Source organism: Nocardia sp. SYP-A9097, from assembly GCF_009649815.1.
Classification (GTDB): Bacteria; Actinomycetota; Actinomycetes; order Mycobacteriales; family Mycobacteriaceae; genus Nocardia.
In genome coordinates, this window is sequence record NZ_WJIC01000014.1 from 1 (window position 1) to 113,423 (window position 113,423).

At 65.5% G+C, this 113,423-nt stretch carries 115 protein-coding genes and 2 pseudogenes (1 of these 117 running past the window's edge); 58 read left to right on the top strand and 59 right to left on the bottom strand.

Annotation, left to right across the window (positions count from 1 at the left end):
- Positions 1-333: 333 nt before the first annotated feature.
- A complete protein-coding gene (locus tag GFY24_RS25240; protein ID WP_153807593.1) occupies positions 334-735 on the bottom strand; it encodes a hypothetical protein in 402 nt (133 codons plus the stop codon).
- A gap of 128 nt (positions 736-863) precedes the next feature.
- On the opposite strand from GFY24_RS25240, the gene GFY24_RS25245 reads away from it, so the two are divergent.
- The gene (locus GFY24_RS25245) at positions 864-1,178 is read left to right on the top strand and encodes a hypothetical protein (protein ID WP_153807594.1); all 315 of its coding nucleotides are present in this window, start codon (positions 864-866) and stop codon (positions 1,176-1,178) included.
- 73 nt (positions 1,179-1,251) lie between these two features.
- Here the strand turns inward: GFY24_RS25245 and GFY24_RS25250 are convergent, their stop codons facing one another.
- Positions 1,252-1,887, bottom strand: a complete 636-nt coding sequence (locus GFY24_RS25250) for a hypothetical protein (RefSeq protein ID WP_153807595.1) — start codon at positions 1,885-1,887, stop codon at positions 1,252-1,254.
- Between the two features lie 171 nt (positions 1,888-2,058).
- On the opposite strand from GFY24_RS25250, the gene GFY24_RS25255 reads away from it, so the two are divergent.
- The gene (locus GFY24_RS25255; RefSeq protein WP_153807596.1) at positions 2,059-3,093 is read left to right on the top strand and encodes an iron-containing redox enzyme family protein; all 1,035 of its coding nucleotides are present in this window, start codon (positions 2,059-2,061) and stop codon (positions 3,091-3,093) included.
- A 24-nt stretch (positions 3,094-3,117) separates the two neighbouring features.
- Here the strand turns inward: GFY24_RS25255 and GFY24_RS25260 are convergent, their stop codons facing one another.
- Together GFY24_RS25260 and GFY24_RS25265 are read right to left on the bottom strand one after the other, a co-directional pair.
- Entirely contained in the window at positions 3,118-3,882 is a 765-nt protein-coding gene (locus GFY24_RS25260; protein WP_153807597.1) for a GAF and ANTAR domain-containing protein, read from the bottom strand.
- 87 nt (positions 3,883-3,969) lie between these two features.
- The gene (locus GFY24_RS25265) at positions 3,970-4,698 is read right to left on the bottom strand and encodes a GAF and ANTAR domain-containing protein (protein ID WP_153807598.1); all 729 of its coding nucleotides are present in this window, start codon (positions 4,696-4,698) and stop codon (positions 3,970-3,972) included.
- Positions 4,699-5,272: 574 nt separating this feature from the next.
- On the opposite strand from GFY24_RS25265, the gene GFY24_RS25270 reads away from it, so the two are divergent.
- From GFY24_RS25270 to GFY24_RS25295, 7 genes are all read left to right on the top strand, one after another.
- Positions 5,273-6,121, top strand: coding sequence for a SigB/SigF/SigG family RNA polymerase sigma factor (locus GFY24_RS25270; RefSeq protein ID WP_153807599.1), 849 nt, complete (start codon positions 5,273-5,275; stop codon positions 6,119-6,121).
- Positions 6,122-6,819: 698 nt separating this feature from the next.
- Positions 6,820-6,975, top strand: coding sequence for a DUF6131 family protein (locus GFY24_RS41230; protein WP_194853016.1), 156 nt, complete (start codon positions 6,820-6,822; stop codon positions 6,973-6,975).
- A 72-nt stretch (positions 6,976-7,047) separates the two neighbouring features.
- Positions 7,048-7,287, top strand: a complete 240-nt coding sequence (locus GFY24_RS25275) for a hypothetical protein (protein WP_153807752.1) — start codon at positions 7,048-7,050, stop codon at positions 7,285-7,287.
- A 174-nt stretch (positions 7,288-7,461) separates the two neighbouring features.
- The gene (locus GFY24_RS25280; RefSeq protein WP_194853017.1) at positions 7,462-8,097 is read left to right on the top strand and encodes a DUF899 family protein; all 636 of its coding nucleotides are present in this window, start codon (positions 7,462-7,464) and stop codon (positions 8,095-8,097) included.
- 27 nt (positions 8,098-8,124) lie between these two features.
- Entirely contained in the window at positions 8,125-8,988 is an 864-nt protein-coding gene (locus GFY24_RS25285) for a DUF1206 domain-containing protein (RefSeq protein WP_153807601.1), read from the top strand.
- A gap of 19 nt (positions 8,989-9,007) precedes the next feature.
- Complete coding sequence (locus tag GFY24_RS41235) at positions 9,008-9,199, top strand: NAD(P)H-binding protein (RefSeq protein WP_194853018.1); 192 nt, start codon at positions 9,008-9,010, stop codon at positions 9,197-9,199.
- Positions 9,199-9,336 (top strand): hypothetical protein, encoded by a 138-nt coding sequence (locus tag GFY24_RS25295; protein WP_153807603.1) that lies wholly within the window; start codon positions 9,199-9,201, stop codon positions 9,334-9,336. Before GFY24_RS41235 ends, GFY24_RS25295 begins: the two co-directional genes overlap by 1 nt.
- Before the next feature lie 188 nt (positions 9,337-9,524).
- Here GFY24_RS25295 and GFY24_RS25300 read toward each other — a convergent pair.
- Positions 9,525-10,116 (bottom strand): annotated as a pseudogene (locus GFY24_RS25300) (DUF899 family protein).
- On the opposite strand from GFY24_RS25300, the gene GFY24_RS25310 reads away from it, so the two are divergent.
- Complete coding sequence (locus GFY24_RS25310) at positions 10,115-10,273, top strand: CsbD family protein (protein WP_153807606.1); 159 nt, start codon at positions 10,115-10,117, stop codon at positions 10,271-10,273. The pseudogene GFY24_RS25300 and the gene GFY24_RS25310 sit on opposite strands and share 2 nt — an antisense overlap.
- Positions 10,274-10,368: 95 nt before the next feature.
- Here GFY24_RS25310 and GFY24_RS43835 read toward each other — a convergent pair whose 3' ends face one another.
- Both GFY24_RS43835 and GFY24_RS43840 read right to left on the bottom strand, forming a co-directional pair.
- A complete protein-coding gene (locus GFY24_RS43835) occupies positions 10,369-10,647 on the bottom strand; it encodes a sigma-70 family RNA polymerase sigma factor (RefSeq protein ID WP_375336098.1) in 279 nt (92 codons plus the stop codon).
- Positions 10,648-10,669: 22 nt separating this feature from the next.
- Positions 10,670-11,239: pseudogene (locus GFY24_RS43840) on the bottom strand (sigma-70 family RNA polymerase sigma factor); the annotation flags it as partial.
- A gap of 538 nt (positions 11,240-11,777) precedes the next feature.
- Between GFY24_RS43840 and GFY24_RS25320 the strand changes: the two are divergent.
- From GFY24_RS25320 to GFY24_RS25345, 6 genes are all read left to right on the top strand, one after another.
- Positions 11,778-12,077: a hypothetical protein gene (locus GFY24_RS25320; protein WP_153807607.1), complete on the top strand. Its 300-nt coding sequence runs from the start codon at positions 11,778-11,780 to the stop codon at positions 12,075-12,077.
- Positions 12,078-12,168: 91 nt separating this feature from the next.
- On the top strand, positions 12,169-13,383 hold the full coding sequence (locus GFY24_RS25325) for an AI-2E family transporter (RefSeq protein WP_228566647.1): 1,215 nt from the start codon (positions 12,169-12,171) through the stop codon (positions 13,381-13,383).
- A 40-nt stretch (positions 13,384-13,423) separates the two neighbouring features.
- Complete coding sequence (locus GFY24_RS25330) at positions 13,424-13,576, top strand: hypothetical protein (RefSeq protein ID WP_153807608.1); 153 nt, start codon at positions 13,424-13,426, stop codon at positions 13,574-13,576.
- Positions 13,577-13,796: 220 nt separating this feature from the next.
- On the top strand, positions 13,797-13,970 hold the full coding sequence (locus GFY24_RS25335) for a CsbD family protein (protein WP_153807609.1): 174 nt from the start codon (positions 13,797-13,799) through the stop codon (positions 13,968-13,970).
- A gap of 493 nt (positions 13,971-14,463) precedes the next feature.
- Positions 14,464-14,844, top strand: coding sequence for a low affinity iron permease family protein (locus GFY24_RS25340; RefSeq protein ID WP_153807610.1), 381 nt, complete (start codon positions 14,464-14,466; stop codon positions 14,842-14,844).
- A gap of 42 nt (positions 14,845-14,886) precedes the next feature.
- Complete coding sequence (locus GFY24_RS25345) at positions 14,887-15,555, top strand: class I SAM-dependent methyltransferase (protein WP_228566648.1); 669 nt, start codon at positions 14,887-14,889, stop codon at positions 15,553-15,555.
- Positions 15,556-15,608: 53 nt separating this feature from the next.
- Here the strand turns inward: GFY24_RS25345 and GFY24_RS25350 are convergent, their stop codons facing one another.
- From GFY24_RS25350 to GFY24_RS42260, 7 genes are all read right to left on the bottom strand, one after another.
- A complete protein-coding gene (locus tag GFY24_RS25350) occupies positions 15,609-15,866 on the bottom strand; it encodes a hypothetical protein (protein WP_153807611.1) in 258 nt (85 codons plus the stop codon).
- Between the two features lie 483 nt (positions 15,867-16,349).
- Positions 16,350-17,276 (bottom strand): DoxX family protein, encoded by a 927-nt coding sequence (locus GFY24_RS25355; protein ID WP_153807612.1) that lies wholly within the window; start codon positions 17,274-17,276, stop codon positions 16,350-16,352.
- Positions 17,277-18,033: 757 nt separating this feature from the next.
- Positions 18,034-18,480 carry a hypothetical protein gene (locus GFY24_RS25360; protein ID WP_228566649.1) on the bottom strand — a complete coding sequence of 149 codons (447 nt, stop codon included), beginning with the start codon at positions 18,478-18,480 and terminating at the stop codon, positions 18,034-18,036.
- Positions 18,481-18,578: 98 nt separating this feature from the next.
- On the bottom strand, positions 18,579-18,779 hold the full coding sequence (locus GFY24_RS25365; protein WP_153807613.1) for a hypothetical protein: 201 nt from the start codon (positions 18,777-18,779) through the stop codon (positions 18,579-18,581).
- A gap of 40 nt (positions 18,780-18,819) precedes the next feature.
- Positions 18,820-18,975 carry a DUF6131 family protein gene (locus tag GFY24_RS41240; protein ID WP_194853019.1) on the bottom strand — a complete coding sequence of 52 codons (156 nt, stop codon included), beginning with the start codon at positions 18,973-18,975 and terminating at the stop codon, positions 18,820-18,822.
- Between the two features lie 71 nt (positions 18,976-19,046).
- Positions 19,047-19,220: a CsbD family protein gene (locus tag GFY24_RS25370; RefSeq protein WP_153807614.1), complete on the bottom strand. Its 174-nt coding sequence runs from the start codon at positions 19,218-19,220 to the stop codon at positions 19,047-19,049.
- Positions 19,221-19,283: 63 nt separating this feature from the next.
- Positions 19,284-19,793, bottom strand: a complete 510-nt coding sequence (locus GFY24_RS42260) for a hypothetical protein (RefSeq protein ID WP_375336099.1) — start codon at positions 19,791-19,793, stop codon at positions 19,284-19,286.
- 2,083 nt (positions 19,794-21,876) lie between these two features.
- On the opposite strand from GFY24_RS42260, the gene GFY24_RS41245 reads away from it, so the two are divergent.
- From GFY24_RS41245 to GFY24_RS25390, 3 genes are read left to right on the top strand one after another with little or no spacing between them, the layout of a single operon-like run.
- Positions 21,877-22,323 carry a hypothetical protein gene (locus GFY24_RS41245; RefSeq protein ID WP_194853020.1) on the top strand — a complete coding sequence of 149 codons (447 nt, stop codon included), beginning with the start codon at positions 21,877-21,879 and terminating at the stop codon, positions 22,321-22,323.
- Positions 22,320-22,565, top strand: coding sequence for a hypothetical protein (locus GFY24_RS25385; protein ID WP_153807615.1), 246 nt, complete (start codon positions 22,320-22,322; stop codon positions 22,563-22,565). The genes GFY24_RS41245 and GFY24_RS25385 overlap by 4 nt, the downstream gene beginning before the upstream one ends.
- Positions 22,562-22,819, top strand: a complete 258-nt coding sequence (locus GFY24_RS25390; RefSeq protein ID WP_375336100.1) for a hypothetical protein — start codon at positions 22,562-22,564, stop codon at positions 22,817-22,819. The genes GFY24_RS25385 and GFY24_RS25390 overlap by 4 nt, the downstream gene beginning before the upstream one ends.
- Before the next feature lie 183 nt (positions 22,820-23,002).
- Here GFY24_RS25390 and GFY24_RS25395 read toward each other — a convergent pair whose 3' ends face one another.
- From GFY24_RS25395 to GFY24_RS25415, 5 genes are all read right to left on the bottom strand, one after another.
- Complete coding sequence (locus GFY24_RS25395) at positions 23,003-23,722, bottom strand: TetR/AcrR family transcriptional regulator C-terminal domain-containing protein (protein WP_153807616.1); 720 nt, start codon at positions 23,720-23,722, stop codon at positions 23,003-23,005.
- 101 nt (positions 23,723-23,823) lie between these two features.
- Complete coding sequence (locus GFY24_RS25400) at positions 23,824-24,270, bottom strand: DUF5994 family protein (RefSeq protein WP_153807617.1); 447 nt, start codon at positions 24,268-24,270, stop codon at positions 23,824-23,826.
- The gene (locus GFY24_RS25405) at positions 24,267-24,620 is read right to left on the bottom strand and encodes a DUF5994 family protein (RefSeq protein ID WP_153807618.1); all 354 of its coding nucleotides are present in this window, start codon (positions 24,618-24,620) and stop codon (positions 24,267-24,269) included. Before GFY24_RS25405 ends, GFY24_RS25400 begins: the two co-directional genes overlap by 4 nt.
- Positions 24,621-24,895: 275 nt before the next feature.
- The gene (locus GFY24_RS25410; RefSeq protein WP_153807619.1) at positions 24,896-25,168 is read right to left on the bottom strand and encodes a hypothetical protein; all 273 of its coding nucleotides are present in this window, start codon (positions 25,166-25,168) and stop codon (positions 24,896-24,898) included.
- Between the two features lie 155 nt (positions 25,169-25,323).
- Positions 25,324-26,154: an SDR family NAD(P)-dependent oxidoreductase gene (locus tag GFY24_RS25415; RefSeq protein ID WP_153807620.1), complete on the bottom strand. Its 831-nt coding sequence runs from the start codon at positions 26,152-26,154 to the stop codon at positions 25,324-25,326.
- 134 nt (positions 26,155-26,288) lie between these two features.
- Here GFY24_RS25415 and GFY24_RS25420 point away from each other — a divergent pair, with 134 nt between their 5' ends.
- Positions 26,289-26,909 carry a phosphoribosylanthranilate isomerase gene (locus tag GFY24_RS25420; RefSeq protein ID WP_153807621.1) on the top strand — a complete coding sequence of 207 codons (621 nt, stop codon included), beginning with the start codon at positions 26,289-26,291 and terminating at the stop codon, positions 26,907-26,909.
- Here the strand turns inward: GFY24_RS25420 and GFY24_RS25425 are convergent.
- Positions 26,899-28,722: an alkyl/aryl-sulfatase gene (locus GFY24_RS25425; RefSeq protein ID WP_153807622.1), complete on the bottom strand. Its 1,824-nt coding sequence runs from the start codon at positions 28,720-28,722 to the stop codon at positions 26,899-26,901. The genes GFY24_RS25420 and GFY24_RS25425 overlap by 11 nt on opposite strands.
- Positions 28,723-28,979: 257 nt before the next feature.
- On the opposite strand from GFY24_RS25425, the gene GFY24_RS25430 reads away from it, so the two are divergent.
- Positions 28,980-29,663, top strand: coding sequence for an HNH endonuclease family protein (locus tag GFY24_RS25430; RefSeq protein WP_153807623.1), 684 nt, complete (start codon positions 28,980-28,982; stop codon positions 29,661-29,663).
- A 4-nt stretch (positions 29,664-29,667) separates the two neighbouring features.
- On the opposite strand, the gene GFY24_RS25435 is transcribed toward GFY24_RS25430, so the two are convergent.
- From GFY24_RS25435 to GFY24_RS25445, 3 genes are all read right to left on the bottom strand, one after another.
- Positions 29,668-30,432 carry a tyrosine-protein phosphatase gene (locus GFY24_RS25435; RefSeq protein ID WP_153807624.1) on the bottom strand — a complete coding sequence of 255 codons (765 nt, stop codon included), beginning with the start codon at positions 30,430-30,432 and terminating at the stop codon, positions 29,668-29,670.
- 111 nt (positions 30,433-30,543) lie between these two features.
- Positions 30,544-31,437 carry a MurR/RpiR family transcriptional regulator gene (locus GFY24_RS25440; protein ID WP_153807625.1) on the bottom strand — a complete coding sequence of 298 codons (894 nt, stop codon included), beginning with the start codon at positions 31,435-31,437 and terminating at the stop codon, positions 30,544-30,546.
- Between the two features lie 31 nt (positions 31,438-31,468).
- Positions 31,469-32,380, bottom strand: a complete 912-nt coding sequence (locus GFY24_RS25445) for an SGNH/GDSL hydrolase family protein (protein ID WP_194853021.1) — start codon at positions 32,378-32,380, stop codon at positions 31,469-31,471.
- Positions 32,381-32,575: 195 nt separating this feature from the next.
- Here GFY24_RS25445 and GFY24_RS25450 point away from each other — a divergent pair, with 195 nt between their 5' ends.
- Entirely contained in the window at positions 32,576-33,823 is a 1,248-nt protein-coding gene (locus tag GFY24_RS25450) for a CdaR family transcriptional regulator (protein WP_153807627.1), read from the top strand.
- 104 nt (positions 33,824-33,927) lie between these two features.
- Here GFY24_RS25450 and GFY24_RS25455 read toward each other — a convergent pair whose 3' ends face one another.
- Positions 33,928-34,926 carry a porin PorA family protein gene (locus GFY24_RS25455; RefSeq protein WP_194853022.1) on the bottom strand — a complete coding sequence of 333 codons (999 nt, stop codon included), beginning with the start codon at positions 34,924-34,926 and terminating at the stop codon, positions 33,928-33,930.
- A gap of 186 nt (positions 34,927-35,112) precedes the next feature.
- Here GFY24_RS25455 and GFY24_RS25460 point away from each other — a divergent pair, with 186 nt between their 5' ends.
- The 3 genes from GFY24_RS25460 (at position 35,113) to GFY24_RS25470 (ending at position 37,640) form a co-directional block, all read left to right on the top strand.
- Positions 35,113-35,646, top strand: a complete 534-nt coding sequence (locus GFY24_RS25460; protein ID WP_153807629.1) for a phenolic acid decarboxylase — start codon at positions 35,113-35,115, stop codon at positions 35,644-35,646.
- 69 nt (positions 35,647-35,715) lie between these two features.
- Positions 35,716-36,261: a TetR/AcrR family transcriptional regulator gene (locus GFY24_RS25465; RefSeq protein ID WP_153807630.1), complete on the top strand. Its 546-nt coding sequence runs from the start codon at positions 35,716-35,718 to the stop codon at positions 36,259-36,261.
- Positions 36,262-36,365: 104 nt separating this feature from the next.
- Positions 36,366-37,640: an FAD-dependent oxidoreductase gene (locus GFY24_RS25470; protein ID WP_194853023.1), complete on the top strand. Its 1,275-nt coding sequence runs from the start codon at positions 36,366-36,368 to the stop codon at positions 37,638-37,640.
- Between the two features lie 593 nt (positions 37,641-38,233).
- Here GFY24_RS25470 and GFY24_RS25475 read toward each other — a convergent pair.
- Genes GFY24_RS25475 through GFY24_RS25490 form a run of 4 tightly spaced genes read right to left on the bottom strand, consistent with a single transcriptional unit; the run spans position 38,234 to position 43,280 of the window.
- Complete coding sequence (locus tag GFY24_RS25475) at positions 38,234-40,468, bottom strand: acyl-CoA dehydrogenase (RefSeq protein WP_153807632.1); 2,235 nt, start codon at positions 40,466-40,468, stop codon at positions 38,234-38,236.
- A 51-nt stretch (positions 40,469-40,519) separates the two neighbouring features.
- Positions 40,520-41,461 carry an SDR family oxidoreductase gene (locus tag GFY24_RS25480; protein WP_153807633.1) on the bottom strand — a complete coding sequence of 314 codons (942 nt, stop codon included), beginning with the start codon at positions 41,459-41,461 and terminating at the stop codon, positions 40,520-40,522.
- Positions 41,458-42,270, bottom strand: a complete 813-nt coding sequence (locus tag GFY24_RS25485; RefSeq protein ID WP_153807634.1) for an enoyl-CoA hydratase/isomerase family protein — start codon at positions 42,268-42,270, stop codon at positions 41,458-41,460. The genes GFY24_RS25480 and GFY24_RS25485 overlap by 4 nt, the downstream gene beginning before the upstream one ends.
- Positions 42,267-43,280, bottom strand: a complete 1,014-nt coding sequence (locus GFY24_RS25490; RefSeq protein ID WP_153807635.1) for a TIGR03617 family F420-dependent LLM class oxidoreductase — start codon at positions 43,278-43,280, stop codon at positions 42,267-42,269. The genes GFY24_RS25485 and GFY24_RS25490 overlap by 4 nt, the downstream gene beginning before the upstream one ends.
- 214 nt (positions 43,281-43,494) lie before the next feature.
- On the opposite strand from GFY24_RS25490, the gene GFY24_RS25495 reads away from it, so the two are divergent.
- A complete protein-coding gene (locus GFY24_RS25495) occupies positions 43,495-45,063 on the top strand; it encodes a hypothetical protein (protein WP_153807636.1) in 1,569 nt (522 codons plus the stop codon).
- A gap of 94 nt (positions 45,064-45,157) precedes the next feature.
- On the opposite strand, the gene GFY24_RS25500 is transcribed toward GFY24_RS25495, so the two are convergent.
- From GFY24_RS25500 to GFY24_RS25515, 4 genes are all read right to left on the bottom strand, one after another.
- Positions 45,158-46,270: a metallophosphoesterase gene (locus GFY24_RS25500; protein ID WP_153807637.1), complete on the bottom strand. Its 1,113-nt coding sequence runs from the start codon at positions 46,268-46,270 to the stop codon at positions 45,158-45,160.
- Positions 46,271-46,333: 63 nt separating this feature from the next.
- Positions 46,334-47,542, bottom strand: a complete 1,209-nt coding sequence (locus GFY24_RS25505; RefSeq protein ID WP_153807638.1) for a hypothetical protein — start codon at positions 47,540-47,542, stop codon at positions 46,334-46,336.
- 277 nt (positions 47,543-47,819) lie between these two features.
- Positions 47,820-48,875, bottom strand: coding sequence for an AMP-binding protein (locus GFY24_RS25510; protein WP_194853024.1), 1,056 nt, complete (start codon positions 48,873-48,875; stop codon positions 47,820-47,822).
- A gap of 228 nt (positions 48,876-49,103) precedes the next feature.
- Positions 49,104-50,459, bottom strand: a complete 1,356-nt coding sequence (locus GFY24_RS25515) for a helix-turn-helix domain-containing protein (RefSeq protein WP_309231317.1) — start codon at positions 50,457-50,459, stop codon at positions 49,104-49,106.
- 319 nt (positions 50,460-50,778) lie between these two features.
- On the opposite strand from GFY24_RS25515, the gene GFY24_RS25520 reads away from it, so the two are divergent.
- Positions 50,779-51,360, top strand: a complete 582-nt coding sequence (locus tag GFY24_RS25520) for a TetR/AcrR family transcriptional regulator (protein ID WP_153807641.1) — start codon at positions 50,779-50,781, stop codon at positions 51,358-51,360.
- A 21-nt stretch (positions 51,361-51,381) separates the two neighbouring features.
- On the opposite strand, the gene GFY24_RS25525 is transcribed toward GFY24_RS25520, so the two are convergent.
- Entirely contained in the window at positions 51,382-51,984 is a 603-nt protein-coding gene (locus GFY24_RS25525; protein ID WP_153807642.1) for a TetR/AcrR family transcriptional regulator, read from the bottom strand.
- A gap of 46 nt (positions 51,985-52,030) precedes the next feature.
- Between GFY24_RS25525 and GFY24_RS25530 the strand changes: the two genes are divergently transcribed.
- The gene (locus GFY24_RS25530; RefSeq protein ID WP_153807643.1) at positions 52,031-52,699 is read left to right on the top strand and encodes a DUF305 domain-containing protein; all 669 of its coding nucleotides are present in this window, start codon (positions 52,031-52,033) and stop codon (positions 52,697-52,699) included.
- A gap of 25 nt (positions 52,700-52,724) precedes the next feature.
- Here GFY24_RS25530 and GFY24_RS25535 read toward each other — a convergent pair whose 3' ends face one another.
- Positions 52,725-53,963, bottom strand: coding sequence for a helix-turn-helix domain-containing protein (locus GFY24_RS25535; RefSeq protein WP_153807644.1), 1,239 nt, complete (start codon positions 53,961-53,963; stop codon positions 52,725-52,727).
- 147 nt (positions 53,964-54,110) lie between these two features.
- Here GFY24_RS25535 and GFY24_RS25540 point away from each other — a divergent pair, with 147 nt between their 5' ends.
- Together GFY24_RS25540 and GFY24_RS25545 are read left to right on the top strand one after the other, a co-directional pair.
- Positions 54,111-55,094, top strand: coding sequence for a hypothetical protein (locus GFY24_RS25540; protein WP_153807645.1), 984 nt, complete (start codon positions 54,111-54,113; stop codon positions 55,092-55,094).
- A gap of 18 nt (positions 55,095-55,112) precedes the next feature.
- Positions 55,113-57,497, top strand: coding sequence for a glycoside hydrolase family 3 protein (locus GFY24_RS25545; protein ID WP_153807646.1), 2,385 nt, complete (start codon positions 55,113-55,115; stop codon positions 57,495-57,497).
- Positions 57,498-57,512: 15 nt separating this feature from the next.
- On the opposite strand, the gene GFY24_RS25550 is transcribed toward GFY24_RS25545, so the two are convergent.
- Positions 57,513-58,526, bottom strand: a complete 1,014-nt coding sequence (locus GFY24_RS25550) for an AraC family transcriptional regulator (protein WP_153807647.1) — start codon at positions 58,524-58,526, stop codon at positions 57,513-57,515.
- 91 nt (positions 58,527-58,617) lie between these two features.
- On the opposite strand from GFY24_RS25550, the gene GFY24_RS25555 reads away from it, so the two are divergent.
- Both GFY24_RS25555 and GFY24_RS25560 read left to right on the top strand, forming a co-directional pair.
- Positions 58,618-60,105 (top strand): NAD(P)/FAD-dependent oxidoreductase, encoded by a 1,488-nt coding sequence (locus GFY24_RS25555; RefSeq protein WP_228566651.1) that lies wholly within the window; start codon positions 58,618-58,620, stop codon positions 60,103-60,105.
- Positions 60,106-60,143: 38 nt separating this feature from the next.
- Positions 60,144-60,995: an SDR family oxidoreductase gene (locus GFY24_RS25560; protein ID WP_153807648.1), complete on the top strand. Its 852-nt coding sequence runs from the start codon at positions 60,144-60,146 to the stop codon at positions 60,993-60,995.
- Here the strand turns inward: GFY24_RS25560 and GFY24_RS25565 are convergent.
- Entirely contained in the window at positions 60,971-62,017 is a 1,047-nt protein-coding gene (locus tag GFY24_RS25565) for an Lrp/AsnC family transcriptional regulator (RefSeq protein WP_153807649.1), read from the bottom strand. The two genes, GFY24_RS25560 and GFY24_RS25565, sit on opposite strands and share 25 nt — an antisense overlap.
- A 96-nt stretch (positions 62,018-62,113) precedes the next feature.
- Here GFY24_RS25565 and GFY24_RS25570 point away from each other — a divergent pair, with 96 nt between their 5' ends.
- Positions 62,114-63,505 (top strand): MFS transporter, encoded by a 1,392-nt coding sequence (locus tag GFY24_RS25570; protein ID WP_153807650.1) that lies wholly within the window; start codon positions 62,114-62,116, stop codon positions 63,503-63,505.
- Here GFY24_RS25570 and GFY24_RS25575 read toward each other — a convergent pair whose 3' ends face one another.
- The 7 genes from GFY24_RS25575 to GFY24_RS25605 all read right to left on the bottom strand — a co-directional run bounded on the left by GFY24_RS25575 (position 63,506) and on the right by GFY24_RS25605 (position 69,987).
- Positions 63,506-64,552, bottom strand: coding sequence for an alpha/beta hydrolase (locus GFY24_RS25575; protein WP_375336101.1), 1,047 nt, complete (start codon positions 64,550-64,552; stop codon positions 63,506-63,508).
- Between the two features lie 461 nt (positions 64,553-65,013).
- Entirely contained in the window at positions 65,014-66,258 is a 1,245-nt protein-coding gene (locus GFY24_RS25580) for an MAB_1171c family putative transporter (protein ID WP_153807651.1), read from the bottom strand.
- A 4-nt stretch (positions 66,259-66,262) separates the two neighbouring features.
- Positions 66,263-66,820, bottom strand: coding sequence for an ImmA/IrrE family metallo-endopeptidase (locus GFY24_RS25585; RefSeq protein WP_153807652.1), 558 nt, complete (start codon positions 66,818-66,820; stop codon positions 66,263-66,265).
- A 3-nt stretch (positions 66,821-66,823) separates the two neighbouring features.
- The gene (locus tag GFY24_RS25590; RefSeq protein ID WP_153807653.1) at positions 66,824-67,279 is read right to left on the bottom strand and encodes a hypothetical protein; all 456 of its coding nucleotides are present in this window, start codon (positions 67,277-67,279) and stop codon (positions 66,824-66,826) included.
- 164 nt (positions 67,280-67,443) lie between these two features.
- Positions 67,444-68,625 carry a cytochrome P450 gene (locus GFY24_RS43435; protein ID WP_153807654.1) on the bottom strand — a complete coding sequence of 394 codons (1,182 nt, stop codon included), beginning with the start codon at positions 68,623-68,625 and terminating at the stop codon, positions 67,444-67,446.
- Positions 68,626-68,672: 47 nt separating this feature from the next.
- Positions 68,673-69,416, bottom strand: a complete 744-nt coding sequence (locus tag GFY24_RS25600; RefSeq protein ID WP_153807655.1) for a hypothetical protein — start codon at positions 69,414-69,416, stop codon at positions 68,673-68,675.
- Between the two features lie 25 nt (positions 69,417-69,441).
- Positions 69,442-69,987, bottom strand: a complete 546-nt coding sequence (locus GFY24_RS25605) for an NADPH-dependent F420 reductase (protein ID WP_153807656.1) — start codon at positions 69,985-69,987, stop codon at positions 69,442-69,444.
- 116 nt (positions 69,988-70,103) lie between these two features.
- Here GFY24_RS25605 and GFY24_RS25610 point away from each other — a divergent pair, with 116 nt between their 5' ends.
- Entirely contained in the window at positions 70,104-70,901 is a 798-nt protein-coding gene (locus GFY24_RS25610; protein ID WP_309231319.1) for a DUF1460 domain-containing protein, read from the top strand.
- A gap of 12 nt (positions 70,902-70,913) precedes the next feature.
- Here GFY24_RS25610 and GFY24_RS25615 read toward each other — a convergent pair whose 3' ends face one another.
- Entirely contained in the window at positions 70,914-71,474 is a 561-nt protein-coding gene (locus GFY24_RS25615) for a hypothetical protein (RefSeq protein ID WP_153807657.1), read from the bottom strand.
- Between the two features lie 191 nt (positions 71,475-71,665).
- Between GFY24_RS25615 and GFY24_RS25620 the strand changes: the two genes are divergently transcribed.
- Positions 71,666-72,109 (top strand): hypothetical protein, encoded by a 444-nt coding sequence (locus GFY24_RS25620; protein ID WP_153807658.1) that lies wholly within the window; start codon positions 71,666-71,668, stop codon positions 72,107-72,109.
- Positions 72,110-72,296: 187 nt separating this feature from the next.
- On the opposite strand, the gene GFY24_RS25625 is transcribed toward GFY24_RS25620, so the two are convergent.
- Positions 72,297-72,893, bottom strand: a complete 597-nt coding sequence (locus GFY24_RS25625; protein WP_309231320.1) for an SDR family oxidoreductase — start codon at positions 72,891-72,893, stop codon at positions 72,297-72,299.
- A 12-nt stretch (positions 72,894-72,905) separates the two neighbouring features.
- On the opposite strand from GFY24_RS25625, the gene GFY24_RS25630 reads away from it, so the two are divergent.
- On the top strand, positions 72,906-73,196 hold the full coding sequence (locus tag GFY24_RS25630; protein ID WP_228566652.1) for a PDZ domain-containing protein: 291 nt from the start codon (positions 72,906-72,908) through the stop codon (positions 73,194-73,196).
- Between the two features lie 72 nt (positions 73,197-73,268).
- Here the strand turns inward: GFY24_RS25630 and GFY24_RS25635 are convergent, their stop codons facing one another.
- Together GFY24_RS25635 and GFY24_RS25640 are read right to left on the bottom strand one after the other, a co-directional pair.
- Positions 73,269-74,159: an HAD family hydrolase gene (locus GFY24_RS25635; RefSeq protein WP_153807660.1), complete on the bottom strand. Its 891-nt coding sequence runs from the start codon at positions 74,157-74,159 to the stop codon at positions 73,269-73,271.
- A 24-nt stretch (positions 74,160-74,183) separates the two neighbouring features.
- Entirely contained in the window at positions 74,184-74,537 is a 354-nt protein-coding gene (locus GFY24_RS25640; RefSeq protein ID WP_153807759.1) for a helix-turn-helix domain-containing protein, read from the bottom strand.
- A 111-nt stretch (positions 74,538-74,648) separates the two neighbouring features.
- Here GFY24_RS25640 and GFY24_RS25645 point away from each other — a divergent pair, with 111 nt between their 5' ends.
- Entirely contained in the window at positions 74,649-74,975 is a 327-nt protein-coding gene (locus tag GFY24_RS25645) for a hypothetical protein (RefSeq protein ID WP_153807661.1), read from the top strand.
- A 6-nt stretch (positions 74,976-74,981) separates the two neighbouring features.
- Positions 74,982-75,623: a cysteine hydrolase family protein gene (locus tag GFY24_RS25650; protein ID WP_153807662.1), complete on the top strand. Its 642-nt coding sequence runs from the start codon at positions 74,982-74,984 to the stop codon at positions 75,621-75,623.
- Between the two features lie 29 nt (positions 75,624-75,652).
- Here the strand turns inward: GFY24_RS25650 and GFY24_RS25655 are convergent, their stop codons facing one another.
- From GFY24_RS25655 to GFY24_RS25665, 3 genes are all read right to left on the bottom strand, one after another.
- The gene (locus GFY24_RS25655) at positions 75,653-76,327 is read right to left on the bottom strand and encodes a rhomboid-like protein (RefSeq protein WP_153807663.1); all 675 of its coding nucleotides are present in this window, start codon (positions 76,325-76,327) and stop codon (positions 75,653-75,655) included.
- 8 nt (positions 76,328-76,335) lie between these two features.
- Positions 76,336-76,563 (bottom strand): DUF1049 domain-containing protein, encoded by a 228-nt coding sequence (locus tag GFY24_RS25660; protein ID WP_153807664.1) that lies wholly within the window; start codon positions 76,561-76,563, stop codon positions 76,336-76,338.
- Between the two features lie 103 nt (positions 76,564-76,666).
- On the bottom strand, positions 76,667-78,010 hold the full coding sequence (locus GFY24_RS25665) for a putative glycoside hydrolase (protein WP_309231321.1): 1,344 nt from the start codon (positions 78,008-78,010) through the stop codon (positions 76,667-76,669).
- Positions 78,011-78,113: 103 nt separating this feature from the next.
- Between GFY24_RS25665 and GFY24_RS25670 the strand changes: the two genes are divergently transcribed.
- Together GFY24_RS25670 and GFY24_RS25675 are read left to right on the top strand one after the other, a co-directional pair.
- On the top strand, positions 78,114-79,109 hold the full coding sequence (locus GFY24_RS25670; RefSeq protein WP_153807666.1) for a polysaccharide deacetylase family protein: 996 nt from the start codon (positions 78,114-78,116) through the stop codon (positions 79,107-79,109).
- A 169-nt stretch (positions 79,110-79,278) separates the two neighbouring features.
- A complete protein-coding gene (locus GFY24_RS25675; RefSeq protein ID WP_153807667.1) occupies positions 79,279-79,890 on the top strand; it encodes a dihydrofolate reductase family protein in 612 nt (203 codons plus the stop codon).
- Positions 79,891-79,936: 46 nt separating this feature from the next.
- Here the strand turns inward: GFY24_RS25675 and GFY24_RS25680 are convergent, their stop codons facing one another.
- From GFY24_RS25680 to GFY24_RS25695, 4 genes are all read right to left on the bottom strand, one after another.
- Positions 79,937-82,201 (bottom strand): germacradienol/geosmin synthase, encoded by a 2,265-nt coding sequence (locus GFY24_RS25680; RefSeq protein WP_309231322.1) that lies wholly within the window; start codon positions 82,199-82,201, stop codon positions 79,937-79,939.
- A 177-nt stretch (positions 82,202-82,378) separates the two neighbouring features.
- A complete protein-coding gene (locus GFY24_RS25685) occupies positions 82,379-83,914 on the bottom strand; it encodes a phosphatase PAP2 family protein (protein WP_309231323.1) in 1,536 nt (511 codons plus the stop codon).
- A gap of 53 nt (positions 83,915-83,967) precedes the next feature.
- Positions 83,968-84,708, bottom strand: a complete 741-nt coding sequence (locus GFY24_RS25690; protein WP_153807668.1) for a glutamine amidotransferase — start codon at positions 84,706-84,708, stop codon at positions 83,968-83,970.
- Positions 84,709-84,815: 107 nt separating this feature from the next.
- Entirely contained in the window at positions 84,816-86,078 is a 1,263-nt protein-coding gene (locus GFY24_RS25695) for a DUF445 family protein (protein WP_309231324.1), read from the bottom strand.
- A 156-nt stretch (positions 86,079-86,234) separates the two neighbouring features.
- On the opposite strand from GFY24_RS25695, the gene GFY24_RS25700 reads away from it, so the two are divergent.
- A complete protein-coding gene (locus GFY24_RS25700) occupies positions 86,235-87,131 on the top strand; it encodes an alpha/beta fold hydrolase (RefSeq protein WP_153807670.1) in 897 nt (298 codons plus the stop codon).
- A gap of 41 nt (positions 87,132-87,172) precedes the next feature.
- Complete coding sequence (locus GFY24_RS25705; protein WP_228566668.1) at positions 87,173-88,261, top strand: ATP-binding protein; 1,089 nt, start codon at positions 87,173-87,175, stop codon at positions 88,259-88,261.
- Between the two features lie 14 nt (positions 88,262-88,275).
- Here the strand turns inward: GFY24_RS25705 and GFY24_RS25710 are convergent, their stop codons facing one another.
- Positions 88,276-88,938: a CE1759 family FMN reductase gene (locus GFY24_RS25710; protein WP_153807671.1), complete on the bottom strand. Its 663-nt coding sequence runs from the start codon at positions 88,936-88,938 to the stop codon at positions 88,276-88,278.
- 10 nt (positions 88,939-88,948) lie between these two features.
- Positions 88,949-90,082 carry an LLM class flavin-dependent oxidoreductase gene (locus GFY24_RS25715; RefSeq protein WP_309231325.1) on the bottom strand — a complete coding sequence of 378 codons (1,134 nt, stop codon included), beginning with the start codon at positions 90,080-90,082 and terminating at the stop codon, positions 88,949-88,951.
- A gap of 106 nt (positions 90,083-90,188) precedes the next feature.
- Here GFY24_RS25715 and GFY24_RS25720 point away from each other — a divergent pair, with 106 nt between their 5' ends.
- The 10 genes from GFY24_RS25720 (at position 90,189) to GFY24_RS25765 (ending at position 105,721) form a co-directional block, all read left to right on the top strand.
- The gene (locus GFY24_RS25720; RefSeq protein WP_153807673.1) at positions 90,189-90,713 is read left to right on the top strand and encodes a CrcB family protein; all 525 of its coding nucleotides are present in this window, start codon (positions 90,189-90,191) and stop codon (positions 90,711-90,713) included.
- Complete coding sequence (gene crcB, locus GFY24_RS25725; protein ID WP_309231326.1) at positions 90,710-91,069, top strand: fluoride efflux transporter CrcB; 360 nt, start codon at positions 90,710-90,712, stop codon at positions 91,067-91,069. The genes GFY24_RS25720 and crcB overlap by 4 nt, the downstream gene beginning before the upstream one ends.
- Before the next feature lie 195 nt (positions 91,070-91,264).
- Positions 91,265-91,894, top strand: a complete 630-nt coding sequence (locus GFY24_RS25730; protein WP_153807674.1) for a GNAT family N-acetyltransferase — start codon at positions 91,265-91,267, stop codon at positions 91,892-91,894.
- Between the two features lie 64 nt (positions 91,895-91,958).
- Positions 91,959-98,327, top strand: coding sequence for an SDR family NAD(P)-dependent oxidoreductase (locus GFY24_RS25735; RefSeq protein ID WP_309231327.1), 6,369 nt, complete (start codon positions 91,959-91,961; stop codon positions 98,325-98,327).
- The gene (locus GFY24_RS25740; protein WP_153807675.1) at positions 98,324-99,739 is read left to right on the top strand and encodes an aminotransferase class I/II-fold pyridoxal phosphate-dependent enzyme; all 1,416 of its coding nucleotides are present in this window, start codon (positions 98,324-98,326) and stop codon (positions 99,737-99,739) included. Before GFY24_RS25735 ends, GFY24_RS25740 begins: the two co-directional genes overlap by 4 nt.
- A gap of 126 nt (positions 99,740-99,865) precedes the next feature.
- Positions 99,866-100,705 carry a phosphatase PAP2 family protein gene (locus GFY24_RS25745; protein ID WP_153807676.1) on the top strand — a complete coding sequence of 280 codons (840 nt, stop codon included), beginning with the start codon at positions 99,866-99,868 and terminating at the stop codon, positions 100,703-100,705.
- Positions 100,706-100,729: 24 nt separating this feature from the next.
- The gene (locus tag GFY24_RS25750) at positions 100,730-101,605 is read left to right on the top strand and encodes an alpha/beta fold hydrolase (RefSeq protein WP_153807677.1); all 876 of its coding nucleotides are present in this window, start codon (positions 100,730-100,732) and stop codon (positions 101,603-101,605) included.
- Between the two features lie 70 nt (positions 101,606-101,675).
- Complete coding sequence (locus GFY24_RS25755; RefSeq protein ID WP_153807678.1) at positions 101,676-102,998, top strand: cytosine permease; 1,323 nt, start codon at positions 101,676-101,678, stop codon at positions 102,996-102,998.
- Between the two features lie 11 nt (positions 102,999-103,009).
- On the top strand, positions 103,010-104,491 hold the full coding sequence (locus GFY24_RS25760) for an amidase family protein (RefSeq protein WP_309231328.1): 1,482 nt from the start codon (positions 103,010-103,012) through the stop codon (positions 104,489-104,491).
- 54 nt (positions 104,492-104,545) lie between these two features.
- Positions 104,546-105,721, top strand: a complete 1,176-nt coding sequence (locus GFY24_RS25765; RefSeq protein WP_153807679.1) for a hypothetical protein — start codon at positions 104,546-104,548, stop codon at positions 105,719-105,721.
- On the opposite strand, the gene GFY24_RS25770 is transcribed toward GFY24_RS25765, so the two are convergent.
- Complete coding sequence (locus GFY24_RS25770; RefSeq protein ID WP_153807680.1) at positions 105,715-107,025, bottom strand: hypothetical protein; 1,311 nt, start codon at positions 107,023-107,025, stop codon at positions 105,715-105,717. The genes GFY24_RS25765 and GFY24_RS25770 overlap by 7 nt on opposite strands.
- A 115-nt stretch (positions 107,026-107,140) precedes the next feature.
- Between GFY24_RS25770 and GFY24_RS25775 the strand changes: the two genes are divergently transcribed.
- A complete protein-coding gene (locus tag GFY24_RS25775; RefSeq protein ID WP_228566654.1) occupies positions 107,141-107,821 on the top strand; it encodes a TetR/AcrR family transcriptional regulator in 681 nt (226 codons plus the stop codon).
- Between the two features lie 10 nt (positions 107,822-107,831).
- On the opposite strand, the gene GFY24_RS25780 is transcribed toward GFY24_RS25775, so the two are convergent.
- The gene (locus tag GFY24_RS25780; RefSeq protein ID WP_153807681.1) at positions 107,832-108,758 is read right to left on the bottom strand and encodes a LysR family transcriptional regulator; all 927 of its coding nucleotides are present in this window, start codon (positions 108,756-108,758) and stop codon (positions 107,832-107,834) included.
- Between the two features lie 118 nt (positions 108,759-108,876).
- Between GFY24_RS25780 and GFY24_RS25785 the strand changes: the two genes are divergently transcribed.
- Genes GFY24_RS25785 through GFY24_RS25795 form a run of 3 tightly spaced genes read left to right on the top strand, consistent with a single transcriptional unit; the run spans position 108,877 to position 111,146 of the window.
- Positions 108,877-109,569, top strand: a complete 693-nt coding sequence (locus tag GFY24_RS25785) for a type 1 glutamine amidotransferase domain-containing protein (RefSeq protein ID WP_153807682.1) — start codon at positions 108,877-108,879, stop codon at positions 109,567-109,569.
- 6 nt (positions 109,570-109,575) lie between these two features.
- Positions 109,576-110,133, top strand: coding sequence for a TetR/AcrR family transcriptional regulator (locus tag GFY24_RS25790; RefSeq protein WP_153807683.1), 558 nt, complete (start codon positions 109,576-109,578; stop codon positions 110,131-110,133).
- A complete protein-coding gene (locus GFY24_RS25795) occupies positions 110,130-111,146 on the top strand; it encodes an NADP-dependent oxidoreductase (RefSeq protein ID WP_153807684.1) in 1,017 nt (338 codons plus the stop codon). The genes GFY24_RS25790 and GFY24_RS25795 overlap by 4 nt, the downstream gene beginning before the upstream one ends.
- A 48-nt stretch (positions 111,147-111,194) precedes the next feature.
- On the opposite strand, the gene GFY24_RS25800 is transcribed toward GFY24_RS25795, so the two are convergent.
- Positions 111,195-111,659 (bottom strand): PaaI family thioesterase, encoded by a 465-nt coding sequence (locus GFY24_RS25800; RefSeq protein WP_153807685.1) that lies wholly within the window; start codon positions 111,657-111,659, stop codon positions 111,195-111,197.
- Positions 111,660-111,817: 158 nt separating this feature from the next.
- Between GFY24_RS25800 and GFY24_RS25805 the strand changes: the two genes are divergently transcribed.
- Positions 111,818-112,453 carry a GntR family transcriptional regulator gene (locus tag GFY24_RS25805; RefSeq protein ID WP_153807686.1) on the top strand — a complete coding sequence of 212 codons (636 nt, stop codon included), beginning with the start codon at positions 111,818-111,820 and terminating at the stop codon, positions 112,451-112,453.
- 86 nt (positions 112,454-112,539) lie between these two features.
- Positions 112,540-113,423, top strand: the 5' portion of a protein-coding gene (locus tag GFY24_RS25810) for an MFS transporter (RefSeq protein ID WP_153807766.1). Its footprint extends 373 nt past the window's final position; 884 of the gene's 1,257 nt are visible here — the first part of the coding sequence; the start codon lies at positions 112,540-112,542; its stop codon lies beyond the right edge, outside the window.

Here is a 113,423-nt window from a genome sequence, read left to right on the forward strand (position 1 = left end):
GTCTGCCGCGAGATCGAGAAACGCCGGGCGATCTCGGCGTGAGCCACCCCGTCGGCGGCCAGCACGACGATCCGAGCTCGTAGCACCAACCCGGACTTCATCGTGCTCGACCGGATCCAGCCCGCCAGGATCTCCCGATCGCCATCACGCAACACCAGAGGGACAGCTCGCACGGCCCACATTCAACCAGAAACCCATACCGCCCAACAACTTTGGAAGCAACCCACTAGCAGGTATCCGGCGATAAGAAGAACAACTCCGAGAATGAGCATGGGAAATAACTGATTTCGTTAAGGCGTGAGGTGTCACGCGGAATGGTCGGCGGGTGCGCGATTATCGACGTTGACTGCCGCGCGGGAGGTCGAGCGGCACGGAGTCGGCCGATTCTTTCCCGGGCACGTGGCCGCGGGTTGGGGGTCGGTCGTCGGCACCCGTCCCGACATCCGCGCCGGGTGCTTCGATCGGGGCGTCAGCGGTGCCGGTGTAGCGGGTAGGGGCGGCGCCTCGTTGCATGGTGAGGGGCTGTTGCCGTTCGGGGAGCCGGGGGATGACCGCGGTGTCCTGGCGAACTGCTTTGAGCTCGCGGCGTGCACTTGCCCCGAGGCGGGCGGTTCGGCGGGCGTCGGCCAGGAGCATGGCCAGCCCCGCCAGGCCGATGCCGCCGTTGGCGAAAACGCCTGCGACGCCGACGAGTACGGCGGCGATCAGTATGACCAGCCCGATGATGACGATCATGGCGATCCTCGGATCTCTGTGTTTCCTCCAGTACACGCGGACGTGTGACCGGTGTCAACGGTGTAAGACTACACTCGTTGTCTACAGTGATTCTTCCGGCCGACCAACAAGATTCGATGTGAACTCATATGAGCACCTATCTCGACTCGCCGAGCCTGCCTTTCCGCCTGCAATTCGCCTCCGACGAACCCGCCGCGGTGGCGACCGCAGCCCAAGCCTGGGTCGCGCACGGACAGATCTTCACGATCGCACTCACCAATGAGTCGGGCGCGGTCGAAAACCGGTACCTACTGGTGAATTTCGGCGCCATGAGCTGTCTGACCGTGCACGACCAGGACAAGCTCGACGACCCGAGCCACCGGCTCATCACCTACTCTGCCTCGCTCACCGAGAGTGGCGACCTCGCCGTCGAGACCCGATCGCTGGCTGCCCACACCGGCTGATGCGACCCCGTAGTGGGTCGCGTGTCATGAGACCGCCTGCCCGGCAGCGGAGCCGGGTAGGCCGTCGGACACGTTACGGCGCGTGGAGACCGCCCTTGTAGGGAACCGCGAGGATGTTCGCGGCGTCCCAAGCGCGATCGATCAGGGTGAGGACGTCGATGCGGGAGAGTTCGACCAGATCAGGTCGGCTGAGCAGAGTATTCGCGTGGGCGGCTACTTGTGCGGCGAGGAGCGGGCCGAGAAGGCCGAACCGAGTCATGATCCAGCCCAGTGTATTTCGCCCCCGCACCGTGACGAGGACATCGGCGGCCCGGATGGTTTGGTGCTGAACGACCAGGACACATGGTCGATCGGGCACCAGCATGATCCGGGTGCTGATGTGTACTCCGGCGATGAGGCGAGCGTTGAACTCACCGAGGCGGATCACGATCCACACCTGCACCGGGACGTGCACACCGAACTGGCAGTGATCGGTTTGGTGTGGATCGATTTGTACCGTGTCGGTTCGGGCCACCACTTGTACAGAAAGGAGTCCACCAGGGCCGATGGTGTTCGGTCCGATATCGGTGTGGTCCTGCATGATTCGGGTGAGGATAGTGCCGATTCGATCCGGGTTCGCGGCCGCTCGCAGCAGCGCATCGGCGAACTCGACCGGCGACACGGCGCTCAGTGCAGGGTCATCCATGGGGACTGCTGCTGAACTGGACATGGGCAACTCCATCTCGACCGGCGACGCACCGGCGGACTGGATTACAGCCGACTCGATGCATTTCTCCTCGGCGCATACCCGACGCCGATCGAAAATATCCGCGCGACGGCGACCACGTTGAGCGTCGGCGTCCGTGCGATTGAACCGGCTCTGCCCGGGTACGCAGCGCTCATGACCATGGAAGTAACGGCGTCCACTGTTTACTCGTTGCCTTCGGCACGGGGTGAACTATCCAGTGCGGTGGTGGATTTGCTGCGTGGGGAGGCCGCCTCTACGAGACGCACGGTCGGTGAGGCGGTCTGGATCGCCGACGCGGCACAGCCCTACGGCGAGGATCTTCAGCTGGCGCTGCACATCTGCTACGAGCTGCATTACCAGGGTTTCGAATCGGTCGACCCGGAGTGGGAATGGGACCGCGAACTGCTGCATTTGCGCGCGAATCTCGAGCATAGATTCCTTTCCGCACTTCAGCGGGACGTCGCCGGTGGTAGCGATCTGGAGGACGAGCTGGCGCGCCTGCTGGTCGAACCGGCGCAGGGCACGGGGATCGGCTCCTACCTCGCGAAGAAGGGCGAATGGTGGCAGCTGCGTGAGTATTTCGTGCATCGCTCGATCTATCACCATAAGGAAGCCGACTCGCACGTTTGGCTGATCCCACGGCTGCGCGGGCAGGCCAAGGCTTCGCTGGTCGCGATCGAGTTCGATGAGTTCGGCGGCGGGCGCGGTGAACGAATGCGTTCGCAGCTGTTCGCGGAATTGCTGACCGGCGCAGAGCTCGCCCCCGGCTACCTGCGCTATCTGGATGTGGTGCCGGCTCCGATGCTGGCCTTGGTGAACATGATGTCGTTGTTCGGAATGCATCGGGTGTGGCGGGGTGCGCTGGTCGGACAGCTCACCGCGGCGGAGATCACCTCCGTGTCCACGGCGCGCCGCATGACCGCCGCCTTGCGTCGGCTGGCCGCCGACCCGGCATGCCTGCGGTTCTATGCCGAGCACGTCCAAGCCGATGCCGTCCACGAACAGTTCATGCGCCACAGTGTGATTGGGTATCTTCTCGCTCGTGAGCCCGAGCAGATCGCGTCGGTGGTGTTCGGCATTCAGGCTACGAATTGGCTCGAGCAGCGATTCACCGAGCATCTACTCGACCGCAGTTGGGGCGCGGGCCGGAGTTCACTACTGAACCCACCCGATGGGAAGAGTCGGTGATGAGCATCGGAAACGGTGGGTGAATCAGGAATTGCTGTGGTGCTGGTCGCTGAGAACAGTGTCGGGGTGGATCTCGCCGGTCGTCAGTTGCCGGGCGACTTCGGACAGTCGTGTGCTGCGTCGCCGTCCGTAGGAGCGCAAGGCTTGGAATGCGTGGTCCATATCGACGTTGCCGGCTTGTGCGAGAACACCTTTGGCTTGCTCGATGATCACGCGGTTGATCAGAGCGCCTTGGAGTTGTTCGGTGAGCACCTCGCTGCGGTGGATGGCCCGTTCCTGGAGGATTCCGATGGTCGCGGTATCGGCGAGCGCCCGGGCAGCTCGAACGTCTCGCGCGGGCATGGGCCCCGGTATGCGGCCGAAGAGGTTCAACGCGCCGATGGTTTCCTGACGCAATCGCATCGGGATCGCGTGCACCGCGGCGAATCCTTCGTTCAGCGCTCGAGGGACGAAGTGCGGCCACCGGTCGGCCGCTACGGTGAGGTCGGGGACGAAGACCGTTTCACCGGAGTGCACACAGTCCCAGCAGGGGCCCTCGTTGGTCTGGATCTGGTACAGCTCGAGGATCGCGGCCTGTTCGGTCGAGGAGGCCAGCATTTGCAGACCGCCACGCTGGTCGGACATGAGGATTCCGGCAGCGCCGACGTTGAGGAGGCGTTCGCAGTGGGAAGCGAGTTCGTGTAGGACGTCCACGATGTCGTAGTCGTCGACCAGCGTGTCCGCCATCTGCACGAATGCGTCCAGCAGCCCGGACTCTCGTTCGCCGTTGGACAGTGGTGCCTCGAACATGGCGTGTCTCCTGCCTCCCGGTGACCAGCGTAGTTCCGCGACTGCGGCTGAACGGGCGGGTTGACGATAGGGTGTCGGCGACAGAATTCAGGGTTGATCGAGATCGAGTGGGTCGATCCGACGGGCGATCAGATCATCCGCGACATCGTCGACCAGGCGCCCTGTAGCAAAAGAGTAACCTCGCAGCCGCGCGAGCGCGTGGTGTGCCGAGATGTGCAGCGCGGTGATGAGCATTCCGGTCGCTTGATGTACCTGTGCGCGATTTGTCGGCAGATCGGTCCACCACACCGCGTCCGAGGCGCTCGAGCGCAGCTCCAATACGGCGAGCGTCACGATATCGGCTACATGCAGAGCGATGGCGACATCGGCGGTGGACAGCCAGCCGGACTTTTCGCGGTAGAGATCCATGGCGCCAAGGCTGATCACGCCGCTGATCAGCGGAAACGCGAAGATCGCGCCGACCGGTTGGTCGAGCATTTCCGCAGCGAAGATCGGCCACGCCGTGATAGTGGCGGCCCGCAGGTGCGGGACCAGTACCGGGCGGCGGGTCTGGACCGCCTCGAAACATGGTCCTTCACCGAGACTGAACTGTAGCGCCTCGATTTTCGCGACGACTTCGTCACTGGCATACAGTGTTTCGCGCCTGTCGGTGCCGATCATCAGGGAGATCGAGGCGCCGTCGATCGGGAGCAATTCCACACACATCCGACCCACCCGCGCCACCGCGTCCAGGCCGCCGTCGCTGTCGTGCAGTGCGAAATGCAGAGCCTGGCGAGCTTTGCCTACCGAGTCACCGGCTGGGTCGAAATTACTCAACAGCTGTCACCGGCCTGGATGGCGAGGTGATCGGGTGTACGGCCACGCCCATTGAGGTACCGCGATTCTGTGATTGTCGAATGGGCTCGAGGCCGGTCAACAGGCGGCTTACCCGATGGTGTCGACTTCAATCCCTACCGCCACCGGGCGGCGCCTGTTAGTCTGCTCAAGGGCACGAATCTCTTGAGATACCGTGTGCCTCAATAAATCTGCTGTCCTTGACCCCGGCAGTCGAACCGCATCAGCGCGACGACAGAGGGTGTTACTTTGCACAACAGATACCAGTCCCTCTAGCGCCTGGGCGCCGCCACGCGGAGCGCCCGTCAATGCGAGTAGGGCATCACGATCCCTCCAATTTTTTCGCAGTACCGTCGCAGCGGCCGAGTCGCCGCCGCGCGGTACAGAACCGATGATTCGCTTCGCCTGCGCGGCAATCCAATTCGGAGGAATACACAATGAAGCACATTGCTGTCAGTGAATTTGTCGAGACAACATTCGGCCGGAAGATCTCGCCGTGTTGCGGCGCTCGGGTCGGTCGCGGTCGTAATCGCGTGTCGTGGTGTGGGGGTCGGTGATGAGCTCCGCCGTCGATCTCCGCCGAACCCGCGCGAGTACGCCGAATCCCGTTGCCTCCGCGCGAGTATCGCGTAAGAACCGCGCCGGCGACAGCTACGACAATATCGAACCGCTGCTCGCCGAGTTGGCCCGCACCAGCGAGACCGACCCGCGCCGAATTGCCTTGCGGGCGGAAGCGATCGGTCGATGCCTGCCGCTGGCCGAACACATTGCCCGCAGATTCGCCGGTCGTGGTGAGGGCTTCGACGACCTACTGCAAATCGCCCGGCTCGGACTGCTGCACGCGGTCGACCGCTTCGACCCCGCGTACGGCGCAACGTTTCTGTCCTTCGCGGTGCCGACGATTATGGGCGAGGTGCGTCGTTATTTCCGCGACTGCGCCTGGGCGGTACGAGTCCCTCGGCGGGTCAAGGAGATCCAGCAGCTGCTCGGCCCGGCCACCGAGGCACTGACACAACGGCTGGGCCGCCAACCCCGTGCGAGAGAGATCGCAGCGGAACTGGGCATCGAGCTGGAGGAGGTCACGCAGGCGCTGGTGGCTCGCAATGCCTACCGAACCACCACGATCGATGTCGTCACCGACAACGAAAATGGCACTGTGGCAACGTCATTGCTCGATCTTCTCGGAGCCGAGGAACCTGAATACAGCCTTGTGGAAGACTGTATCGCGGTTCAACCGCTGATCGCCGCACTGTCCGCGCGAGAACGCCATGTACTGATCTTGCGGTTCTTCGAATTCCAAACTCAAGTCCAGATCGCCGGTCAGTTCGGCATCTCGCAGATGCAGGTCTCGCGGATCCTGAGCAAAACCCTCAATACCTTGCGCGAGCAAGCATTACGCGACTGAGGTACGGGGACGGGCGGGCGGCGACGCGACGGAGGAGGCCGCCCGCTCGACAACGGTGGGGTCAATTGCGGAAAGCGTCCTTGACCTTCTCACCCGCGTCCTTGAGGTTGGCCTTGGCCTTGTCGGCCTTGTTCTTCGCCTTGTCCAGTGCGCTCATGCCGCAGGTCCTTTCGTGGAGGATGCCGACCTATCGTCTCCAGTCGGTCCTTTCGGCGGATATCCCGCCTCATCGATGTCAAACACGGGATGCGTTGTGAGCGAGGGTTTCTGGATTCTGATTCGTGCTGTCGCCAGCGGGTATAGCTGCGGAAAACGAATCTTCCGGACTGGCGTCCGCCGGTGATCGACAGCGTAGATACACTGTAGAAATCGGATGTAGAACTACACTGTTGACATCGGCTTCTGGGCGGCGTGTACTGGAAGAAGCAAAAATCCAAGTACAGGCGTCAACGATGAGTACGCAGCACAACCACCCCATCTACTCCAGTTGCACCGCCGGCGCCGATGCTCCGGCCGATGAACCCGGCAGTGACGCTGGGCAGGGAACCGACGGTCCGCCCCACGATTCGCAGATGCGATGGGGGCCAGCTTTTCGGTCGCACCCACGTGGCGATCAACGCCGATAACTGCGCTTCCATCGGCAGCCCAGCAACTTGCCGCGTGACATTTCACGTAATCCTGAAATCAGGTATTCGCTCATGATCATTCTCGGAGTCATTCTCGCCGTCGCCGGATTCCTCCTGGGTATCCCGCTGCTCGTCACCCTCGGAATCATCGTCGCGGTCATCGGAGTGATCTTGATGGTCGCCGGTTCGGCCGGGCACGCTATCGGCGGGCGACGTCATTACTACTGAAATCCGCACCAGCACTACAGCATTCAATCTGGGAGCTAGAAAATGAGACAATACGCAGACGACGGGCCGCGGATGCGCGGGCGTGGTCGTTCGTCGATGGGGATCGGCGGCATCCTCGCGGTGCTGCTGTTCGTGTGGCTGATCATCGGCGCTGTCGCCGCCGGGCAGCGCCACTATTACGACAGTGCTCCCACCAACTGTGCGAGCACCGGGACCATCGCGGCAACCATCGTCGCCGGGCCGCTCAACTACATGGGTATCAACCCGAAAATCGCTGACTGCCAGGTGAATGTGCCCCAACCCAGTCCGTAATCGGTAGCAGCCACGAGCGTTCGTGCGCTCGGCTCGAATATCTCGAACCGGCGCGGCCCGCACCCCGCGCCCTCTCCACCGTCCCGACGTATATGGACCGCCCTGATGAGTTCACCGCGAACAATTGACGCGACCCTTCCCACGACATCATTACGACCCCCACCCGACGATGCTATGAGCCTGGCGCAGGTTGCCTCCCGTGCTGAATGGTTGATCGGCCGCGAGGAGGTATTGGCTCAGGACAGAGCAGCCGCCCGCGCGCGTGATGCGGACGAGGCGCGGCGTCAGCGGCTCCCAATGATCAAGCTGGACAAGGGATATGAATTCGAGGGGCCGGGCGGCAGGTCCACGTTGCTGGATCTGTTCGTCGGCCTGCGCCGGCTCCTGGTCTGCCACCTCCTGCTCGATCCCGCCGGTGCCAGGGAATGCGCGAGCTGTAGTGCTGCGGCCGAAGAGGTTTCGAGCGATCTGCTCAACCGCTTGCGGGACCGTGAAACCTCGTTCGTCGCGGTCTCGCACGCGCCGCTGACCGTGATCGAGAGATACCAGGCGCGCAGAGGATGGGCGTTTCCCTGGTACTCCTGCATCGGCAGCGACTTCAACTGCGACTTCCATGGCACGCGAGACGATTCAGCGACGTCCAACAACCATCGCAGTGGTGCGCCGCGACAGGTAGGTACACAACCCGGCCAGCGCGTCTTCGAACGTGAAGGCGCCCGGCTGTTCCACGCCTACTCCATGTTCGCCCGGCGCTCCGAACCGCTTGGTAGTTGGTGCTATTGGCTCGATCTGACCGCTCGCGGCGGGTAGGCGCACCACCCACACAAAGAAGGAACCATGCCCGGTACCAGCCCGTCCCGATCCCCGTCGGCCCATTCATCGCGGGTGCCATCGGACAACTCGTCCTCCACCGCGGGCCGGATCGCCCAGAACAGCGTCTTCGAGCGATTCGCCCGGGCAGGCTTCGTTGTGAGCGGCATCGTCCATCTGATCATCGGGTACATTGCCATCCGAATCGCGCTCGGTGGTGCGGGTGGGACCGCCGACCAATCAGGGGCCATGTCGGAGCTGGCCGGCAAACCCGGTGGCATCGTGGCCCTGTGGATCGGCGTCGTCGCATTTCTGATCATGGGCCTGTGGCGGCTTGCCGAGGCGGCACTGGGTAGCTCGTCCCAACCTGACGCCGACACCAAGAAATCCGAGGCGATCGATCGCCTCAAGGCGTTCTTCGTGGCAGTGGTCTATTTCGCATTCGCCTTGTCCGCGTTCGGATTTGCCCGCGGTCACGGCAAATCCAGTAGCGGTGCGAGTGTCGGGCTCAGCGCACGCCTGATGCAGACCACCGCGGGCACGGTCGGCCTCGTCGCGGGCGGGCTGATCATCATCGCGATCGGCGGCTATCACATCTACAAGGGAGGCAGCCAGCACTTCCTGAAAGATCTGAAGGGCACCACCGGTGAACTCGTGCGAGTGCTGGGCACAACGGGGTACATCGCGAAGGGTTCGGCGATGGCCGCAGTCGGGGTGCTGGTGATCCTGGCGGCGAGTGAATCGCAGCCGGACAAGGCCGCCGGACTCGACGGAGCCTTCAAAACCCTTGGGGCGCAACCGTATGGCATGGTCCTGCTCGTCGTGGCGGGCCTGGGCATCATCACCTATGGCCTCTACAGCTTCGCCATGGCCCGATCCATCAAGATGTAGCAGAGACAGGAAACAACGCATGATCGTCATCACCGGAGCAACCGGAACCGTTGGGCGCGAAACGATCCAACTCCTGCTCGAAGCCGGACACAAAGTGAAAGCCATCAGCCGCGATCCTTCCGGCTCCGGCCTGCCCGACAGTGTCGAACTGGTCGTCGGTAATCCGTCCGCGCCTCGTATTTCGGTGAGCTGCTGCGCTGTGTGCGGTTGATGCGTGCGGGAGATCTGTTGTTGTTCACCGATTGGCGTGGCGATCCGGACCAGGCGATGAACACCGACGGCCATGAGATCTCAGTCCTGTTGTGCGAGGCGGCTATTCGCGGAGTGGTGGTGAAAGGTCTCATCTGACGTTCGCATGTGGACGCTTTTGCGTTCAGCGAGCAGGAGAACCGGCATCTGGGTGAATATATCGGGGCCGCGGGCAGTGAGTGCCTGCGCGATATGCGCGCTGAGCAGCCGGTCGGCAATACTCACCACAGACCTCCGATTCTGCAGTCGATACCCCGACGGCGTGACGTTTGCGGGTGCTGGTGCCGTCACCCGGCGCGCACGGGCAGATCGAGCCGATAGCACCAGTTGCCAAGCGTTTCGGCCCGGAGAGCGAACATGGAGTAGCCGTGGAACAGGCGGCTGCCTTCACGTTCGAAGACGCTCCGATGGGAGGGCGTTTCACTGCGGTAGCTGTTATCGCGCGTGGCATGGAAGTCGTAGTGGAAGTCGCTCCCGGAACTGGAATACCAGGGAAACGCCCAACCTCTGCGAGCTTTGTACCGCTCGATCTCGGTCATCGGTGCGCGGGAGACCGCGACGAACGAGGTGTCACGGCGCCGCAGGCGGGTGAGCAGATCGTCCGAAACTTCTTCGGCCGCAGCACTGCAACTCGCACATTCCTCCGCGCTGCCGGGATCGAGCAGGAAGTGGCAGACCAAGCCGGCGCAGGCCGAGGAACAGATCCAGCAATGTCACCGGGCCGTCGGGCCCGCCGAAGTCGTATCCCTTGTCCAGCTTGATCATCGGGAGCTTGCGGCGTTGGGACTCGTGCGCATCACGTGTGCGGGTCGATGCTCTGTCCTGAACCAGGACTTCCTCGCGGCCGATGAGCACTTTCCACGAAAGGGCTTGTGACATGAGCGGACTGGACAAGGCGAAGAACAAAGCCGATGAGCTGGCGGGCCGGGCCAAGGAGAAGTCCGGCGAAATCACCGGGAACAAGACCAAGCAGAACGAGGGCAAGGCCGACCTGAAGGGTGCGGCCGAGAAGGTCAAGGACGCCTTCCGCAAGTGAGCTGACCTCGGCTGCACCAGCTCGGGCGGGTAGTCGCCCTCGGGAGATTACCCGCCCGAAACCCCTTACAGCCCAACAGATATCATTCGGATTGTTCAGTCGCGTAATGCCTGTTCGCGCAACGCCTTCAGTGTTCTGCTCAGGGTCCGCGAAATCTGCATCTGCGAGACGCCGAAGGATTCGGCGATCCGGATCTGCGGTTGGAACTCGAAGAACCGCATTATCAACACCTGACGGTCTCGCTCGGGCAGCGCCTCGAGCAACGGTTTCACCGCCATGTAGTCCTCCACCGCGGCGAACTTCCGATTCTTCGGCGCCGAGGACATCCAGCAGCGACAGCGGCTGGTTCTCGCCGTCGCTGTCACTGCAGGCATCGATCGAGAAGCTCCGGTAGCCGTTGCGCGCGAGGACAGCCAGAGTGACCTCGACCAGGTCGACGTCGAGTTCCTCGGCGATCTCCGAGGCTTTCGTTATCCGGCCCAACCGTTGAAACAATCGGTCGATCGCGAGGCCGATGATCAGCTGAATCTCCTTGAGCCGTCGAGGTACTCGCACCGCCCAGGTGTAGTCACGGAAATGCCGGCGCACCTCGCCCATGATCGTCGGGATGGCGAAGGACAGGAACGGTGCGCCGTGCCCCAGGTCGAAGCGGTCGACGGCGATGACCACCCCCACTCGCGCGGTCTGCAGCAGATCCTCGAAGTTCTCGCCCCGGCCGCTGTACTTGCGTGCGATGTTCTCTGCCAGCGGCAGACATCGCCCGATCAGCTCCTCCCGCAAGGGTTTTCGGCGCGAGTCCGCTGCGTCCAGCACCACGAGCCGGGCGAAGAACGGTTCGAGATTGTCATAGCTGTCGGCGCCACGGCGCCGGCGAGGCGTTGTTGTCGGGGAATCAAGTGTCGCCCGATTGCTCATCGGTGCCGCCTCGGATCCACATGAATCGATGGCAGCCGAACACCCGCACATCTGTGCTGTACGCGGTGGTGACACATCGATCGAGTTGGCGGCGATCCACGAGCACCTTCGCCCGGATCGGCTGCGGCTTCCAGTAGACGCCGCCGGAAACCTGGCGTCTACACTGTAGGTCTACACTAATACATGTAGTGGTTCATCCGAGCACCCGCCAACGCACAAGCGTGCCCAGCGGGAGCGATGCGCGGCCGCATCGGGGTGATGGCGCCGGGTAGTTCGCCGGCGGATCCAGTAGCTAGGAGACCGAATGACCCGAAACCCATTCCGCAATCCCGCCCGCCCTACCGATCAGCCCCTCCTGTGGCCCGACCCCAGCCCGCTGAGCACTTGGTGGGACACCGTCATGGAATTCCCCCACCGTGATGCTCAGCCAAAACCTCGAACCACCGACCCGCACGAGCCGTGAAATCGGCTGGTAGCCACTGAAAACCGCGCTCACGCCGATATGAACCAACGTAGACCTACGGTGTTGACATCGAGTTGGCGGAAGCGTGTACTGAGAACAGCAATCTGCTCCACCAAAGGGTCCTTCATGATCACCGTTATAGGTGTATTCGTACTCATCGCCGCCGTCATCGCCGGACTTGCGGCAATCTTTTCCACCGGCGGTGATCCGCACTCGTTGACCGGCGACTTCACCGTATTGCGTTACCACGTCACCGACACCGCCAGCCTCGCCTTGCTATGGGGCGCGGTTGTCGGTCTCATCGCGCTGGTCCTACTGGGCCGACTGCTGGTCGATGCCAAGCGGATCGAACGTCGCAGGCTGCAAGAAGCGCACGGTCCGGCAGCACCGCCGAGCCCGCCGATCATCGCGGGAGTATCGAAATAGACAGGACGCCAAGCCTTCTCGCGAGGCAGCGGCAGAACCTATCGCCTCCGTGCTCATCGCCCGGTCCGAATCACCACAACGGAGCCACAGCATGAGCGGAGACCGCGCAATCGAACCGGCGGACGAGCACATGGTCGACGCGGCGGAAGCGGGCCACAGCGACACGGTCGCGCAGCCGCACACCGCCGACGAGGGCGGGCAGATGATCGCGGCGGAAGCGGCGGCGGCCCGGGCCAGCACGCAGGAGAATCCGCTCGGCAAACCTGGACGGCGATTCGATCGGCGTTCGCCGTTCATGATCGGCATGGCCGGTGCGGCCGGAGTCGCAGTGACCTTCGGCGCGATCCAGGCGGTGCTCGCCGTGAGTCAGGTGCTGGTGCTCATCACCATCGCACTGTTCCTGGCGATCGGACTGGAACCCGCTGTGACCTGGCTGGTTCGGCCGTGGTTTCCGCGATGGGCCGCAGTGACCGCCGTGTCCGTGGTGTCCGTGGTGGCCCTCGGCCTGTTCGCCGGATTTCTCGCAGCCGCGATACCACCGCTGGTGACACAGGGCGGTGCACTGGTCCACAACGCTCCGGGCTACGTCAACCACCTCTCGCAGCGATACCCACTGATCGGCACGCTCAACACCCGATTTCATCTACAGGACCGGCTCCAACAGGGACTCGGATCCGATCCCGCCGGCCTGATCGGCGGTGTCCTCGGCGCCGGTCGCCTGGTGTTCAGCATTGTCAGCGAGACAGTGATCGTCGCGGTGCTGACCTGCTATTTCATGGCCGACTTCCCTCAGGTGCGGGCCTATTTCTACCGGCTCTTCCCACGCTCCCGGCGACCGCGCGCGATCCTGATCGGCGACGAGATCTTCGTCAAGGTAGGCGGCTACATCCTGGGAAATCTGGTCATCTCCCTCATCACCGCGGTACTGACCTTCGTGTGGCTGTCGATCTTCGAGGTGCCGTACCCACTGCTGCTTGCCGTGCTGGTCGCCATCTTGGACCTGCTCCCCGTGGTGGGATCCAGCGTCGCCGGAATCATTGTGGCACTGGTCGCGCTGACGGTATCCCTACCGATAGCCGTCGCCACCGTCAGCTTTTTCATCGTGCTGCGCTTGGTCGAGGACTACCTGCTCGTACCCCGAATCATCGGCAGGACAGTCCAAGTGCCCGCAATAGTGACCGTGGTGTCGGTCCTGCTCGGCGGCGCGCTGCTGGGCATTGTCGGAGCGCTGCTGGCCATCCCGGTCGCCGCCGCGCTATTGCTGATCATCCGGGAAACGGTGTTGCCATCCCTGGACGAACGGTAGACAGGCGCCGCTATGGATCACTCCCGCTGGCACCGAGGAAATGCTGCTGGAGTTGCTTCCGGTCTTCGGTCTGCTGTCGTTCACCCCCGTATTGCCGATCACGGGTGTCGTACTGGTCATCTTGTTGTTGATGACGCTGGTCGCGGTGCACTCATCGTGGCGGTCCATTGTGCGTGGGGGCTGGGAACAGTGAGTGTTGTTGTGCTCGTTCCGATTCAGGGTGCGGCCCGCGTCATCGCGTTCGGGTTCATTCCCATCTTCCGCACCGATATCCGCTGCTGAGAGTGCCAATCGTCACCCAGAGGCACCCGCCTCACACCACAGCACCTGTTTGACATGGACGGTTGGGGCAATTCGTAGAAAGGACCGGCTGGATTCGACGAGCCGGGCACCTCCACGAAAGGGCTTGTGACATGAGCGCATTGGATAAGGCAAAGAACAAGGCTGACGAACTCGCGGGCCGGGTCAAGGAGACGACCGGTAAAGCCACCGGCGACGAGAGCCAGGAGAACGAGGGCAAGGCCGACCGGGCCAAGGCCGACCTCAAAGACACGGGAGAGAAGGTCAAGGACGCATTCCGCAAGTAACCTGACGTCGTCGACGTCGGCTCGAGCGGGTAGTCACCTTCAGGAGGCCACCCGCTCGAAACCTGCACAGCCCAACAGGTGTCGTTCAAGTTCTGGTCGAAACCACCAGATCAGAGGCGTCGACCCTGTGCACACCAGCAACCACACCGTCAACCGGACTCACCGGCACAGTCCTGCTGACCATCTGCCTACAGGTCGGGATCACTGAACGATTGGCGTTCTATCCACTACCGACCTGGACAGCAGTGACCGGCGCGGCAATCGTGCTCGCGCCTGTCCGAGAGGCACTGCGGCAACGAAACCAAACACCTACCAAAACGTTCCCGAATGTAGATCTACATTGTTGACACCGTGTTCGGGGCAGCGTGTACTCGAAGGATCAGCGGGTCGACGCCTGGACGCTGCGTGTACCGGGCTCGAGCCGCCACACTCGTGTGAGAAAGACTGTCAGATGCACACCACCGCACAACAATCCGACAGCGGATCCACGACGATGACGTCGGACGGGCGGGGCAGATTGACGATCTTCGATCGCTTCGCGACCGCCACCAGCATCCAGGCATCCAAGGCCGGATTCTTCGTGGCCTGCGTGCTGATGGTGCTGCTGTGGGTGCCCACCTTCCTGATCATGCCGAGCATCGACACCTGGCAACTGGTGATCAACACCGCGACCACGATCATCACTTTCCTGCTCGTCGCGCTGCTGCAGAACACCCAATCCCGCGCCGACAAGGCCGTGCAGCAAAAGCTCAACGCCATCGCCGACGCCCTCGCCGACTTCATGGGCGTACTCAGCGCCGACCACCCCGAACTGAACCGGCACCGCCAGGAACTCGCCGACGCCGTCGGCCTCGAAAAACGCGAATCATCCTGACCGTCACCGCCGGCGAACAAACAAATTACCCACGAAGACCTGATGGTGATGCACGGACAGGACCGGAAACTGGCCGGGATCCAGCGCGAGCACTGGCAGAAGATGTACCGCGCCCATCCGCAGATGTACGGCGACCAGCCGTCGGCGCCGGCGCTGTATGCCGTCGAGGTGTTCCGCTCAGCCGGCGCGCGTGAGGTCCTGGAACTGGGCGCGGGGCAGGGTCGCGACAGCGTGCACTTCGCGCGGCTCGGATTCGCTGTGCAGGCCACCGATTTCAGCAATGTCGGCCTCGAACAGCTACAGGCCCGCGCCGACGCGGAGGGACTGAACACCCTGCGCACAATGATGGTCGATGCACGCAAGCCACTGCCGCAGGCGAATGCGTCCGTGGATGCGGTGTTCGCGCACATGCTGCTGTGTATGGCGCTGTCCACCAACGAGATCCATGCGCTGGTCGGCGAGATCCGCCGGGTCCTGCGCCCTGACGGCACCTTCATCTACACGGTGCGCCACACCGGCGACCCGCACTACGGAGTCGGAATCGTGCACGGGGACGACATCTTCGAGCACGACGGCTTTGCCGTGCACTTCTTCTACCGTCACCTCGTCGTCCAGCTCGCCGAGGGCTGGCGCTTGCGGGACATCCGCTCTTTCCAGGAAAGCGAACTACCGCGCCGCATGTGGCGAATCACCCAGAGCCCGAACAGCTGAACCGAGCCTAACGCCCCACGAAACCCTCTATGCTGCACCGCAATCCATTTGGATCATCGGCGACCCTGCCCGACGGATCGGCCGCCGCGCCAGCAGACTGGATCCAGCCGACCAGCGGCGGGAACCCACTCCCCCAGCGCCCAGTCCGTCCCCTCACGGTGCACCCGGCTGACCCACGCGAACGGGCTGTCGGTCACCAGGCGTCCTCGGGGCATGTCCGGTTCGATCGCGGCGAGTGTGGCCACGAGATACCAACTGCCCGCCTCCACCTCGAAGGCCGGCAGATGAGCGCACACCTGTTCGGCAGCCATATTCAGTCGCGGGCCACCACTACCCCAGCCGGAAGCAACCCGACGCAGTCGCTATCGAGAACCGCGGCCACCACAGTCCATTGCCGACGATCGCTACCCGCATCAGCTGTCAAGTCCTTGTTATTCCACATCGTCGGCCCCTGCGCCGCGATTTCGAATGAACGGCCGTTCGCACGGGTGCAGAGCGACCCGCCGACTCGAACCAGCCGCCAACAGCACCGGTGGCTGACATAAACGGATCCAAGTAACACCAATACTATCGCCATCCGCAGCCCGCGTCGCGGTAAAACTGTTGCGGGGCAATCGATCTCACCGAATGCGAACTGATAGTCACTTCGTCACCGCTACTCCCTTCCCCGTCGCCAGTCATACCCTGACACCTGTGGCGCGGAGGATTCTCAGGGCGCCAGATCTTGCGATGCAGAGACGATCTTTGCCCGGGAACGGCCAGAACCCCAAGGCGGCCGGATAGCGATCCGTGCCTCAATAGTGACGCCGCCGCACGTGATCCGAGACGATGTCGGCACGTTCCGCTCCGACCTCCGCGACGGCTTCGGCAAACCCAGCCGCGCCGTGCCGGGCGATGTCTGCCAACTCGACCCCACGCCGCCTGGCTGCCTCAGCGACCTCCGGGCCGTGCTCCTTTGCGTACACGGTCCAGTCGACGGCCCGCCCCTTGGCGAGCCCGGCGAATTCCGGCCCGCGCCGATTGGCCAGCTCCACCCATTCGGCACCGCGCTCCCTGGCCACGTCAGCGAGCGCAGCGGCGTGTTCCTTTGCAGCCTCAGAGATTTCGGCACCGCGAGTCAGGACGGTCTGGGTGAGCCCGGTGCCCTTGCTCGCCGCGGTGGTCGACAGCGCGTGGGCACGATCGGCAGCGTCGTGCATGTGTCCGAGCACGACATCGCCGACACCTGCCGACGCTCCGATCGGCAACGCGGCCGACACCGCGACACTTGCCCGACGCGCGGCGCGGCGGCCGCGCCAACGCAGCGATGGCTTGCCCTCCGTATCTCCGGCGGCGATCAGCAGCCCACCGAGCAGGCCGATATCCTTGAGAAACGCAATTCGCTTGGCCGCCCTGCGATCCGGATCCGGCTCGGCCCAGAAGTCCTGCTCGGTCACCGCCGCGGGCAGCACTGTCGCCGCAAGCACCAGCGCGGCGAGTCGTGGCGCCTTTCCCAGCGCCAGCAACACCCCACCCGCCGCCTGGGCACCCGCCGTAATCCGGACCAGGGTCTCCGGGGCGGCGTTCAGTTTTTCGGCGACTCCGTCCGGCAGCTTGCGCCGCCCCTGCTGTACCAGCGCATCCGCTGCCTTCACCCGCGGCTCCGGATGCAGGAAGGTATCCACCCCATCGACGATGAACGTCGCCGCCAACAGCGGTCGCGCGACCCGGCGCATCAACATGACAAACACCCTTCTCCTCGGTCCTCAACAGGCGTATGCCCGCACTGCACGGCGTCAAACAATCGGCGGATTGCCGCCGATTGTATCGGCGGGTCAGCTGTCTGTAATTGCCATTCCTGAGCCACCCCTGCATCTTCTGAATACGTGGTCGGCGTGGACAGGCCGGTGAGAATTCAGCGACGATGCCTGGGCGCGAGAAGCGGAATCAGCGCCGGAGGCATCTCTTGCCACGCCTGCGTGTTCGCTGGTGCCGCACACCACCCCGGCACCAGCGGGTAGAGGCCCTCAACGGCCCGAGCGGCGAACCCGGTCCTGCCGGTCGGGCTACGGGTACGGGGGTCACGCCGCGCTGCGGCCGTCACCCCGCCGAGCGCTGCGGAATCCATATGGGTGCGCTTGCGGCGTTTCCGAGTCTGGGAACTCATAGCAATCGACTCTAGATAGTTCCTGCGTGGACACGCCGGTGATCGCGAAGCGTGTTCCCCGTCAGCAAACTGTTCCGGCTCCCCTGGAAGTGGAACGACGACACCACACCCGACGAACCACAACCAGCGATCGGCGACCAGGGCGAACCGGGACAGCGTTCGTTCCGTTCGTTCCGGAAGTCGTTCCCCTAACATGTTCCGAAGGCCCGTACGCCGACCTCCGCGAACAAGGAAGCAGCCTCGGCGAAATCACGAGCAGGACCGGCATCCCGAAGACATCACTGCACCGCTACCTTGCGCCCGCGAAGGAACAGCAGCAGTGAAAGCCCCCTTCACCGGGAAGTTTCATCGATGGTTGGTTCGGTCGCGCGTGGACGCTTCGCGTGAGGTGTCTGGTGGGGTTCGGATTCTTCTCGCGTGTCGCGTGTCTGGGAGTCCGGGTCGATCTTGTCGGCGCGTTCGAACTCCTGCGTCAGCTCGTCGCGGGAGGTGACGGCTTCGCTGCGGTGAGCCGCTGCTCGTTCTTGCAGGCCCGCCGCCTGCGCTGCCCTGACATCGGCCTCGGCCCGAGCCGCTCGGGCCTTGGCCGCGGTCTCGTCGGCGAGCGCTTCACGCTGGCCGACCTCGTGGGACTGTTCGGTTGCCTTTTCGCGGATGCCCGTGGCTTCGACGCGGCGGTGTTCCTTACGTTTGTTCAGGATCAGCCAGGTGAGCGCGGCGATGATCAGAATTGCCGCAATCACGACAACAACGATGACGACGATCGTGGTGGTAGTCATATCGGCCTCCTCAAAGGTTGAGCGTGGTCCATGTGGTTGGCACCGGTGTCGGGAATGGGGTCGTTCGATCGCGACCGCGTGCCCGGGCACCGATGTTGTCAGCGGCTGGGTTGGGGCACATGGCAGTCGGTCACCTTGGGATTGACCCCGGCATAGTTCAGTGGCCCCGCGAACACGGTCACCGCGATGGTCCCGACACCCGCGCAGTTCTGTTCGGCGTGGGTGATGTATCCACGTTGCCCGGCGGCGATCGCGCCGATGATCAGCCATACCAGCACCAGCAGTGTCAGCCACCGCATCACTGGCCTCCTGGAGTCGACGGATGAACCAAGACCAGCGTCAGAAGTAGTGGCGTCGCCCGCGGACGGCGCGGCCCATCGACCCCAAGGCCAGGAGCACCAGACCGATGATGAGGACCACGATCCCGATGCCCCAGAGGATCTCGACCTTCAGCAGGAACCCGACGACGAGAAGAATGATTCCGAGAATGATCATGGTCGATACCTGGTTTCGGTGCAGGAGTGACGGGGCTGTGCGGTGGGACACACCGGTGGTTGCGTGTGACGTCAGTGTTTGAAGGCGTCCTTCATCTTTGCTCCGGCCTGCTTGGTATCGCCCTTGGCCTGATCGATACGACCCTCGGTCCGCAGGCGAGTGTTGCCGGTGCCCCGGCCGACCAGTTTCTTGGCGACGCCCTTGGCGGCTTCGGCCTTGTGCGCGATCTTCTTACCGATGCTCATGGGGTGGTCCCCTTTCGCGTGTGCTGTTGCCGCGGATGCGGCGAACATCTATTGCGAGTGGCGTCAGCCGCGCCCCGAGTGCGGGTTGCCAGCGGCGTGGCGGTCCCTCGATCTGTTGCCGAATCCGAAAAGGTGGAATCGGTCGCGACGCGCAGCACCGTCGGCTCCGGCATCTTGGGTATCTCGCGTGTCGGCGAGAGCGGGGGATGCAGTGGCGCGCTGCCGTTGCTCGTCGAGGTGGGGCTGCCGGTCGGCGAGGTCGTCGCGGTCCCGGCTCACCGCGCTGGTCTCGCGGCGCGACACCTCGAGTTCGCTGCGCGCGGTACGGCCGCGGCGGGCGGTGCGCCGGGCGCCGGCCAACAGCAGGCTCATTCCGGCCAGTCCGGCCGCGCCGACCACGGTTCCGTAGAGAAATAACAGGCCGGTCGAGCCGGTCACGTGGTAGCCGAACACGGCGAAATTGTCGGTCAATGCGTGGTTGACACCCCCGTTGGCCAGCACCCCCGCGAGCCCGACCATGACGGCGGCGACCAGAACGACAAGCCCGATGATGACGATCACTGTGGTACCCACCAGATCTACGCTGTGATGCTCACTCAACCACCGCGCACCCACTGAGTCAACAACGTAGAGCTGTACTTTATGGCCGCCCGATTTGCACCGACGTCAGCGCCAACTCAGCACCGAAGCAGGGATGCACCGAACACGACTTCGAGGAACCACCGAAGGCGACTTCGAAATCGAGAACCGCGGCCACCACAGTCCATTGCCGACGATCGCTACCCGCATCAGCTGTCAAGTCCTTGTTATTCCACATCGTCGGCCCCTGCGCCGCGATTTCGAATGAACGGCCGTTCGCACGGGTGCAGAGCGACCCGCCGACTCGAACCAGCCGCCAACAGCACCGGTGGCTGACATAAACGGATCCAAGTAACACCAATACTATCGCCATCCGCAGCCCGCGTCGCGGTAAAACTGTTGCGGGGCAATCGATCTCACCGAATGCGAACTGATAGTCACTTCGTCACCGCTACTCCCTTCCCCGTCGCTAGTCATACCCTGACACCTGTGGCGCGGAGGATTCTCAGGGCGCCGGGAACGACCGCGAGATCCTCGACCACGTCACCGCTGAGATCACCGCCAGACCCAGCCCGCGCCGTCGGCACCGCACATACCCCCGCACGGTCAAACGCGGACGCCACAACAGCTACCGCGTCAAAAGACCTGACGACCACGGTATCCGGCACACAGGGCCGGCCACGATCGCGCTTCGACCCCTGCCCACCGGATGAAAACCGCACGGACGCACCAATCACGCTACGTGGCATTGCCCTATGAGCGGGACGGACCAGCGAAGTCCCGGTCACGGTGCACGAGGACCAATCACCTGGCCCACCAGGTTGTTGTCGATTGCGCGGCGCCAAGGGTCGGGCAACGACTCGAAGCCGGCAAGGGCCACCGGAAGGATACGATTCGATATACCTGTGGCAATTCCGAATGAGGCTCTGTTACATAGGAATATGACGTCTCATCGAAGCTCGATATAAATCGAGGTGACAATTTCCATGCCATCGCCAAATAGAAACATAAATTCTAGCCGACCCCGAGTCCGGCAGAGCAGCTTAATAAATGATTGGCCAAGTTTGTCCACAGGTGAAACACAATCGAATTCGGTCAACCGCGAATATAAGCCGTCTCATGCGGAGCAGCTATCTAAATTACCGATGTACAACCCGGTTCCCGCCCCAGCGCCGAGGTTGCCACTGCCGCTTCCTCCAATACAGGGATTTGCGGATCCAAACGAATCCGCGTTTCACTTCGCCGCAACCATCATGAACAAAAGTGGTCGAGTAGCTGTCCCGAAATTACTGTACGAAATGGGATGGCCAGCTGGATATCCGATTGCGATAACACTCAAAGATGGGATTATCGCCATAACTCCCACATTATTCGCCAGCGTGTACAAGATCGATAATCGGAAACACATCCGCTTGCCCGCAGCTGTTCGAACTGAGGATCGGCTTCGCCCAGGCGATCGGATCGTGGTAGCAGGTGATTCCAGGAACTACCTTCTCGCCCTCTTTCCCCCGCTGACTTTATCGAGAATCTTCCGCCTATCCTGCCCCAGCCTGTGGCCGATGCCGTGAGTCGCGAGGAAAGGGTGGTCACTCCGGGCACACTGCGCACTTATCGTCCCTACTGGCGTCGCATCCAATCCGAGTGGCAGGACCGGAGAATCGACGAACCCACATCATTGGAGCTGAAGCAGCTGGTCACGAACGCGCGCGAGCAGGCCATTGTCAGACGAAACTCCCGGGATGGCCGTTCAGCAGGCGAGCACATGGCCGCCTCGATTCGCTGTCTCTATCGACATGCACGCGACGACGGCTATATCAGCTTCTCCGAAAGCCCTTCCAATCACGTAGACGCGCCTCGTCGCACGCCGAGTCCACGTTTCTCATTATCCGGACGTCAGATAGAACAGATCGCCCGAGTAGTGGCTACCACCGACAACGTCTGTAGCACTTCCAGGAGGCATGGTGTCCCAACCCGGCATTCACTGTAGATTTACAACGTAGCTCTACACTGTTGACATGGTCTCCATCAGGGCGTGTACTTGAGGAAACAGATCCCAGCAGAGACTCGAAGGATCGCCATGATCGTCATCCTCGGCCTCATCGTCCTGATCGCCGCGGTGCTGATCGGACTGGCGGGCGTCCTCGCCAACGGCGGCAGCGCCCACGCCCTGACCGACAATTTCGCCGTGTTCGGCTACCACGTCACCGGCTCGACCGGCGTGCTGTTCCTGTACGGCATCGTGGTCGGCGGCGTCGGACTGGCGGGGCTGGGGATCCTACTCGGCAGCTCTCGCCGCACCGCCCGCCGGGGCGCCGACGCCCGCCGCGAGCTGAACTCCGTTCGCCGGGACATTCCCGCACCCGGTGCTGTCGCCCGCCGGCCCGACCGGCAACAGCACCTCACCGCGAAGATCAGCGCACCTACCCAGTACCCCCACCCCGGCACCACCAACGCGGCAATCGATGAACCCGGCAGTGCCGCCGGCAAGGGAATCGGCCCGAACACAACCAAGGAACCTCGATGATCCTCCTCCTCATTTTCGCCGCCGGAATCCTCGTCGGCGCGATCGGAATGGCGGTACTGAACCGCCTCGGCCCCGATACCGGTCGCCTCCTGCCCCGCGGCACGTTCGGCCGACGACCCCAAGACACCGCGACGAGCCGCGATCTCGACGAAAACGCCGGTGGCTCACGACATATCCGCACCCACCCGAGCTGGCGTGATCGACTCGAGCAGTCGGCCCCACGAAATGGAGAACAGCAATGAGAACCTACGGGGGTCGGCAAATGCGCAGCGGACGCCGTTCGGGGATGGCCGGTCTGGTCACGCTGCTGGTATTCACGTGGCTGATCATCGGCGCGGTTGCCGCTGGGCAGCGGCACTACTACGACAGCGCACCCACCAACTGCGCGAGCACCGGAACCATCGCCGTAACCATCGCGACCGGGCCGCTCAACTACCTCGGGATGAATCCGAAGGTCGGGGATTGCCACGTCGACATACCGCAGCCCAGTCCGTAATCCGCATATCCCCTGAGCCCAACAGGTATTCGCGCTATCGCGCTGGTCGCGGGTCAGTCGTCGGAGTCGATATCGGAGCGCTGCTGACCATTCGCATCATCACCCTGCTGTATGACACCGAACCGACTGCCGCACAACAGCGTTGGAATTCCGAAGGCGGCGCTTCCCACCCCGGAGCAGGGGTCAGCGCACCGGCCCGGACAGTGTCGCCGTGAGCCCGGTGAGCAGGATATCGAGGCCGCGCTCGAGCTCGAGCTCACCGTCGTAAGCCGCAAGCACCGGCGCCAGTTCCCGCACCAGCGGGAACTGCTCGATCGGCAGCCGATACAGCCCGAGCCGCAATACCTCGTCGGTTTCCTCGGGACGCTCCACGATCTCTTGCAATTCGTTGAGCACGTGCCCGTAGAGAAACCCGAACAGCGCACGATAGATATGCAGTGCGTCCGCGCCGGAAAACCCAGCGCGAGTGAGCAATTCGAGGATCGCCTCCAGCGGGCGCACCAGCGCGGCCGGACGCAGTCCCAGCGGCGTGGCCAGCGGATGGGTCACCAGCAGCGGCACCACTCGCGGATGCGCCAGCGCCAAACGCCGGAAGTCGCGGGCGACCACCCGCAATCGGGTAGCCCAATCGGTATCGGTGACATCGACGGACAATTGCTCGAACACGATCTCGGCGACCCCGTCGAGCACGGCGGCCTTGTTCGGTAGATGCCGGTAGATCACCATCGGATCCCGTCCGACCGCTTCGGCCAGTCGCCGCATCGACAACCCGTCGACACCCTCGCGATCAATGATCGCGAGCGCGGCGTCCAGCACCACCGTGCGGGTCACCGGCCCATCACCACGACCGTCGACCCGATTCGCCGATTGTGCCTTTTGCCGGCCTATAGGGCGCTCAGCCATGCGGTCGCTCCTCCGTTCCCACCGGAATCTCCGATGCCGAGATCGTAGACATACACCGTTGACATCGGGCCGCGACCCCGCGGCCGCCCGCAGGCGGTCGGCTACTCGCCCTGCGGGGTGCGTCGATGCGCCGCCTCTCGCATTTGATCGCCGGCGCGCTGAATAGGGGCGTCGTGCGGGATGACGAGCAGGGCCAGCCGTCGGCCGTCGGTTCCGATCAGTCGCATGACCGCCGGCGATTGGCCGATGCCGGGCCCGCGGAGCTCGATGCCGTCGTCATGGTCGATCCGGCGTTGGGCCAGACTCACTGTGTTCCAGTCGAATCCGACACGCGCGATCGGGCCGATCCGCGGCGTGACGGCGCTGATCAGATCGTGCAGTTCGGCGATGAGGTTGGCGGTCCACGGCCACCAGGCGCCGTCGACCGTCCCGGATCGAGCGCCGACATCCTGCAGCAGCAGGCGCGGGGTGCGGGTCGGCCACGGGAACGGCTGGGTCCAGTCGTCGAGCGGACCGGTGATCGGAGGTCCCGCATGGACGCGCGTCATGACCGGACGCTCGCGTCCAGCGGGGCGTCGTGCGCGGTTCGACGGTCGGCGACCGGAGCGATGACCCGCAGCACGATCATGTCGTGGGCGCTGCCGAAGAGATACAGGGTGTTGCCCAGTTCGAAGGGATACGCGTCCAGCTGTATCGCGCGATCGCCGACGACGAGTTGCCGGGGCGCGGATGTCCAACTGGTGTGGTCGTAGACGACCCGCCACACGGGACCGATCCGAACCGACAGCGCCGCAAGCAGATTCGGCAGCTCGGCGATGAGGTCCGTCGATCGCGGCCACCATACGCCGTCCAGATATCCGCCGACCTCACCCGCCGAATTCAGCCGCAGTCGAGGCACGGCATCGAGCGGAACCCGCCGGCCGGAAGATCGGCCATGGCTCCGCGTTCGGACAAGTCCGCCAAGAGTGATCATGACCATTACCTGATTTCGCGGTAGAGGCATGTGGGATATACCCGGACCAGGGCTCACCCGCTGATACCTCCAGTAGACGCCACCCGCCGCCCAGTGTCAACAGCGTAGGTCTACATAGTATTCGCTACAAGCCCAGCGTCCGCGCCGGAGGAAAGGATCGCCCATACGGCCCGAGCCGCCGTGCAAGCCCTGCTGCTGGATCACCACATGCGCGGCATCGACCGGGTCGGCGGGGCAGCTGCCGGGCGATACCGCATGAAGCCCACCCGGTCACACGCCGCCGGACGCGCCGGCGCGAAATCGGGCAGCGGCAGTGCGAAACTCACCCACGAGGTGACAATCCCGTCCCGCGTCGACAGCACCCGCTCCTGCCGATCGCCGGCCGCGCTCACCGGCTCCGAATCGGCCGCGGCGACCGACCGCCGAAACCCGCACCCGCCGAACAACTTTGTCCAGTCCTGCACGCTGCCCACGAATCTCATTCCTCACCAGGTGAAATCCCATGAAGAACCGCCCACCGCACCGGGCACACTGCCCAATTCCCCCGACATTTCGGTCGCCTCGCGCCGCCGGCGGGCGGTTGTCCAGTATTTACCGCATCCGCCCACCGGCACGAACCAGCGCCGTCCTACATATTGAAGCCGCCGCCGCAGATGAGGGTCTGTGCGCTGACGTAATCGGATTCCGGCAGGCAGAGCAGGTAAACCGCACCGGCGGCCTCGGCGGGCGTGCCGGAGCGGCCGAGCGGGATCATCTGCTCCATGGCGGTCAGCAGGTTCGGGTTGACGCCGACCTTGATCTCTTTGCCCTGCATATCGATGGTGCCGCCGGTGCCTGCGGGGGCTTCGGTGAGCCGGGTCTTGATCACACCGAACGCGACCGCGTTGACGGTGACGTTGTAGCGGCCCCACTCCTTGGCGATGGTCCGGGTCAGGCCGAGAATGCCCGCCTTACCGGAGGAGTAGTTCGCCTGTCCCGCATTGCCTCCGGTGCCCGCGAGCGAGGAGATATTGACGACCTTGCGGCACGGCACCGGTTCCCCCGCTTCCTTGGCCTTCTTGACCGCCGCCGAGATGACCGGCTGTGCGGCGCGCAGAATCCGGAACGGGGCCTTGAGGTGCACGTCGAGAATGGCGTCCCACTGCTCGTCGGTCATCTTCTGGATCACCGAATCCCAGGTGTATCCGGCATTGTTGATAATAATGTCGAGACCGCCGAACTCGTCGACGGCGGTCTGTACGAAACGCTCGGCGAAGCCCTCCTCGGTCACGCTGCCGACGCATGAAACAGCCTGTCCACCAGCGGCTTCGATCGCGGCGAGGGTCTGTTTGGCCGGTTCGGCGTCGAGATCGTTGACCACCACCTTCGCCCCCTCCGAGGCGAGCTTGAGCGCGATCTCGCGGCCGATTCCGCGACCGGAGCCGGAGACAATGGCGACCTTGCCATCCAGAGTTCCCATGAAGAGGTTTCCTTTCAGAGTGCGACGACGGTGTATCAGAGCGCGAAACAGCGTCACCGGTCAGTGTGACAGTGCCTTGACGGGGGTGGTGCGCCGCGACGCCGGGCTGATTCAACGTGACCTAGGGTTCGACTATGTTCGTGAAGCTGTGCGGTCTGCGGACCGAGGAGGATGTGGCCACCGCCGTCGCGGCCGGGGCCGATGCGGTCGGATTCGTATTCACCGCGAGCCCACGGCAGATCTCTGTCGACACGGTGCGGAAACTGCTCGCGGGTGTTCCCGCACATGTGCTGACAGTCGGTGTGGTACACGGGATTTCATCGACCGAAGCCGGTGAACTGGCTGAGGCGGCGGGCGTGGACGCGCTACAGCTGCACGGTGCCTACCCACGTTCGGCCTTCGACGAAGTGGCCGGACTCAGGCTGCTGCGGGCCACCTCGCTGACCGCCGAAACCGATGTGCGCACCGGCGCTTTCGGCGAGGAGTGGCTGCTGCTCGATTCCACCGTCGCGGGGTCCGGGGAGCGCTGGGATCTGGCCGCGCTCGAACGAACCCCGCCGACCGGGCAGTGGTTGCTCGCGGGTGGGCTGTCACCGGCGAACGTGGCCGAGGCGATTGCCGCTGCCCGGCCGTGGGGTGTGGATGTATCCAGTGGTGTGGAGTCCAGTCGCGGCGTCAAGGATCATCGGCTGATGCGCGAATTCGTCACCGCGGCAAGGTCCACACCACCGGGAGTGACTCGCGTCAGGGCGTGACGATATTGAAATCCGGGTTCGGGGTGTCCAGCAGACCGGCGAGGGTTGACAGAATCTTCGGGTCGCCCGCCACCGTGACACCGTCCAGGCCCTGACCCGCGAGTACACCCAGCAATTGCGGTTTGGTGAGAGTCAGGGTGAGGTCGGCGGCTCCGCTGTGCGGGGCCTCGAGGGTGGCGGCGCGGTGGGTGAGCGCGCCATTGGAGAGGGTGAGGCGCAGATGGTCGCCGGTGTCGGTGAGCTGCCAGTCCATGATAAAGCCGCCGCTCGCCACCGCGCGCGGCCCGTCGACTCGGACCGCCATGGAATCGATGATCATGTCCGCGGTGAGGGCGGAGGCCATCTCCGGGTTGGCGGTGTCGATCTCGTTGTGCGACACACCATTACGCAATTCCATCGCGCCGGTGAGGAAGAAGTTGCGCCACGGGCCGTTCTCCGCGCCCCAGCCGAGTTTGTCGTAGATATCGGCCAGCGCCTGTTTGGCGGGCGTGCTGTCCGGCGCGGCGTAGACGGCGTGATTGAGCAGGGTGACCGCGAATCTCAGATCGCCCTCTGCCGCATAGGCTTTCGCCTTGGCGATCACGGCGTCGACGCCACCGTAGTCGGCCACGTAGCGCTGGGCGGTGTCGACCGGCGGATGCTCCCACAGGTGTGCGGGATTGCCGTCGAACCAGCCCATATAGCGCTGGTAGATGGCCTTCACATTGTGGCTCAGCGAGCCGTAATAGCCACGGTTGAACCACTTCTGGTCCAGGGCGGGCGGTAATTCGAGCTGTTCGGCGATCTCGGGACCGGTGAATCCCTGATTGGTCAGGCGCAGGGTCTGATCATGCATGTACGCATACATATCGCGTTGTCCCGCAAGCAATTCCACGAAGGCATCACGTCCCCACACCGGCCAGTGGTGCGAGGCGAACGAGACGTCGATCTTGTCCGCGAACAGTGCGATGGCCTCGTCCAGATAACGCGCCCAGATGCGCGAGTCACGCACCAGCGCGCCACGCAGGGTGAGCACATTGTGCATATTGTGGGTGGCGTTCTCCGCCATACACAGTGTGCGCAGCTCCGGGAAGAGGAAGTTCATCTCCGCGGGCGCTTCCGTACCCGGGGTGAGCTGGAAGACGATGCGCACCCCGTCGACGGTCTCCTCCTGGCCGGTGTGGGTGATGTCCACGGTCGGCGGAATGAGGGTAATGGTGCCGGTGGAGGTGGTCATGCCGAGACCGCAGCCGATCTGGGCGGCCGGGCCCTTGGGCAGACTCGCGCCGTACATGAAAGCCGCGCGGCGGGTCATCGCCGTTCCCGCATAGACGTTTTCGCTCACCGCGTGCTCGAGGAATCCGGCGGGGGCGAGAATCGGCACCGGGGCGTGACCATGCGGGAGGACGCCGCGCGCGCCGCCGAAGTGGTCACCGTGCGAATGGGTATAGATGAGCCCGGTCACCGGCCGATCGCCGCGATGCGCGGTGTACAGCGCGAACGCCGCGGCCGCCGTCTCCGCCGAGATCAGCGGATCGATGACGATGACACCCGTATCGCCCTCGACGAGCGTCATATTCGACAGGTCCAGATTGCGGACTTGGTAGACACGCTCTGCGACCTGGAAAAGACCCTGCTTATCGGCCAGCTGCCCCTGCCGCCACAGGCTCGGATTCGCGGTCTCGGGACAGTCCCCGTCGAGGAAGGCGTACGATTCGCCATCCCAGACGACGGTGCCGCCCGCATCCTTGATAACCGCGGGTTCGAGGGCGGCGATGAAGCCCCGCTCCGCATCGTCGAAGTCTGTCCGATCGTCGTAATTCAGCTCGGTCATGACACCGTCCTGTTCCAGGAATGAAAGCCATTGCCAGATCGTGAAACTCGACCCGAAGTCGAGGCGAACTCGGCTTCAGCAAACTTCACGCTATCACCGCGGTCGATCGGCCCTGGAAACCCGGCAGTGGCATGTTCCGGCGGTGCGCGAGTCGGAGCGATCACGCCACGCGCGGGCGTCAAGCGCACTGGTCGACACGGAGCGGATCTGCTTTCATTGAGGTCGGCACGGTCGGCGTCGTATCGAAGGACAACCTGATGAAGAGTTTGCTGGCAATCGGGTTGTGCGCCTTGCTCATTCCCATCCTGGCCGGATGTAAGGCCAGTGTGCCGAATGCCACCTCGAATGCCGGGAACGGTGCTACCACCGCCGGAGTGAGTCTCGACCAGGCGCGAAAAGAGTTGAGCGCCTTGCCGATCAAGGGACCCGTGTCCATGGCCGGTTACAGCCGAGATCAATTCGGGCCGGCCTGGACCGATGACAACAATGATCCTGGCGGGCACAACAATTGCGATACCCGCGACGATATTCTGCGCCGCGACCTCACCGGCCTCTCGCCGGCGAGCGGCTGCACCATCCAGTCCGGCACCCTGCACGATGTGTACACCGGCAAGACCATCGCCTTCCAGCGCGGGCCGAAGAGCACGGTGGTGCAGATCGATCACATGGTGGCGCTCGGTAACGCCTGGCAGACCGGGGCACAACAGCTTTCGGCCGCACGCAGGCAGGATCTGGCCAATGATCCGCTCAATCTGCAGGCCGTGGACGGACCCGCGAACGAGCAGAAAGGCGACCAGGACGCGGCGAACTGGCTGCCGCCGGAAAAGGGGTATCGCTGCACCTATGTCGAGCGGCAGGTCGCGGTGAAAACCGCTTACAGCCTATGGATTACCGCGGCCGAGCACGATGCCATGCAGACCGTGCTCGGCAGCTGCGGATAGCCGTTCAGACGGCGGCATCGACCGGGTCGCCGGTGACGAGAAGTGCTGTGAGCGCCGCCAATTCGTCAACTTCGAGGCCGTGCGCGGTGAGGTACTCCGGCACCGAACCCCAGCCCTGCCGAATCCGGTCGAGGCTGTGCACCATCAACTCCGGCGGGGTGCCGGCCAGGAACAGGCGGGCGGTCTCGGTGGGTTCGATGCCGTGCGCCGCCAATCGGCTCATGGCCTGATCGGCCCATTCGCCGTACAAGTACTGTTGCGAGGCAGCGTAATTGGCGATCACATCGTCGTCGCCGACCCCGGCCGCCGACAGTGCCAGCGCGATCACCATGCCGGTGCGGTCCTTACCGGCGGTGCAGTGCACCACCACCGGACCCGAGGCGGCGGCAATGAGTCCGATCGCCCGCGCCAGGAATTCACCACGATCGTCGACGAAGAAGTTGTAGATCACGTCCAGGCCGAGTTCGATTCCCATGGTGTTGGAGCCGCCGGTGGATTCGAAGATCGGCGCGTGCACATCGGTAACCGGCAGTTCGCCGACCCGGTTGGGTGATTTGGTGCGCTCTTCCACGGTGCGCAGATCAATCACGGTGCCGATCTCGCGTTCGCGCAGCGCCTCGACGCCCGCGTCGGTGAGATTGTGCAGTGCGTCGGAGCGGTACAGCACACCCGTGCGGGTAGTTCCGGCGCCGGCGCGATAGCCGCCGGTATCGCGGAAGTTGTAGGTGCCTTCGATCGGAATGTGACGCTGTTCGACGTCGGCGTGCATGCCGTGCCCCTCACTACCTCTTGAAACGAAATTCCGCGATCAACTGATTCTATGGAATGACGATACAGAGCCACCGTAATGCGGTAGGTGAACAGCCGCCGACAAGACGGCTCACTCCGGGCAGTCCGGCGGATTCACCTGCGCCTCACCCTCACTCACCAGATCCATGAGTTGATCGAACACCTCCGCCGGCGCGGCACCGGTAGCCCGCGAGACCGCCGCGCTCAAGGCCGACAGCAGCAGCAACTGCACCGCCTGCCCGGCGACGGCGGTATACACGTCGGCGCGCGGCTGCCCAACGCCCGCGACCAGCACCACATCGCTCTGCGCGCATAACCGCGACCGCGCGTACCCGCTGATCGCGATAATCGTGGCTCCCGAGGACCGCGCCGCCGCCACCGAACTCACCGTGACCGAATTCTCGCCGGTGCTGCTGATCCCGATCACCACATCATCCGCGGTCAGCGCACGCGCACTGAGCTGCTGAATCACCGCGTCGGGCGGAGCCTCACAGCCTCGCCCCCCGGTCACCAACAGCAGCGCCAACGCCTGCGCGGCGGGCCCGGATCCGCCATTGCCGACGATCAAGACCCGCCGCGCCCGGGCAACAGCCATTGCGGCCGTATCGAATTCCGCGTAGTCGAGCGCTCCCAGCGCATCGGATAGCTGTTGCACCGATGCCTCGAAGTAAGCCGGGACCCATTCCCGGCTCGCCGCCGCGTCCAATTGCGGATTACGTGCTCGCCCTACCCCCGAGTCCCGGATCAACAGCATGCGCAGGTGCTGAAAACCCTTGAACCCGAGGCTCTTACAGGTCCGGATCACCGTCGCGGGCGATGTCCCGGCCCGAGCTGCCACATCCGCGGCCGACAACAGTGCCACCTCGTCCGGATGCTCGACGAACTGCACCGCGACCCGCTGCTCGCTGGGGATCAGCGACGGCAGCAGTGAACGAACAATGCCGAGGGTGCCGCCGATCGGCGGGTCGCTCTGCGTGGTGCCCATAGGTCGTGTGTATCACCCCGGCACGACGGGCTCAGTACCCGAGGGTGGCCAGAATGCTGTCGGCTTGATGATTCGCACCGAGCTGATTCGGATGGAATGGGGTGGCCAGACCGACCGGACTGCTTCCGAACGGGACCAGACCCTCACCCCAGCGCACCCCCGGCGCTTGGCAGGCGTCATGCCCATCGCTGGTGGCATACGTGTCCACGAGTTCGACACCGGTGGCCGACGCCACCCGGGCGAGCATCGCGTTCAACTCGATCAGCTTGTTGCCCAGCCAGATCGAATCCGCGGGCGAGATGGGCACGGCCGGAAAGCAGCCGCCGTCGGTACCCTGGATCTTGAAGTAGTTCAGCAGCAGAATCCGCGCGTGTGGCGCGCGGTCCCGGATATCACGGACCACCGCGGCCACCTTCGGCTCGGCGGCGGCGATCGCGGTGGACATATGGTCGTCCCCATTGGGTGCCTGCGAATTCAGGCACGGAGTGGCCGTGGCGTCCAGGGTCAGGCAGGCGAAGACCGTACGGGCCAGGTCGGCGTCATTGCCGCCGATCAATACCGTCACCAGGTCGGTCGTAGGAGTCAGCGCGTCGAACTGCGGTGGAATGAAACCCGCCAGCGCCTGCGGTCCCGTTTGCGGGCCGACCATATCGCCGGTCACCGCGCCGCCGCAGGACACATCCCGGAACGTCGGCACCGCGAGCGCCGCGGCCACCAGTTTCGCGTAATTGCTGGCGCTTTGCGCACATCCGGACGGACGGAATTGGGTACTCATCCGGCTCGAATCCGATGTCGCGTCCGCCGCCCACGAATCGCCCAGTGCCACATACTCCTGGTAGCGGGAGGCGGGCTCCCGATCGTCAGCCCAGGCGACCGTGGTGGTGCACATCGCAAGGGCGGTGAGGGCCAGCCCGATTCGCCGGCCGTTTCGCGCAAACTTCATGGCGCTGTCCTTCCAGGTTGGCGTCATTGCCGACCGATCGAATCCCGCTGGAACTCGAACACCTTCAACGGTAGTGACCCAGGACACAGTTTCTCTTGTCGCGGCGTCACAACGCGGGCGTGCCGATTTGTGCTGCCGCCACAATTACGCCGCACCGCCCCACCAATCGGAGCAGCCCGTTTATGCTCCCGGTTGATGGCCGAGATTCACAGCGCCCCTACAGATTTCACACAGGGCAGCACCACCGTATGGAACCCGCCCGACAGCTTCGTGGCCCGCGCGAGCGCCGCCTTGCTGCGCCGGCTGGACGGTATCACCGATCGCCTCACCGGGCAGATAGAGCAGGCCGAATCGTTCTACGGCAGTGCGGGTTTGGTCAGCTCCGAGGAGCTGTGGCGCAGCAATCACACCAATCTGGGTGCGGTGTTGAGGTATATGTCCGGTCAGGGCGCGCTCGAAACCACGGCCCCCCGCGAGACCGGGAATCGGCGCGCTCAGACGGGCGTTCCACTCCCCTCGGTACTGCGCGCCTATCGCCTCGGCGGTGAATTGATCTGGGACGAACTGCTGGCGGAGGCGGGCAGCGATGCGGTGGCGAAGGAGGAGTTGCTGACCGTGGCGTCGGAGATCTGGCGGCTCACCGACCAGTACTCGCAGACGCTCACCATCGGTTACCAGCAGGCCGTGACCGAGCAGGTGCGCCGGGACGCCCGGGCGCACGACGCCGCCATGGACGCACTGCTCACCGGCCGGGTGGACGGAGCACGACAGTGGGAGTGCGCTCGCACGCTCGGGCTGCCACCGCAGGGCGAATTCGTGGTGGTCGCGGCCTCCACCGATGACGCGGCACAGGACGCACTGCCCGGTATCGATACCGCCCTGTCGCTACTGGGGGTGGCGTCGGCCTGGCGGCTGCGGGTGGATGTCCACCTCGGAATCGTCTCGCTCACACCACGTTTCACCATTGATCGGCTCTGCGGACTGTTACGGGAGCGCGGCGCCGGCAGTATCGGTGTGAGCTCGGTCGCGGCCACTCTGCCCGAGCTCCCGATGGGCCTGCGCCAGGCCGAATTGGCCTGCGCGGCAGTGGAATCCGGCTTGTCCCGGGTGCAGCGCTACGAGACCGCGCTGATTCCCGTATTGCTGGCCGGATCACCGGAGGTCGCCACCGCGCTGACCTCGACGGTGCTGGGGCCGATCCTGACGCTCGCCGCGCACGATCGCGACACCCTGCTGACCACGCTGCGCGCCTGGTTCGAGCACGACGGCGATATCGCGGCGGCCGCGGCGGCGCTGTTCTGTCATCCGAATACGGTGCGGCTGCGGCTGAATCGGATCGCCCGGCTCACCGGCAGACGTTTGGGCGCACCGCACACGGTCACCGAATTCGACCTCGCACTGCGCGCGCATCGCATCCACGGCGGCGCTCCGGCAACACCGTGAAAACGCCGGTTCCAGCGTCTCGAGAGCCCCCGTACTCTCTCGAGATCGCCGGAACCGGCTCTTACCGAAGTGAGCCGGACTTCACGACGGCAAGTGCCCGCACATCACGGCTCCTGCACAGCCGGACGGCGGCGAATCACCGCCAGTACCAACAGGATCGCACCCAGCACCGCGAGGATGACGGGCACGACCACACTCACCAGGGTGAGCTTCTTCGCGGAATCGGCGGCCTTGTCGGCCTGCGCCCGCTGCGAATCATCGGTGATATCGGCCTCGACCGAGAGCACCTGGGTCAGCGGCATGGTCTTGTCACCGGCGCGCACAGCGGCGGTGATGGTGCGCACGAGATGCTGATCGATGGTGACGCCGGTCCGCTGATCGGCGTAGGTCTCGACGGTGGTCTCGAACAGGTAGGTCAGCGGAATCGGATCGGGCAGTGCCGCCGAGGCCGCACCGAATTTCGCGGCGGTCTCCGCGGGCAGGGCGGCCAGCAGCGCGGCGGCTGTCGTCTTGGGCAATGTGGCGGGGAAACTCGCGAGGGTCTCCTTGTCCTTCACCTCACCCGTGGCGGCGGCGGTGTACACATTCACATCGCGGCCGTGCCGCGTGTCGGTGCGCGCGAACTTCACCGGCACCGCGGCCTGCAGGTTCGGGATCCACAGCGTGTAATGATCGTCCTGATCGGCCCCGATGGGGAAGCCGATGGCGATACCGGAGGCCGGTTCGACAGTCACCCCCTCGGGAGGCGCGGTGGCCTCCATGGTCTTTCGGTCCACCGCGAAGGTACGCGCGGTCGGCAGTTTGGTCTGCCCGGCGACCATGGTGCTGGTGTCCTTGACCACGGCGGTATTCCCGTGGTTTTCGAGCACGGTGACGGTGCGGTCGATGGTGATCGGCACCTCCTTGGCGAAGACCTTGTCGGCCTGACCCTGTTGCAGCGCTTGGGCATTGAGCAGGGTGTGCGCGGTACCGCTGTACTTGATCGCGATATCGGTGTCGGCGGGCAGCTTGCTGACCGCCGGGGTCACCGCGAAGCGCGCGACGGCGCCCAGCACGATCAGCACAATGCCGACCGCGAGCAGAATGACGGATGAGCGACGCATCGGATCCTCTCGGAACTCCGTCATCGGGAAGGCATACCCGATGTAACGGTGCGCACAGTCCACCAGCGCGCCCGGCCCGGACCACTGTGCCGGCGACCAGCGTTCCCGCCCCCTGATGTTCATCTCACACAGTGCTGCCGTACCCCGCGCACATCCGGGAACGGGCGCCGGTAATAGCATTCGCACATGAGTGTCGACCGTTCCGCCGCCGCTTCACCCCCGGCCCCACCCGGTGATCTGACCGGACTGGTCGGCAAACATCTGATCTACGCGTATGAGAACGGCTGGAAATACGAACTGTATGTTCGCGATTCGACGACGGTCGCCTTCCGCTGCCTGATCGGGCCGATGTTCGGGCGCTGGTCGACGCATCAGACGGCGAAGATCGTGCATTTGCAGAGCGATATGTACAAGCTGGCCTGGGTCGAACCGACCGGCACCAGCACCGTGGTTATCGCCTGGCTCAGTGAGCGCCGGGTGCACACGACCATCTGCTATCCGCAGTGGATGCTCGACTTTCCCGAGTACACGCTCGGGCGCTACGAGGATCACCTCGGCGAGATTCTCGCCGCCCGCGATGCCGGACCGACCTATCCGCTCACACTGGTCGCCTCCACCGGCGCGATCACCTTCCTGGAATCCCGGCCGCCGGACGACGACACCGTCATCGACCGGCCCCCGCGCAAGCTGTCGGTGGATTACGCCAATCGAGCGAATTGATCGGGCTCCCGCCATCTTTGGGGCAGATGTGTCCCAGGCGGGACATCGCTGTCACCCTAGGATGAGCGGGTGTCCGCAATGAAAGAGCAGATTCTGGCTGCCGCGACGCCCGTCCTGGCCCGGGATCGGGGGGCGTCCATGCAGGTGATCGCCCAGGCCGCCGGGGTCAGCCGGACCACACTGACGCGACTGTTCCCGACCCGCGAGACGTTGATGACGGCACTGTCCGAGCAGGTGTACGCGGCGGCGTCCGCGGCGCTCGATGCCGCCGAGTTGGGCGATACACCTTTCGAGACGGCGCTGACCGCTCTGACCACCAGGTTTCTGCCGCTCGCGCAATTCTGGGGCGTGCTGTCGGTGGAGCCGCATCTACTGCGCCAGCCCGAATACACCACTCGCGCAGACGATTTGATCCATCGGCTGGACGAATTCTTCGCGCGCGGCCAGCGCGCGGGAATACTGCGGGCCGAGCTGCCGCCGCGCTGGCTGTCCTTCACGCTGTTCGGCCTGTCCGAGACCGCCTGGTATCTGGTGCTGGACGAGCAGATGGGTGCACGCCAGGCCCCGGAATTCCTGGTGTCGATGATGCTGAGCGGCGCCGGCAAAACCCGCTGAACAGCGTCGAGTGACTCGAGTCATTGCCATTCTGGATACATGCACGCTACTTTTGGTACAAGATTGTCCCATTTGAGCTGAGTATGTACCGGAAGGAATTAGTCGTGTCGACAGTGCTGGTGATCGGGGCCGGAATGGCCGGACTCACCGCGGCCCGCGATCTGGCCCGAGCGGGCCATCAGGTCACCGTATTGGAGGCCCGCGACCGCGTGGGCGGACGACTCTGGACCGACCGCGGCTGGCCGGACGCACCGGTGGATCTGGGCGCGTCCTGGATTCACGGCATCGACGACAATCCACTCACCGAACTGCGCGATGAATTCGGGCTGCCCACGGTGGTGCTCAATCAGGACGTCATCACCGCGTACAGCGGCGGGCGGCGGCTGGACCCGGCCGCCCTGCGCGAGTTCGAATCCGAGCTGACGGCCGTCGAGACCGCGATGGAAGACCTTGCCGCACAACCGGAATTCGCGCAGCGCTCGATGGCGGCCGGTACCGAACTGGCACTGGGCCAGGTGCCACTGACCGGCGATGCGGCCGAGCGTATGCGGAACATCATGCGCATGTTCGCCCAGGACGACTCCGGTGCCGACGCCGAACAGGTCGCCCTGTGGGTCATGGACACCGATGAGATCCACAGCGGCGATCAGGAGGTGTTCCCCGGCGGCTACGATCAGCTCACCACCGGCCTCGCCGCCGGTCTCGACGTGCGACTGCGCCATGTCGTCGGCCATATCAGCTACTCCGGCAACGGAGTTCGGGTCGATACCGACCGTGGCGCGTTCCACGCCGATCGAGTCCTGGTCACCGTGCCGCTGGGTGTACTCAAGGCCGATGCGATCACCTTCGATCCGCCACTACCCGAGACCAAACAGCGTGCCGTCCGCACCCTGGGCATGGGCGTCTACAACAAGCTGTACCTGCGCTTCGACAACCAATTCTGGGATGACGCCGACTGGATCATGGAGTTCGGCCCGGACCGTACGGCGGCCACCGGCTGGTTCCCACTGCACAAGGTGAGCGGCCTGCCGGTGATCGTCGCCCTGCGCGGCGGTTCGGTGGCACGCCGCATCGAAGCCCTGGACGACGCGGCGACGATCGCCGAAGGTATGGCCTCGCTGCGCCGCATGTACGGCGACGACATCCCGGATCCCGTGGGCCACAAGATAACCCGCTGGTCCACCGATCCCTACGCCCGCGGCTCCTACTCCTACCCCGGCGTCGACGCCGTCCCGGCCGACCGCGACACCCTCGCCGCCCCGATCGCCGACCGAGTCTTCTTCGCCGGCGAGGCGACGCATGACACCGATGCCACCACCGTGCACGGCGCGTTGCTCTCGGGCCGGCGCGAGGCCGAACGGATCAACGCGCTCGGCTGAGGGCTCGACTGATACCGCTGGTCGGAATATGCGATGATTTCCGAGGGGCGCTCGTAACGGGCTTGGCTGAATCATTCGGAATTGTTGCCGGGTAACAATTTGCGGCAGAAATTTGTCGTGCCACCACAAGAGAGTTCTACTCGATCGCCATTATGATCGGAATTTTTGCCTTTTCTCGATTTGCCGAATCCAGCGATTCGTAATCCGGCGAATGTACGGTCGATTATTTGTTACATTTCACATGTGATGCAGACCACATCGTTATCGGACCGGAATCACTGCGGTTCGAATTGAGTTCATGCAATCCTGTTCGGGCCGGGAGATATTTCTCCGAGAAGGACATCAACCGGCCACGTGAAAGGGAAATCTTTTGCGTGCGAATTTAATTGCACCAATGAGGAGTTACTCATGTCCGGATCCGGCTCGGGTTCTACGCTACAAATTCTGCTTTCGATTCTGCAGGCGCTGTTGGGCGGCGGTAGCGGTAGCAGCGGCGGAGGTGGCGGCTCCAGCTAGTACCCGAACAGCGCAGCCCATCGAGTCGTGCGGGACTCGATGGGCTGCGAGCGGATCGGAAGTTATCCGTTATTACTTCATCGGGGCAGGCCCAGAATGCGCTGCGCGATGATATTCAGTTGGATTTCTATTGTGCCGCCACCGAATAGAATCGCGGGCAGGCCCAGCAGGTCGAAGGTATAGGGCTGCTCGGGGTGGCCGAGGGCGGCGCGGGGGCCGACGATGGACGTCAATGCCCGGGAAGCCTCACGCTGGGCAATGGCGTGCCAAACCTTGCGAATACTGTTGCCCGAGGTATTGGAATCGGCGGTGCCATTCAGGTGCGCGAGCGCATTGCGCAGATTCATTGCGGCTACCGAGTATTCCAGCGCGGTATTGCGGCCCAGCACTCGAATGGCGTCGTCACGGGTGCCCGCGTAATCAGCGGAGTCGAGCAGGCGGCGGGCCAGCGTGCTGGAGCCGTGACCGAAAGCGGTCGTGCCCATGCTGAGTCGCTCATTGCCGAGGGTGGTGACGGCAATGCGCCAGCCGTCGCCGGGGGCGGCCACGACCTGATCGTCGGGGACGAAGACCTCGTCCAGGAAGACCTCGTTGAATTCCCAGATGCCGGTGACCTGACGAAGCGGGCGCACATCGACGCCGGGGGTGTCCATGGCGATCAGGAAATAGGTCAGGCCCTTGTGTTTCGGCGCGGCCGGATCGGTGCGCGCCAGGCAGATGGCCCAATCCGCCTCCTGCGCTTGGGAGTTCCACACCTTCTGACCGGTGAGCAGCCAACCGCCGTCGACTTTGCGTGCGGCGGTGGACAATCCGGCCAGATCCGAACCCGCACCGGGTTCGGAGAAGAGCTGGCACCAGATGATGTCGCCGCGCAGGGTGCCGGCGACGAAGCGCTCCTGCTGTGCGGGACTGCCGTGTTCGATGATGGTCGGCAGCACCCAGCCGCCGATGCCGAGTGCGGGCTGTGCCAGTCCGCGCCGCTCGAATTCCTCGGCGATGACGGCCTGTTCGGCCGGTCCGGCCGCCAGGCCGTGCGGGCGCGGGTAGTGCGGCGCGACCAGTCCGGCCGCGGCCAGCCGGGACCGGCGCACCCCGCCGCGCGCGGGAGCCCAACCGGCGGAGGGGACTTCGTCGTCCGGCAGGGCCGCCACCGCATCGAGCACGGCACCCACGGTCACGCGCAGGTCGGACTGTGTCTCCGGGGTGATGAACGAGAAGTCGCGCTCGGCGGTGAGCGTCCGCTCCCCCAGTTCGCGTGCCCACTGATCCGGACTACCGTTGGCCGTGCTCAGGCTCAGGGCCCGGCGCCAGTACAGGTGCGCGTCATGCTCCCAGGTGAATCCGATTCCACCGAGCAGGGATATGCAGTCCAGTGCCTGTTCGGCCCCGGCGGGCAGCGCGGTCAGCGCGGCCTGTGCCGTTGCCAGGCGCTGCTGATCGGCGGTGTGCGTCTCGGCGCGGGCCGCATCCCAGGTGGCGGCGGTGGTCACCTCGGCACGCACTCGCATGAGCGCCGCTTTGTGTTGCACGGCTTGGAAACTGCCGATCGCCTGGCCGAATTGTTTTCGCACACCGATGTATTCGACCGCGGTGTCCACACTCCAGGTGCAGACGCCGGTCACCTCGGCCGCCGCCAGCGCGATGGTCCACAACTCCGCTGCCGCCGCGTCGACGCCTTCGAGGACGCGGTCGTTCGGCACCGGGTAGGCATCGAACTCGGCATGCCCGACCGATCGGGTCAGGTCCACGGCTTCGGCGGTCACCACCTGGAACGCGGCGTTCGCGTCGGCGGCGGACAGCCAGAACCACAGGCGCGCGGCGGGATTGCCCGCGATATCGGCACGAACCAGCACGCGCCGCGCACCCGGCAGACCGAGCGCCGGATCGGATTTGCCGGACACCGTCCAGCCCTCCGGCGTCCGGGACGCCAGCACACCGGATCCGGCGATCACGGCCCCGGTCATACCGGCGGCGAAGTCCACGAGCAGTTCGTCCGCACCGGATTTCGCGAGCGTGGCCAGTGCGCTCGCGGTCACGGTGGACAGGTACGGCCCGGGGAACAGCGCCGCGCTCAATTCCTCGACAACGACCGCGAGCGTTGCCAATCCGCATTCGTCGCCGCCGTACGCGGCGGGCAGGTGCAGCGCGTGCAAACCCTGATCACACAGTGCGGTCCACACTTCGGCGGGCAGCTTCCCGACCGCGTAGTTGTGCAGCTGCTCACGGGTCTGCGACAGCGGCGCGGTCTTACGGGCGAACGCGGCGACGGACTCCGCCAGCGCGCGCTGGTCGGCGTCTACGGCAAGGGACATTCGAACTACTCCTGAATCATGGATCGGCAAGCGCCGGAGGGGATCTCGTCGTCAGCGCAGGGCGGTGAGCTTGGTGGACAGCTCCCACAACTGCTGCGCGGTCTCCGGGTCGGTGGCATGCGGGGCGGCCCGGCTGACGGCGCAGTCGGACAGGTACGCGCCGCGCCGCCGTTCGAGTTCGGGTGCGACGGCCGCCCACACCGTGGTCGCCGCGCCCTGGTCGATCGCTTTCGGATTGGCCAGGCGGCCGGGCGTGCGCGAGGTGAGGGTGCGCATGTGTTTGAAGTCGTCGTGAGACATGTAGCGGGACAACCCGGTAATGATGATGCCCGGGTGCACGGCGTACGCGGCGACCGGCCTGCCCAGCATCCGGCGCTGCAACTCGACGGTCATCAGCACATTCGCCGCCTTCGACTGTCCGTACGCGATGAACTTGTCGTACGGGCGCTGGAAGAACTGCGGGTCCGCCAGGTCGACCGGGTAGGCGCGGTGCGCATCCGAGGAGAGCGTGATCACCCGGGTGGTGACGCCGGTCCGCTCACCGGTGGCGATCAGCACCGGCAGCAGCTCGGTGGTGAGCAGGAAATGCCCGAGATGGTTTGTGGCGAACTGCAATTCGAAGCCGTCCGGGGTCCGGGTGAGCGGCGGGTACATCACCCCGGCATTGTTGATCAGCAGATCGAGCCCCTCGGGCCGCAGCGCGAGCACACCCGCCGCGGTCCGCACGCTGTTGAGATCGGTCAGGTCCATGCCGATCACATCCAGATCGGCCTTGGGGTGCTGATCGCGAATACGCCGAGCCAGGTCGATCGCGGCATCGAAGTCGCGGGCGGCGAGTATGACGGTGGCGCCGGCGGATGCCAGGGCGCGAACCGTCTCCGCGCCGAGCCCACTGGTCGCACCGGTGACCAGGGCCGTGCGCCCCGTGAGGTCGATGGTGCGCAGCACCCCCTCGGTGGTTCGCGTGGCTCCGTCGAAGTCGGGGTGGATCATGATTCGGGAAGGTCCTTCCATTCTTCCGAGAGCCGCGTCGACCAGACCGGTGCCCGATGTTCCAGCATTGCGCGTACGCCTTCGGCCGCATCGGGACTGCCCATCACCCGCAGGTGCAGTTCGGTCTCGAGTTCGGCGACGCGGCTGGGCTGATATCCGCGAACCGCGGTGTCCCACAGCAGTCTTTTGCACAGCGCCGCCGACATGGGGGCGACATTGACCGCGATATCCCGGGCCTGTTCCAAGGCGGCCGGAAGTACCTCTTCGGCAGGCAGTGCCCGGCTGGCCAGGCCGAGCCGGCACGCCTCATTGCCGTCGAATTTCCGCCCGGAGAGCAGAATGTCCGCCGCCACCGCCATACCCGCGACCCGGCTGACCGTCCAGTGCGACATGGCATCGGGCAGGACGCCGAGCCGCACCTGCGGGATGGCGTAGCGGGCGTCCGCGGCGACGATCCGAATATCGGCCTGCATGGCCAGGGTCATGCCGATGCCGATGGCATGCCCGTTGACCGCGGCGATCACCGGTTTGCGCAATTCGAAGGGGGCGGGATTCACCGGTGAGGCGGAAAACGTGGTGCTCTCCGGCTTTTCGAAGGTATCCGCGCCGCCACCCAGATCGGCGCCGGCGCAGAACGCCGAGCCCGCACCGGTCAGCACGAGCACCCGCACCGAGTCGTCGGCGTCGAGTTCACGATATGCCTGCCCGAGGGCGCGGCCCATCGCACTGGTGAAGGCATTGCGGCGCTCGGGCCGGTTCAGGGTCAGAACCGCTACGCCGCTGTCGATTTCGATAGTCAGGTCACTCATGAGATGGCTTTCAGCGCGGTGATCAGATCGGTCACATGCTGGGCGGAGACGTCGTATCCGGGGAAGTAGCAGCAGATTCGGTCGGCATAGGCCCCGAAGCGGGCGACGATCGCGGCGGCACACTCCTCGGGCGTGCCGTGCACGGCGAGCGTCCGGAGCATCCCATCGTCGATGAGCTCCGCCATGGCGGCGACCTGGCCGGTTTTGGCGAGCGTATTCAGTTCCGGCTGCAGCTTTTCCCAGCCCTCCACCTCGAGCACCGGGCGGTAGGCCGGCGTCGAGCCGTAGAAGGCGAGCAGTCGCCGCGCCCCGTCGGCGGCGGCGTCCAGTTCGGCCGGTGTCCGGCCCATGGCCACCACGACCTGTGGATAGATCGCCAGGTCGGCGGGTTCGCGACCGGCGCGTTCCAGACCCTCGGCAATGGCGGGCCGGGTGCGCTCATAGAAGTGCCGGGCCGAGTTGAAGGGCATGACGAGGAGCCCATCGGCGACCTCGGCGGCCACCCGGGTCATGAGCGGTCCGAGTGCGCCGAGGCAGATCTCCGGCGGCCCATACGGATTCGGCCCGGGGTTGAAGGTGGGCGGCATGAGGGTGTGCCGGGTGAATTCGCCCTCGAAGCGCAGCGGTTCACCGGACTGCCAGGAGCCGAGGATGGCCTTCACCGCGGCGACGGATTCACGCATGCGCGCGGCGGGCCTGGACCATTCACCGCCGTAGCGCTTCTCGATGTGCGGGCGGGTCTGCGAGCCCAGCCCGAGCCGGAATCGGCCGCCGCTGAGCAGTTGCAGGTCGTAGGCCGCGTGCGCCAGATGCAGCGGACTGCGTGGCAACGCGATGGCTACATTCGTCATCAGGTCGGCCTGGACCGCGCCCGCCGCGATCGCCAGCGGCAGGAAGGCGTCGTGCGCACCTTCGAAGGTGAACAGCCCGTCCGTCCCGCAGGCCACCAATTCCGCTGCCCGAGCACTGGTTTCGCCGGGCTCGGCGTCCAGTTGGAGATCGACTTTCATTCGACCTCGGCGATCGGGTCACGGGATATGGAATCTCTACTCACAATTACATACTAGCATGTAACGTTATAGGGGTGTGTCCCAGGTCACGCCGTTACTATGCAACGAGACCCGGCTAACATCGGACGAACAAAGTGACAAGCGGAAGCGGCGTCCGCAAGTCCGAAGTATCCGCAGCATCGTAGGAAGGCGCCCTCAGCGCAGAGGGCTACACATGAGATCTATTCCAGCACGCCGCATTCGGCGTCTCCTGGCCGTCGCCGCGACCGCAGCACTGCTGCCGATGGGCACCGGCCTCGCTCAACCACCCATGGGCATCCCCGACGTCGTGCAGGAAGTGCACGGCATTGCCGATACCGCCGTCCCACGCGCGAACTGCCCGGACGGATCGCTCACCGAAACGGGAATCCAGGGCGATGTACCGGCCGCCGACCGCGACAGCGGACGAAGTACGCAGGGTTACAGCTGCAACATCACTCGACTCGGCCAGTTCACCGGGCGCGGCGGCGGTATCACCTCCACCAACTTCGAGCACTGCGTGTACCTGGGCAGCTTCTTCCCCGGTGACCTCATCGGAGCATCGAATGGCGTGCAGGTACTCGACGTCTCCGATCCGGCGAACCCGGTGCCCACCGCCACGCTCACCGAACCCGCCATGCTGGCCGGGACCTGGGAGAGCCTCAAGGTCAACCCGACTCGCAAACTGCTGGTCGGGGTCGGCGTTCCCGTGATGACGGGCTACGGCCTGATCTCGGTCTACGACATCTCCGACTGCGCACACCCGGTACTGCTCAATCCCGGCCCCGGCACCGACCTTTCGATGCCGGTTCCGCTCACCGGTCATGAGGGCGGGTTCTCCCCGGACGGCAATACCTACTGGTCCTCGGGCACCATTCCGGGCATTGTCAGCGCCATCGATCTCACCGATCCGGCTCAGCCGCATCTGATTTGGCAGGGCTGGCCGGGAAACTCCATGCACGGCATGGGTTTCAGCGATGACGGCAATCGCATGTACCTGACCAACAACGCGGGCGGGATGAGCGTGCTGGACATCAGCGCGGTACAGCGCCGCGATCCGGACCCGCAGGTACCGATCGTCTCCCAGTTGACCTGGTCGGACGGTATGGCCACCCAGCACGCCATACCCGTCAGCTACGGCGGCAAGCCCTACCTCTTCACCCCGGACGAGGCCGGATCCGGTGGCGTGAAGCTGCTCGACATCTCCGATGACAGTCATCCGAAGGTGGTGAACTCGATCAAGCTGGAGATCAATCTGGTCGAGAACCGCACCGCCGCGGTCGCTTCCGGTATGGGCGGGTCCATCTTCTCCTACGACTCGCACTACTGCTCGGCCGATCGCGAGGTCGATCCAACAGCCCTGGCGTGCGGCTGGATCGCCTCCGGCATCAGGGTTTTCGACGTGCGCGACCCCTTCCACGTGCGTGAGATCGCGTACTACAACCCGCCCGCGCGCACCGGGCACAATGCCGAGCTGTGGAACTCTCCGCATGCGCTGGCCTCGATCATCGGCTTGCCACTGCTCAGCCTGCCGTCGATCGGGCAGGCCCAGGCTCAGGGTGAGTTCGATCAGACCCAGGCCCTGGCACCGCGCGGCGACCAGGTCGCCTTCGGTGATCTGTCCTCGGACTGGTGCATGTCCGCACCGCAGTGGCGCGGGTCGCAACTGTGGACCTCGTGCGCCGACAACGGTTTCCTGACACTGGAATTGGCACCGGATGTCTACTCACCCCCCGCGAATCAGCGGTCGACCGTCGGTTCCTGAACAGAAGGTCCCCGGGTGCGCCGCGCGCCCACCCGGGGACTTCCTACACGGTGGCGCCAGTTCCACCGTGTTCAACCCGAATATTCGATCGGACTCAGACGAGTCGCTGATCGAATACCCGGGAGCTTTGGTCGGTGGCCGGATCAACGGTCACCACACGCAGATTCACGCTGCTCGGGGTCAGATCCAGCACCATGAAACCGAGCTTGTCGAAGCTCTCGAACAGCGCCGGATAACGCGTGCCGCCGCTGCTACCCACCATCGACTGCGACTTCCCGGTCTGCGAGGACGCGCCGGAGATGAGCTGCCGGGTGCCCTTGGATTCGGTGGTCGGCTCGAAGACCTGGAGAGTGTGGTCATGGCCCGACAGGATGAAATTGGCCTTGCCGACCACATGGTCCTCGAAGAACGTCTTGGCGTGCATCCCGTTCATCGGCGCGGGCAAACCGTCGTAATGGCCTGCGGCGCCGTGTGATCCGTTGTTCAGGTAGGGGTGGTGGGTGCAGACGATCTTCCACTTGGCGGGCGACTCGGCCAGTGCCTTGTCCAGCCAGGCGCGCTGATCGTTCATGAACTGGCCGTCCACGGCCCAGTACGGATCCAGGATCTGCGGAATGTAGCTCGCGAGCGGATTCAGATCGAGGATGAAGAACTCCACCACCGGGTTCTGCTGCGGCACCCGCAGTGAGTAGTAGCGGCTCGGCATCCACCAGCGCGCCGAGTTGGCGTGGTACGCGACCTCGTAATTGCCGCGCGCGAGCCAGCCACCGTCACCGGGCAGGATCGAACTGTTGTCATGGTTGCCGAGCACCATGGCCCACGGAAAGTCCAGTCCCGCATTGGGAGTCTCGAACTTGGTGTTGAACTGATCGTCGTGCTCACCCGACGGGCCACTGTAGTAGAGATTGTCGCCGAGTCCGACCGCCATCGAAAACGGTTCGCGCGCATGGTACGCACGGGCCGCGTCGGCGACGGCGAACTGGGTCAGGGTGCCGGTGCCGGCATCGCCGGTCACCAGTACCCGGACCTGATCGGAGTTCGGCAGGTCGAATTTGGTGACACCGGCGGCGACCGGAACCGCCTGTGCCGGAGTGAGACCCAGCAGGCCGATGCCCGCCAGCGCACCGGCGGCGCCGGCCGCTCCGGCCAGCAGTTCGCGGCGGCCCAGGACCGGGCCGCTCGGCGGGGAGATGTCTGGTTGCTGCATGTCGCTCACCGGATTCCGTTCTGTGGAGCTCGGGTTATGTTCTGGAGGAAGCGTTTTCGATGATCAGACGGCACACATGGTCTGCATGACACCCTTGACGATCGGGACGCCGTAATCGGTGGGTGCGAAGGCCAGCTTCTGCATCACCTTGGCGACGTCACCCGCGGGGCCGGTCGCACCGCCACCGGCGCCGACCAGCAGGCTCGCGGTATCCAGCACCAGGGTGGAGAGATCGAGCGCGTTCTCGACGCGGACCTCGGCCAGTGGGGCGGTCTCGAATACCCGGCCCTGAGCGATATCGAAGCCGAGGTTGGCCAGGAAGGTCACCGGACCCAGGTGCAGCGCGTCGACCAGCGGGCCGAGCTCCTCACTGCGCCGCATGAGCAGCGACCGGGCGACCCGGTTCTCGGCCAGGAAGGTCTGCAGGCTGTCCGCAGAGGCGTTCATCGACGCCCGATCCAGTTGCAGGTCAACGGTATTGAGGTAGGCACGGGTGCGCTCGACCAGGTCGGTCACGGTCAGTTCGGCGACCGGGGTGCAGACGCCGTCGGCACGGACCAGCGTATTGGCCAGCGCCACAATCGCCTCGGGCAGCTGCACCGGTTCGAACGCGACCGCGGACTCGTCCACCACCAGCGCCGGATAATCGTTCGGCACGGCGCAATTCGCCGCCAGGCTGCTCCTGATCTTGTGCGCCAGCGACTTCACACCGCTGAACAGCGCGCTCACGATCGGCTTCAGGAACATGCCGACGGTGGGCACCATGCTCGCGATCAGCTTGGCCGGGATCTTCACAATGCCGGTGGCCAGGATGAACACCTCGACGGCATCGACGACGGTCAGCCGCGAGACCGACATGGTCTGATCGATCCGGCCGGTGCGGACCGCGTCCAGTCCGTTGACCAGATAGCTGACGATCGGATCGTCGAGGAAGGCGGCGCGCTCACCGAGCGTTGCCGAATCCACCGGCAGTCCGTCACGGTGCACCCGGGTGTTGACCAGGGTGGCGCGGAAATCGGCGACCTGACGATCGAATCCGGCCGCCTGCTCGGCCGGGACCGACCCGCGCAGGGCGGTCGCGGCGGCGGTCACCACATTGTCGAAAGTCATTGCGCCACCGGCACATACGGTCGACTGATCACTGATCTCGGTGGCCGCCAAGGTATCCGCCTCGTCAGCGTGCGCCAGCGTCGGAGTCAGGACGGTTCCGGCCAGTACGGCCGTCAGGGTGAGCGCACCGGCAAAGGGCGCGAGGGTGCGGGGGATTCGCATGCGAGAGGTCTCCGGATCAATTTGGACGCTCGTTCAGATCGGCGAACCCCAATTAACATTATCTAAGCTTCCCTTTGGTTGATCCGGAGTGAACAGTAGACCAACTAGGTAACGCCGGTTAACTTCATGACGATCGCGCGATACCACACGATGGACCACGCCTGGCAGCGTAGGGAATCCGGCGGACATCGTCTTGTCCCGCCGGAACAGCGTTCGCAATGCCGACTGTGCTCATGTCACAGCACCGAATCCCGCTACGCCACAGCGCTAGTCACGATCACGCGTCGCTGGAAGCGACCGTCGGCACCGTGCTGGAAGCGACCGTCGGCACCGTGCTGGAAGCGACCATCGGCGCGGTCATCGACCACGCTTGCGCCATCCGCACGCCGTGCCGTTCGAATCCGGTGAATACACTGCGCGCCACCGCGACTCCGCCGACGATGAGCCGATCGAGACGGCTCAGATCCCAGCGGCGCGGCACCCCGTTCAATGCGGCGAGCACGGCCAGCCAGGCATCCAGATCACCCACCGTGACCGTAACGCTTTCGCCGGCAATAAGATTCAGCATGCCGACCGGATCCCGCCGCAGCCCCGGCAGGATCAGCCGCGCGCCGATCAGTGCGGCGGCATAGGGCAGCCCCAATGCCTCGACACGGAACAGCGGCAGCACCGGCAGCAGGGTGTCGCGCGCGGAGACACCCAGTTCGTCGGGGAGCGCGACAGCCAGCGCGCGCAGCACCAGCGCACGGTGCGAATGCACCGTGCGGACCGGCTCGGGCGCCCCATCGGAGGTGTAATACATTGCGGCGGGCTGTTTTTCGTCGATCCTGGGCCATTCAATCGGTGCCGCGGCACCGATCAGCGCCTGATAGTCGAGCATCTCCGGCGGGATCGGCCAGTCATTGCCGACGACGATCACCTGCTCGAAGGTGTGGCGATGCGCGAAGGCCGCGAGCACCCCCAGCAGCGAATCGTCGACGACGATGATCCGAGCCCGCGCGTCGGCGACCATGCGCACGAGCTCCTCGGTGGGCCGCCGCGGATCGAGGGCGAGCAGCACCGCCCCCATGGCGGGGACGGCGAAATGCAGTTCGAGGTGCTCGGCCTGATTCCAGAGCAGGGTGGCGACCGCATCGCGGTCGGCAATGCCCAGCCCGGCCAGCGCGCCGGCCAACCGGCGGGACCGAATAGCACACTCCCCCAATGTGGTTCGGTCCACCGTGCCGTTCGGCCGGCGCGTGACGACCTCCCGGTTCGCATGACTGTGCTCGGCTCGTTCGACCACGGCGGTGAGTGTCAGCTGGCTCTCGTCCGCCCTCGGCGCATGGATCATCGCAACTCCTGAATCGGCGAGGCGGCGACAACCGGTGCGGCACGTCATCGAGGCGCACGAAAGCGGTTGAACCGCTACGGATTTGCCAAAGTCCGGCCGGGAGGGGCGCGGCGTGCCCCTCCCGGCCGGATGGGTGGCCGATCGGACACCGCACGTCACCTTAGGTGTAACCGGACATTCACTACTTGTCGCCGGACGACAGCATTCGGCCGCGCCGCTGTGCTCACATCACAACTCCGGCGCGGGCAGGGCGCTCAGACCGGGCATCGCGGGCAGAATCGCCAGTGCCACCTGTAGCTCGAGAATGTCGGTGTCGGCAGTGCGGCCCAGGATCGCCTCCGCCTGCTGCACGCGGTAACTGACCGTATTCGGATGCACCATCAACCGGTCCGCGGCTCGTCGGCGGCTGCGATTCTCCTCGAGATAGACCGCCAGGGTCATCGCCAGCCGGAAGGTGCTCTCATCGGGTGCGGCCAGCGGACCCAGCACCCGGGTGACGAAGTCGCGCGCGTGCACCCGGTCCGCGGTGCAGAGCGCGGCGACCGCGATATCCCGATAGCGGGTCGCGGTGTCGGCGCGCGCCCCGATCAGCGCGGCAACCCGTCGTGCGTGCTCGGCCTCGATATGCCCGCGCCGGAATCCACCCAGGCCATGCCCGGGCACGCCGAGCGCCACCCGGACCGACGCTGCCCCGTTCGCGCCGAGATCCGGCCGCCCGCCCGTTAATCCGGACCGCACGACCACGCCCGCCGGCGACCCGCTGTGGTCCAGGCACGCGAGCGACTCCGCCGCGAACGGCTCACGGCTGCTGACCCATCCGGCCAGCACCAGCGCACCCGGATGATGCGTGAGTGTGCTCTCGGCCCCGACCCGCCGGGCGATTTCGGCGAACGCACCGCCGAGCAGGGACTGCGCGTCACCGCCCTCGGGCGCACGCTCGAGCCAGACGCTGACCGCCAGATGATGACGATTCACCTCGTACCGCAGCCGCGTCGAAGCCTGTGCCGCATCACGTTCCCGCTCGGCGAGAATATCGGCGATGGCCGCCGACTGCTCCGCGGCCGCGCTGCGCATCCAGCCCTCGCGCTCCACCTCGTAGGCGCGCTCGGCCCGGATCATCGCCCCGTCGGTGTAGGCGAACAGCCAACCGGTCGCCAAATCCACGGCCATGGACAGCTCGGTGGCATCGTGGGCCGCGGTGGTGATACCCGCGAACATCCACTGCCACACCCGTTCCTGTGCCATCCGGTACAGCCGCATGATCTCCGAGAGCGGTACCTGCCGGCGCACCCGGGAGCGGATCAGCGAGAGGCCGGATTCGGGGAGCGCGAATCTCCGTGGGTCGCTGGCATGTTCGAGCGTGTCCGCCAGCTGCAGGATATGGGCCAGAATGCTGCCGCGGCTCTCCTCCGCGGCCTGCGCATCGGGGAACAGGCCGGGCAGTTCGGTCAGCATCCGATCCACCGCACGGTCGGTCAGGGTGGATGCGCTCGCACGCAGCTCACGTGCGATCGGTCGCAGTATCTCCTGCCAAACCCGCTGTGCCGCAACGGGAATGACCGGCGTCCAGGCGATCGCATCCACTTCTACACCCCCTGTTGGTGTGGCCGGTTCAAGCGCAGGTGCCGGGTACGAGCGAGATACCGCAGAAAAGGTCCGCGACCCAGCGCAATTGATCATCGGCGGACTGCTCGTCGAAACGCTCGGCCCGGATCGAGGCTCGGATTCTCATCTCGACTACACCCTTCGGATATACAACAAGCGTTTCACAACAGACGTTATATTTCCAGTCCGACTTGGTCAATGGTCCATTGATATGATCGTCGCGATTACCTGAGCAGAGCGTTGTACAACATCGGTTGTATATTGAAGTCCCGAACTGCCGAACCACCGAGAAGGACCGATGCCACGCGCGGTCGACCATGTGCAACGCAAGCGCGACATCGTCGACGCGGTCTGGCGGGTGGCCGCCGACGACGGACCGCACGCGGTCACCTTCCGGCGCATCGCCAAGGAGCTCGGCGGCTCGACCACCATTGTCACCGAAGCCTTTTCGACCCGCGCCGAACTGCTCGACTACGCCGTCACCACCAAGATCGCCGACTGGCAGCGGATATTCTACGAATCCGTCGCGGTCGAATCCGATCCCGTCGTCACCCTGCGCGCCACGCTGGTGGAGAGCTGCCCCGTCGACGAGGCCGCACTGCGCGAGTCGCGCGCCTGGCTGGTGGCGCTGCCGCTCTCCACCGCCGTCGTCGGGCAGCGGATGAGCGAAATCTCGGCCGCGTACACCCGGTGGCTGAGCGGACAGTTGGTCACCCTGCTCGAACGGACCGGCACGCCCACCGAGGTGGTGGATCAATTGCTGGTCACGGTCTACGGCATTACCGTTGCCGCCGTGGAGGATCCGACCGCCTGGCCCCGAGAGCGCATCGAAGCGCTGATCGACCGCACCCTGGCCTCGATCGGCATCACGGTGGGCTGACAGCACCGGCGGTCGCGACATTCAGACCCGGTGTGGCGGCTTCCCCTGCGCCGCCATCACATACAGTGCCCCGGAGAGACCGGTGACGAACGGCTCCGGATCACCGCCACGTGCCAGTGCGTGGAATGTCGTTGTGCCGGAAAGGATTTCGAACAGCAGATCGGTATCGACGCCCCGCGGTATGCGACCGTCGTCCATCGCACCGTCGAGTAGTTCGGCGAAAGCCTTGCGCACCGGCGCCCCAATGGCCAGCAGCCTGCGGCGCGCCTGATCGGATTGCGAATCCGCGAGCAGGCCGGGCACACCGGCACGGGCGGCGGGACTGTCGGCGCGGGCCAGGAAGATTCGCACCCAGGTCGCCAGATCGGCGCGTAGATCACCGGTCGGTTCGGGTGCGGGGTACCCGCCCGGACCGTGAATCGCCTCCTCCAGCAACGCCTGCCGGGTCGGCCAGCGGCGATAGATGGCGGGGGTGTTCACGCCTGCGCGCTTGGCGATCGCCACCACGGTGGCCGCCGGGTATCCGACCTCGGCGAGCAGGTGCCGCGCGGCGATGAGGACGGCCAGGTCCTTATCGGTGTCACGAGGCCGGCCGGGACGCGGGGAGGTATCCGGATTCACCATTACATAGTAGCTTGTTACGTTATTTCACCCAGGCAAAGGGCGGTACATGAGATCACTTCCGACGCGACGCCAATGGATCGGCGGCGCGGCGCTCAGCTCGCTCGCACTGCTGCTGGTGGTCTTGGGAGCGGCCGCCCGCCCCCTGTTCATTTCCGAAACAGCCGCTCCGGCAACGGTTCTGAATGAGACCGAAACCGGGTTCGTGCAGGATATGCTCGCCCACCATCAACAGGCGCTGATCATGGTGCAGCGCTTGAATCCCGATACCGATCCGACCGTGCGCAGGCTCGCCCAGCAGATCGGCGACAGTCAGCGGGTCGAGGTCGGCACGCTGATGGGCTGGCTCCGGCTGGCCCACGCCACGAACACCAATCCACAGCCGATGTCGTGGATGCACAATGGGGGCGAATCCGCGATGACCGGGCACGAGCATCACCCGGCGACCACTACATCCGGCACCACGACCCAGTCGACCACCATGCCCGGTATGGCGACCAAGGCCGAGCTCGACGCCCTCTCCGCCGCCACCGGCCGCGACGCGGAAACCCTTTTCCTGCAACTGATGCAGCGCCATCACTACGGCGGCGTCGCCATGGCGCAGGCCGCCGACGCCTTGCTCACCAGCGGTCCGGTCAAATCCACCGCCCGCGATATGGCCACCACCCAGGGCCAGGAAATCGGATACATCGGAATGCTGCTCGCCCAGCGCGGTTGACCCGGCGGGCCATACATCGCAAGGTTCAGCGGCCGGTGGTGATATCCATGATCGCGGATCGCACCACGCGAATATCGGCGACCTCGGCGAATTCCTCTGCCTCGTAATGGAAGTCGCGTAGCCGGGCCGCAGTGCGGCCGTGCACCCGCGATCCGGCCAACGGTAGCGCCATCCCGACGAACTCGGCCGCGCGGTCCACTTCGCCCAGCATCAAATGCACACGGGCGGCGGAGGTCAGCGTAATGACCGGTTCGATAACGACGTCGGACTCCGGAGTTCGGCCCAGGCCGAAGGCCGAGGCGGCCAATTGCGGGCGCGTCGCGGCCAGATGCCGATAGCTGGGACTCAGCAGCTCCGATTGCCGGGCGCGGCCCGGCCAGGTGCGCCGGGGTCCGAGCAGGAAACCCAGATACAAGGCGGTCAGGCTCCGATCGACGGCGGTATCGGCGATCGGGATCGCCGCCGACTCCTGATGACACTCCGTGGCGTACGCGGTTTCCCGTTCGAACGCCGCGGTGTCGCCGAGGACGCCGTATGCGGTGGCCTGCAGATGCGCGAGGGCTTCACGCAGTCTCGGGGTGGCCGATCGCCGAGCCATGTACTGGGCCAGCTGTACGACCTCCAACCCGTCCTCGGGACGGCCCTGATCGAGGTACTGCCAGGTCAATCCGGCCAAAGCGGCTGCGGCCGTACCGGAATCACCGGCGGTCTGCGCCAGGCGCGCGGCGGTCAGTGCGAAACTGCGCGCCGCGGCGCCGTCCTCGATATCCCAGGACATGGCGGCGGCGATATCCGCGAGTTCGGCGCCGACCAGCAGCGCTCGCTCCGCGCGGCCCACTCCGGGTGCGAGTTGTCGCAGCCGGGGCAGATTCGCCTCCAGCCAGTCGATCACCAGCCGGCGCGGCTCCGCGGTTTCGGACCACTGCAGCCCGCGCGCCCACCGCGCGAGGCGTTCGGCCGCGCGCAGCTCCGCGGGATCGAACCTCGGTCCGGTGGTGCCCGACGGCACAATCGGGAGCAGTAGCGAGGCCAGCTCGGCGGGCACATTGTCCTCGGCTGCCAGACCGGCGGATATCCGCAGTGGGCCGAGCCGAAGGCCGAGCGCCTCCTCGTAGGCGCCCACATGCTCCAGCCGAACGACGCGCGCGCCGGTCTCCAACTGGCCGAGGTACGGCTTCGAGTAGTTGGTGCGAGCGGCCATTCCCTGCAGACTCAGGCCCGCCGACAGCCGTGCCGTGCGCAGCGCACGGCCGATCTCCGTCATGCGCCTGCCTTCCCGGTCATCGAACGGTCCAGTGTGGATCCGGACATTTGGTCAGCGTACGTCTGAGGGCAGCTGCCGTCTGCAACTGTCTGCAAGACAGTCCGAGTCGAACCTGGAACAGGTTCTATCGCCCTATCGTCTGCGATCGTGAGTGATCGCAGTAAGACTTCCGCACGGCGCCTGCGTAGCCGCCGTGTTCATGCATTCGCAGCAGCAATCGCGCTGTCCGGCGCGGCGATGTCGGCCGCAATCCCAGCTCAGGCCGCACCCGGGTTGCAACCCGCCGGGGCGATCGAAGCGACCTACTTCCAGGCCGGACCGCATTCGGTGGAGAAGCGCGCGGGCACCGACTGCTGCAGCTCCACCGGGGAGTCCTTCGACATCTGGTACCCCGCGGACCTGGGCGCGAACGGCGCCAAGGCTTCCATCATCACCTGGGGTGACGGAACACTCGCGCATCCTCGCGAATACGACTATCTGCTGGCGCATCTCGCGTCGTGGGGCTTCGTGGTGATCGCACCCGATCTCACCAGCACCGGCACCGGTGACCAGATGCTGGACGGGGTGAACTACCTGATTCAGCAGAACGCCGATCCGGAGAGCGTGTTCCACGGCAAGCTCGACACCAAGTCGGTCGGGGCGATGGGCCACTCGCAGGGCGGGCTCGGCACGCTCAACGCAATGGCCACGTCGAACGGTCTGGTCAAGACCGGGGTCACGCTGGAGACGCCCTCGCTGAGCCTGTGCACGAGCCTGCCCGCGCTGATCCCGGGTAAGGACGTCTGCCATATCCCGCTCGCCGACATCTCCTCGGGTTCGGTCCTGGTCATCGGTGGCACCGCGGATCCTGTCACGACCTCCGGGCCGAGCAGGTACGACGACCTGCCCGCCGGCCTGCCCAAGGCGCGCGCGTCGCTGATCAATGCCAGCCACAATGACATTCAGGGTCAGCCCGGATGCACCAACCTCGGCTGCAATGACGGCGTCAACGGCTACCTCGGCTATGTCACCGCTTGGATGATGGATCAACTGCGCGGTGATTCGCAGGCGCACGGCGCATTCGTCTCCGGCACAGGCGAACTCATGCACAACAACCACTGGGCCGATACGGCCAGCAACATCACGAACTGATAGGAAGTACCCGCGCACATGGACGACCGTTTCGAACCGCTGCTGGCCAAGCTGGACCTGGCGGCCAAGCTGAGACTCATCTCGGGGGCGAGCCTGTTCCGGCTCGCCGGTGAACCCGCCATCGGGCTCGCCGAGATGCCGGTATCGGACGGTCCGTCCGGGGTGCGCGGTGAGGCCACCGATGAGCCGGATCCCTCGGTGAGCCTGCCGTCGGGCACCGCGGTGGCGGCGACCTGGGATCCGTCGCTGCTCAATGAGATCGGCGCGCTGATCGCCGCCGAGGCACGCCGCAAGAACGTGTACGCGGTACTCGGTCCGACCATCAACCTGCACCGGTCGCCGCTGGGCGGACGGCATTTCGAATCCTTCTCCGAGGATCCGGTACTCACCGGTGAGATGGCGGCCGCCTATGTGCGGGCGGTACAGGAGCACGGTGTGAGCGCGTGCCCGAAGCACTACGTGGCCAATGATTCCGAGACCGAACGCTTCTCCGTGGACGTCCAGGTCTCCGAGCGCGCGCTGCGCGAGCTGTACCTCTACCCGTTCGAGCGGGCGGTCGAGGCGGGCACCTGGATGCTCATGGATTCCTACAATGGTGTGAACGGCACAGCCATGTCGGAGAATCCGCTACTGGACGAACCGCTCAAGGGCGAATGGGGCTACGACGGCGTCGTGGTCTCGGACTGGGGCGGAGTCCGTAATACCGCGGCCGCCGCGGCCGGCACCGATCTGTGCATGCCCGGACCGCCGATGCTCTGGGGTGAACCGCTGCTGGCAGCGATCGAGGCGGGCGAGGTGCCCGAGGCGGCGATCGACGAAAAGGTACGCCGCATACTGCGATTCGCGCACCGCGTCGGCGCGCTCGATGGAAAGCCTTCGCCCACCACACACTTCACCGCCAATCAGATTCAGAGTCTGGTTCGCGAACTCACCACCCAGTCGATGGTGTTGGCGCACAATGACGGAACGCTCCCGCTGCGTGCCGGGACGACCATCGCGGTGCTCGGCCCGGCCGCCGCGGAACCGCGCATCATGGGCGGTGGCAGTGCCTCGTTGACCCCCACGCATGTCAGTACCCCGCTGGCCGCGATCCGGAGTGTGCTGCCCGTGACCCATACGCCGGGCGTGCGTTTGATCGAGGGATTGATTCCGGCCCCGGCCGAACTGATCACCGATCCGGAGACCGGTACGCCGGGCCTGTGCGTGCGGTACTTCGACGGTGCGACCGAGATCGGCATGCGGCACCGCGGCACCGCCAATCTGGTACTGCTCGGTGACGAATTGGCCGGGCGGGCAACGATGATGGAGCTGCGCGCCCGCCTGCGCGCCGACACCACGGGTGAATGGCAGATCGGCTTCGGCGGCACCGGCCAGGTGCTGTTGGACATCGACGGCGTACCCGCCATCGACGAGGACGTCCAGGACGCCGCGGGCGATCCCGTGGCCGCACTGCTGGAACCGCCGCAGCGCTCGGTATCCCGATTCCTCACCGCCGGTGCGGAGATCGAGGTGCGCATCGCGGTCGCCGTCCCGCCCGCCATTCCCGGGCTGGGCGTGCTCATGGCCATCACCATGGGCATCGACCGCCCGCAGCGCCCCAAGGACGAAGAGTTCGCGGCCGCAGTGGAATTGGCACGCGAAGCCGAGGTCGCGGTGGTAGTGGTCGGCACCACCGAGAAGATCGAGAGCGAGGGTTCGGACCGCACCTCGCTGCGCCTGCCGGACCGGCAGGATGAACTCGTCGCCGCCGTGGCCGCGGTCAATCCGCGCACCATTGTCGTGGTGAATTCCGGTGCGCCGGTGGAGATGCCGTGGCGCGACGATGTCGCCGCGGTCCTGCTGGCCTGGTTCCCGGGCCAGGAATTCGGCGCGGCCCTGGCCGAAGTCCTCACCGGCGTGGCCGAACCCGGTGGACGCCTCCCCACCACCTGGCCCAAGGTCATCTCCGATGTCCCCGTTCTGAACACCACGCCCGAGAAGGGCGTGCTGGAGTACACCGAGGATATTCACATCGGCTACCGCGCCTGGCTGCGCGCCCGCACCGAACCCGCCTACCCCTTCGGACACGGACTCGGTTACACCACTTGGTCTTCCGAGGATCTGCAGGTAACCGGCCGCACCGCGACGCTGACCGTCCGCAATACCGGCGACCGTCCCGGCAAACAGGTCTACCAGGCCTACCTGTCCCGTGCGGAGAGCACCGTCGACCGCCCGGTCCGCTGGCTCGCCGGCTTCACCGCCGTCACGCTGGCTCCCGGCGAATCCCGCACCATCGAAATCGCCCTGCCCCGGCGCGCTTTCGAACACTGGACAGCCAAGGGCTGGGCCATCGAACCCGGTGAGTTCACCCTGCATGTCGGAACCTCGGTCGTCGAGTTGCCGCATACCGCCCAATTGAGCTGACGGGCCGGCTACCGCTCAACGACCCTCGCGGGCGAAGCGGCCCGGAGTGATGCCCCGCCATTGTTTGAAGGCGGTGGTGAAACTCGGTGCACCGGAATAGCCGAGGCGGTAGGCGACCTGTTCGACCGGGAGACCGGTGGCCAGGAGTTCCTCCGCGAGCAGGCCGAAGGTCTCCGCCGAGAGGGCACGGAAGGACGTGCCCTCCTCGGCGAGGCGGCGGCGCATGGTGCGCACGCTGATATGCATCGCCGCGGCCATCTCCGTCTGCCCGAGCGCGGCCTGACCGCCGCGCAGCAGCAGGCCGCGTACCTCGCCGGACAAGCGGGTGCGTTCGACGCGACGGTGCAGTAGTGCGGCACACTGCTTTTCGAGTAGGCGCGCGGTCTCCGGACTGGCAGCGGGCATGGGCTCGGCGAAGAGGGCGGCATCGACAACGAACGAGTGGGAGTCGCCCGCCGCGGCGATCAACTCGCCATCGACCTCGGCCAGCAACGGCCGTAGTCGCGGGAGCAGACCACCGCCTATTTCGATGCGGCGCAGTGCGAGTGGCTGCTGAAAGACCTCCAACCAGTTGGCGATACTGCCCGAGATATCGCGCTCCATCAGGAAGCCGCGCACATCGGCGGGAGTATCGCTGTCGTCGAACATGATTCGCGCCTCATCACCCGACATCTCCAGGCTCGCACGCGAATACGAGAACGAGAGCTCGAAATACCGGGCCACGGTCTGCACGGCCTGGCCCACGGTCGGGCTGCTGATCAGCGCATAACCCCAGATCCCGTGGATCGCGGCGCGATAGCGTGGCCCCACCTCGAAGCCGAGGCCCGGCCGATCATCCAGTGCGCGCACCAGATTGCGCACCAGCTCGAGCTCCTGCCCCGCCGTGATCTCCGCATCGGGTGTGCGCAGGCGCTCGGCGGTAATGCCGGTACCGGCCAGGGTCGTCGCCGGGACCACCCCGTGTTCGGCGGCGAAGTCGACCAGCAGCGCGGCGCTGGTCACCGGGCGCAGCGCGTCGAGCGAGAGCATGCGGCCATCATCGCACTGGTTGGCCGAAAATCGTAAGCCCCTGGCCGTGGATGCGATGGCCCAGGTCACCGAGGTTTCCTACCGTTTCGGTATGACAAACAAACCATCGGTCGCCATTATCGGCAGCGGATTCAGCGGGCTGGCCGCGGCGATCGGCCTGAAGCAAGCCGGGTACGACGACTTCGTCGTCTTCGAACGGGCCGAGGGGCCGGGCGGGGTGTGGCGGCACAATACCTATCCGGGTGCGGCGTGTGATGTGGCGTCCTCGCTGTACTCGTTCTCCTTCGAGCCGAATCCGAGTTGGTCGCGGCCGTTCGCACCACAGCCGGAGATCAGGGCGTATCTGGAGCGGTGCGTCGAGAAGTACGGGCTCACCGGGCATATGCGATACGGCACCGAGATCGCCTCGGCGGTCTTCGACGAACGATCCGGGCTGTGGACGGTGGAGACCACCACCGGGGAGCGGAGCACGCATACCGTCGTGGTGGCGGCGGGCGGGCAGCTGACCCGGCCGTCATTCCCGAATATTCAGGGGCGCACGGACTTTCAGGGCACCTCGTTCCACTCCGCCGAGTGGGATCACGATCATGACCTGACCGGGCAGCGCGTCGCGGTGATCGGCAATGGCGCGAGCGCGGTGCAACTGGTGCCGCAGATCGTGGACCGGGTGCGCTCACTGACCGTGTTCCAGCGCAGCGCCGAATACCTCATCCCCAAACCGGATTACGGGCACGCGACATGGGAGCACCGGCTCTACGATCGGGTGCCGGGTGCGTTGAAGGCACTGCGCGGAGCGTGGTGGGGTATCGGCGAGTACGCGAATCCGGCGCTCACCCTGCCGATGAGCAGGGCCGTGCGGCACGCGTACCTCGCGCCGCTCTATCTGGCGTCGAAGGCGCAGCTGCGATTGCAGATTCGCGATAAAGACCTGCGCCGCAAGCTGACTCCCGATTATCAGATGGGATGTAAGCGAATCCTGTTGTCCAGCAATTACTATCCGGCGCTGGCACGCGAGAACGCCGATGTGGTCACCGATTCCATTACCGAGATCGCGCCTCATGGAATCATCACCGCCGACGGCACCAAGCATGAGGTCGATACCATCATCTACGCCACCGGTTTCCAGTCCGGCGGATTCGTCGCGCCGATGACGGTGCGCGGGCTGGACGATCGGGATCTGGACCGCGACTGGGGTACCGAACCGCAGGCGTACCTCGGGTTGACCGTCACCGGATTCCCCAATTTCTTCCTGATGTACGGCCCCAATACCAATTTCGGCGGCGGGTCCATTGTCTACATCCTGGAGAGCCAGGCCCGCTACATCGTGGACGCCGTGCGCACACTCGCCGCACGCCAGGTCGCCTATATGGATGTGCGCCCGGCATCGTTCGACGCCTTCAGCTCCGAAGCCCAACGCCGCCTTGCCAATTCGGTCTGGGCGACCGGTGGATGCAATAGCTGGTACACCAACGACAAGGGCAAGGTCACCAATAACTGGCCCGGACTCATGTCCGAGTACCGCCGTCGCACGGCCCGGGTGAATCCCGCCGATTACCGGTTCGTGCCGGCCGCCCGCTGATCACACCGCACTCCGAATCCGCAGAGAGAACGATTTACATGACAAACAAATCACTCGCAGGTAAGCGCGTCGCCATTACCGGCGGTGCGCGCGGTATCGGCCGATCCACCGCGGAGGAGCTCATCGCTCGCGGCGCTCAGGTGGTGATCGGCGATATCGACGCCGAATTGGTGGGCAAGACCGCCGCCGAGATCGCCGAACGCACCGGCGGCCGAATCGCCGGTCTCCCCCTCGATGTCACCGACAGCGCGAAATTCGAAGCCTTCTTCGATGCCGCGGAGACCGAACTCGGCGGCCTGGATGTGCTGATCAATAATGCGGGCATCATGCCCACCGGGCCGTTCCTCGAGGAGAGCGAGCAGCTCACCGATCGCCAGATCGGTATCAATCTGTGCGGTGTCATCATCGGCTCGAAGCTGGCGGGTAAGCGCTTCGGCAAGCGCGGCAGCGGCCATATCGTCAATATCGCCTCTGTCGCAGGTGTTTCCGCCGCCCCTGGCGTCGCGGTCTACTGCGCCACCAAGCACGCCGTCGTCGGCCTCGGCTCGGCCCTGCACCAGGAACTGGCACCCCTCGGCGTCCACGTCACCACCATCGCCCCCGGCTTCGTCCGCACCGAACTCATAGCGGGCCTGTCCCCCAATAAACTGGTCCAGCAGATCGGCGTGATCAACCCCGAGGATGTAGCCGACGCCATCGCCCGCGAACTCGAAAAAGCCACCGGCGGTCTAACTTTCGTCCCCCGCATCGGCGGCTTCACCATCACCGCCCTGACCATGCTCCCCGAGAACCTCCGCAACCGCGTCTACAAAGTCCTCGGCCTGCACGCGGTCACCCTCGACTCCGACGAAACCGCCCGCGCCGCCTACCGCGCCCGCACCGAGGCGTGATGGCCCGCCCTGGAGAGTGGGGAGGGGTGGGCTAGTTTGCCGCCGGTGGTGCGGGAGCCCGCCTGCTTCAGGCGGTGCAGCACCGGGGACAGCTCGAAGCTGTGAACCCCTGCCAGGGTGGACATTTTGGTGGTGATGTAGCGGTAGAGGGCATTGGTGTCGGGGGCGGTGATTACGGCGAAGATATTGAAGGAGCCGGTTATGGCTGCGGCGTAGGTGGTTTCGTCGTGTTCGGCGAGGGCGTGGCCGACCGCCTCCACGTGGGCGGGGGCTACGCGCAGCCAGAGGAAGGCCCAGGTGCCGGAACCTATTGCGGCGGGTGCGATATCGAGGTCGAAGTAAAGGATGCCGCCCGCTTGCAGGGCCGCTATGCGGCGGGTTACCCGGCCAATGCTCATACCGGTCGATCTGGCCAGGACCGTGTAGCTGGTGCGGCCGTCGCGGGCCAGCAGATCCAGCAGGATGCGGTCCTGGTCGCCTATGCGGAGTTCCGTCTCGGTGTAATCGCCTGTGACAGTGCCGGATTCGCGTCCTTCCACGAATTGTCTACCGCGCCAGTCGATGACATCCTGGCGCACGAAGCGGTGCAGGATCATGGCCGCGGTGATGTCGTGCACGGGGGCGCTGCGTTGCAGGCGTTGCACCAGCAGATCATCACGGTCCTGTTCGCTGCGCGGGTGCAGCGAGAAGATGATCTCCGCGCCGGCCGCGGCGATACTGATCCAAGCCGCGTCATCGCGCTGAGCCAGCGCCTCGGCCACCGCGACCGCACCGTCGGGGCGGCAGTGCAGGCGAATGATCCAGTCGCTCTCACCGAGCGCGCGGGCATCGACCGCACCGATCACCCGGAGTATGCCATCACGCCGTAGCCGCCGATAGCGGCGGGCGACGGTCTGCTCCGCGACACCCAACTCCGCGGCGATATGGGCGAACGGCAGGCGCGGCTGAAATTGCAGGGCCTGCATGATCTGAGTATCCAGGAGATCCAGCATGGCGGTTTCTCGTACCGGAGTCGTTGACACGGGAGGAAATGTACGCCGAATCCGCTTGTAGGCGACCGCACGTGGTCGTGCCTTCGATACTCGACGCCTCACATTCGCTTCGAGAGGACAACGGCATTGCGTAAATGGTTACCGCTGCTGACGGTGTGCCTGGGCACCTTCATGCTGCTGATCGACGTCACCATCGTGAACGTCGCGCTACCCGATATGCGCACCGATTTGAACGCGTCGTTCGGCGCACTGCAGTGGGTCGTCGACGGGTACGCCCTCGCAATGGCGGCGCTCATGCTGGGTGCGGGCTCGATCGCCGACCTGGTCGGGCATCGGCGCACCTATCTGGCCGGGCTGGGCTTGTTCGCGGCGGCTTCACTGGTGTGCGGTCTTGCGCCGAATCCGCAGGTGCTGATCGCGGCCCGCATTGTGCAGGGGGTGGGTGCGGCGACCATGTCCTGCACCACTTTCGCGCTCTTGAACGCGGCCTACGCCGGTCGCGATCGCGGTACGGCATATGGCGTGTGGGGTGCGGTCGCGGGTGCGTCCTCCGCCATCGGACCGATTATCGGCGGGCTGCTCACCGAGGTCGCCTCCTGGCGGTGGATCTTCTTCGTCAATCTGCCGTTCAGCGTGCTGGCCATCGCGCTGTGTCTTGCGGTACTCACCGAAGATGAACGCGCACAGCGCAATCGGATCGATATCGCGGGGATGGTGGTCTTCACCGCGAGTGCGGCCACGGCCACCTACGCGCTCATCCGCGCCAATGAGCACGGCTGGTCGAATGCGGTCACTTGGTGGTTGCTGCTCGGCGCGGTTGTCGCACTGGCCGCCTTCGTGCTGATCGAAAAGCGTTCACGCCAACCGATACTCGATCTGGCTCTGCTGCGTGACCGCTCCTTCGTGGGTGTGCTGACAGCGGGCGCGATGCTGTATTTCGCCGCGTTTGCCGCGCTCATGTACACCCAAATCTGGATGCAGTCGGTGCTCGGGCTGAGCCCGATCGCCGCGGGTGCGGTGGGACTTCCACTGTCCCTCATGGCATTCCTGGTCTCCGGCCTGCTGGGAAAGTATCTGCACGGCGACCGTCCCGCCCGCATTATCGGCACCGGGCTCGCCGCCATCGGCCTCGGCGGGATTATCGGGGCTCTCCTCGTTCACGGCGAAGCAAGTTGGCCCGCACTGATTCCCGGGTTCCTGATCGTCGGCGCGGGGGTGGGCCTGGCCACCGCCACCCTCAGCTCCGCGGCGGTCTCCGCGGTCCCCTGGAAACGCGCCGGAATGGCCACCGGTGCGTTGAATACCGCACAGCAGCTCACCTTCGCCCTCGGAATAGCCACTCTCGGTGGACTCTTCACCCACCCCGACAGCACGGTCGGAGGAGTTCAGCTGACCCTCGCCGTCAGTGGCGTGGTCGGTCTGCTCGGCGCGATGCTCGTCCCGATCCTGATGCGCCGAACACCGCAGCGCGCGGCGGATCGCGCGCCGCAACCCGCGGTCACCGTCACGCAGGGCTGATTACAACCCGAGGCCGTGCGCGAGAGTCGGCCAGGAGGCCGCCAGTTCGTCGTCCCAGTAGCCCCAGGAGTGGGTGCCGTAGGGGCGGAGGTTGACCGTGGCGGGGATGTCCAGGTCGCTCAGGCGGGCGGCCATGGTTCGGGTGCACTGGTCGGTGGCGGCTTCGATGATGCCGCCGACCAGGACCTGGTTGGCGAGGGCTCCGGGGCCCGCGCCGACCAGGCCGCGTCCGCCGGATTTGTCGTAGGGTCCGGGGAGGCCGTTGCCGCTGGAGAGGTAGAGGTCCAGGCCGCGCAGGGCTTCCGCGTGCAGGTAGGGGTCGTTGGCGGCCCACATGGGGTCGCCGGGCGGGCCGTACATATTGGCGGCATCGCCCGCGCTGTAGGCGACCGTCAGACGGACGTAAGCCTGGCCGAGGGGATCGGCTATCTGGGCGCAGCCGCTGTAGGCGGCGACCGCGTTGTAGAGGCCGGGCTTGGCGATCGGGAGTTGCAGCACCGAGGTACCGGACATCGATACGCCGGCGATGGCATTGCGGCCGTTGGCGCCCAGGGCCTGATCGATCAGCGGGGGTAGTTCCTCGGTGAGGTAGGTCTTCCACTTCACGACGCCCAGGCGGGGATCGGGTGAGCGCCAGTCCGCGTAGTAGGAGGCCGCGCCGCCGATCGGCTGGACGACATTGACCTGCTTGTCCGCGAGGAAGTCGGTCGCATGGGTCTGCCGGTCCCAGGAGCCGGGGCCCTTGCCGCCACTGCCACCGCTGAGCAGATACAGGACCGGTCGCGGTACCGAGGTATCGGCGGGACGCTGCACCTCGACCGCGAATTCGCTGTTCATGGCGGCGGAGTAGACGGTGATTACCCAGTGCCGGTCATCGTCGACGTGGATATTCACGATGTGCGCATCGCCCGAAGCGGCGGGTGCGCTCGCCTCCGGGTCGGCGGCGGCCATGGGCAGGAACGGCTCGGCGGCAGCGGTCAGGGCGAAGACACCCAATAACAGCAATACCGCCGCGCTACCAATGATCGAGCGAAAACGCACGTCCAGCCCTACTTCTCCTGCGCCACCGTGCTGTCCGCACGGCGGTGAAAACTACCGATTGTCGCCGCCGCCCGTGCCGCGATGGGTGCGGCACGGGCGGTAGCGCGGACAGTATTGCAGTTCCCGGCAAACGGCACATTTCGGCGTCCTGTCGCACAGGAGACATACGGGCGGCGCGCGCCCGCTCGCGCCGGGCGGGTCGGCATACCGGTCGTCAGGCAGCGACCGCGAGTGTGACGCGGCGAATGCTATGCACACTTCCAGGCCGTACGGATGCCTTCATCGGGCAGCAGCCCGAAAGGGTCTCGGCGCCGGCCGTGTGCACAACCGCGAAACCATCACCCAAGAGGGTTCTCCGGACCGGAACATACTGGGGTCCAAGAACTTTGGACGGTCGTGGTGTTCGATGAAGGGGATATCGAACACCACGCCCGCATCGGAAAGAATAGCGGTAACAAGCGATTTCGTCAGGTGCGGGTTGTATCGAGAACCGAATCCGCGCTCGCGAGATACTTGCGGTAGGCGCTGGAAACCGCTCCCAGCCAGGTAAGTTCGCCCAGGAAGGTGGGGCGGGCGGGGCGGCGGAAAGTCTCACCGCGATCGATCGGAGTGACGCCGCTCCGGTGCGCACGTAGCGCGAGCGCTATGCGGGCCGCCTCGATGGTCGCCTCGCGCTCGGCGGCGGGAACCTGTAACCGATTCGCGACTTCCGCTGCGCGCGCGGTGATTTCGGGGCTAAGGTGCGGTTGCAGCAGGAGCAGTGCGTCCCGGATCTCGATCACGCGGCGGTACAGCCGATCCCTGGTAGGACGCCGAGCCGCCGGGGCCGCCGCGCCCACCTCCGGAGCCGCTTCACGCAACGCCAGCCACAGCGGACGCAGTCTGGGTAGTGCGCGGGCGCGCTGCACCGCGGCCATCGCCTGCGGCAGCAGGGACGGGCACAGGTACCCGAGCAGCATGATGGCCGCACCGGCGCTGGCGAAGGCGGGCGCGATCTCCATATTCAGTTGCCGGGCCGAGACTCCGGCCCAGGCCGCGACGAGGGCGACGGTCTTGCCGATGCTGTAGCCGATCGCGATCACCGAACCGGTGACCAGCAGCACCAAACCCCTTTGCAGCCAGCACTGTTCGCGCACGAGTGGAATCCAGGTGCGGCAGAGCAGCACAATGTGCAGTAGGGCGAGGGTATAGGCGCACAGGTAGATGCCCAGGAACAGGTCGACCAGCGGAACGGTCGCGTAGTGATAGTCGAAGTCGGTAGCGTGCGATTCATCGTGCACCGGCGCGGCGAAGAAGAGTCCGGCCATGACCAGCACGACGACCAGATTTACCAGCATGACCTTGCGCCCGTTGATATTCGGGCCCGCCACGGTGGAGTTCTCGACTGTTGCGGCGGTGTCGGACAGTTCCGCCGCACTCCCGACCACCTCCGGCGCGACCAGGTAGGTCGTCCAGACCAGCTGTGCCAGCGTGGCGGTGGTAACCGCCGAGTAGACGATCAGCGTCGCCAGATTCGGGCTGCCGCTGACCCGGCCGATCCACTCGTACACCTGCGGTACGGCCGCCTCGAAACCTATTGCCGCACAGGCGATGGCGACGGCGACCGCCCAGCGTGAGGCGATCCGGGTACCGCGCAGCGCCAATAGCAGCCGCCAGGCGAATACCAGGAGGGCGAGTACACCGACACTTCCGTAAATCAGAGCGAAATGCACGTGATCAGTCGATTCCGGGTCCGAGTGTATCGAGCAGGCTGCGGATGTCGGCGGGCGCGTTCACCGGCAACACCCATTCCGCGCGCGGCGTCCAGCGCGTAATGTGGTGTGCCATAAGCAGATCCGCGATACGCTCGGCCTCCTGCTCCTCCCGCTCCGCCGAGCAGGTGCGGCCCAGCATGCGGCGCACCACGGCCGGGTCGATATTCGGTGCGAGCAGTCGCAACGCGTCCTGTCCGGTGACCGTGACCGGTTCATGCCCGGCGAGCAGGTGCCCGAACTCGTGGCAGACGATGTGATCCTGATGCAGTTCGCTGGTATTGCTCTGGTAGGCAAGGAAATCGATATCCCGTGTCACCAATAGTCCGCCGGAGAGACCGGCCACCGCGAACGGCTCCGGCCGCAGTCGCAGCGGTCGCCCGCGCTTGCGCGCCAGCGCCTCGGCCAGCTCCGCGACCGTGAATCGGCCGGGTAGCCCGAGCGTGCGCAGTTCGCGCCGCAGGCGTCGATGATCCATCATCGGATGCTCATCCCGCGAACCCTCCCAGACCGCGATCCGCATGGCTCACAAGTCTTTCCCGTAGTGCTCGGCCTCGATCCGCCGCAGCACATCAAGCATGGCGGCCACGGTCTCGGCCCGCACGGTACCGTGCGCCAGACCGTCACGCAGCACGAGTTCCAGGGCTGCGGTATCGGCGGTTCCCTTGAGCGCGTTGATCAATGCGAGTTCCCGGCCGCGCGCGACGGCGAGTTCCGGATTGGTCAGCGGGTCGAGACTGTCCAGGCCGAAGTAGCCGCGCAGCGCCTCGAGGGTTTCGAAGGACGGGTTCACCGTCTGCCCGGTGCGCAACTTCCACAGATAATTCGCCGAAAGGCAGGCCCCGGTGGTGCTTTGAATATTCTCCGCCAGCGCCCGGTGGGTGATCTCCACTTCACGGCCGTCCCTGGTCACGGGGGGATGCATACCGGCGATCAGCGTATTGAGCGCGCTGGTGAACGGATGCTGTTGCGCGGCAACCATTCTGATCTTGTCTCCTGCAGTTGACAGTCGCGGTGATGCTGATCATATACTCGTCCGTACTTCGTGACGGTACACCGAAGCCGCTGTCCCAGAAGGGGAGGGCATCGGCCGGATCGTGTCGGGCCGCGAAGTCAGGATGGGGCGACCGAAGATGTTCGCCCCATTCATCGGGGACTCTCCGGCCGCACCGGCAGGGTGAGCGGGCCGCGATGCCGGAATCCCGAACGCCATCCGATACTCGAATCGGCAATAGTGGCACGGAGATTCGGCCAGTGGGTGTAGATCTCCCCGAGGACCGAGGCGAGCACCGGGCGCAGCAGACCGGCTCCGACACAGACGTGCGCGCCATGCCCCAGCGCCACATGCGGATTGGGGTCGCGCCGCACATCCAGTTCGAGCATGCCGCTCGATGTCGCGGTGCCGGTGAACCTTTCCGGATCATGGTTGGCCGAGGCCAGGCAGAGCAGCACCGTCTGTCCCGCTTCGATTGTCTGCCCGGCGATTTCCAGATCGGTGACGGCGAAGCGCGGACCGGCCAGCACCTGCGGGGACAGGAACCGCAGCAGCTCGTCCACGGCGATCGATCGATCCGGGGCCGTCAGCATTGCCTCGAGCTGTTCGGGCCGGTCCGAGAAGGTGAACACGGCACCGGCGAGCACATCCATCAGCACCTCGTACCAGACGAACAGCAGGTAGAAGAGCAGTCCGGGCAGTTCACCGGATTCCGATGTGGCACCTGCGATTTCGGAGCGCACCAGGCGGCCGAGCATGGTGTCGGCCCGGCCGTCGCGGCCTTCGGTGATGACGGCGTTGATGATCCGCTGCATCGCACCCAGTGTGTCCCGGGCTCGCGGGCTCGCACCGGGCGCGAGGGTGGCCTGCGCCCAGGCGGACAGCGAATCCTGTTCGGACTCATGCAATCCCAGCAATTCACCGAGGATCACCGCGGGGAGCGGCAGCGCCACCCGTTCGACGAAATCGAATTCGCGGGTGCCGTCCAGTGCGGCCAGGCTCTTGCCGATCAGCCCGGCCGCCCGATCGGACCAGTCGCCCGCCAACCGGAGTTCACCGACGATCAGGCTGCGCATGCGCGCGGGCTCACCGGTCTGGAATACGTCGAGAGGTTTCGGAACGGCGAAACCCCGATAGTCGCTCCCCCGGCTGTACCGGAGGTTGGTCGACAAGCGCTCGTCGAGCAGTCCGGCCCGCACATCCGCGTAGCGGGTGATCAGCCAGGCCGGTGGACCATCCGGTGTCGCCACTCGATGTGCGCCCCCGGCCGCGCGCAGTGAGCGCAGCACCGGCCACGGTTCGCGCGCGAATTCCGCATCGAAGATGTTCTGCACCCGACCATCATCGCCCAAGCGGCCCAACGGGTCTCGATCGGTGAGGGTTACAGTGTGGCGCGCCAATCGGGCAGGGCGTCGGGGTTGGCGCGCAGGTAGCGCAGGCTCTGCTTCATGTACACGCGCGGGTTGGTGTCCAGATGTCTGACCCACGCCGGTTTCGCGTCACCGCGCATGACGGCCCAGCAGGCCAGCGCGTAGCCGAACATGGGCTGGGACAGATAGCCCAGGCGCTGTGATCGCCAGCCGCGCTGATTCTGCGAGAACTGCAGTGCCGCATTGGCATTGAAGATGCCGAGGCCCAGGTACACGGTCGCGAGATCGGTGAGCTGCTCACCATCGTGCCGATCGCGGTCTATGCGCCGCTCACCCAGCAGTCGTTCATGTGCCAGTTCGTGTGCGATGGCCGCGACCAGGGTGACCTGCGAACGCAGCCGGCCCATATCGAGTGAGACCACCGCGCGGCCGTGCTCCACGCGGTAGTGGCCGGCCTCGCCGTGTGCGGTGCCCTCCAGGAACGCCATGCCCTCCGGCAGTGGGTCACCGCCCGAATTCACTTCCACCACAACGCGATCGCGGCCGACGCCCATATATCTGCCCACACTGTCGACCAGTGCGCGGACCTGTGGTTCGGTCCCGGAGTACGGGTCCGGGAAGAAGTCGGCGGTCGGCAGGATCGCGGGTGTGCGCAGCGTGCGCGAGCCGAATTGCGCTGCGCACCAGCTCATCATCTCCTCGACCCAGAGCCGTTCCAGTGCCCCCACCGGGCAGCTCGGCCGGAAAATACCCATGCTGCATTATGTTCGGCGCGGCGCGTCATGCACGCCGGGGGTAATTCCCGCAGGTCACCGGGTCGGCGTAGATCGGCCGCAGCCCGATATCCGCGATGAGCTCCGCCACCTCGGCGCGGTCCTGTTCCACACAGGAGAAGGACAGCTCGGCCGGCGCGCCATCCACTACGGGATCCTCGAAGATCTCCGCGCCGAGGCTGCCGAGCGCCACATACCGGCAGGTCGGAGCGAATTCGGCGAAGGTCGCTGCGGCTTTCGCCGGCGTACCCGTCACATTATCGGTGGCGTCGAGCACCAGTTTGCCCGCCAGCGCCCGCGCATTGTCTCGCGCGAAGTCGGCGACGGCCCGCGGTGGAATGGCAACCAGCACGGCATCCCCGCCGATCACCGCGTCCGCGATGCTGAAACTGTCCCGTCCCGGTGTCCGCGACCCGTAGACAACGCAGTGCCCCTTCGAAGCGAGCGCGAACCCCAGCGCTCGTCCGACCCGCCCGGTCCCAATCACCGCGACACTCGCTTTCGGCCCGGCGCCGGCCAGGAATCTCGGACCCTGTAAATGAATGCTGCACATGGCAATAACGCTAGGTCGAGGCGGGTATCCGGCGCTTCTCGATTCCTGACCGGTCCGGCCCCCGCTACGGTGGGACGCGAATCTGTTCACCGATCAGCTCTTTCCGTGGAGGCGACGTGCGCACCATCGCTCGCATACTGCTCGTCCTACTGGTCTTGGTGGGCGGTGCCGGACTGCTCGGTCCGACCGCACTCGCGACCCCGTCGATCGACGATGCCACGGCGAGCAAACTCGACGAACTCCTCGCCGTCCGGCAGGCCGCCGGCGCTCTCACCAAAGGCGAGGTGATCAACCAACTCTCGGCTCACTTCCTGGGCACCCCCTACGGCGCGAACATGCTGGTCGGCTCCGCCACCGTGCCTGAGGAACTCGTCGTCGACCTCCGCCGAGTCGACTGCTTCACCCTCCTGGACTACGTGGAAGCCCTCTCCCGCTCCACCACCCGCGACGACTTCCTCACCAACCTCACCGAAACCCGCTACACCAACGCCACAGTCGACTTCCTGCACCGCAAACACTTCTTCACCGACTGGGCCACCACCTCCCGCACCGCAGCCGAAGACATCACCGCCACCCTCACCCCCGCCGCCATCACCGTCCCCAAACACCTCAACACCAAATCCGACGGCACGGCATACCTCCCCGGCCTCCCCGCCGTAGACCGCAACATCACCTACATCCCCGCCAACGCGGTCAACGACGCGGTCATCTCCCAACTCCGCACCGGCGACTACATAGCCGCCTACGCCGACCAACCCGGCCTCGACGTATCCCACGTAGGAATCTTCATCTCGACCCCCACCGGCCCAATCTTCCGCAACGCCACCTCCCTCTCCGCCTACCAGGTAGTCGACACCCCCCTCACCGACTACGTCGCCACCACCCCCGGCCTGATAGTCCTGCGCCCGCACTAGACCGCTGCATCGTCAGACGGCCGTCGAGGCCACGATCGATTCGAGAATCTCGAAGGGTTCTTCTTCCGTTGCGGCGAGCGGACTTCCGCAGACGTATCCCGTCAGGTCCGCCGCCAGGCGAAGTATCGGATTGAACCAGTCGACCTCGTCGAAGTCGTCCTCCCAATCATCCGAATCGTCCGTCCACCCCTTCGATTCGATGTATTCCAGATACTCCTCGTACTGCAACTCCGCCAGAATCTCGGCAGGGACGCAGCCGGAAAGCCGCGGCCGGAAGTCGTCGACCGGCGACACGATTCCCCAAACCTTGCGCCCATCGCGCCACACCGATACCTCGCTGTGCCCGACCCCGTCGATCTCCGCGGCGGCAACAATTTCACGACCACCCGACAGTCCCGTCAAATCCCATGTGCCTTCGAGCATTCCGACGGCACGATCCTCAACCACCAGATACGCGCCCTCCGGCCGCACCACACCGCACAAGACCGGCTTCGGTGACTTCGAGCGAATCCCGCTGCGCCGCACCCCGAGTGCATCACATGCCGCCTCCGGCGTGGTGGCACGAAACAGCATCCAATTGGAACAGAACCCCATCGCGAAACTCCCTGTCTCCATCAACGAGCGCAAGCTACCGCGCCCCGCCGACAGCGGAGCTTCACGTCCATCTCGACACCGATGTCGCCGCCCGGAGCGCATACTGTTCAAACCTGGCTGAAGTCGGCAGCGCCGCCGCGAGTGTTGTTCCGCGGGAAGGACATCGGCTGATGACCGTGCGGGTTTCGGCGGCAGTAATCGTAATCTCGGCAACGATCAGCGCGCTGCTGTGCGGACTGGGCGCACCCCCCGCGCAAGCGGACCCCCTACCGCAGTGGACGCCCTTCGGCACCACCCTCTACACCTTCGGCGACGCGAATTTCTGCACCGGCGCAATCGGTGTCGCGCTCGAAGCCACACCCCAACTCCCCGGCCATGTACTCGCACATGTGACCCCGTACGGATACCAGCACGGCCCGTGCGGCAACCACGTCGTACTGGGCTGGTTGGGTTCCGCCGGCGGGCGATCCCAAGATGTATACATCCACACCGATGCGACGCCCGGCAACACCGTGACAGTCGACCTCTGGGTAGGAATGGGCCCGGCCAAGTTCATCGTGAACACCTGGCCCCTCCAGGGCCCGTTCCTCGAGTGGTACCTGCTGGTCCCATAAGATCGCGCGGCGTATTCCACTGGGCCACATCCCCGTTTCGGCCCCACTGGAGGGTGTTGGTGTTGGTGTTTGTCGTTTTGTCCTTGTTCGCGGGAGCCCCGAATTCATAAGCGACATCACGCGAAGAACCTCACCAGTCAGCGCTCAATGTCGACACCATCTTGAAGATTCGGGTGAGGGTGCGGGGTTAGTTGACGGTGGGGACCATGCCGCCGTCCATGCGGAGGTTTGCGCCGTTGATGGAGGCGGCGAGGGGGCTGGCCAGGAATGCGGTCAGGGTGGCGATTTCGGCGGGGGCGACGAGGCGGTCGGAGGGGTTGGTGCGGGGGCCGTTGAGGAGGGCTCGGGTGGCGGCTTCCGCGTCTTCGCCCAGGCCGTGGGAGCGGCCGAATGATCGGGCGAAGTCGAGGAAGGCGTCGAGGAGGACTGGGCCGGGGCTGATGGTGTTCACCGTTATTCCGGTGGCGGACAGTTCTTTCGAGAGGCTGACGGTGAGGTTGGCCAGGGCTGCTTTGGCGGCGCTGTAGGCGGCTCGCATGGGTAGGGGGTTGGGGTTGGCGGCGCTGCCTATTTGGATTACGCGGCCCCACTTGGCATTTCGCATGGCGGGGGTCAGGGCCTGGATCAGGCGGACCGCCGAGGCGACATTGGTGTTGTAGAGGGTTAGCCAGTCTTCCGCGGTGGCTGTGGTCCAGCCGTCCGCACCCAGACCAGCGGCATTGTTGACCAAGATGTCGATGCCGCCGACTCCCCCACCCTCGGAATGACTTTGGCCCCGGCCCACCTGTCAATCCGAATGCGCCAAGCAGTCGGCCTCCCGCCGATCCCCGGCCTCCTGGTCCGCGAAATCACCCCCGGCTCCCCAGCCGAAAAAGCCGGAATCCGAACCGGCGACGTCCTCACCGAGGCCAACGGCCATCACCTGCGCTCGATCGACGCACTACACATCGCCCTCTCAACCGACACCCCCCTGCGGATCTCCCTCACCCGCGGCGTCGACGAAAACCACACGCTCCCAATCGATCCGACCCCAAATGACTCCGACAAGAACCCCCTCCGACTACGGTCCAGCCGGGAATCCACTTGATCTGATGTCCAGACCTCTGCCGCCGTCAGATCTCCAAACCGAGTACTGCGGCGAGGCGTTCGGCGGTGGATCTTACTGTCGCACCGCCGTTTTCGACAAGGTCGGGCACGGCCGATCGCGCGAACAGCGAAAAGCCGAGGTATCGGGCGACTCCTGCTGTGCCCGGTCGAGCATCGCGACAGTGGCGAGCGGCTCGTCACGCATGTGATGTGCCCGTGCGATCTCGGACATGTGGAAGCTGCGCCGTGGTGCGCAAGAGAGCACTGATTCGACCTTCGCGACCACCGCATCCGCTTCCAGCGCTTCAACAATCGCGTCCGGCGAGGATTGAGTCAGCTCCTCGCGACTTGCGCGATGAGCAACCACTATGACGTGGAAGCCTGCGTGCCTGGCGCAGGCGATGTCATTGGGGGCATCGCCGATGATTACGGTTCGTGCCGGGTCCAGGGATTGGCCGTACTTGCCGGGGAACCGTTGGGAAATCACGGCGGGGAGGTCGAATCGGTCTCGGGCGTCGGATCCGAATGCGCCGATTTCCAGATCCAGGTGGTCGTCCAGTCCCGCGACGCGGAGCTTGACCTCTGCTGCCGAACGCAGGTTTCCGGTCAGGACGGTTTGAATCAATCCGTGCTTGTTCAAAGCCGAAATCGTTTCTGCCGCACCCGGATACGCGGGCTGGTCACGTGCCAGCTCGGCCTCGCCCTCGGCCATGACGTGGGCCAATTGGTCATGGAACTGCTCGACTCCGCGTTCGGCGGTTTCTACCGGAATGCCGGAGGCGAGCGCGGTATCCACGACGATGGACTCATCGGTGTAGCCGTGTACGCGCGCTGCGGGAAAGACGACCTCGGCTTCCGAGATGCCGTATGTGCGAGCGACAGCCCTGCGGAGCCAACGTAGGTCGGCTGGAATCAGGGTGCCGTCGACATCCCAGACGACCAGGCCCGCGCTCGCCACGCTCATGACGTGCATTCTGACAGAGCCGCCTCAGTTGGCTTGTGGGGCGATGGTCTCCAGGGTGAGTCCGGTTCGGGCGCTGCGGGTTCGGCCCCATTCGTAGAGGGCGGTGAGGACTGGGACCAGGGTCCAGCCTTCTTCGGTGAGGGCGTAGTCGACCTGGGGTGGGGTGGTGGGGGTGGGGGTGCGGCGGACGAGGCCGTCGGATTCGAGTTCTCGGAGTTGTTGGATGAGCATTTTTTCGCTGGTGGTGGGCATGCGGCGGCGGAGTTCGCCGTAGCGGTGGGTTCCCTCCTTCAGGTGGGCGAGGATTACCGGTTTCCATTTGCCACCGATGAGGTCGACGGTTACTTCTACGGGGCAGTGGTAGCGCTTGGCGGGCATGGTCACCTCGGGGTGCTTACCGGAAAGTGAGTACTTGTAAGAATGTAATCATCGGGTTTGCATGGACTGCGTACGGATGCATCGGAACTGCGAACACGGAGTCGAAAACTCATGAAGGTCATCACTTTTGATCGATTCAAGCCGGGTGTCACACTGGAGACCATCACTCCCTTCCTACCCGAGGAGGTCGCGAATGTGTGGCGGCTGTGGAAGGCCGGGATCGTGCGGGAGAACTACGCGCGGGCCGATGAGCCGGGGGTGGTGATCGTGTTCGAGGTGGAGAGCGTCGACGAAGCCAAGCGGTACATCGACGATTTCCCGCTGACCAAGAAGGGTTTCCTGGAGTGGACTTACGTGCCGGTGACGGCACCGCTGCCACTGGAGGCGCTGATGGATGTCTCCGTCGACGTCGCCGAACCCTACGACCGGACCAAGTGAGGCGATATGCGATACGCGTACGGACTGACCATTCCGCAGACCATCGAGGATGCGTGCGATCCGGGTCGGATGGCGCTGATCATCTATGACATGCAGGTCGGGATCGTGCGGCAGATACCGGACGGGGAGCGGATCACCGAAGCTTGTGTGCGGCTCCGGGATGTGGCGCGGGAGAAGGGGTTTCGGGTGTTCTACACCCGGCACATGTCGATTCCGGTAGCAGCGGCCGGTGTTTCGCAATTGCGCACCGCGATGGAGTGGCAGCGGGTGGACGATCCGAGCCAGGTGCACGCGCCGTTCCCGCAGGGCTCACCGCAGTATCAGCTGGTGCCCGAACTGGAGCCGGGGCCGAACGAGGTGGTCTTCGACAAGATCACCATGTCCGCCTTCGCCGCCACGCCACTCGATATCGCGTTGCGGGACTTGGGAATCGACTCGTTCGCTATCGCTGGCATCGCCCTGGAGGTCGGTATCGACCCCACCGTGCGGCATGCCACCGATCTCGGCTACCTCCCGATCATGGTCACCGACGCCTGCGGCGCGGGACATCAGGAGGCCGCCGAACGCGCCTATGCCACTTTGGCTTTCGCCGGCGGGTCGCGCACGACCGATACCGCCACGCTGATCAAACTGATGAACCGCGGCTGATTCGGGATGGCCTGGACTCCAGGCCATCCTCAGCGGAATCGCGAGAACAGCTGCGAGGCTGCCGGATCCCAAGGCGCGGAGCGGGATCGAGTCAGCGGATAGCAGGCGAAGCCGAGCAACACGGCGGTGAAATGCCCTACGGCGGTGAAGGTTTGAGCGATCAGCAGCGGAACACCGTAGAAGACGACGACTCCGGCGATATAGACCCAGCGCCACGGCCGAACCAGGTGATAGGCCAGCACCGCAACAATGCCCGCCAACGCATAGCTCACCCCGTAATCGAGGGTGTGTACCGCGGATTGCGGAGCATGCCCATTCCGGATCGCCCACAGCAGCACCCCCTCGCTGACATAGGTCGCGCCGATATGCGCGATGAGCAGCACGGCCAACCAGCGCAGCGTGCCCAGCCAGCGTTCGGCCTGCGCGTGAAACACCGTGTAGGCGACCGCGTACACCGGCCAGCCGCCGCCCGCGAGCCAGAACGCGCTGGCGATCAGGACTCGAATCGGATCTTCCTGCAGGTGATGCAGGTTCGTCGAACGATTGCCCAGGAAGATCTCCTGGGCATGCGGCGACAGATGACTCAGGAAAATGGTGCTCGCCAGCAGCATGGCGAGCCAGATATAGGTGCCGGGCGCACTGCGCAGATAGGCCCAGACCGCGTGCAGGCCAGCGGTCGAACGCTCGCGCTGGGTCTCGGACATGCCTAGTTCTAGCGCCGGCGCTGCCGGGCGGTGAGCAGCCCAGCGAGCCAGCCCACCACGAACAGCACCAGCAGCACCAGCCACATCGGCGAACGAATGGTGATGAGCAGGAATTCGATCGAGACCTTGCCACGGTTCTCGACCACGAACAGGATCGCCAGAATGGTGAGCGCGACCGCCACCCACTGGGTCGGGGTGATGCGGGACAGGAGGGACCGCTTTTCGGGGCTGCTCATGCTCACTCCTCACGGGAAGATGCCGACCGGTCGGTGAAACTACCGTCCAACTATCCCCCGCGACATGGGAAAACCCGATCATCCACCCAGGCGAGTCGACCGATCAGGCCGGATCGAGCGCACCGGAGTGGTAGTGCACGGCCGCATTCCAGAGGAAGAAGCTCGCGATACCCACCGCGGCAGCCGCATCCACCTGGGCGCGGACCTGGGCATCGCCATAATTCACGCCCAAACTGAAGTCCTGCAACCACGGGATGACCTTGGCCTCGGTCCCCTCCACCTGACGCTGGAAATCCTGGAGTGACCGGAAGACGATGTCGTAAGGCTGCGAGTTCGGGCTCGCCACATCGTATTCACCCGGATTCCAATGCGAGGGATAAAGCATCGGCGCGACATAGTCGAGTTGACGCGCCATCAGCGGAATATCCTGCGCGATCTCATCGGGCCGGGTGGCCGCTATCCCGAAGACCGCCGCGCTCTGAAAGGCCCCGGCGGCGCGCACCGGATCGCGACTCTCCCGCAGGAATTCGGCGATGGAAACCGTCGGCGCATCGACGAGCCCCGGGAACACCATGCTGGAGAGCGACCCGTCCGGCCTGCGAATGTAGTCGTACATGATCTCATCGAAGCCCAGTCCGGCCGCCTCGGTCGCGAGATCGATATTGTATCGGCGTATTTCGGGGCTCGCGAAGTTCGTGAACGCGATCGAACCATAATTACTGGCATACGGCCCGCCACCGGGATTCTGAATCACCCAGTCGGGATGCCCGGCATGCCAAGCCCATTCGGCCATGGTGCTATCACGGAAGGCGACAATCCGGCCGACCACTCGAATTCCCATGTCGTGCAGGGTCTTCAGCGCTTCACCGGCGTTGTAGATACGCGCCGAGGCACCGGATTCCCGGGCCAGCGGTACCTGCGAGTCGTAGCCGACGACACCGTCCTCATCCTTGATATCGAGTTGAACGGTGTCTATCCGCCCCTCGCGCGCCATATTCAGCACATCCTCGCGCATGGGTTCATAGGCCCAGGCGTACGCGGTGACGTGTACGGCCCGAATCCGCGGCACCTCGGCCCGGACGGTGATCGGCTGGGTGACGGTCTTGCCGTCGGCGTCGGTGGCCACCACGGCGACCCCGGCGGTCAGGCGCGCCAGCGTGACCTCGAAGCTCCCGTCGGCGGCGGGCGTGACGGCCTGCCCGGCGACGGTGAGGTGCTTGGCCCCGATCGCCCTGCCGCGCACGGTGATCGGCGCGTGCAGTGAGGTGACCGGCGCGGGCTGGGTCACCTCCAAGGCGAGCGGTATGACCGCCGCGGCGGTCCGCGCCCCGGGATCGATTCGCAGGAAACCGATGATCAGACCGGCCACGACAATCACCACTGCCGTGGCGACGACTACCAGTCGTCGCCGCCCGGCAGCCGGGACCCGCTTCAGCAACGCCCACACCAACTCTCACTCGAATTCCCCCAACTATCCGCTGTCCGCGCACCGTGCGGACGGGATTTCCGACTCTCATCCGAGACGGGTTGGCGGACAGTAGAGTTCGACAATGGCCAAGATCGTGGGCCTGCGGGTGATCACCGCGGCACTGCTCATATTCGCCCCCGCCTGCGCCGCACCGGAGCACGAAGCGACAGTCCCCACCGCCCGGCCGGTGGGCGCCACGACCCCACCGCCCGATCCGGCCGCCGTCGGCGCGAATGAACTCGGCGTCGTCCCGATCCTGATGTACCACCAGCTCTCGCCCGCTCCGGCCGGTGACTACGATCAGACCCCGGACAAGTTCCGGGCCGAATTGGATCGACTGCTGCGCGAGAACTACCGGCCGATCACCGTGTCCCGCTACGTCTCCGGCACGATCGATCTGCCCGCCGGCACCCATCCGGTCGTCCTCACCTTCGACGATTCGACCATCAGCCAGCTGACCTTCACCACCGAGGGCAACCCCGCGCCGGACACCGCCATCGCGATACTGGAGGATTTCCGCGCCCGGCATCCCGAATTCGGTTCCACCGCAACGTTCTTCGTCAACAACGAGCCTTTCGCGAATGATCCGCGGGCACTACCCTGGCTGGTCGCACACGGCTACGAGATCGGCGCGCACACCGCCACCCACGCCAACCTGGCCCGCCTGGACAGCACCGGCGTACAGCGTGAATTCGTGCAGAACCTGCGTGCCATCGCCGCCGCAGTGCCGAATCAACCGGTCCGGACAATGGCTCTGCCCCTTGGTATTTCACCGGTCGATCGCACACTCGCCACCGCCGGCAGCTGGGACGGCACCCCCTACACCTTCGACGCGGTCCTGCTGGTCGGCGCGGAACCGGCACCTTCGCCGTACGGCGCACTCGATCCCGCCGCCATCCCCCGCATCCGATCGGGACGCGCGCCGGTCCCGTTCGACTCCGTCTACTGGCTCGATCAGCTCGCCGAACATCCGGAGCGCCGCTACACCAGCGACGGCGATCCGGCCCGAATATCCTTCCCCCGCACCCTTTCCGGCGAACTCACCGCGCGCTGGTCGCCACAGTCGGCCCCATACTGAGCACCGGTTCGTCCCTAAGGTCGGCCGCGCGCGAAGCGAGTTCCTACCGCCTCGAGCACGACGGCCGCGCCCGTCTCGGCTGGTGAGCAATGCTCCGGCCCGCACCGATTAATTCCGGCGAGGCACCCCGTCCATATGGGTAACACCGCCAACTACACGGGAGCACATTATGCGGAAAATTACTGCGGGACTGTTCATTTCGGTCGACGGCGTCATCGGCGAGCCGCAGGACTGGCACTTCCCCTACTTCAACGACCAGATGGGCGAGGCCGTCGGCGCACAGCTCGCGACCGCCGACACCCTGCTGCTCGGCCGCGTCACCTATGACACTTTCGCCGCCGCCTGGCCGGACCGCGAGAACGCGGGCGGCGAGGATGCGGGCATGGCGAAATCACTGGGCGATGCCCGCAAGATCGTCGTATCACACCAGGAACTCGATCTCCCCTGGCGCAATTCCGAGCAGCTCCAAGGTGACCTGATCGAGGCTGTGACCGCGCTCAAGCAGGAGCCCGGCGAAACCGACATCGCCATGAGCGGCTCCCCATCCATCGTGCGCCAACTCCTGGCCGCCGGCCTGCTCGACGAACTGCACCTACTGGTGCACCCCATCGCCCTGCGTCAGGGCCTGCGCCTCTGGAACGAGGGCAACGCCATCCCACTGCGCCTGCTCTCCGCCGAAACCTTCACCACCGGCGTCCTGCACCTGGTCTACACCTCCGACGACCACGCCCCCGAGGGCGGCTACGAGCAGGCCCTCGCGAATCAGCCCAAGTCCCGCTAGCCGAGACCCGCTGCGCTGCAATATCTCCCAGCCAAGAACCGGTGCGTCACCCGGTGGTGACCTCGGATGTGTTGCGGCCCGCGCCGATTCGCAGGGCGTGGGTGCCCAGGCCGGTCGGCCGGAGGAAAGGGAGGCTCGGGCGGGGTTCGGGGGCGGGGGGTTGGGGGCGGAAGCGTTGGAGTAGTTGGGGTTCCTGGTAGCGGCGACAATTGGTGTGCCAGTTCAGGATTCCGGCCATCCAGTCTTGGAGTTCGGCGGCGCGCTGGTCCAGGACTCGGCGGACGGATTCGTCGAGGTTGTACTCCTCGTACAGGGTGGGGAGTTCGCGCGACACTACGCGCTCGAATTGCTCCAGGCGAGCGGTCATCAGGTCGTTGACCAGGGTGACGGCGCGGTCGCGGTCGCAGCCGAGGAAATTGCGGATCACGCTGACGCCATTGTGGAAGTCGCCCTCGAACTCGGTCTCCTTCTGATAGGAGAACAGGTCGTTGAGCAGGACGGCGTAGTCGGCGGCGGTGTTCTCCAGATTCGAGATGGTCTGGGTGCGATAGACCTGCGGCGGCACCAGATTGCCGTGCGAGAGCCCGGACAGCGCCTTGGTGAGGTCGGAGCCGAAGGTGTCGCGGCGCATTTCGACATAGTCGATGGGGTCGGGAATGCGGTGCAGGGTGTGGTTGAGCACCTCCCATTCGCAGGCGGTGAGGAAACTCTGTACGGCCCTGCGGAATTCGTGCCGCTGCTCGGTATCCAGGGGCGCGGTGGTGCGGGTCCACAGATCGAGCAGGCCGAGTTCGAGCGGATTGGCGGGCGTCGCGGCGGCGGGCCCGTCGATCGGCATGAACTCCTGGAACCGGCGGCCCTGGACCTTCGCGCCGATAATATTGCGCGTCGGGAAGAAGGCCGCCGGATAGTAGTCGTCCACATAGGTGCCCCAGGCGAGCCAGCAGGTGGCCAGATCCAGTTCGGCGGCGGTGGCGTCGGGGTCCAATCCCGAAGAGCAGAGCGCGAAGTCGAAGTCGCGCAGGTCCGCTTCGCTCCAGATATTCGACGGCAGCCCCGGAACGGCTGCGAGCATGCCCATTTCGCGGGCCCAGGTGACGATGTTCTCGCGGGCGCTGTCCAGTAGTGGATTGAGCCGGAGCTCGAAGGGCATATAGATCTCCGGCAGCGGAGTCGCACCGACCGGTTCGTACGGTTGATGCGCGAACCGCGCGAATCGCTCGAGCCCCAGACTCCCCGGCGTAATCCGCAGTGCCGACATCCCCAGCCCGGCGGGCGCGAACGCCGCGAGCAGCGGGTGAGCAGCGCTCTTGCGGCTCCCCTTGTTCATATACCGGCTGGACCGCAGATGCCATTCATGCCCGCCGGACTGCCAATCCTGTAATCCCTTGGCGTACAGCGACACATCGCCCTGCTCGGCCGGGCTCACCCCGTATTCGGCGAACAGCAGCGGTAATTCGGTGAGCGCGGTGTACTCGAACTGCTGCACCCGCGAGGTGAGCAGATCATTCACGATCTCCGCGGCCGACTGCGTATCCACATCCAGGAATCGCTCCATGACCAGGATGCCATTGGCATTCTCGCCCTCCTGCCGCACTTCCCGCTCATACGAGAAGATGTCATTGCGCAGGTGCACGGCGTCGGCGAAGGTATCGCAGAGCACCCGCAGCGGCCGGGTGGGCGCGAGTTCGGCGGGTACCTCGGCGTGTACGGCATGCTCGACCAGATTGGCCGACCAGGGCGCACCGCCGACCTTGCGGCGCATTTCGATGTACTCGATCGGATTGGCGACGCGGCCCTCGGCGATATTGTTCAGCTCCCACCGCGACTCCTCCAGCAGTGCCTGGGTGGTGGTGGCGAAACGCCGCCGCCAATCCAGGGACATGCTGGGCACGGTGCGCGGCCACAGATCGGCCAGCCCGCGTTCCACCGGATTGGTCGGCTCGGGCATATCGATCCCGGTGAGCGGCATGAATTCGCGTAGCCGCTCCAGGTATTCGCGCGCCCCGGCAATATCGCGGGTGCGTTTGTAGAGCTCGAGGAAGTGGTCGTCGAAGTAGAAGACCCAGACGTACCAGTCGGTTATGAGATCCAGCTCGGCACCATCGCAGTCGGGATGCGTGTAGGCGCAGAGCAGCCCGTAGTCATGGCGCTCGAGATCGCTCTCATCCCAGATGTGATGGCCCTGCTGCGGTTCGAAGAACCCCATCTGCGCGGCCCATTCGCGGGTGTGCGCCCGGGCCTGCTCCAGATGCGGATTGAGCCGAGCCGGATAGGGCATGTAGAAATCGGGAAGTTCGAACGGCTGCACGGCACAACCCCCTGGAGTCCTCGACCAAAACGCTTTGTTTCCAATTGCGGGCGGAGCGAAGAGCACTGGACCTACGACCAGCGGAAGCTCCTGTGCGGCAGGGTTTCTGCCCCCGTCTACGGTACGGCCGGCGCGGCCAACTTTCACGGGAATCGGCGATTGCGCACCCGGGCCGCGCTATCGGCGGTGGTGCGGCCGGGGCCGATTCGCCCAGCGCGGGTTGGATTCGTCACGGCGGTAGGCGGTGACCTGCCCGGCCACCGCGAAGTGCACCCGAATGGCCTCCGACAGCACCTCACCGTCCGCGGCCACGGCCTCGGGTTCGTTCAGATGCACGGTGAGCTCGGGCACCTGGGTTTCGCCGTAGACCTTGCTGCGTCCGATGGCGGCCAGCGACAGCGCGAGCACCGCCCGGGTGCGGGAGAACCGGATATCGGCGCGCAGCCAGCGCACATCCAACAGCCCGGCATCGAGTCGAGAACGGAAGGCCGGGACCGCACCGTGCGGGTGGTACGGACCGTTGCCGACGAACACGAACCACACATCGTGCCAACGGCCTTCGAAGCGAATCCGAATCGGCTCAGCACGCCGCAGCATAATGATCAGCGCGACCGCGAAGGCCGGCCACTTCCCCCAGCGGCCCTGCCATTTCTCGCGCAGCCGCACCAGATCCGGATACGCGCCGAGGCTCGCGGTATTGATCAGGTGATGGGTACGCGTACCGGTGGCGGTCTCCAATTCCACGCTCGCGATATCGACCGCGACGGCCTCGCCGGCACCGGTGGAGTCGACCACCTCCAGCAGGTCGTAGACGCCGAGATCGCGGGCGAAGTGATTGAGCGTGCCGGTGGGAATGACCACCAGCGGCAGGTTGTGCGTCAGCGCCACGGTGGCGGCCGCGGCAATGGTGCCGTCACCGCCCGCCGCGCCGACCGCGAGCACCTCGGCGGTCCCGGTGACCTCCGCCAGCAGCGTCTCCAGGTGTTCGACGCAGTCCCGGCCGGGTTCGGTGCGATGCACAATGGCAGCCGGAAGCGCGGCGACCACATCGTCATACGGGTCGTAATCCGCCGCACCGGAGACCGGATTCACCAGTACGACAAGCCCTTTGCCGTCCACCATGGTGGGTGCCTCGCGCACCAGGTGTGCCGCGGCCTCATCGGAGGTGCGCACCGGCCACCAGCGCCGGGTGGCCAGCGCGACACCGGAACCGACTGCCGCGCCGACGAATACGTCCGAGGGCCAGTGCACCCCGGTATGCACGCGCGAGTAGGCGACCGTCGCCGCCAGCGGGGCCACGATCAATGCGGTGCGGGGACTCTCCAGCGCGACCGCCGTCGCGAAGGCCGCGGCCGAGGCGCTGTGCCCGGAGGGGAACGATGACGAGGACGGAAAACGGATGGCTCGCCGGGCCGAGGGCAGCGCCTCGGCGGCCGGCCGGCGGCGGGCGAACAGGGATTTGAGCAGTACATTGACGGTCAGGCTGGCGCCCGCGACGGAGATGACCCCGCGCAGGGCCGCGCGGCGGGTCGCGCCCTGACGGCTGGCGAGCAGGACCGCGATACCCGCCCACAGCACGCCACGATCGGCGGTGTGGGTCAATCGCAATATGCCGCGATCGGCCACCGTCACCGGTATCCGCGCCACCGCGCCATTGACGGCCTTGTCGAAATTGCCTACCCGCTGGAACTTTCGTCCGAACCACGCACTCACGCCAATGAACCTACCGGGTGCGAGAGACGAATGACCTTGCGCGAGCGGCGCACTCACCGGTCCAGGTAATACCGGTGCATGAAGCGGCGCAGAATCTCCGCGGGTATCGGCACCGATTCGCGATGACCGAGTTCGGTCAGCAGATCGGCCTCCTCCGGATCGAAATAGCCTGCGTTGCGATAGATTTCGATGCGCAGTGCCAGTCCGTCGCCGTCGAGTTCGGGATGGAATTGGGTGGCGTACACGTGTTCGCCGACCCGCACCATCTGCACCGGGCAGCCCGCCGAATCCGCCAGCAGCACCGCACCGGGCGGGACCTCCTGACACGCCTCCTTATGTCCCACGAAGGCGCGAAAGGATTGCGGCAGGTCCGCCAGCAGCGGATCCTGCCGGGCCTGCGCGGTGAGTTCGATACTGGTGGCCCCGACGGTCTCGCCGTAGCGCTCCTCGCTGACCCGCCCGCCGAGCACATCGGCCAGAATGCTCAGGCCGTAGCAGGCGCCGAGATACGGAAAGTCCCGCGCTACAATCTCATTCAGCAGTTTGCGCAGTTTCGGTTCGAATTCGCGCTGGTAGTCGTATTTGCGTTCCTCCGGATTGCTGACATTGCTGGGCCCGCCGCCCACGATGACCGCGGAGAAATCGTCCAGCGTCAGATCCGGGAACTCGCGATCCATCTGCACCCGAATCAGATCGCCCGGTGCGAGCCCGCCCATGCGCAGCACGGCGTCGTACTCGTCATCGGCGGCGGCGGTCTCCGGGCGCAACTGCAGTAGTACGCAGGGCTTGGGCATGGCTCCGATTATGGAATACCCGGCCACCGGAAAACTGGGAAGTCCACTGGGCAAGCTGAAGTTGGTTGCGAGCGGTGCGGCCATTCTGTCACCGGTTAGGCCGCCGGTCACGCCCCGAAGATCGCCAGATGGATCAGGCCGCCGACCACGCCGAGGGCCGCACCGTGCACGAACAGCAGCCATTCGTCCTGGCGGGTGGCCGAGCGCAATAGATCCACGAAGTCGCGGCGGTCCAGGGTGCGCATCTGGGTGGCGACGAAATCGCGGATGCGGACGGTCTGCGACGAGAGGAAGGTGGGGTCCGCGAAGGCGGTCTGGGCCAGCGACAGAATCTCGGGGGTGGCATCGGATTTGAGGCGGTCATAGCCGGAGCGGCCCAGCGAGAAGCGCACCGCCGGTTTGGCATGGCCAACCGCCTCGTCGATCGATGCGCCCAGAATGGAGTCGAGCATGGCGGTGGTGCGATCCGCGCGCGGGCCCGCCAGGAGTTCGCGAGCCAGGTTCGCCGGTGTCATGACCTCGCCCGCAATAATTTCCGCGTACCCATCGGCGATCTCATTGCGGCGCTTCAGCATCAGCCCCTGCCGCCACGGCACCCACCATTTCGGATGCAGCGGTTCATAGATCATGGTGATGCCGACCCAGTTCACGATGTACCCGATCACCACCCCGCCCAGCGGCAGCACCCACCAGTACGGGAAGAAATACAGGATGGCGACGAGTACGAAACCCATCGGGAAGCCGAAGTAGAACCCGAAGTTCCTCATGAATCGCAGTTCGTCCGCGGCGATTTCGCGGAAGATGCGATTGATCAGCCGCGGATTGGCGGTGAGATGCCGGATGGTCATCCACTTGGGGTCGATCAATTCCTCGATATGATCACCGATGGCATCGGTGATCGCCCGGGCGCTGACAGGCAATTGCTCCGCGACCCGGCGATACACCAGCTCCCGCGCGGATTCGGGCAGGTTGAACCACAATTGCGGATTCCGGCGCTCCAGAATCCGCGCCACTATCGCCGGAACCTGTGGGCGCGTGAGCGTAACCAACTGTTCGGCAATGCTGTCCGGATCGAGCTCCCGATAGAAGTCGGACATGCTGCCCAGCTTGGACAGCCCCTTGTCGACGGCAATGCTGGACATCTTCTCCGCCCGCGACGGCACGATCCCCTGCCAGCCGACCCGCCCGTCATCGGAGAGCAACGGCAGCACCTGAATGCGCCGCGGCAGATACGGGAACACCCAGCGCAACCCCGGCAACCGGAACCCGTGGAACCGGATCGGCTCGAACAGCATGAGAATGCCGGTCCAGTTGGTGACATAGCCGATGACCCCGGTGAACAGTGGAATGGTGATCAGCTTGAGCCACACGATCTGAGGGTACGGCCCCGAAGACCTGAACACGGGCAATTTTCCCCATCGGGCGCGGCCTGTCCGCTGACCCCGAACCACGCTGCCGGAAGATAGCCGCCGCGACTCCTTCCGTGGTACGACGCGAACCGTCCATACCGTGGATATCGTGAAGCCATGGCTGAATTCGGCAGTGCCGCCGCATCCCAACCGCCCGCGATTCCCGGGGTGCGGCGGTCGTTCATATCGGCTCGGGGCGTGCGGTTCCATGTGACCGAGGCCGGGCCGGAGGATGGGCGACCGGTGGTGCTGCTGCACGGATGGCCGCAGCACCATTACGCGTATCGGGATCTGCTGGCGAATCCGCCCGCGGGACTGCGCATTATCGTGCCGGACCTGCCCGGGTACGGGTGGTCAGGGCCCGCGCCGCATCGGTGGGCCAAGGATGATGTGGCCTCGGACCTGTTCGCACTGCTCGATGAGATGGGTATCGAACGGGCCGTGCTCGGCGGTCACGACTGGGGCGCGTTCATCGGGTATCGGATGATCTTGCGGGAGCCGGAGCGGTTCTCCGGATACCTGGCCATGAATATGGCGCACCCATGGGTGCCCAAATCCGTTGTGATACGCAATCTTTGGCGATTCCTGACCTATCAGCCACTGATCGCCATCGCGGGGAAGCCGGTGCAGCAGCGCACCGGATTCCTGGAATGGGCGATCAACAAGAGCATCAGCGATCACTCCGCGGTGAGCCGCGAGGTGGTGCGCAGCTTCTCCGAACGCTTCCGCGACCCGGTATGCGCGCAAACCGCGACCGACACCTATCGGACGTTCTGGCTGAAGGAGATTCCCCAGTCCGCCCGAAACCCGGAGCGCCGACGCGGAACCATCCCCATTCGCGTGCTCTTCGGTATGGATGATGTGGCCGTGCACTACTCCATGGCCGATCCTGCCACCGCGAAGGCCGACGACTACACCTTCGAAGCTGTCAGCGGCTGCGGCCATTTCATCGTCGACGAACGCCCCGATTTGGTGCGCGCCCGCCTGATCGAATTGGCGGACAGCACCGAATAACGCCCAGCGTGACATTCAGTGATCCCACCGCAAAGGCGATGATGGCCGCGGGTTCGCGTCTACCCGGCCCGGCAGATCGGCGACGTAACCGTCGGCAGATCAGCGGCACATCTGTCGGCAGATCAGCGGCGCAACGCGTTCCGGATCTGTGGCTGGCGATAAAGAACTCCGTCGATCGGGATCCACGTCCGGGACGGTTCCTATTGACAGGCTCGGCCCGGCTGCTCGGCCTCAGCACTCTGCCGGATGCGCTGCCCGGGCGCTCCGAGACCATCGAGCTGTTCCCGCTGTCGCAGGGCGAAATCAATGGCACGCCAGATGGATTCATTGATGCCGCCTTCACGCTCGGGCATCACATCCGCACTGCGGCAACCGAGCTGCGGCGCCGTGACTACCTGGCGTTGGCTTCCCGTGGCGGCTACCCCGAAGCCGTCCAACGAACTACGCCACGCCGCCGCGCGCAATTCTTCAAGTCCTATCTCGACAACATCATGAGCCGCGATGTCCATCAGATCGCCGATATCCAGCGCCTTTCCGATATGCGACGACTGATCGCCGCGCTGGCCGCACAGAGCGGCGGTCTGCTCAACTACAGCCGACTCGCGTCTGACCTGGGCATTCCAGCCAGCACCGTCCGTACTTACATCGGCCTACTCGAGGTTGTCTATCTGGTCCATTCGATACCGGCATGGTCCGCGAACGCCACTGCCCGCGCCATCGCCACCCCGAAACTCGTATTCACCGACTCCGGGCTGGCAGCTCATCTGTTGACCGGCATAACCAACGACGCGGCGAACGGCGGCATGATCGAAACCTTCGTCCTCGGTGAGCTCACCCTCCAACCCACCTGGAGTCAGACGATGGCCCGACTCCACCACTACCGCGACCGCGACGGCTATGAAGTCGATGCCATTCTCGAAGACAATGCGGGGCGCATTATCGGTATCGAGGTCAAGGCTTCCGAAACCGTTCGTACCGATGATTTCCGATCCCTGCGCATCCTGCAGACTCGTCTGGGTGACCGCTTTCATGCCGGTTATGTCCTGTACTGCGGGGACCAACAGCTCCCGTTCGGCGATCGGTTGTCTTGCCTGCCGATCAGTTCACTGTGGACGACGCCGTCATTCTGATCGAACCCGCCTGACTAGCGGGCAACCCCATTTCCGGTGTGCCCGGCGAGCAGGCTGCTGAAGGGGGTCAAGGCACCGAGGGTGCTACCGGAGGTGCGTTTGCGGGGTTCGGTGTCCTGCAGGAAGCCGGCTACGGAGGTGGGTTCGGCTACTACGAGGGCGGCGAATTCGGCTGCGGCGCGGTGGATTCGGTCGGTCAGGCCGGTGGAGCCGAAGTCTTCGGTGGCGGCGAAGACGCCCGTCGGGACGATTACCGCGCGCAGGTAGGTGAAGAGGGGGCGCATGGCGTAGTCGAGTACCAGGGAGTGGCGTGGGGTGCCCGCGGTTGCCGCTATCAGGACCGGCATGGCGTTCAGGGCATCGGGGTCGAGGATGTCGATGAACATTTTGAACAGGCCGCTGTAGCTGGACGCGAAGACCGGGGTTACCGCGATCAGGCCGTCCGCCTGCGAGATTCGTTCCCGCACAGCCGAAATGGTGGGTGTGGCGATACCGCCGGTGGCCATGGTGGCGGCGAGTTCGGTGGCCAGTTCCCGGAGTTCGATCACCTCGAGCTTCACGCTCTCCCCGCGCCCGCCGACCGCCGCGGAGACCGCGGCGGCCAGCTGATCGGCGAGCAGGCGGGTCGAGGACGGCTGGGACAGCCCAGCGGTGAGTACCACGACTTTGCGGCTCATCTGTTGTGCCTCAATTCGATTCGACCGGAAGCCGGTCACGGGCGGGCTCGACCAGGTGGTGCGGGGCGTCCGGTCCGGCGGCGACCAGACTGGTGTGGGTGGGCGGATCGCTGGGCACATGCTCGGGGCGGCGCAGTTCGAACTCCTTGCGCAGCACCGGAACAACCTCGCGGCCGAGGATCTCGATCTGCTCCAGCACCATGTCGATGGGCAGTCCGGCGTGATCCATCAGGAACAGCTGGCGCTGGTAATCGCCCGCGTAATCGGCGAAACCGAGGGTGCGCTCGATGACCTGTTCGGGGGTGCCGACGGTCAACGGGGTCATCTCGGAGAAATCCTCCAGGGACGGCCCGTGCCCGTAGACGGGCGCGTTGTCGAAGTACGGCCGGAACCGCCTCTTCGCCTCGGCCTCGGTCTCGGCCATGAACACCTGCCCGCCGAGTCCGACAATCGCTTGATCGGCACTGCCGTGCCCGTAGTGCTCGAAGCGCTGCCGGTACAGGCGCACGATCTGCTCGGTGTGCTCCTTGTTCCAGAAGATGTTGTTGTGGAAGAACCCGTCGCCGTAGTACGCGGCCTGTTCGGCGATCTCGGGCGAGCGAATGGACCCGTGCCAGACGAAGGGCGCGGTGTGATCCAGCGGTGCGGGCGTGGAGGTGAAGCCCTGCAGCGGTCCGCGGAAGTTGCCCTCCCAGTCGATGCGCTGCTCGCGCCACAGCCGCCGCAGCAGGTGGTAGTTCTCCACCGCGAGCGGGACGCCGTCGCGAATGTCCTTGCCGAACCAGGGGTATACCGGCCCGGTATTGCCGCGCCCGAGCATGAGATCGACGCGCCCATCGGCCAGATGCTGCAGCATGGCGAAGTCTTCGGCGATCTTGACCGGATCATTGGTGGTGATCAGGGTGGTCGCGGTGGACAGGATCAACCGTTCGGTGCGGGCCGCGAGGTAGCCGAGCATGGTGGTCGGCGAGGACGGCACGAAGGGCGGATTGTGGTGCTCGCCGGTGGCGAAGACGTCGAGGCCGACCTCTTCCGCCTTCTCGCCGATGGCGACCATCGCCTTGATCCGCTCCGCCTCGGTCGGCGTGCGACCGTTGGTGGGGTCGGTGGTGACGTCCCCGACGGTGAAGATTCCGAACTGCACGAGTCCTCCTCGGATCGAAAGCCAAGATTGTGGATATGGCAACCAAATGAACCAGGGGTCCCCGCGGGTTATTCCACTAGGCTGGTCGATCGATGCGGAGACCCATATGAGCAGTGAAGTGGAGGGCGGCCGGACCGTTCCCGAATCGATCGAACCCCGCGGCGGGACGATCGATTCCGATATCGACGTGCACTCCCCCGCCCAGCGCCGCGAACTGCACGACCACCCCGTCACCGTGCTCACGGTAATCGCCGCGGGTGGCGCGCTCGGTGCGCTCGGCCGCTACGGCCTGACCCAGCTGTGGCCGACACCCGGCGGCGGATTCCCGTGGGCCACCTTCGGCACCAATGTGCTCGGCTGCTTCCTGATCGGCGTTCTCATGGTGGTGATCACCGATATCCGGACGATGCATCCGCTGACCCGGCCGTTCCTGGGCGTGGGCATTCTCGGCGGGTTCACCACCTTCTCGACCTACGCCAATGAGACCCGCGGACTGCTGCAACCCGGCACGGTCCCGCTCGCCTTCGCCTACATGGCGGCAACGCTGCTGTGTGCGTTGCTCGCGACACTCGCGGCGGTCGCGCTCACCCGCGGCCTGCATTCGACGCTGCGCCGGGAGGCCGCGCGGTGACCGCCCTCTTGGTCACGCTGGGCGCGATGATCGGCGCACCACTGCGCTATCTCACCGACCGTACGGTGCAGACCAAGCACGACAGCATCTTCCCGTGGGGCACCTTCACCGTGAACCTCATCGGCTGCCTGGTGCTGGGCGGTCTCGCCGGCGCGGCGGTCTCGTCGCCCGTTTACGCCCTCGCCGGCACCGGTTTCTGCGGTGCGCTGACCACCTACAGCACCTTCAGTTTCGAGACCGTCCGGCTGGCGGAGCAGCGCGCCTACCTGTACGCCGCCATGAATATCGTGGTGAGCGTGATCGCGGGACTGGGCGCAACCCTGTTGAGCTACACCGCTTTTCAGGCGATGTCCTGATCACTTGGACAACACTTACTGTCTGAGTCAATTCTATTGTGCGCCAATCGCTTTCGGCGCGACACCTTAGGCGAAAGCCGAACCCCTTGCAATGGTGTGATGAATTGTTTTATGCCACAACGCGAACCAGTAGCGATAAAATCCCCGCCATGTAACCTACCGGTCAGTAGTATTACATGGCAGAGGGAAGAGATCTTGGATCAGTCGGGTACACCGGTCATCCGCCGGGCTACCGAGCACGACATAGAGGACATGACGCGAATCATCTCCAGGGCATTCGCGACCGACGATCCGATCGAGGAGTACGTCTTCCCGGACGAGGCGGATCGGCACCGCAGATCACCGCGCATGCTGCGCATAATGATCCGGTACCGCTTCCTGCCCGCCGGTGGCGCGGCGGTCTCCACGGTCGACGGCAAAGTGGTGGGCGCACTGCTCTGGTATCCGGCGGGATACCGCAAATCACTGTGGCGCGAGGCGATTTCGGGGCCGCTGCTGCTGTGGGCCATGGGCGCGGGGACCGCCCGGGGCATACACGTGGACGAGGCCATCGCCGAGGTGCGGCCGGTTCGGGGACACCACTTCATGGTGTATCTCGGCGCGGACCCCACGGTGCAGCGCTCGGGTGTGGGCCGCTCACTGGTCAACTGGCTCGACGCATTGGCCGATGAGCGCAATGAGACCGTCGGCGGCATCTGCAAGGACGGCAATATGCCGTACTACGCCACCTTCGGTTATGAACTGGTTCAACGGGTCCGGATCGGGAGTACCGGACCTGAAATGAACTTCGTTCTGCGGCAACCGATTACGGTGCCGTCGGAGTAATTCCGGCGACAGCCTTCTCGGGGGGGATCACAAACGTCGATCTGAGATCTGCCGAGGAGTCGTAGTGTCTGACATTGCCATTGTCGGAATCGGGTGCCGATACGCGGGTGGTATCGATTCACCGGAATCCTTCTGGGACTTCATTATCAACAAGCGCGACGGCGTCGTGGACATTCCGGCGCAGCGCTGGGATTATCGCCGCTACTACGATCCGGACCGGCGCACACCGGGCCGCATGTACACCAAGCGCGCCGCCTTCATGACCGGCGATCCATGGGCCTTCGACCCGGATTTCTTCGGCATCTCACCGCGCGAGGCCGCCGCCATGGACCCGCAGCAGCGCCTGGTACTCGAGGTGGCCTGGGAGGCACTCGACGACGCCGGTATCGCGGGGCATATCTCCGGAGCGCCGATCGGCGTCTATGTCGGCGCGTTCACCCTCGATCAGCTCGCGGTCTCGGGCACCAGCACCGCACTGCCGTACGTCGATATGCACACCGCGGCGGGCGCGTCCTACACCATGCTGTCGAACCGAATCGCGTTCGCGCTCAATATGGTCGGGCCCGCGCTCACCGTGGACACCGCGTGTTCGTCCTCGCTGGTCGCGCTGCATCTGGCCTGTCAGGGACTGGCGAACGGCGACTGCGACGTCGCCATCGCGGGCGGTGTCACCATGCTCATGCAGCCGGAGGCGTTCGTCTCCATGTGCAAGGGCGGGTTCCTCGCCGCCGACGGGCGCAGCAAGCCTTTCGATGCCGCCGCCGACGGGTACGGCCGCGGTGAGGGCTCCGGCATGGTGGTGCTCAAGAAGCTCGAAGACGCTGAGCGCGACGGGGATCGGGTGTACGCGGTCATCAAGGCCACCGGCTCCAATCAGGACGGGCGCACCTCCGCTATCACCGTGCCGAACGCCGATCTCCAAGAGGCGCTTGCCAAGTCGGTCTCGCGGCGGGCGGGGATCGCACCGCACGAAATCACCTATGTGGAGGCGCACGGCACCGGCACCCCGGTCGGCGATCCGCTCGAATTGCGGGCCATCGGAAGGGCTTACGGGCAGGTCGAGGGTCGCACCGCACCGGTCGGCGTGGGCTCGGTGAAGGGACAGCTCGGACATACCGAGGCAGCCTCTGGTATTGCCAGCATTATCAAGTCGGCGCTTGCCATCTCCAAGCGGACCATTGCCCCGCAAGGCTGGCTGGAGAACCCCAATCCCGAGATTCCCTTCGATGAGCTCGGCATCAAGCTGCAGCTCGAGGCGGAGCCGGTTGGCCCCGAGGTCGATCGAATGACCATCGCGGTCAATGGTTTCGGCTACGGCGGCACCAATGCCCATGCGATTCTTCAGGAATACCTGCCCGCGTCCGGAATCGACCGGGAGCCACGGCATTACGGCGTGCTCCCACTCTCCGCACGCACCGATCAGGCCGCCCGCGAGCTGGCGCGCGGCTATGCCGAACTCATCGCCGACGGCGCGAATCCGGGTCTGCTGACCGAGGCGGCATGGACCCGCCGTCAGCATCACCAGTTCCGCACCGGCCTGACCTTCGGCGACGACACCGAATTGGTGCACGCCCTGGTGGAGTACGCCACCGGCGGCGGGCGCGCCGCCACCAAGGTGGTGCCACGCAAGGTCGCCGAACCGGTGTTCGTCTTCACCGGTATGGGTCCGCAGTGGTGGGCCATGGGCCGCGAATTGCTGACCGCCGGTGGCACTTTCGCCGCCGAGGCGGAGCGCATCGACGCCGAGTTCCGCACCATCTCCGGCTGGTCGATTATCGAGGAACTGCTGCGCCCGGAGCAGGAATCCCGGGTCACCACTACGGCGGTGGCGCAGCCCGCGAACTTCCTGGTGCAGGTGGCGCTGTTCGCCATGCTCGGCGAGCTGGGTATCCGCCCCGCAGCCGTCGTCGGACACAGTGTGGGCGAGGTATCCGCGGCCTATGTCACCGGTATGCTCTCGCTGCACGATGCCCTGCTGGTCAGTTACCACCGGGCCCGATTGCAGGCCACCACGGCCGGCTCGGGCGGCATGCTGGCCATCGGCCTGCCGCTCTCGGCCGCAATGGAATTGATCGATGGTGACGCGCTGGTCGATATCGCGGCCGTCAACAGCCCGAGCGCGGTCACCCTCGCCGGGTCCGAGGCACGGCTGGACGAGATTGCCGAAAGCCTCACCGCGCAGGGTGTTTTCGCTCGTCGACTACAGGTCGAGGTGCCGTACCACAGCTATCTGATGGAGCCGATCCTCGGCGAATTGCGTACAGCGCTGGCCGATCTCACGCTCAACGAACCGCAGCTCCCACTGCTCTCCACCGTCACCGGCCGCGAAGTCACCGCCGGTGACTGGGACGCCGAATACTGGTGCGCCAATGTGCGGCAGCCGGTGCGGTTCGCCGATGCCATTACCGAATTCGTCGGCGCGGGCCATCGGGTCTTCCTGGAGGTCGGACCGCATCCGGTGCTGGGTGCGAATATTCGCGAAATCCTCATCGGCGCGGGCGAAACCGGCACCTCGGTGGCGACACTGAACCGCAAACAGGCCGATGCCGAGAGCATCCGGCAGACCATTGCCGGGCTGTACGGCGCGGGCGTGCTGGATATCGAGGCCCTCTTCGGCGATATCGTCACCCCGCACATCGAGCTACCGCGCTACCCGTGGCAGCGCACCCACCTGCGGCATGAGCTGCCGGTATTCAAACAGCTGCAGCATGGAACGCCCGGCGTGTACGCCATGCTCGGGGACGCCGATATGGACGACTCCTCGACCTCGTGGCGGATTCAACTCAGTGTCGGGGCCATGCCGTGGCTCGACGATCACGTGGTCGGCGGGGCCCGAATCCTGCCCGGTGCGGCCTATTTGGATGCCGCGCTGAGTGCGGCCGCCCTGCGCACCGAGAACACCCGGGTCGCGGTCGAGGAGGTGCGTTTCATCGCACCGCTGATTATCGACGACGGCACGGCACCGACTCTGGAACTGCATGTGGAGGAGTCGACCCGGCGCTTCACGATTCGCTCGCGGGCCACCGCCGACGCCCTGTGGACGGTGCACTCCACCGGCCGCCTGGTGGAGGGTGTATTCGAATCCGCCAAGGTCGATCTGCCCGCCATCGACGAGATGCATGCCATCGATCCGGCCGCCTTCTACGCCGGATTGGCCGCGCGCGGACTGCAATACGGTCCGGCCTTCCAGCGTGCCACCTCGGTGCGGATCTCCGGCTCGACCGTGCTCGCCACCCTGGATGGCCGGGTGCCCGACGCCCTGAACGGGGCTGGGGCGAATGTTCCCGGACACCTGGCGCATCCGTGCGTGGTCGATGCCGCGCTACAGAGCGTGGCCGCACTGCTCGCGGGCACCGGCGGCCCCGAAGACGGGGCGATGGTCCCCATCGGCGTCTCCGAAGTGCGTGCGTTCGAGGCGATTCCGGAGCAGGTGACGGTGATCGCGCGGCTGGACACCAGCGCCGACCCGATCGCCGATATCGATCTGCTCGATGCCGAGGGCCGGGTGGTATTGCAGCTCATCGGTATGCGATTCGGGTCCATCGCACCGGGTCGCGGTGCGCTGCAACGGATGACGGACTTCTTCTACGAGGACCGCTGGGATATGCGCGATCCCGTGGATCGAAATGCGCTGCTGGGCAATGAGAATGCGATCGCGCTGATTCTCGAGCTGGGCGAGCGGGCCGGTGCTCGCGCGGCGGAGATAGCCGCCGCCGTGGGTCGCGCCGAGGTGATCACGCTCGGTGATCCGAGTCGCGAGGACTTGGAAACCCTTGTCCGCGAACGCCTCCAGCAGGCAGCCGACGACCACGTGGAACGAATCCACGTGATCCTGGTGGCCGGGTCCGAATACGAGGACCTGGACAATCTGTGGACGCTGCGCCGCATCGCCCTCACCATCGACGAATTCTTCGACACCTGGCTGGAACAGCGCGATGTCGAGATCCCCATGACCGGTGACGGTTCACTGCACGTCAGTGTGGTCACCGAACGCGCCTTCGCACATCCGCAGGAGCAGGCCGCGCCCGATCCGGCGCATGCCGCGCTCGCCGGAGCCCGCCGCGTGCTGCTGAACGAGCAGCCACGATTGCGCTGGCGACTGGTCGATATCGAATCCGACGTCACCGCAACTGATCTCGCCGCCGAACTCGCCATTCCGGGCGCGTTCAGTTACGACAACTCCGATGAGATCTTCCTGCGTAACGGCCTGCGCTGGGTACCCGTGGTCGATGCCTCGCTGCCCGAGCGCATCGAGGCCCTCGATCAGGCGGTGCCGCTGACCGATCCGGAGGCGAACTTCACCCTGGAGCTGCCCAAATCACGGCTGCTGTCTCGGCTCGGCTGGCGGCGCTGTGACCGCCGCGAACCCGGACCGGGCGAGGTGGAGGTTCGCATGCGGGCCGTCGGCCTCGGCTACAAGGACCCGCTCAAAGTGCTCGGCGTACTCAACGAAGAGGAGCTGGCGGGCACCTTCTTCGGTGACGTCCCCGGTATGGAGGGCGATGCCACCGTCGTCCGAATCGGTTCGGATATCACCGATCTCGCGGTCGGCGATAAGGTCATGCTGTCGTCCAAGGGCATGATCAGCCGCTTCCACACCACCGACCGCACCCTGGTCAGCGCGGTCTCCCCCGATGCCGAACCCGGCGACTGCACCAGCGAGGTCGCCTTCGCCACCGCGGACCATTCACTACTGGAGCTGGCCCGCCTGCGGGCCGAGGATGTGGTGCTGGTGCACGGTGCGGCGGGCGGTGTCGGCACGGCCGCCGTCCAGATCGCGAAGCTGCACGGGGCCACCGTGATCGGCACCGCGAGCACCGCGGACCGGCGGGCATACGCCCTCGGGCAGGGCGCGGATCATGTACTCGATTCGCGCTCCCTGAATTTCGCCGATGACGTACTCGGGCTCACCGGCGGTCGCGGCGCGGATGTGGTGATCAGCACCGCACCCGGGGAGATGCTGCGGCGAAACTTCAAGGCGGTGGCCGAGTTCGGGCGCATTGTGGAGATCGGCAAGGCCGATATCTACGGCGGCGGTGTGCTGGACCTGCGCTACTTCGACAAGAACGTCTCGTACCACTCCTTCGATCTGGATCGCATGCTGGCACTGCGGCGCACCCAGACCATCGAGCTCATGGAGCGGGTGGAGGCGGCGCTGGCATCGGGCAGATACCAGCGGCTGCCGTTCGAGCTGTACGAAACAGATGATGTGGCGCGGGCTTTCGAGGATGTGGCGCGCTCGACCCAAATCGGCCGAATCGCGGTGAGTTTGGAGGCGGCGGCGCCGCTGGTGCGGCCGCAGATTCCGCGGGTGCGCATCGATCCCGCGGCACGATACCTGATCACCGGCGGGTTCGGTGCGTTCGGTCTGGCGATCGGACGCTGGCTGGTGCGTTCGGGCGCAAGGCATCTCACGCTGCTCGGACGCGGTGGCGCTACCACCGAGGCCAGCCGGAATCAGCTGTCGGCGTGGGAGCACGAGGGTATCGAGGTCATCACCGAACGCGTGGACGTCACCGATGCCGAGGCCATGGCAGCGGTTATCGCCCGAGCGAACTCGGCGGAGCATCCGCTGCGCGGTGTCATCCACACTGCGGGAGTCGTTGACGACAAACGCATTTCGCTCATGGACCGGGACAGTCTCGCCTCGGTGTACCGGCCCAAGATCGAGGGCGCACGAGCGCTGCGCCACGGACTGGAGCTGGCCGGGGCCGAACTCGATCTGTTCGTACTGTTCTCCTCCGGCAGTTCCATCTTCGCCGGTATCGGCCAATACTCGTACACCGCAGCGAATCTCGCGCTGCAGTCGATAGCCGACGTGGTCGTCCGCGCGGGTGGTACCGCGCTCGCGGTCGGCTGGGGGCATATGTCCGGCGGCGGTATGGCCGACGACGAGAATGTGGCCCGCTACCTGCGCACCACCGGATTCGACTCCATCGATATGGATGAGGGCACCGAATTCCTGGAGAAGGCACTGGAACTCGGGATTCACCATCAGGTCGCCATCATTCCGGTGGACTGGGGCAAGGTGGCCGCCACCGTCCCGTTCTTCAGTATGGTCGGGCGGGTCGAGGAGCAGATCGCCGCGGCGGCCGAAGACGATTCCGCCGCATCGCATCTGGTGGCGGCGCTGCGCGCGCTCGACGCCCAGAAGCGCGGCGATGTGGTCGCGCATATGCTCGCCGAACAGCTCGCGGTGGTCATGGGTGTCGATCCGGACTCCATCGATCTCACGGTGCCGGTGCCGGATCTGGGCCTGGATTCGCTCATGGCGGTGGAATTCGGTGCGCTGGTGGGCAAATCGCTCGGCATCGATCTGACCGCGCTCAAGATGGGCCGCACCTTCACCCTCGAACAGGCGGGCGCACGCGCCGCCGAATTCCTCATCGGCGCACCGCAGGCGGCGCAGACTTCCCCGGAGGTGACGGCATGACCGAATCCGCACGCGAACTGGCCCGGAAACTCTTGGCGGGCAATGGGAATGACGCACCGGGCGGCGGTCTGGCCACCGCCCAGCCCCCGGCGGGCGGCACATCACCACGTGCTGCGGTCAATGCCGTCCGCGCGTCAGTGGGCGCACCGGCGGTCCGGTCGGTGCGCGGTCCCGGCCGTCAATTCGCCGACCACCCCGAGGTGGCGGCGACGGTGGCCAAACAGTCGGCCATCGCGGCCATCAGCGCGCAGTCGGGGCTGGTGAATCCACTGTTCCTGCCGCGAACCAGCCCGAACGACACGGTCATTCACGCCAATGGCACCGAGCTGATCAATTTCAGCGCCTACAACTATCTCGGGCTGTCGAGTCATCCGCACGTGATCGCCGCGGCCAAGAACGCTCTCGACCGGTACGGGGCCTCGGCCTCGGCCAGTCGCATCGTCTCCGGCGAGATTCCGCTCTACGGCGAACTGGAGCGGCAGCTCGCCGATATCTACGATGCGGGCGATGCCATGGTGACCACCAGCGGCTACCTCACCAATGCCGGAGTGATCGGCTTCCTGCTCGGCGAGGGCGATGTCGCCATCTGCGATGCGCTCATCCACGGCAGCGTGGTCTCCGGCACCCAGTGGGCGGGCTGCCGCCGAATCAACTTCCGGCACAACGATCCCGAATCGCTGCGCGCGGTCCTGCGCATGTCGCGCGCCGGATTCGATCGGGCACTGGTGGTCCTCGAAGGCCACTACAGCATGGATGGCACCGTCGGGCGGGTCGCCGAACTCGCCGCCATCGCAAGGGAATTCGACTGTGCGGTGATGGTCGACGAGGCGCACTCCTTCGGTGTCTTCGGAGAACGCGGGCACGGCATTCGCGAGCACTACGGTATGGCGGGCGCGGATGTGGACATCTGGATGGGCACCCTCTCCAAGGCGCTGGGCAGCTGCGGCGGCTTCATCGCCGCCGATGCCGAGCTGATCGGGGCCATGAAGGCCAGTGCGCCCGGGGTCGCCATGCTCACCGGCGGTCCCGCACCCTCCACCATTGCCGCTGCCCGCGCCGGCCTCGAGGTCCTGGAAGCCGAACCGGAGCGGGTCGCACGGCTCTGGCACAACTCCCGGCTCTTCCATACCGCGCTACGGGAGCGCGGCCTGAATCTGGGGGAATCGCAGGGCACACCGATCTGCCCGGTCATCGTGCCCGGCGAGGTCCGCGCCGGATTCGTCTCGGCGACGCTATTACAGCGCGGGGTGTACGCCGGCGCCATCTCCGCCCCGGCGGTGCCCATCGGCAAGGAGCGGCTGCGCTTCTTCATCACCTCCGAACACACTGAGCGGCAACTGCTTTCGACCGCAGAACTACTGGCCGAGGCGGTCGCCTCGGCTGCCGGGCTGCCGGAAGCGGCGGCCGTGTGACGGATCGATGTCTCTCCGGTCACACCCCATTTCAGGTGGCGAGAATCTGATGCTAGGTTAACCGGAGGATATCACTCCGGTTAGCTTCCGGAGGGCGGTCAGCCGAGCGAGGAGGAGGCCGCGCCAATGGTGGCACTGGATCTCGATGCACCCGTACGAGTTTCACAATCGGGGACCAGCGTCCTGGATCGAACGCGTGCGGCCGTACACGGCCGCAGCCGCGAAGCGCTGGTTCAGTTGGTGGTCATCACCGTGCTGTACCTGACCTACCGCATCGGCCGTCTGCTCGCCGCCGACGAGCAGACGCACGCGCTCGCCAATGCGCGAACCCTCCTCACCTGGGAAGACCGGCTGCAGATGCCGAATGAGCAGACCCTGCAGTCGATCTTCGCCGGGCACGATTTCCTGGCCGTCCCCGCCAACCTCTACTACGCCACAGCACATTTCGCGGTGGCCATCTGTGCCCTGCTGTGGCTGTGGACATTCCGGCCGATGTACTACCGCGTCACCCGCAATCTCATGGTGGCCCTCACCGCCGCGGCGCTGGCCCTGCATATGCTCATCCCGCTGGCTCCCCCGCGCATGCTGCCCGAATACGGATTCGTCGATCTCGCGGCCGAATACGGCCAATCCGTCTACGGCCCACCGGATACCGACACCCTCTCCAACCAATACGCCGCGATGCCCTCACTACATGTCGGCTGGGCACTGCTGCTGGCCATGGGCCTGATCGCGGCCACCCGCACCCCCTGGCGCTGGCTACTGCTCCTGCACCCCCTGATCACCACCCTGGTAGTGGTGGCCACCGGCAATCACTACTGGTTCGACGCCCTGACAGCCATCGCCCTACTCGCCGTAGCCACCCTCTTACATCCCCCGGTCCTCAACCATCGAGCAACAGACAACGGCCGCATGTTGCCACCGCGCAGTTTGTCAGAAATGAGAGGATCGGCCTCGACCATATGAGACAGAGAGCCGGTGGTGAGGACGATGACGTCTACCGAAACGAAGTCACGCGTACAGATCGGTGACCTCATCACCGTGCAGGGCCGTCGCGTACACGTCCGCCAGGACGGTCCCGCCACCGGCAAACCCGTGCTGCTGCTGCACGGCTTCGAAGGTTCGGTGCACTGGTGGGACGCGGTCACCCCACTGCTGTCCGGCACCTACCGGGTGATCCGGGTCGATCTGCTCGGATTCGGTTGCACCGGAGGCGAAGCCGGCTTCGGCCAGGACGGGCAGGGCAGTATGCTCGCCGCCGTCCTGGACGAACTCGGCGTCGCCAGGGTCGCGGTCTGCGGCCACTCCTGGGGTGCGGATGCCGCGCTGGCCGTGGCCGCGCGCTCGCCGCGCATTACCGAGATCATCATCCTGGACCAGGCCCCCGACCTCAGCTACCTGCACGTCCCGGCCATCACCCCGCTGCTCACCGTCGGCCCGATCGCCCGCTTCATCCAGCGCTTCGCCCCCGAAGTCATGGTGCGCCAAGCACTTCGGGACGGTTTCGCCCCCGGTTTCAACACCTCGGCCATCGTTCCGAGCATGCGCCAGATGGTCCAGGACCACCGCGCCATGTCCTGGCGCGCCTACCGCGAGGTCAGTGCCGTCCGGCGCAAAGCCCTGGCCACCGATCCCCTCGACCGCCAACTCCGCCGCCTGGCCCTGCCCACCCTGGTCATCCACGGCCGCCTGGACAGCCTGTACGACTGGACCCGCACCCGAGACCGCTACACCACCGCCGGCGCCCGCTTCGAACTCATCGACACCGCCGGTCACAGCCCCAACGTCGAAACCCCGCAACGCTTCACACAGATCCTCCGCGATTTCCTGGCGGCCCCCACCGCACCCACCCCGATCGTGGATTAACCGGGCGGGTTTACTTCACCGTCAAACTTGGTGCGGCCAAACGCAACACGTGGATCGTATACAAAACACCATGAACGTTTCGGAAGTGCCGGCCACCGAGTCCCCGGCGGAAGAATACGAGAACGATCCTGTTCCAATGGAGGCCCGGCGCAGCCTGCTCTCGGTCTCGGCAGTATGGGCCGGATTCCCGATGTGCCTGGGCAATGCGGTTTTCGGCGGTTTGATCGTATACAACCAAGGCTTCGCCAAGGGGTTCTCGGCCATCCTGCTCGGCAATCTGCTGCTGTTCGGCTACGTTGGCACCCTGAGCTGGATCGCGGGCGGCAGCGGCCGCAACTTCGCACTCCAGGCGCAGGCCGCGTTCGGGCGACGCGGGCGCGCGGTGGTGGTCGGCTTCCTGGCCACCGTGGTGATCGGCTGGTTCTCGTACCAGATCGGGCTGACCGGTACGACCCTGCACGATGTCTTCGGCTGGAATCCACTGTGGGGCGCGGGTTTGGGCGCGGTGCTATATGTGGCGATCACCGCGCTCGGGATTCGCGCGCTGTCGGTGATCGGCCTGATCGGCACCCCACTGTTCCTGGTCATGGCCGGGGTCGCACTGTATTTCGGCCTGGCCCGGGGCGATATCTCACTCTCTCAATCACTTTCATACTCCGGCGGCGGCAGCGCCCTCGGCTTCTGGGCCTGCGTGAGCATTGTGATCGGCGGATTCGCCGACTCCGGCACCATGACAGCGGATTTCACCCGCTGGGCCAGGGACGGCCGCTCCGGTCTGCTGGCCGCCGCCGCGGCCTTCCCGATCGCCAATACCATCGCCTTCCTGATCGGCGGCCTGGTGGTGGCCATCGGCGGTGCGAACGATCCGGCGAACAATGGCGGCGCGTTCCTGGGCCTGCTCACCGGGCACGGACCGCTATTGACCGCTCTGGCAGCGATTTTCGTCCTTGCCAATCTGGGTTCGGTGGCGGCGCACTGCCTGTACAACGGTGCGGTGGGCTGGTCCGGCCTCACCCCGCTGCGCATGCGGACGCTCGCGGTATTGCTCGGGACGGTGGGCGCGATCATCGCGCTGACCGGAATCTGGAGCCATATTGTGAATTGGCTGGTCCTGTTGGGCGTGATCGTCCCGCCGATCGGCGCGGTACTCATCATGGGCCAGGTCTTCGCCAAGCGAGCCGCCCCGCTGGTGATCGCCGGAGTACAGCCGATCGCGTTCGCGGCGTGGGCGATCGGCGCGCTGACGGCGGGTATCGCGCACTATCAACTCCCCGGTTCGGTGGACGCCGTGGTCGGGTTCGCGGTCGCCGTGACGGTGCACACCGGACTGACCCTGGCGCGGACGGCACAGGCGAAACCCGCCGTGACGGTGCCCGAAATCGCCACGGCCTGAGAGGATTCCGGGTGAACGCCGCCGAGCGCGACGAACTCTGCTACCTGTCCGCCACCGAGGTCGTCGCGCTCGTCCGGGGCCGCGAGCTATCCCCCGTCGAGCTCCTGGATGCCGTCCTGGACCGGATGCGGGAGGTCGAGCCGACGCTGCATGCCTTCTGCACCCCGACGCCGGATCTTGCTCGCGCACAGGCGAATCGGCTCGCCGATGCCGTGGTCCGGGGCGAGCCGGTGGGACCGCTCGCGGGCGTGCCCATGGGCATCAAGGATCTCCTGTCCACGGCGGGCATCCGCACCACCTCCGGCTCCTGGATCTATCGCGACTTCATCCCCGATGCCGATGACATCGTGGTGGAGCGCAGTCTGGCGGCCGGGGCCATCTGTCTCGGCAAGACCAATACCTCCGAATTCGGTTACAGCGCAACGGGACAGAACAGGCTCTTTCCGACCACCCGCAATCCTTGGAATCCCGCCCTCAGTCCGGGCGGATCGAGCGCGGGCTCGGCGGCGGCGGTCGCGGCCGGCCTCGGACCCGTGGCACTGGGCAGTGACGGCGGCTGCTCGGTACGCATACCAGCGGCCCTGTGCGGCCTGGTCGGCTTCAAACCGTCCATGGGCCGGGTGCCGGTCTACCCGGGCTGCCGGGACGAACGCCTACCCGGTGTATCCGGTTGGGAGAGTATCGAACACATCGGTCCGATCTCCCGGACCGTCGCCGATGCGGCGCTGATGCTGTCGGTGCTGGCCGGACCCGATCAGCGTGACCGGCACTCGATTCCGTGCCAGGACATCGACTGGATCGCCGCCGCACACCGGGGCCGGCAGGAGGCAGTCACCGGATTACGCATCGGCTACAGCCCCGACTTCGGTTATCTACCGGTGGATCCGGCGGTACGCCGGGTGGTGGACCGGGCCGTCACGAACGTACTCGGCAACCAATTGGGTTGTCACATAGAGCAAGTCGACCCCGGCTGGCCCGATCCCGGCGCGGCCTACGCGGCGCTCATTGTCGCCGAGACCGACCTGACCGGAATGCGCCGCCTCATCGCCGAACACGGCAAACACCTGTCCCCCTACCTGGTGGGCTGGATGGGCGCCGACTGGACCGCCCAGGACTTCACCGATGCGAACATCATGCGCAAAACCGTGGTGAATGCCATGGCCCGCCTCATGACTCGTTTCGATGTCCTGATCACACCCACCTCGGCCGTTCCCGCTTTTCCCGTCGACCGGCTCGGCCCCACCGAGATCGACGGACGCTCGGTCACCAACTCGACCTGGATCGGTTTCAACTACCCCGCCAACCTCACCGGCCAGCCCGCCATCAGCATCCCCGCGGGCCGTACCGCAGACGGCCTCCCGGTGGGTCTGCAGATCATCGGCCGCCATCTCGACGATGCCACCGTGCTACGCCTGGCCGCCGCCTTCGAAAGTGTCGCACCCTGGTCACAGGTTCGGCCGCGGGTATCGTCACCCGAACTGGACGGGGCGTAGGCTGGCAAAACCTGCATGAGGATCGACCTACCAACCTCAACCGAAGGACGGCCGATGTTCAATCAGTCCGACCTGTCGACGCTTATTTCCGCCGCGCCGGGGCGCGGTATCTCCATTTATCTGCCCACGCACAACAGTGGTCCGGACAAACGTCAGGACCCGATTCGGCTGCGGAATCTGCTCACCGAGGCGCACGCGAAACTCGTTGCCGACGGGGTCGGCAAACGCGAGGCCGATGCCATGCTCGCCCCCGGTGTGCGCCTGCTGGACGACTATCCGTTCTGGCAGTACCAGGATGAGGGGCTGGCACTGTTCCTGGGTGAGGACGGCTCGCAGTACCGGTTCACCGTGCCGCTCACCTTTACCGAACAGGTGCATATCGAGCCCGGCTTCTATGTGAAGCCGCTGCTGCCGCTGCTGTCGGCCGATGGCAAATTCGCGGTGCTCACCCTGACCGCGGACGGCGCGGCCCTGTACGACGGCTCCAAATTCGCGCTCACCCTGGATCACGCCGCCGAGCTGCCCGGCGGCCCCACCGAAAACCTCGACGACGATAAGCAGAGCCGCGTGCTGGCCAGTCCGGCCGCCCGCCCGCACACCGGCGGCAAGGCCACCACCTCTACGCAGGCGTACGGCGAAACCTCCACCGACTGGCGCAAATCCGTCTTGGACGAGTGGGTCGGCAAGGTCGCCTCCTCGGTGGAGCGACGCCTGGCCGATCAGGCCATTCCGCTGGTATTGATCGCCGACCCGGAGCTCTCCGGCCAGTTCAAGAAACGCAGCACGCTGGGTCCGCTGCTGGTCGGCACGGTCGAGAAGAATCCAGCCGCGCTCGCCAACGGCAAGCTGCACGACACCGCGTACCAGGTGGTGCGCCCGCATTTCGAGGCCGATGAGCGCGCCGCCCTGGAGCGCGCCGCACTGCTGCTGGCCGACGGCCCCACCAAGGTGGCCGTCACCATCGGCGAGGTGGTGCGGGCGGCGTTCCAGGGCCGGGTGGAGACCCTGCTGCTCACCGATGGCGCGGCCGAATTGGGTCGCTTCGACGAAATGACCGATGCCGTCGAAACCCATTCCGAGCCGGGCACTTCGGTGATCGATCTGACCGAGTACGCCACGGTGAAGACCCTGGAGAACAAGGGCGCGGTGTACATGCTGCCGCCCGAGACCCTCGCCGGATTGTTCAAGAGCGAGATCGCCCCGGCCTCCGTCGCGGTACTGCGTTACTGATCCTCTTCGCGCGAATCCCGCTGCGCCCGTGCCGAATCCATTCGGCCCGGGACGGCGGGCCGCACCGCACGCAGCCAGAGCAAGCCCAGCGCGCAGCCGAGGGTAATGGCCAGTGCCGTCCACCCGGCGAACGGCTCATGCTCGGCGCCCGGAGATCGGTACCACAGGCGTGAATACCCGACCAGGCTGTCATTCGCACCGCGAATCGCCAGCACCACGGACGGCACGAACAACACCGCGATACCGACCACCCGATTCTGAATCAGCCGCGGTGGGGCCGCTCCGAAGCCGAAGCCCGCGATGGCGGCCAACGCCAGCGCCCCGATCACCGGAACCCACTGCCTGCCATCGGAATCCGGAGCCAGCGCGGCGAAAATCGCCAGCGCCCCGACCAATCCGATGGCGGCCAGCGGATACCGCCACCGGTCGCCCGTCCACAGCCCCGCCGCCACCGCCAGGAATAGAATCGGCAGCACCCAATTCGGCAGCGGCACAGCCACAATGGCGCTGCTCGCCGCCGCGAAGGCGACCCCGATCAGCACAATGCTGCCGTCGCGGCCGGTGAGAATGAACGCCGACAGCACGGCGATCAGCACGGTCGCCAATACCGCCAGCGTGGCCGGGAAAACACCGACCTTATGTCCGGCGAACCATTCCGCGGCCAGCAATGTCGAGCCCGAGATAATGGCCGCCGCGACCACCGATCCGAAGGGCGCGTCCCGATCCAGCACCACCTCCACCCGCCGCCGACGGTGCCAGCGGGTCGAGACCAGGATCAGCACGACCACCGCGACAATCGACCACAGCGGCGGGGAGTCGCTGCCGAGACCCGTGTAAGTGCTGTCCGTACTGGGTAATTCGGTCAGGTCGCCGAAGACGACGCTGGCGATCGCGCCCAGCATGAACGCCGCTCCCGGCACCCAGCGGCGAAGTACCGCCGCGCCGACGAGCCCGAGCAAGACACCGCCGAAAATGGAGTCGATGTAGTTCGCCGTGGCCAGCGAGACGTCGGTATCGAACGCTCGGCTCAGCAGGAAATTGGCCAGTAGCGCCACACCGGTGACACTGGCGGCGATCCAGGTGAGCCGGGTATCGCCGAACGAGACCGCCATAACCACGGCCACCACCGCCGAGACCGCACCGGCGGTATCGGCCCGCGGCACATTCACCACCATCAGGTATTGGTGCAGCGCCGAGCTGCCGGACACCCGGGCGAAGTCCACGGGCATCATTACCGACAGGCAGGCGACCGCCGCTGCCAGGAACGCGGTCACCACTTCCAAGAGGTTGCGCAGACGACGCACTCTCACAACATACTGTGCGGTCTCAGTTTTGGAGTGAAGGGTTGCAGTTTCGGTAGCCATCGGTACGCTCGCAAATGAGTCTGCTCATTCTTTCGAGGCTATCCGGAGGTTCCGCATGACCGTGCCGCAGCAATCGACCCAGGTGGGACGACGTGCACGCGGTATGCGAGATAAGCAGGGACGCATTTTCGACGCCGCAGCCACATTGTTTGCTGAACACGGTTTCGCACGGGTCACCACCCAGCAGATCTCCGATCGTGCGGATATCGCGGCGGGCACCCTGTTCCGATACGCCTCCTCCAAGGGCGAACTGCTGCTCATGGTCTACAACGCGGACTTCCGTGCCGCACTGGACTTCGCCGAGCATCGCGCCCACGCCCATGACGATCCGGTGGAGACCGTACTGGAGATCATCCGGCCGATGGTGCGGTCCGCTTCGCGCAGCGCCGACAACACCGTGGCCTATCAACGCGAACTGCTCTTCGGTTCGGCGAGCGAGAAGTACCGCGCCGAGGGCCTGTCCCTGGTGGCCCGGCTGGAGTCCATGATCGCCGACCGACTAGCCGTCGATGCCCGTGCCCGCGGCCTGGATTCGCCTCGGCTGGAAGAGTTTTCACGCTCGGCGGGGCGCAGCGTCTTCGCGGTCCTGCACCTCACCCTCGCCCGTCCCGCGACCGGTGCGCACCCCGGCTACGACTCACTCACCGACCTGCGCGCCCAAATCGCACAGATCGTGGCCGGATTCTTCGCCGCACTGTACGCGGCCGCCAATTCCGAACAGCGAAAAGGCAATTGAGCATTCCGGATCAGTGCACGCAGTTCCGCCAGATCTCGGCCGCCTCGACCAGATGGGTACGGACCAGATCGACATGCGGGCGAGCGGCCCCACCGACTCGGCGGGCCAGATAGACGGTATTGATTGGCGAATCCTCCGGATTCAACAGTGTCACAATGGTTCCCGCGTCGAGTTCGCGCGCGCATAGGTACCGGGGCAGCACCGATATACCGGCCCCGGCGGCCACCGCGGCCAGTACCGCCCGCAGATCCGAAATAACAAGGGCCGGTTCGGCTTCCAGTCGGGTATCGAAAACGTGCCGCCAATAGCGGCGCAGGATGGGTAGATCCGCGGCGTAACTGATCAGCCGAACACCCGCGAGATCATTGACCCGAAGCCGGTCGAGATCGACCCCCGACGCCACCTCCGGTGCCGCCACCAGCACGAACTCCTCATCGGCGAGCGGTTCGGCCAGCACCGTCCGCCCGCGCGGGCGAATGGTGGAGAGCACCAGATCGAGCTTGCCCAGGCGCAGATCCGTGAGCAGGTCATCGGCCAGTCCGGTGGTGATCGTGAACCGGATACCGCGATTGATGAGCGGCGCGAGCGCGGGCAGGGTCAGCGCGGCGAGCATTTCCGCCGGACCGCCCAGCAGTACCGGAGGTTCGGGGGTGTCGTCCCGCGGTGCGTCACCGACGACGATCTCGAGCGCATCCAAGGGATCGGCCACCCGGGCGGCGAGATCGTGCGCGGCGGCGGTCGGGCTCACCCCGCGCGGCAGGCGTTCGAAGAGCGGTCCGCCGAGCCGGCGTTCCAGGGCTTGTAGCTGCGTCGTCACTGTAGGCTGGGACAGGCCGACCTGGCTCGCGCCCGCGGTGAGCGATCCGGCTCGGTAGACGGCCAGAAACGTGCGGAGCTGCGCCAAATCCACGGAGCCATCGGTCTGCCTATGTCTCATATAGGCGAGTCTATTGGTCGATCTATGTTCAGGTGCATACGGTGAAACCCGACAACCTGACACTCCGCATACGGAGTGTCAGTTCATCGGCAAGAGATCGTTCTGAGCGAGGAGCATCATGGCCAAGGTCTTGTTCGTCATGACCGGCGTCGACCACTGGACGCTGGCCGACGGCACCCGGCATCCCACCGGATACTGGGCAGAGGAGTTCGCGGCACCGTACGAGGCGTTCAAGGCGGCCGGACACGAGATCGTGGTCGCCACCCCGGGTGCGGTGGTGCCGCCGATCGATCGTGGGAGCCTGGCCCCCGAGGCCAACGGCGGCCCCGAGGGTGCGGAGAAGATCACCGAAACCCTGCGCAAGGCAACCGAATTGAGCCATCCCATCGAGTTGGCCGGGGTCGATATCACCGATTACGACGCGGTCTACTACCCGGGCGGGCACGGCCCCATGGAGGATCTGGCCGTGAATGCCGCTTCCGGCGAATTGCTCAATGCCGCACTGGCTTCGGGCAAACCACTCGGCGTGGTGTGCCATGCGCCCGCCGCGCTGCTGGCCACCGCCGATGCCGACGGCAAATCGCCGTTCGCTGGGTACCGCGTCACCGGCTTCACCAATGCCGAGGAGACCCAGGCGGGTTTCGCGGACAAGGCCGTGTGGCTGCTGCAGGATCGACTGATCGAACTGGGCCTGGACTTCCAGGTGGGCGCTCCGTGGGCCCCGCATATCGAGGTCGACCGCAATCTCTACACCGGGCAGAACCCGGCCTCCTCCGCCCCGCTGGCGGCGGAGCTGTTGCGGGCGCTCTGAGTCCCGATGGGCGACCGGACCGCCGACGTACTCGACGCCACCCTGCGCTGCCTGCTGCGGTACGGGGCGCGGCGTACGACCATGGACGATATCGCCTCGGAGACAGGCGTTTCCAGGTCGGCGGTCTATCAATACGTACGCAATAAGGACGATGCCGTGCGGCGGCTCGCCGAAGGCCTGCATGTGACGGCGATGACCGCCGCCCGCGAGGCGGCCGCCGAGCCTATCCCGGTGGCGGACAAGGTATTCGGCATCGCCTCCGCGAAAGTCCAACTGGCGGCTGGACCTTTCGCCGAATCACCGCACGCCGCGGAACTCATCGACGAACAGGCCCGGCTCTGCGGCGATATCTGCCGCGGCTTCACCGACGACCTGCACGGCCTGCTCACCGGCGTGCTCGACGAGGCGGGACTGGACCGACCCGCCGATACCGCCCGCATCGTCCTGGCCACCACCATCGGCCTGCTCTCGGCGGGCCGCACCGATCTACTGCGCACCGCGACCGACGCCCTGCTGGACGGCTTCGGCACAACTGTGAAAACACTTGAAGGAGAACAGCAATGACCGTCGAGAGTCGTGAATGGCGTCTGATCGCCCGCCCCATCGGCGAGCCCAAGCCCTCGGATTTCGAACTCACCACCGTGACGCTGCCCGATCCCGCACCGGGGCAGGTGCTGGTGCGCAATGACTGGCTGTCGGTGGATCCGTACATGCGCGGGCGCATGAACGATGGCGAATCCTATATTCCCCCTTTCGATCTCGGTGAGGCCATGACCGGCGGTGCGGTCGGCACCGTAATCGCCTCCGCCGCAGACAATGTGCCGGTCGGCTCGGTTGTGCTGCACTTCTACAGCTGGCGTGAATACGCCGTCCTCGACGCCGCCGGTGTGACCGTGGTGAATACCGAAATCGCACCCGCCCAAGCCTATTTGGGTGTGCTCGGCACCACCGGCATCACCGCGTACGCGGGTCTCACCGAGGTCGCCCCGGTCAAGGAGGGCGATGTCGTCTTCATCTCCGGTGCGGCCGGAGCCGTGGGTTCGATCGCGGGACAGGTCGCCAAGCGGCTCGGCGCCGCCAAGGTGATCGGCTCAGCGGGTGGCCCCGCCAAGACCGCGCGGCTGTTGAACGAATTCGGCTTCGATCACGCCATCGACTATCGCGAGGGCGATCTGGTGGGGCAGCTGGCCGCCGCCGCACCCGAGGGTATCGACGTGTACTTCGACAATGTCGGCGGTGATCACCTCGAGGCGGCCCTGATCAGCATGAACCTGCGCGGGCGTATCGCGCTCTGCGGGGCCATCTCGGTGTACAACGACACCGAACTCCCCGCCGGTCCGCGTTCCCTGCCGCTGGCAATCGGCAAGCGAATCAACCTGCGCGGCATGAATGTCACCGATCACCTGCACCTGGCTCCGGAGTGGATCGGCAAGGCGGCGGGCTGGATCGCAGAGGGTTCACTGCGCGCGGAGGAGACCGTGGTGGACGGTATCGATCAGACGCTGGCGGCGTTCACCGCCATGATGAACGGCGCCAACACCGGCAAGATGCTGGTTCGGTTGCCGCACAACGGATAAGCGATTTCCAGTCGGCCCGGCATCGTGCTCCGATGCCGGGCCACTCGACTACTTCCGGTGCGCGCGAAGCTGATACAGCCCCTCGGTCTCGGCGACAACCACACCATTGGCATCGGTCACGGTCGCCTTCAGCGTGAAGTCGGACTTGCCCTTCAGCTCGGCTTCCTCTGCGATGCGGGCGATTTCGGCCTCCGACAGCTCGGCGACCGCGGTGACATCGGTGGCGGCGGGCTTGCGGAAGTAGATGTGCAGGTCCTTGACCAGCGGGTAGTACAGCGCGCTGTCGAAGCTCGCCACGGCCAGCGCGCCGCCCAGAATCTCCGCGACGGTGAACAGGACACCGGCGTACATGACACCGAAGTGGTTGCCATTGCCCTCGACCGGAACCTTGGTGGCGGCGTAACCCGGGCGGACCTCGGTGGCCTGGATACCCATCTTGTGCGCGATCGGGATCGTGAATTCGAGCGCGCTGTTCACGATTTCGTTCAGCGGCGGGGTGGCGTCATTCGCCATGCGGGACCTCCCTGTCTCACTTACTGGCAGCATGCCAACAGGACAAATCATCGTGGTAAAGGTTCGACGCGCGCAAGTCCCCGGGTGAGCACACCGGTGAGACCGGCCACATCCCAGCAAATCCGACCGGCCGAATACCTAAGATGCGACTTGTGTCTATGACGTATTCATCCGCCGAGCGCGCCTATCGCGAGGTCAAGGAACGCATCCTGAACGGGGAACTCCCCGGGGGCGAGCTGATCAGCGAGGGCGAGATCGCCACCGCACTCGGCACCTCACGCACTCCGGTCCGGGAAGCCTTCCTGCGACTGGAGACCGAAGGGTGGATGAAGCTGTACCCCAAACGGGGCGCACTGGTGGTACCGGTGCCCTCGCATGAGGCCGAGCACGTGACACAGGCGCGCTATGTGGTCGAGACCGGAGCCGTCCGAGCCCTGGCCGAGACCGACCGGTCGACACTCATGACCAGACTCCGCGCCTCCCTCGAACGCCAACGCGCCCTCGCCGCCACCGGCGACCTCGACGAATTCGCCGTAGCCGACGCCGACTTCCACCGCGAATACGTAGTCGCCGCCGGCAACCCACTCCTGGCCGGCTTCTACGACTCCCTCCGCGAACGCCAGCGCCGTATGAACAGCGTCGCCCTGCGCCACGGCGAAATCGAAACCGACCGCATCATCGCCCAACACGCCCGCCTGGCCGACCTCATCGAATCCGGCGACCCCACCGCCTTCGCCACCGCCCTGGCCGAACACCTGATGGACGTCCACGGCGTGACTTTGAGAGGGCTGTGATGGCACTACCCACACCCGACGACCGAGGCGCCGACACCGAGAATTCGAGTGGCACCACACCGAATTCGGCCGACGGCACCACGCCCATGGGCATTGGCCTCGCGGAATCCGCAGGCGGCACCGCTACGGCCGTCCTCGCCCGGCCCACCCAGGCCAAGGCGATCAACTCACGCGCGTGGCTGAGCGTCTCCGCGGCGATCTTCGCAATCGCCTGGGGCGGGAACGAATTCACGCCACTACTGGTCATGTACAAGCGAGACGGCCTGCCGGTCACCACGGTTGACCTACTGCTGTTCGAGTACGTCCTGGGCATCATCCCCGCCCTGCTCATCGGCGGACCACTCTCGGACCGGTACGGCCGCCGCCCCCTCATGCGCCCCGCACCACTGATAGCGGCGACGGGCTCACTACTACTGGCATTCGGATCCGACTCCGTCCCAATGCTTTCCGCAGGCCGCGTGCTCTGCGGCATCGCACTCGGCCTCGCCATGGCAGTCGGCAGCAGCTGGCTCAAGGAGCTGTCACAGCCCCCCTTCGCCGCCGAAACCGCCTCCGGCACCGGCGCACGCCGCTCCGCCATGAGCCTCACCGGCGGATTCGGAGTAGGCGCGGGCATAGCAGGCGTCCTTGCCCAGTGGGGTCCACTCCCCAACACCCTCCCCTACCTGATCAACGTGACCCTCTGCCTCGCAGTGGCCGTCGCCCTGTCCCGAGTGCCGGAAACCCTTGCCCCAGAACCAAGTACAAAGCGCCTCATAGACGACCTGAAAGTCCCAGCCACCGCCCACCGCCGCTTCCGCCTGGTAGCACTACCGGTAGCCATCTGGCTGTTCACCTGCTCCGCAACGGCCTACGCCATCATGCCCACCCTGATGATGCCCAAAGTCCACGGCGCCCCCATAGCTTTCTCCGCCCTGATCACCGTAATCACCCTCGGCTGCGGCTTCGCCATCCAATCGGTAGCCCGCCG

Coding starts and splice junctions, on each gene's coding strand:
- GFY24_RS25545 (WP_153807646.1), top strand. CDS start 55,113: ATGGACGACCGTTTCGAACCGCTGCTGGCCAAGCTGGACCTGGCGGCC.
- GFY24_RS25650 (WP_153807662.1), top strand. CDS start 74,982: ATGCGATACGCGTACGGACTGACCATTCCGCAGACCATCGAGGATGCG.
- GFY24_RS41235 (WP_194853018.1), top strand. CDS start 9,008: ATGATCGTCATCACCGGAGCAACCGGAACCGTTGGGCGCGAAACGATC.
- GFY24_RS25750 (WP_153807677.1), top strand. CDS start 100,730: ATGACGTCTACCGAAACGAAGTCACGCGTACAGATCGGTGACCTCATC.
- GFY24_RS25245 (WP_153807594.1), top strand. CDS start 864: ATGAGCACCTATCTCGACTCGCCGAGCCTGCCTTTCCGCCTGCAATTC.
- GFY24_RS25280 (WP_194853017.1), top strand. CDS start 7,462: ATGAGCCTGGCGCAGGTTGCCTCCCGTGCTGAATGGTTGATCGGCCGC.
- GFY24_RS25385 (WP_153807615.1), top strand. CDS start 22,320: ATGATCCTCCTCCTCATTTTCGCCGCCGGAATCCTCGTCGGCGCGATC.
- GFY24_RS25500 (WP_153807637.1), bottom strand. CDS start 46,270: ATGCAGCAACCAGACATCTCCCCGCCGAGCGGCCCGGTCCTGGGCCGC.
- GFY24_RS25365 (WP_153807613.1), bottom strand. CDS start 18,779: ATGCGGTGGCTGACACTGCTGGTGCTGGTATGGCTGATCATCGGCGCG.
- GFY24_RS25240 (WP_153807593.1), bottom strand. CDS start 735: ATGATCGTCATCATCGGGCTGGTCATACTGATCGCCGCCGTACTCGTC.
- GFY24_RS25740 (WP_153807675.1), top strand. CDS start 98,324: ATGACCGAATCCGCACGCGAACTGGCCCGGAAACTCTTGGCGGGCAAT.
- GFY24_RS25480 (WP_153807633.1), bottom strand. CDS start 41,461: ATGATCCACCCCGACTTCGACGGAGCCACGCGAACCACCGAGGGGGTG.
- GFY24_RS25400 (WP_153807617.1), bottom strand. CDS start 24,270: ATGACGCGCGTCCATGCGGGACCTCCGATCACCGGTCCGCTCGACGAC.
- GFY24_RS25790 (WP_153807683.1), top strand. CDS start 109,576: ATGGGCGACCGGACCGCCGACGTACTCGACGCCACCCTGCGCTGCCTG.
- GFY24_RS25360 (WP_228566649.1), bottom strand. CDS start 18,480: ATGACTACCACCACGATCGTCGTCATCGTTGTTGTCGTGATTGCGGCA.
- GFY24_RS25805 (WP_153807686.1), top strand. CDS start 111,818: ATGACGTATTCATCCGCCGAGCGCGCCTATCGCGAGGTCAAGGAACGC.
- GFY24_RS25270 (WP_153807599.1), top strand. CDS start 5,273: ATGAGCTCCGCCGTCGATCTCCGCCGAACCCGCGCGAGTACGCCGAAT.
- GFY24_RS25555 (WP_228566651.1), top strand. CDS start 58,618: ATGACAAACAAACCATCGGTCGCCATTATCGGCAGCGGATTCAGCGGG.
- GFY24_RS25390 (WP_375336100.1), top strand. CDS start 22,562: ATGAGAACCTACGGGGGTCGGCAAATGCGCAGCGGACGCCGTTCGGGG.
- GFY24_RS25775 (WP_228566654.1), top strand. CDS start 107,141: ATGACCGTGCCGCAGCAATCGACCCAGGTGGGACGACGTGCACGCGGT.
- GFY24_RS25670 (WP_153807666.1), top strand. CDS start 78,114: ATGGCCAAGATCGTGGGCCTGCGGGTGATCACCGCGGCACTGCTCATA.
- GFY24_RS25505 (WP_153807638.1), bottom strand. CDS start 47,542: ATGCGAATCCCCCGCACCCTCGCGCCCTTTGCCGGTGCGCTCACCCTG.
- GFY24_RS25765 (WP_153807679.1), top strand. CDS start 104,546: ATGTTCAATCAGTCCGACCTGTCGACGCTTATTTCCGCCGCGCCGGGG.
- GFY24_RS25560 (WP_153807648.1), top strand. CDS start 60,144: ATGACAAACAAATCACTCGCAGGTAAGCGCGTCGCCATTACCGGCGGT.
- GFY24_RS25490 (WP_153807635.1), bottom strand. CDS start 43,280: ATGAAAGTCGATCTCCAACTGGACGCCGAGCCCGGCGAAACCAGTGCT.
- GFY24_RS25660 (WP_153807664.1), bottom strand. CDS start 76,563: ATGAGCAGCCCCGAAAAGCGGTCCCTCCTGTCCCGCATCACCCCGACC.
- GFY24_RS25705 (WP_228566668.1), top strand. CDS start 87,173: ATGGCCGCGGGTTCGCGTCTACCCGGCCCGGCAGATCGGCGACGTAAC.
- GFY24_RS25335 (WP_153807609.1), top strand. CDS start 13,797: ATGAGCGCATTGGATAAGGCAAAGAACAAGGCTGACGAACTCGCGGGC.
- GFY24_RS25260 (WP_153807597.1), bottom strand. CDS start 3,882: ATGTTCGAGGCACCACTGTCCAACGGCGAACGAGAGTCCGGGCTGCTG.
- GFY24_RS41230 (WP_194853016.1), top strand. CDS start 6,820: ATGATCATTCTCGGAGTCATTCTCGCCGTCGCCGGATTCCTCCTGGGT.
- GFY24_RS25415 (WP_153807620.1), bottom strand. CDS start 26,154: ATGGGAACTCTGGATGGCAAGGTCGCCATTGTCTCCGGCTCCGGTCGC.
- GFY24_RS25635 (WP_153807660.1), bottom strand. CDS start 74,159: ATGAGCGTGGCGAGCGCGGGCCTGGTCGTCTGGGATGTCGACGGCACC.
- GFY24_RS25330 (WP_153807608.1), top strand. CDS start 13,424: ATGCTGCTGGAGTTGCTTCCGGTCTTCGGTCTGCTGTCGTTCACCCCC.
- GFY24_RS25320 (WP_153807607.1), top strand. CDS start 11,778: ATGATCACCGTTATAGGTGTATTCGTACTCATCGCCGCCGTCATCGCC.
- GFY24_RS41245 (WP_194853020.1), top strand. CDS start 21,877: ATGATCGTCATCCTCGGCCTCATCGTCCTGATCGCCGCGGTGCTGATC.
- GFY24_RS25295 (WP_153807603.1), top strand. CDS start 9,199: ATGCGTGCGGGAGATCTGTTGTTGTTCACCGATTGGCGTGGCGATCCG.
- GFY24_RS25450 (WP_153807627.1), top strand. CDS start 32,576: ATGGCCGAGATTCACAGCGCCCCTACAGATTTCACACAGGGCAGCACC.
- GFY24_RS25485 (WP_153807634.1), bottom strand. CDS start 42,270: ATGAGTGACCTGACTATCGAAATCGACAGCGGCGTAGCGGTTCTGACC.
- GFY24_RS25615 (WP_153807657.1), bottom strand. CDS start 71,474: ATGCTGTTTCGTGCCACCACGCCGGAGGCGGCATGTGATGCACTCGGG.
- GFY24_RS25350 (WP_153807611.1), bottom strand. CDS start 15,866: ATGGCTGCCGAACAGGTGTGCGCTCATCTGCCGGCCTTCGAGGTGGAG.
- GFY24_RS25455 (WP_194853022.1), bottom strand. CDS start 34,926: ATGCGTCGCTCATCCGTCATTCTGCTCGCGGTCGGCATTGTGCTGATC.
- GFY24_RS25800 (WP_153807685.1), bottom strand. CDS start 111,659: ATGGCGAATGACGCCACCCCGCCGCTGAACGAAATCGTGAACAGCGCG.
- GFY24_RS25345 (WP_228566648.1), top strand. CDS start 14,887: ATGGTGATGCACGGACAGGACCGGAAACTGGCCGGGATCCAGCGCGAG.
- GFY24_RS25395 (WP_153807616.1), bottom strand. CDS start 23,722: ATGGCTGAGCGCCCTATAGGCCGGCAAAAGGCACAATCGGCGAATCGG.
- GFY24_RS25640 (WP_153807759.1), bottom strand. CDS start 74,537: ATGCCCGCCAAGCGCTACCACTGCCCCGTAGAAGTAACCGTCGACCTC.
- GFY24_RS25600 (WP_153807655.1), bottom strand. CDS start 69,416: ATGGGTATTTTCCGGCCGAGCTGCCCGGTGGGGGCACTGGAACGGCTC.
- GFY24_RS25525 (WP_153807642.1), bottom strand. CDS start 51,984: ATGGTGAATCCGGATACCTCCCCGCGTCCCGGCCGGCCTCGTGACACC.
- GFY24_RS25325 (WP_228566647.1), top strand. CDS start 12,169: ATGAGCGGAGACCGCGCAATCGAACCGGCGGACGAGCACATGGTCGAC.
- GFY24_RS25445 (WP_194853021.1), bottom strand. CDS start 32,380: ATGAAGTTTGCGCGAAACGGCCGGCGAATCGGGCTGGCCCTCACCGCC.
- GFY24_RS25420 (WP_153807621.1), top strand. CDS start 26,289: ATGTTCGTGAAGCTGTGCGGTCTGCGGACCGAGGAGGATGTGGCCACC.
- GFY24_RS25495 (WP_153807636.1), top strand. CDS start 43,495: ATGAGATCTATTCCAGCACGCCGCATTCGGCGTCTCCTGGCCGTCGCC.
- GFY24_RS25285 (WP_153807601.1), top strand. CDS start 8,125: ATGCCCGGTACCAGCCCGTCCCGATCCCCGTCGGCCCATTCATCGCGG.
- GFY24_RS25605 (WP_153807656.1), bottom strand. CDS start 69,987: ATGTGCAGCATTCATTTACAGGGTCCGAGATTCCTGGCCGGCGCCGGG.
- GFY24_RS25310 (WP_153807606.1), top strand. CDS start 10,115: ATGAGCGGACTGGACAAGGCGAAGAACAAAGCCGATGAGCTGGCGGGC.
- GFY24_RS25255 (WP_153807596.1), top strand. CDS start 2,059: ATGACCATGGAAGTAACGGCGTCCACTGTTTACTCGTTGCCTTCGGCA.
- GFY24_RS25370 (WP_153807614.1), bottom strand. CDS start 19,220: ATGAGCATCGGTAAGAAGATCGCGCACAAGGCCGAAGCCGCCAAGGGC.
- GFY24_RS25710 (WP_153807671.1), bottom strand. CDS start 88,938: ATGAGCCGCAAAGTCGTGGTACTCACCGCTGGGCTGTCCCAGCCGTCC.
- GFY24_RS25720 (WP_153807673.1), top strand. CDS start 90,189: ATGAGCAGTGAAGTGGAGGGCGGCCGGACCGTTCCCGAATCGATCGAA.
- GFY24_RS25620 (WP_153807658.1), top strand. CDS start 71,666: ATGACCGTGCGGGTTTCGGCGGCAGTAATCGTAATCTCGGCAACGATC.
- GFY24_RS25585 (WP_153807652.1), bottom strand. CDS start 66,820: ATGCGGATCGCGGTCTGGGAGGGTTCGCGGGATGAGCATCCGATGATG.
- GFY24_RS25355 (WP_153807612.1), bottom strand. CDS start 17,276: ATGTTGATGCGCCGGGTCGCGCGACCGCTGTTGGCGGCGACGTTCATC.
- GFY24_RS25275 (WP_153807752.1), top strand. CDS start 7,048: ATGCGCGGGCGTGGTCGTTCGTCGATGGGGATCGGCGGCATCCTCGCG.
- GFY24_RS25520 (WP_153807641.1), top strand. CDS start 50,779: ATGCCACGCGCGGTCGACCATGTGCAACGCAAGCGCGACATCGTCGAC.
- GFY24_RS25655 (WP_153807663.1), bottom strand. CDS start 76,327: ATGTCCGAGACCCAGCGCGAGCGTTCGACCGCTGGCCTGCACGCGGTC.
- GFY24_RS25630 (WP_228566652.1), top strand. CDS start 72,906: ATGCGCCAAGCAGTCGGCCTCCCGCCGATCCCCGGCCTCCTGGTCCGC.
- GFY24_RS25460 (WP_153807629.1), top strand. CDS start 35,113: ATGAGTGTCGACCGTTCCGCCGCCGCTTCACCCCCGGCCCCACCCGGT.
- GFY24_RS41240 (WP_194853019.1), bottom strand. CDS start 18,975: ATGATCATTCTCGGAATCATTCTTCTCGTCGTCGGGTTCCTGCTGAAG.
- GFY24_RS25510 (WP_194853024.1), bottom strand. CDS start 48,875: ATGATCCATGCGCCGAGGGCGGACGAGAGCCAGCTGACACTCACCGCC.
- GFY24_RS25440 (WP_153807625.1), bottom strand. CDS start 31,437: ATGGGCACCACGCAGAGCGACCCGCCGATCGGCGGCACCCTCGGCATT.
- GFY24_RS25795 (WP_153807684.1), top strand. CDS start 110,130: ATGACCGTCGAGAGTCGTGAATGGCGTCTGATCGCCCGCCCCATCGGC.
- GFY24_RS25430 (WP_153807623.1), top strand. CDS start 28,980: ATGAAGAGTTTGCTGGCAATCGGGTTGTGCGCCTTGCTCATTCCCATC.
- GFY24_RS25785 (WP_153807682.1), top strand. CDS start 108,877: ATGGCCAAGGTCTTGTTCGTCATGACCGGCGTCGACCACTGGACGCTG.
- GFY24_RS25530 (WP_153807643.1), top strand. CDS start 52,031: ATGAGATCACTTCCGACGCGACGCCAATGGATCGGCGGCGCGGCGCTC.
- GFY24_RS25700 (WP_153807670.1), top strand. CDS start 86,235: ATGGCTGAATTCGGCAGTGCCGCCGCATCCCAACCGCCCGCGATTCCC.
- GFY24_RS25550 (WP_153807647.1), bottom strand. CDS start 58,526: ATGCTCTCGCTCGACGCGCTGCGCCCGGTGACCAGCGCCGCGCTGCTG.
- GFY24_RS25755 (WP_153807678.1), top strand. CDS start 101,676: ATGAACGTTTCGGAAGTGCCGGCCACCGAGTCCCCGGCGGAAGAATAC.
- GFY24_RS25250 (WP_153807595.1), bottom strand. CDS start 1,887: ATGTCCAGTTCAGCAGCAGTCCCCATGGATGACCCTGCACTGAGCGCC.
- GFY24_RS25590 (WP_153807653.1), bottom strand. CDS start 67,279: ATGGTTGCCGCGCAACAGCATCCGTTCACCAGCGCGCTCAATACGCTG.
- GFY24_RS25690 (WP_153807668.1), bottom strand. CDS start 84,708: ATGCCCAAGCCCTGCGTACTACTGCAGTTGCGCCCGGAGACCGCCGCC.
- GFY24_RS25675 (WP_153807667.1), top strand. CDS start 79,279: ATGCGGAAAATTACTGCGGGACTGTTCATTTCGGTCGACGGCGTCATC.
- GFY24_RS25535 (WP_153807644.1), bottom strand. CDS start 53,963: ATGACGGAGATCGGCCGTGCGCTGCGCACGGCACGGCTGTCGGCGGGC.
- GFY24_RS25645 (WP_153807661.1), top strand. CDS start 74,649: ATGAAGGTCATCACTTTTGATCGATTCAAGCCGGGTGTCACACTGGAG.
- GFY24_RS25340 (WP_153807610.1), top strand. CDS start 14,464: ATGACGTCGGACGGGCGGGGCAGATTGACGATCTTCGATCGCTTCGCG.
- GFY24_RS25435 (WP_153807624.1), bottom strand. CDS start 30,432: ATGCACGCCGACGTCGAACAGCGTCACATTCCGATCGAAGGCACCTAC.
- GFY24_RS25745 (WP_153807676.1), top strand. CDS start 99,866: ATGGTGGCACTGGATCTCGATGCACCCGTACGAGTTTCACAATCGGGG.
- GFY24_RS25475 (WP_153807632.1), bottom strand. CDS start 40,468: ATGTCCCTTGCCGTAGACGCCGACCAGCGCGCGCTGGCGGAGTCCGTC.
- GFY24_RS43835 (WP_375336098.1), bottom strand. CDS start 10,647: ATGCCTGCAGTGACAGCGACGGCGAGAACCAGCCGCTGTCGCTGCTGG.
- GFY24_RS25425 (WP_153807622.1), bottom strand. CDS start 28,722: ATGACCGAGCTGAATTACGACGATCGGACAGACTTCGACGATGCGGAG.
- GFY24_RS25780 (WP_153807681.1), bottom strand. CDS start 108,758: ATGAGACATAGGCAGACCGATGGCTCCGTGGATTTGGCGCAGCTCCGC.